Here is a 115,343-nt window from a genome sequence, read left to right as displayed (position 1 = left end):
TAAACGAAATGACAATCGCAACAAACATTAAAACCAACCAAAAAAACGTATATTTAATCCTGCTCACTCCCTCATCAAAACTCTCCCGCTTCCCTTTCTTCCCAGACAATTTCACTGTAGATATCTGCAAATGCCTTAATGGAGTTTCGCGCTTCCTCCAAATTATTGTCCACTCCACCTACTTCCAAAAGGATGGCCCTGTTGGAGAGATCTTGATTGTACAAGCCGTTCCCTGTTGACTTCCCTTTTGGAAAGACACCCCTGCTGAGCCCAGGATACTTTTCCTCTATCTCATTATGAATTCGTTCTGCAAACTCTAAATTTTGTTCATAGCCTTTATGCGCCGTTCCAACTACAAACATGAGTCTTGCATATTTCTTTCCTCCAATTTCCTCTGTTGTTTTATCTTTTCGAGCGGAGTCCCTGTGAATATCTATCAAATATTTTACATCATTATTAAAAACCATGGCTGCCTCAACCGTTTCTCTTGAATATTTATAAGATTGATTGGCATCCCATCCCCTTGCCTGTAAATCTTGAGGAACATTCCTTGTATCGTGATTTGCCTTTATCCCCTTATCACCCAACTCCTCTTTTAACATTTTCCCTACAGCTATTACGTTCACATCTGGATTGTTACTAGTTGCATCATTAGGGTTGTTGACATTTTTCAATAGTGGCAAATAAGATTCCCAACTATGAGATTGATAGATATGCACAATCGTCTCATCCATCGACTTTTCCGGTGCAGGTGCCTGCTCATTTTCTTTCTCATCCGCCAAAAGCATCTCCTCTGCAATTTCCCGTTCTTTCAGGAGTACTTCCATCGGCGCGACGGATTCAAACGGGATATCGGTATAGTCGGTTCCTTTTCCAGCTACATAGAACTGTGTGTCATAGGCATAGAATCCGGGAATCTCGTTTCCTAGAAAACTTCTGATATCATACGGCTTTAAATTGGTTGCCAGTTCAAACGTGAATTCCATGATTGGAAGATTAGGAACTTCGACATCCTTGCCGGTCATATAGTGGTTCTGACTTTGAATGATGGTCAAATACAACTCTGTTGACTGCACATTCCTTAGTATGTTCCCGATATACTCAGAGGAAAGTCTAGTGGATAGAACAGTTGTGATGGTGGAGATGACCACAAATAGAATAATCATGAAAAGGACAGTGTTATTAATGAATAGAAAAAATCCGGTCCGGTTGGTAGATTCTATCTTCCTCTCCTCCTTTCTATCTTATGAATATGCCATTTTAGTAGAAAGTAGAAGGTTCATATAAAAAAAGATGATTCTAATTTTAGAAACATCCTAGGCTATTGACAAACTATAAATTAGTTTGGTTATCTGTTGGAAGAGTTGATCTTCGTTGCAGTAGCTTCGCTTTCCGCGGGCGGTCCGGAAGCCTCCTCGGGCTACGCCCTGCGGGGTCTTCCCTGTCCCTTCCTCCCGCAGGAGTCTCCGCTCCTTCCACTGCGATCAACTAGAGATTTTTATCATTTTTGGACTTTGTCTACACACTGAGATGATTCTAATTTTAGAATCACCCCCCTTAGCTTATCCTCTGTTTTTACAACCATCACAGAAATTAGAAGAACTATTAAAATATTCTCTGCCACATGACACACACATAGAAGGACGAACGAACTTGCTGCCATAAATTTCGTGATGCTTTTTTAAAGATAGATTTAGAAAATAGAAGAATATTGCCACAAGTACCGTAAAACTGATGAAAAATATCCATATCATGATGATCTCAGCCCTTTTACCCCTTTTTCTATATTCTACCATATTAATTAATAGCATGAGTATTATTTAATTTTCTTTACATAGTTACTTTTCTAAGTTACGATATAAATCGTAATCATTACTATTTAAAATTAGAGGAGATTTTTATATGACAAAAAAGGTACCTGTCACTGTACTAAGCGGTTATTTAGGAGCTGGGAAAACGACACTATTAAATCATGTTTTACATAATAGAGATGGATTGAAAGTAGCGGTGATTGTCAATGACATGAGCGAAGTGAACATTGATGCTGGATTGGTGAGGCAGGGTGGAAGCCTTTCTCGAACAGATGAGAAACTTGTGGAAATGTCAAACGGTTGCATTTGCTGTACCCTTCGAGAAGATTTACTTGTAGAAGTGGAAAAACTGGCTACTTCCGGAGATATTGATTATATTCTCATTGAATCAACAGGAATAAGTGAGCCAGTACCTGTTGCCCAAACTTTTTCCTATATAGATGAAGAGCTAGGCATTGATTTAACCAAGTTTTGTAGACTTGATACAATGGTTACTGTAGTGGATGCTTATCGTTTCTGGCACGATTTTGAATCCGGAGACAGTCTTCTTGACAGAAAGGAAGCAATGAGTGAAGAAGATACACGAGAAATTGCTGATTTGTTGATCGACCAGATTGAATTTTGTGATGTCTTGATCTTAAACAAATGCGATCTTGTTTCAGAAGAAGAACTACTAAAGCTGGAAAAAGTTCTAAAAACACTTCAACCCGAGGCAACTATCATTAGAACGACCCATTCTAATGTCCACCCTGCTTCTATACTGAACACAGGTAAGTTTGATTTCGAAAAAGCAAGTGCATCTGCTGGCTGGTTGAAGGAGCTTCAAGTTGGTCACCAAAAACATACACCAGAAACAGAAGAGTATGGGATTACCTCTTTTGTTTATCAACGCAGGCTCCCCTTCCATTCCGAGCGATTCAGTGAATGGTATAGTGCCCTTCCTGAGGAGATCGTCCGAGCCAAAGGGATTGTCTGGTGCGCCACCCGGAACAATGTAGCGCTTCTTTTTTCCCAGGCAGGTCCATCTGTTCAACTACAACCTGTTTCTTATTGGGTAGCCTCTCTCCCTAAATTGGAACAAGAGGCAGTGATCAAGGAAAACCCGCGTTTGACACAGGAGTGGGACCCTGAATTTGGGGATAGGATGACAAAACTTGTGCTTATAGGAGTGGATATGGACCGAGGGGAACTGACAAGAGAGTTGGACAGCTGTTTATTGACACCTGAAGAATTCGATCAAGATTGGTCTGCTCTGCCGGACCCTTTCCCATGGACGTTAAATAAGCAAACAGGTTGACTTCTGAAAGCACCTCTACAGGTGCTTTTTCCATCTTTCTTCGGTACAATACAGTAATCACGTACTGGAGGGACCACCATGCTCTATTTAGCGGTATTCACCTTTCTCTTCTGGTTTGCTGTGTGGCTGGATGCCAGGCAAGGGATGACGAAAATAACAAAACTGGAAAATGTACAGGAAGAGGCTCGTTCAAATAATAACGGTCCCTTTCTTTCCATCATTGTTGCGGCCAAAGATGAGGAAAAACACATTAAAGCTAGCCTCTTATCACAATTTCAACAGACCTATTCCAATATAGAATGGATTGTGGTTAATGACCGCTCCAATGATCAGACAGGTGACATTCTCAACCATCTAGCTCATATGGAATCCAGAATGAAAGTGATTCATATAAAATACCTTAAAGAAGGATGGCTTGGGAAAAATCATGCTTTGTATGAAGGATTCCTTCAAAGCAAGGGAGAGTACATCCTTTTTACTGATGCCGACATCTTATTTCAAAAAGATACCATCTCAAAGGCGATGACATACTTTCAGCAAAAAGGTCTAGACCATTTGACACTCGCTCCTAACCTTAAAGGAAGCAGTTTCTGGACAAATGCTTTTATTTCATTCTTCCTTTTCGGTTTTGGCTTTTTTAAAAGACCTTGGAAAGCCAATGATCCAAGTAGTAAGTCCGCGATTGGAATTGGCGCCTTCAACCTTCTATCTAGAACTGCGTATGAGGGAATAGGGACTCATAAAAACATTAAAATGAGACCTGATGATGACTTGATGCTTGGCAGCATGATCAAACAGGCCGGGAAGAAGCAACACTTGGCACTTGCGCTGGATCATTTGCAGGTGGAATGGTATCCTGACTTACGTTCTGCACTTATAGGATTGGAAAAAAACACGTTTGCAGGGCTCTTTTATAGCTACTTCATGGTGTTGTTTGCCATTAGTGGTTTATTTCTATCACAACTCTTCCCATTTATTGGATTGTTTGCAACAACAGGGATCACCCAAGTAACCTTTGCTTTGAGTATCTTGATGTTATTCCTAGCCTACAATGAAACAGCAAACAAGATGGCGAAGGGTTCAAATATATATTTGACCGTTTTTCCTGTTACCGTATTACTTTTCATTTATAGCATTGCCCGAGCAACTATCCTTACCCTCTATAGAGGGGGCATTGTCTGGAGAGGGACCTTCTACTCCATTAAACAACTAAAAAAGTGACGGGAACCCCGTCACTTTAATAATGCCGTACAAGTAAGATCAACTTCAAAAGCGGATATACCACAATCGCCATGGACAACTGTACATATAAAACCATCTCCACAGAAATTCGCTCCATAATCAAAAGCAATACCGAACAAACCACACTTGTTGCCATGAGAATATAAGCAACATGTCCACTTTTTTGATTAATCTCAGCACGCTTCCTCTTAGTCGGACGATAATGGCGTCTCATTACAGCACGGATAATCTCGGATAACCCAAGCAGAATGAAGACAACCGGGATGTATTTCAGTTTCCCTGAATTATGTGCTTCCACTAGCAAAAATACACCAAACAGCATAATAAGTATCGGCAAGCCAAAGGCTATAATTGGTTGATCAAATAAAGAGTGCTCTTCTTTTTCCAAAACCGTCCCTCCCACCAAATACACTAGTATGTATAGTTCCGCAACTAAATTAGAAGCCTTATTCCTTGCCAGAACAAAAGAAGAATCGTTACATTATATGCAACGATTACTAGTAAAAATGATAGATTCTTTATTTTACTTCTATTTCTTTTAAAATTCGTGCTGGATTTCCTCCCACCACTACATTCGCGGGAACATCTTTCGTAACAACCGCACCAGATGCAACTACCACATTGTCACCAATTGTGACTCCTGGATTAATGACGGCGCTCCCTCCAATCCAGACGTTATGACCAATTTTTACCGGAATGCCGTATTCAGGGCCCTTGTTTCTTTCCACTGGATCAACTGGGTGGGTTGCCGTGTAGATATGTACACCCGGAGCAAGCATACAGTTATCACCAAACTCCACTTTGCACACATCAAGTATGCAACAATCGAAGTTGGCGAAGAAATTTTCTCCAACATGGATATTGTAACCATAGTCACAACGGAAATTCGGTTCGAGAAAGACGTTTTCCCCGGTTGAGCCAAAGAGCTCTTTCAACAGTTCTACCCTTCTATCCCCTTCCGTTTCCGTAGTTTCATTGATTAACCGGCTTAATCTTCTTGCATTTACTCTTTCTTCCATTAACTCCGGATCCCAAGGTTTGTACAATTCTCCAGCAAGCATTTTTTCTTTTTCTGTGGCCACTTACCTTCCTCCTTCTTACCCTTATATATCTTTCTTTCTCCATTATATAGGTCGTGTTAACACTTGAAAAACTTCTTGTAAAAAGTGATCATAATCAAATCCCAAGGCGATGTGGTGCTTACTCTCTTGATCCGAGTCCATATGACGAAAGTCAGCAAACGATTTGCCCCGTGTCTTCCCTTCTACAACGACATGTACTTTTTTAGCCAAGTACTGCATTCTTTTAGGATGTACAGCAGAATAGATTGTTAACAAATCATGAAAAGGGGCACCATCCATTCCTGGTACCAATTTCGTATAGGCATCCGCATAATACTTAATGATGGGAAGGTACATATCCTTAAATTTATTTTCCGTATAGTACTGAAGAGCTTTTGCATAGTCATTTGTAATGATTGCCTTCTGTGTAACATTTAGTGGAGTAAGGATAACTTTTTTGCCATGTGCTAACAGAAGGTTTGCGGAAGTGGGATCTCCATAGAAGTTCGCTTCCGCAACAGGGGTAACATTTCCGGGGACCATGAATGCACCACCCATGATATGCAGTTCTTTAACCAGACCCATTGCTTCCCTGTTTAATAGAAAACATGTAGCCAAGGTGGTCGACCTACCAAGGTCAGCAATGACTAGATCATCATTAGTTTCAATTAGGTCAAATACCTCCCCCAGATTTCGAATCCGGAATTGATAATCTCCCTTGGTGACTTTAATTGGACCAATTCCCCCATCTCCATGAATCTCGGGATAATAAGTGGCGAGCTCACCAGTAACCGGCATTTCCGCACCATTGAAAATAGGGATATCCATCCTGCCAGCTAAGTGTAAGATATGTGCTGCATTATGGGCAGCAGTAAACTTATCGACGTTCCCATAGCTGCAAACAAGTCCCAGCACATCTATTTCAGGATGTAAAAGAGCATAAATCAATGCCATTGCATCATCAATTCCTGGGTCACAAAATATTAGCAGCTTCATCATCATTCCTCCTAATAACCTATTAATGTAAATTATTAGGGTTAATGTAAAAATATGTGATTCTAAAGATGTATTTCTTTTCTCACTTTATTGATATGGGTAAGCTACATAAAATCGAAATAATAACGAATCACGTGAAAGAAAATTGGGGCAGAGTAAGCAAGGCTATCCACTCTCGTTAAATAGCTCTTTTTAAGTACCGATGCCTTTTCATCATCTCCTACTAGAAGATCGCGTTTCAAGACGGATACTGCAAGGCTTCCCCCAAAACAGGCAACACTGATAAGAAGACCTGATAATAATCCAAACAGCTCATTCAACGGAGTTAAATAAGGGTATAGATTATAGGAAACACCAGTTGTCACAAAGGTTGAAATCAGGAAACCCTCCCACGTGATATTCGGATTGGAAGACGGGATGACTTTACGTTTACCAATATAGAGTGAAACCAAATATTGAACGACATCATGCAATTGAGTAAGAACGACCAAGTACAGTACCAAATTTGCACCATACTCCGGTGTTGCTGTCTGATAGAATGCTAGATGACTAAGACCGAACACCATCAGCATCAATCCCCATTGCGTGGAGCTTACAGAGCGTAAGAATCCCACTGTTCCCTTGCCCAGAATTCTCGGCAGCGGAAGGAATAGAAAGACATAGACGGGTATGAAGACGATGAACATTCCATACCAGCCAATGTAAATCCAATAAAACTGGATAGGGATGGAAAGATACGCCCATAAAAATAATTGTCTATCGACCTTTCTGGTACGTAATATCGAAAAATACTCCTTTAAGGAAAAGAAACATAGAAACATAAGAGCAAACAATGATACGAGCGGATGGAATAATGTCGCAATGCTAAAGACAGCAAGCATCCCCCACCAAGTTTTCACCCGTACAGATAAATCGGAAAAATCCTTTGAAGTTGTATTTCTTTTTACTATGTAGAAAATGATACTGAAAACACTTAATCCTGATGCGATCACCAGCAAAGTAATGACTGCCTCTATCTCAAACATATTTATCCCCCTATCTACCTATTATTATGAAATTAATGGTTAATTTTGGTCAAGAGAAATTATATAATATATATGATAGTAGAAATTATTTTTAAGAAGGTGTTGTTACTAATGGAAGATACATATGTTTACATATTACTGACAGATACAGGCACCCTATTTACCAAATCAATCAAAAAATATACGAAAGCGCCCTATAATCATGTATCCCTTTCTTTTGACAGGGACCTAATCGAGCTATATAGCTTTGGAAGAAAAAGACCAAGTAACCCGTTAAACGGTGGGTTTGTCAGGGAAGATGTGGAGAACGGTACTTACAGGAAGTATCCCGGCACTACTTGTGTCCTTTATAAATTAAAAGTGACTCCTAGAGAGGTGGTGAAGATGAGAAGGATCATTGGCATTTTTCAGAAGAAGGAAAAGAAATGGTTTTATAATCTTCTTGGGGTAATAGGAGTTTCCATTAATGAACCTGTAGAAATTGATTCAAGTTATTTCTGTTCCCAGTTTGTATCAGATGTACTTCATCGATCAGGTATTAGGTTATGGGATAAACTTCCCTCCCTTGTCACACCTGATGATTTTAGACAAAGCGATCGACTGGATTGGATATATGAAGGGAAACTGTATGATTATGAACCTGTAAAGCTACGTATTACATAATAAAGGAGGAACCTAGTGGCTCCTCCCTCTCATTATTAATGGTACTTTTCGGGAAATCTTGTTACTTTTACGTAGCTATAAACCAGAAACGAGACTTTTTAATAGTTTCCTTGCTGCTCCATCTGCTCAAGATCTTCCATCGTAATTTCCTGTGCATTGTCGATGACATCTTGTGGCACTGTAATCTCTCCAACTTCATCGAAATTACTTAAGGTGGAGTCAACAGACTGGATGCTAGACACTTTTTCTCCTTCAATATCCATCTCCATATCCATATTTACCAATACTTTGGTTTGATAAAAGGTTTCTTTATCAACATGGACAATATAACTTAGTTGGTTGACCGTCATCATAGAAAGCATTTCTTCCATCATGCCTCCCATGTCGTCACCCATCATTCCACCAATCATACCCGCCATTTCATTGAATTGTTCACCAGAGCCTTCAAAGTTCAACACATAGTGCCCATCCTCTTCGGTCATCGTCATATCATCAGAATAGGCTTTCAGCATTTCCAGCTGTTCTGCTGGATTTGTTTGCATTTCAGACATCGCATTTAACTCTGCAGTAAATTCTTCTGGCATCTTAAACCATTGCCCTGCCATTGAATCATATACGAAGAATCCAGCTTCGGAAAAATACGATTCATTATCCATGCTCTCCATCATTCCATCCGCATCTTCTATAGAAGTAACTTGATACATTGCCATTGGATTCAATGACATATCAGTTGTTGTCGTGGTAACCATTTTGATTGTATCTTCTCCAGCCATGGAGATTTCTTGATCAGAGACCATTTCCATGGAATAGCTAGAAAGTTCAGCCATTGCTTCTGTCGATTTCTGTAGGACATCTTCTGCAGTCAATGTTTCCACTTCTTCAGTTTCTTCTGTCGCATCCACTTCCTCTACATCAGTGGTGGAATTGGTTGTTTGCTCATTAGTTGTTTCTTCCGCCTCCGCATTTCCTTCTACATTTCCATTGACCCCATTGGAGGTGTTCCCACAAGCTGTAAGTAACATTACAGCCAGAATCCCCACAAGCATCATTTTCAAAGACTTCACATAATCCTCTCCTGTTCATTGTTGTGTTTTATAGACTATTATCTTCTACCCATAATTAGGATAAAAATAACAGTATTAACAAAAAGTTCATAGACGTTCTAGTTGAATCTATTAAACTTTTTGATTGGCGACTATACTTACGGATCAGTTTGGTAGCAGGTTTCGAAAATTAGGATAAATAGTTAAATATACCTAATTTTTCTAAGATAATAGCTGTAAAAACTCTTTTTCCTTTAAAATCCTAATTTTGCTTTCCTTCTTCATCAGTTCCTTGGCCTTCCTTTCCTTGGAACTCAACCCGTCCGGACCCACAACAGACGGATCCTGCTTGCCCACTACAAGATAATCTGTTTTTCCGCTGACACCACTTTTGATGACAGCACCTTTATCAACCACCAATTGCATCGCTTCTGCCCTGTCTACAGTTGACAGCTCGCCTGTAAAAACCAGGTTTTTCTCAAAAAGCGGGTGATTTTCATCGAACTCTTTCGTGGAGGGTGTAATGTCACTCACCGACACCGTAGGGAAAGATTTACGTACATTCTTCCTTTTAATTCTTGTGTAAAAGGTAGTCTGAGGGTTCAAGTCTGCAAAACTATGAACAGGAATGGAGGAATATGTCTTGCAGTATGACTGAAGTGACTTCCGCTGCTTTATCTCCAAACATTTTAACACCATATCCGCACACGCTTTGGCATCTGATAACGCATTATGATGGTGATCTAATGTAACACCGAAATGCTCCACTCTTGCTTTAAGAGAGTTTCCAACCTTGAATCCGTTTAAACCGCGAGTACTTATCGGTATACTGCAAGCATAAAAGAACTCCGGTACCTCCAAGGAGTAGTGAAGCAAGCAGCTTTTCAGCACACTCATGTCAAAAAAGGCGTTATGCGCTACAATCAATGTATCCTTAGTAAAACATCCACGAATCTCCTCCCAGATTTCATCGAATGTCCTCTCCTCTTTTAAATCCTCTTCCGTCAATCCGTGTACCTGTGAAAAGGACTTCTCCACTTTAAGCTTTGGCGGTTTGATCAAAAAATACTTTTCCTTTACTTTTTGGTTACCATCGACAAAAACCATTCCCAACGAACAAGCGCTGCTCAAATCATTATTGGCTATCTCAAAATCCAGTGCAATAAAGTCCACTATCGTTTCCTCCTCATCCAATGAATACTATGAATCTATCATACAAAAAGACAGTACAAGGGTCTAACAAAAACTAACAATGCTATGTACTTATTTGCCGTTAGAAACTTATTTCAATTAGTGGTATTCCAACAAGCGCAAAAAAACCATCACCAAAGTGATGGTATCAGACTGTTGACAAACTATAAATTAGTTAGGTTATCTGTTGGAAGAGTTGATCTTCGTTGCAGGAGCTTCGCTTTCCGCGGGCGGTCCGGAAGCCTCCTCGGGCTACGCCCTGCGGGGTCTTCCAAGTCCCTTCCTCCCGCAGGAGTCTCCGCTCCTTCCACTTAGATCAACTAGATATTTTTATCATTTTTGGACTTGGTCTACACCCTGAAACCATCACCAAAGTGATGGTCATACACACATCAATATACTTTTCTATTTTGTTCATATACATTGATCTGTTCCATATACATTTCGGTCAGTCCGATATCGTCCAGACCTTTCAAGAGCATTTGCTTCCGATATTCGTCCGCTTCAAAATGGTACTTCCATTCATTTCCTAAACTAACCTCTTGGAGCTCAAGATCCACTTCCATCTTTATAGGTTCGTAAGAGGCCTTTTGAAAAAGTTCCTCCACCTCTTCTTCTTTTAACACAATCGGAAGAATCCCGTTCTTAAAACAGTTGTTATAAAAGATATCTGCAAAGGATGGTGCGATGACTACCTTGATTCCATAATCTTTTAGTGCCCAGGGTGCATGTTCCCTAGAAGAACCACAACCAAAATTCTTTCGTGCGAGAAGAATGGAGGCATCTTTGAATTTCGGGTCATTCATAACAAAGGAATCTTTCTTTTCTCCATTGGCATCAAAACGCCAATCATAAAAGAGGAATTGACCAAACCCAGTCCTTTCGATTCTCTTCAAAAATTGCTTTGGAATAATTTGATCCGTGTCGACGTTGGCCTTATCTAAAGGGATTACTTTTCCGATATGATGGATGAGTGCTTCCATTAGACAACCTCCTCCTTTTCATATCGCCATTCATTCACATTGACAAATCGGCCGCTGACTGCAGCTGCGGCGGCCATCGCAGGACTGACAAGATGTGTCCTGGCTCCTCTTCCTTGTCTGCCTTCAAAGTTCCGGTTGGAAGTGGAAGCACATCTTTTCCCAGATGGGACAACATCTGGGTTCATACTGAGACACATGCTGCAGCCGGCCTCTCTCCATTCAAATCCAGCCTCTAAAAATACTTCATGAAGGCCTTCTGCTTCCGCCTGTTTTTTCACTTGTTTCGAACCTGGCACGACAAGTGCGGTAACTTGCGGTGATACGGACCTTCCTTTTACTACTTCGGCTGCTTTACGTAAATCTTCAATACGTGAATTTGTACAGGATCCGATAAACACATAATCTATGACAATATCAGATATCTTCATACCAGGGGTAAGACCCATATATTCAATTGCTTGGGCGACAGATTTCCTTTCTCCTTCATTTTCAATGGTTGTAGGATCTGGCACCCTACCGCTGATACTTGTACCCATCGATGGATTTGTTCCCCACGTAACTTGTGGTTCAAGATTGGTAATGTCGAATTGGATTTCTTTATCATAAACCGCCCCTTCATCTGAACGAAGCGAGAACCAATCCACTTCCGCCTTGTCCCGTTCTTCTCCAGCAGGTGCATATTTTCTTCCTTTTAAATAGGAGAAAGTCGTTTCGTCCGGGGCAACAAGTCCTGCACGGGCACCAGCTTCAATGGCCATATTACAGATGGTCATGCGTTCCTCCATGGACATCTCTTCAATCACTTTACCGGTAAATTCAAGCACATATCCTGTACCGAAATCTGTTCCGTATTTTGCGATCACAGCCAAGATGAGATCTTTGGCAGAGACTCCAAGTGGCCTGAGGCCAGTAAAATCAACCTTTAATGTTTTAGGTTTTGATTGCCATAAACATTGTGTGGCAAGGACATGCTCCACTTCACTGGTTCCGATTCCAAATGCCAAAGCACCGAATGCTCCGTGTGTAGAGGTATGGCTGTCACCGCAAACGATGGTTTTGCCAGGTAAAGTCAAGCCCAGTTCAGGTCCAATGACATGGACAATTCCTTGTTCTGCGCTGTGAAGGTCTGCGAGTCTTATCCCAAACTCTTTGCAGTTTGCTTCCAGTGTGGTCATTTGTTTAGAGGCGATTTCGTCTGTAACATGGAACGGGTTGATGGTTGGGACATTATGGTCCATGGTTGCAAAGGTTAGGTCTGGTTGCCTTACTTTTCTTCCTGAAAGACGCAGTCCCTCGAATGCTTGAGGAGAGGTGACTTCGTGCACCAAGTGGAGGTCGATGTACAACAGACTTGGTTTATTCTCCTCTTTTACTACTGTATGACGATCCCAAATTTTCTCGAATAGTGTTCTTGGCTGCATGTCACTCACCTTCCGTAATTTTTAATTTTCCCACTGAACTCCGCTGTTGATTTCCACACTGGGCTTCGCTTTCCGCGGGGCGTGTGTTTGAGCCTCCTCACAACGCTTCAGGGGTCTCAAACTACCGCTATCTCCCGCCGGAGTCTTCGCCCATTGCTCCAATCTACAGCTAAGTTAAATAGTCATCAGTTTTTAATCGGCGCTTTTAGATAGCTCCTTATTGCTTCTCCCATTTGGGATGTTCCTAGGAGGCGTTCCCATTCAGATCCGATATCATGGGTGCGGTAGCCTTCTTCTAGTGCGAGGTCTACTGCTCGTTCCACAGAGGCCGCTTCTTCCTCTAATCCTAGGGAGTGTCTTAGAAGCATGGCGGCTGAAAGGATGGTAGCGAATGGATTGGCTACATTCTTGCCGGCAATATCAGGAGCAGAGCCGTGGATAGGTTCATAAAGGCCTGGACCGTCTACCCCAAGACTTGCGGAGGGCAACATGCCAAGGGAGCCGGTTAGCATGGAAGCTTCATCGCTTAAAATGTCGCCAAACATATTTTCTGTCACGATTACGTCAAATTGCCGAGGATTTCTTACTAATTGCATGGCTGCATTGTCCACAAGCATATGCTCTAGATGGATTTCAGGGAATTCCTTGGAGATTCGGTTGGCTACCTCTCTCCACAATCTACTGCTTTCTAGAACATTCGCTTTATCAACGGAAGTTAGTTTTTTCTTGCGGCCTTGTGCTACTTCAAATCCTTTACGAATAATGCGTTCCATCTCTTTCTCTGTATATAGTAGAGTGTCTATTACTTCCAAACCATCTTCTCCCTGTCTTCTTTCACGAGGTGAGCCAAAATAAATCCCACCAGTCAGTTCCCTGACTATTAAAACATCTGTATCTAAAACTACCTCTCTTTTCAAAGGGGAGGCGTGGATCAGGGATTCAAACAGGGAGACAGGGCGAAGATTGGCATAAAGCTTTAAAGCTTTACGGATTCCAAGTAATCCTGCTTCTGGCCTTCTTTCAGGTGATTCTTCATCCCATTTAGGTCCGCCTACCGCTCCTAAAAGAATCGCGTGACTTTTTTTGCACATATCCACTGTCTCTTGTGGAAGGGGAGTTCCTGTCTCATCGACAGCAACTCCCCCGATCTTACCGTAATTAAAAATGAATGTATGCTGAAAATTCTTGGCTACCTGCTCTAGTACAAGGATCGCTTCCCTTACCACTTCAGGACCGATTCCGTCACCAGGCAGGACGCTGATTGTAAATTGACTCATCCTACCTCCACCCCTTTTGCTGAGTATTTTGCAAATTTCTCTTTTATGGATAGGCGATTGACTGCATCCAGATAAGCTTTGGCTGATGCTTCCAATACATCATGTTCAATTCCTCTTCCGCTTGAAACATCTCCATCACAACTTATCTTCACATATACCTCAGCAAGCGCGTCACTTCCGTTAGTGGTGGATTGAATGCGATAGTCAAGTAGCAATATTTCTTTTTGCAGGATTCTGGAGATTGTATTGTAAACAGATTCCACGCTTCCTTTTCCTGTAGCAGATTCTTGGAGTACTTCCCCGTCTTCCGTTTTAATGGCAATGGTTGTCGTCGGAATTATATTGGAGCCATAAGAGATTTGTAGGGTTTCCATTCGATAATGAGGGAAAAGTCCCTTAACGGATGAGTCCATCATCAATGCAAAAATATCGTCCTCGGTTACTTCTTTCTTTTTCACCGTAAGATCCTTGAAAGCTTTAAACAGCTTTTTTCCTTCCTCTTCGTTTAAAAACAACCCAAGTTCCTCGCATCTCTGTTTGAAGGCATGACTGCCGGAATGCTTCCCAAGGACCATTTTATTCGAATGAAGCCCGACCATCTCCGGGTTGATTACTTCATAGGTACTCTTGTTTTTCAACACTCCATCCTGATGGATTCCTGATTCATGTGCAAAGGCGTTAGCCCCCACGACCGCTTTATTTTGTGGGACAATCATACCGGTCAATTTGCTGACAAGGTTGCTTGTTCGGACCGTTTGCTTAAGATCAATATTTGTTTCCACCTCGTACACGTCTTTTCTAATTTGCAGGGCTACAATGATTTCCTCAAGGGAAGCATTCCCAGCGCGTTCCCCGATTCCATTAATGGTACCTTCAATTTGATCGACTCCACTTTGGATGGCTGCGAGTGAATTAGAAACGGCCATCCCAAGGTCGTCGTGGCAATGGGCAGACAGTTTTACTTTCTGGATATTGGGAACATGTTCGCGAATATATGTGATTAATTGAGCATATTCAAGTGGCGTTGTGTATCCAACCGTATCTGGAAGATTGATGACATTTGCTCCAGCATCAATGACCTTTTCAATGATATGAGCCAAAAATGGCCATTCGCTTCTAGTTGCGTCTTCTGCCGACCATTGAACATGATCGAAATAACGCTTTGCATATTCGACTGCCTGAACGGCTGCCTCCACTACTTCTTTTGGTTTTTTCTTCAATTTGTATTCCATATGGATGGGGGAGGTTGCCAAGAAAACGTGTACGCCGTTCTTTTCGGCATCCTTCACCGCTTCATAGACAGCATCGATATCTGATTTCACAGATCGTGCAAGACCAACCACTCTTGACTTTTTGATGGTCCTCGCGATTTGCTGGACTGCTTGGAAGTCCCCGTAGGAGGAAGCAGGGAACCCTGCCTCCATGATATCGACTCCATATTTTTCTAATTGAATCGCTATTTCTAATTTTTCATGTGGATGAAGATTCACTCCGGCTGACTGTTCACCATCTCTTAATGTTGTGTCAAATATGTCAACCTTTCGCACTGCCAACGACTCCTTTCTTCTTCGATTGGATGAATGGCATTTTCGCGCGGAGCTCCCTTCCTACCACTTCGAGTGGGTGATGTTTTTCTTGTTCATTGATAGAGTGGAACATTGGGCGGTTTGCCTGATTTTCAAGCACCCATCCTTTAGCAAATTGTCCGGATTGGATTTCGGAAAGAATTTTTCTCATTTCATCTTTTGTTCCGTCATTCACTACTCGTGGACCTGCGGTAAAATCGCCCCATTGAGCTGTATCTGAGATAGAATAGCGCATTCCTTCTAATCCATTTTCATATAGAAGATCTACAATTAATTTTAGTTCGTGTAGACATTCAAAATAAGCAACTTCCGGTTGGTAGCCTGCTTCCACTAGCGTTTCAAATCCTGCTTTTACAAGGGCTGTTGTTCCACCGCAAAGTACTGCTTGTTCTCCGAATAGGTCTGTTTCTGTTTCTTCTTTAAAAGTAGTTTCCATCACGGCTGCTCTTCCGGCACCAACTGCTTTACTGTAGGCCAATGCCACCTCTTTTGCTTGCCCTGAAGCGTTTTGATGGACTGCAAAGAGTGCAGGAACGCCGCCGCCTTCTTCATATACACGTCTTACTAAATGGCCAGGTCCTTTTGGTGCGACCAAGAATACGTCCACATCTTTTGGAGGGACCACTTGATGGAAATGAACATTGAACCCATGGGCAAATGCCAATGCTTTTCCTTCTGTTAGATGTGGTTCGATTTCTTGTTTGTATACTTCCGGTTGCCTTTCGTCAGGCAGTAAGACCATTACAACATCTGCTTGGGCAACTGCTTCTCCTACGGAGTATACTTGGAATCCGTCTTCTTTTGCTTTTTCCCAGGAGCCGCCGGGTCGAACGCCTACTACTACTTCTACGCCACTGTCACGTAAGTTTTGTGCGTGGGCATGGCCTTGAGATCCGTAGCCTACTACTGCTACCTTTTTGCCATTTAGTGCTGCTTGGGAGATGTCGTCGTTATAATACATGTGTGCTGCCATTTGAAATTCCTCCTTGGAAAAGTTTAATAAGGTTTATATGAAGTCAGTTTGTTATCCCCGCTTACTCCTGTAGCTTTTCGTTCCAGATGTTCGCTTTCCGCGGGGCGGTGCTTGAGCCTCCTCACAACGCTTCAGGGGTCTCAACCTACCGCTATCTCCCGCCGGAGTCTCACATCTTGCACTACAAGCTACAGGTGTTTATCGAAGGTACTTAATCATTTTTAGTAAATAAAACTAAATATTCCGTTAATTTGTTAGAGCGATCTGCTCTGATATGTCGGTGATTTGGATAACGTCTATTTGTTTGTCTAGTTGGAGCTTTATTTTCTCCACTTCTTGCTCCTCGACCACGTTTACGACGATGGTCATGAGGGAAATTGAGGATTCGTTGACAGGTGCTACTGCCAGGCTTTCAATGTTTAATCCTTTCCGCAAGAAAAGATTGGTCAAACGGTTCAAAACACCTAGTTGATTGTTTACTAGTAGCGATAGTGTTCGCTTCATGGCTTCACACCTTCCATTTGTTGAATTCCTTTTCCGGGAGCAATCATCGGATAGACATTTTCCGTTGGAGTCACCCGGCAATCCAATAAATACGGCTCATCTGTTTCCAAAGCTTCATTAAATGCTGCACGGAATTCCTGTTCATTGTGCACCACTGCAGCCTTTATTCCAAACGCATCGGACAGCTTGATGTAATCCGGCTGGTTTGGTAGCAATGATTCGGAATACCTTTCCTTATAAAAGAGCTGTTGCCATTGTCGAACCATTCCCATAGATTGATTGTTTACGAGCACTACTTTTACAGGAAGTTCATACTCTTTTAGGACAGCCAGTTCCTGAAGGGTCATTTGGAATCCTGCATCCCCAAGGACAGCCACAACGGTGGACGGTCGTTCTGCCACCTGCGCCCCAATTGCTGCTGGCAATCCAAAGCCCATGGTTCCAAGGCCACCTGACGTGACCCAGCGATCTGGATTTTGGAATCCATGAAATTGTGCTGCCCACATTTGATGCTGTCCAACATCTGTTGTGACAATGGCTTCCCCCTTGGTTAGTTCATGAACAAGTTCTACTAGCTTTTGTGGCTTGAAAGTTTCTCCATCTTCTACATACCATAGTGGATAATCTTCTTTGGATTGCAGGAGTTCTTCGAGCCAGCTACTTGTATCCGCCGTTTCTGGTAACTCTTTTAATAGTAATTGAAGGGACTTTGCTGCATCCCCGATTACCGGATAATCTGTTGGGACATTTTTGCCGATTTCGGAAGGATCGATATCAAAATGAACCACCTTGGCAAATTTGGCAAATTCCTTCAGGTTCCCTGTAAGCCTGTCATCAAATCGTGCGCCTATATTGATGATCAGGTCTGCTTCATATAGGGCCATATTGGCTGTATACGTTCCATGCATGCCCGCCATTCCGAGAAAAAGAGGGTGGTCTGCCGGAAAGCTGCCAAGGCCAAGTAAAGTATTGGCTACTGGTATGGTGGTTTTGGCAACCAATTCTTTTAACTCATTTGTCGCTTTACTGTGGAGAACGCCTGCGCCAGCTAAAATGACGGGCTTTTTCGCTTTTTTCAAGGCTTGTGCTACTTGTTTCACAGCCAGCGGATCAGGATCAGTCTGTAACTTGTATCCAGGCAGGTGCACCTCTTTAGAATAGTCATAAATGCCTGATGTTGCGGTGATGTCTTTTGGTATGTCAATCAATACCGGTCCTGGTCTTCCTGTAGATGCAATATGGAACGCTTCTTTAAAAATTCTTGGGAGTTCCTTGACATCCTGTACCTGAAAATTATGTTTGGTGATCGGCATTGAAATTCCTAGAATTGGTGCCTCTTGAAAGGCATCTGATCCAAGTACCTGTGAATTGACTTGCCCTGTGATGACGACAAGCGGCAGGGAATCTATCATGGCATCTGCAAGTCCTGTAACGATATTGGTTGCACCTGGACCCGAAGTGGCAATAACCACTCCCGGTCTGCCGGTAACCCTTGCGTACCCTTCCGCTGCGTGAATGGCACCTTGCTCATGCCGTGTCAAAAGGTGAGGAATCCCACCATCATAAAGTGCGTCATAAATGTTTAGTACAGCCCCACCTGGATAGCCAAATATCACTTCCACTTTTTCTTCTTTTAGCGCCTCGACAATCATTCGTGAACCTGTCAGCAACTTTTGCGCGACCTTTGTTCCGCTCTCTTCCACTGTACTCATTCGTTCTCCACCTCCTTATTTTTAAAACTTACACTTTTAAGATTCCACCTGTATTCGCTGAAGTTACGAGTGCTGCATATCTTGCAAGGTAACCACTTTTCACTTTTGATTCTGGTGGGTTCCAGTTCTGCTTCCTTGCTTCAAGTTCTTCACTCTCTACTAATAAATGAATGGAGCGTTTCGCCAAATCAATTTGGATGATGTCTCCGTTTTCCACAAAGGCAATTGGTCCACCTTCTGCCGCTTCCGGAGAGATGTGTCCGATTGAGATGCCTCTTGATGCCCCAGAAAATCTTCCATCCGTGATGAGTGCCACTTTTGTGGATAATCCCCTTCCTGCAATAGAGGAAGTCGGTGCTAGCATCTCTGGCATTCCTGGGCCGCCTTTTGGCCCCTCGTACCTGATGACTACTACGTGCCCTTCACGGACTTGACCACTATTAATGCCTTCTTGTGCCTCATCTTGTGATTCGAAAATGATGGCTTCTCCTGTAAAAGTTTTAATAGATGGATCTACTGCTCCAACTTTAATGACCCCTCCGTTTGGTGCAATATTGCCAAACAGGATGCTTAGTCCACCTACTGGACTATAAGCATTATCTTTCCTTCGGATAACTTGATCGTTAACAATTTGCGCGTGGTCCACCACTTCCTTGATGGTTTGACCGGAAATGGTGATTCTATCTGGATGGATGGCACCTTCCATTTTGCATAATTCTTTGATGATGGCACTCACCCCACCTGCCTCATGGACATCTTCCATGGAGTAGTCTGATGCCGGACTTACTTTGCATAGATAAGGAATTCTTTCTGCAATTTTATTGATATCCTCTAACTTGTACTCAATTCCAGCTTCATGCGCAATGGCAAGTGTATGTAGGACGGTATTCGTCGATCCGCCCATTGCCATATCCAGTGCAAAAGCGTCGTCGATTGCTTCTTTAGTGATGATATCTCTTGGTCTAACATCTTCTTCGATTTGTCTCATGAGATGCTTTGCGGCATCTTTGATCAGTTGGTGGCGTTCATTGGAGGTTGCCACCATGGTACCGTTACCAGGGAGGGCCACTCCGAGCATTTCCATCAGGGTGTTCATGGAGTTTGCCGTGAACATCCCTGAACATGATCCACATGTCGGACACGCGCTTGATTCAATTTCCAACAGCTCTTCCCGGGACATCTTACCGGAAAGTACGCTGCCTACTCCTTCAAAAACAGATACTAAGGATAATGGTTTACCATCCTTCGTTCTTCCAGCCTCCATCGGCCCTCCTGATACAAAAACAGCAGGTACGTTGGTCCTTGCAGCGGCCATCAGCATACCAGGTGTGATCTTGTCACAGTTCGGGATGTAAAACACGCCGTCAAACCAATGGGCATTGATGACTGTTTCCGCCGAATCTGCGATAAGTTCCCTACTTGGTAGGGAGTAACGCATTCCGATATGCCCCATGGCAATTCCGTCATCCACTCCGATTGTGTTGAATTCGAAAGGTACTCCTCCCGCTTCCCTGATAGCTTCCTTTACTACTTCTGCGAATTTATTCAAATGCATATGCCCCGGGATAATATCCACATAAGAGTTACAGACACCGATGAACGGCTTATCCATATCCTCCGCCTTTACCCCTGCTGCATGCAACAAACTTCTATGTGGTGCTCTATCGATACCTCTCTTGATCGTATTACTTCTCATCGGTTGCTTCACTCCTTTTAAGGGGGTCAGACCCCTTTTAATGCTTTAACGTGTTGAGGGTCAGACCCCTTTTATCACTTTAATGATTCAACGCTTCACCTAACAACACTCCTCCGTTGATTTCCCAGCCTACTTGGGTTTCTTCTGGGTAGACTTTGTGGCCGTCTTCTACGACTAGTTGGCGGAAGCGGTTTAGGATTTTGTGGGTTTCTTTGCCTGGTTTTCCGTCTGCGATTTTTCTGCCGTCCAGGCTGATAACCGGGATAACTTCGGCTGCGGTTCCTGTTAAGAACACTTCATCTGCTACATATACATCGTGTCTTGTAAATGGTTCTTCTCGAACGTCATAGCCCATTTCATTAGCAAGATCGATGATGGCGTTTCGAGTGATGCCTTCCAGTGCTCCAACATAGCTTGGTGGCGTTAATAGTTTGTTGCCCTTCAGGATAAAGATGTTCTGTCCTGATCCCTCTGCGACATAACCCTCTGTGTTTAACGTAAGTGCCTCATTGGCACCAGCCATATTTGCTTCTGCTTTTACCATGATGTTGTTCAAATAGTTAAGTGATTTTACTTTCGGACTTAGGATATCTGGGCGGTTCCTGCGAGTAGGAACCGTCACCATCGTAATCCCTACGTCGTACAGTTCTTTTGGGAATAGTGCCAGTTGCTCAGCAATGACAATCAGGTTTGGAGTTTTACATTTTGTGGGATCTAAACCGAGATCGCCGATTCCCCTTGATAGGACCAGTCGAATATAGGCCGTATCATGCAATTTGTTCTTTCTGAGGGTCTCAACGATAATATCCTCTAGTTCAGACATCGTATAGGGGACGTCCAATAATACAGATCTTGCAGAATCATATAATCTTTCAAGATGTTCGCGAAGACGGAATACATTTCCGTTGTACATTCGGATTCCTTCAAAAACGCCATCGCCATATAGGAACCCATGATCATATACAGATACAACTGCCTTCTCTTTTTCTACTAGCTGCCCATTCATATAGATGTATCTACACATAACTAATCTCCTCTTTCTACTTTTTATTGTTTGAATATTCTGACATATAACAGTTTAAAAGTTGCCCCTTGGTCAGGTTGAATAAACGTCAAGCGTTTATCAGAACCTATCCGTAGAGGCTTTTTTCCTCGCGGTGTACACCATCTGTCAAGATCGTGCTGGTATCGCTCGGACCAGACATGATAGGAAAAATGGTTGATATAGAAAGGAGTATTTCTTTCTTGCACTACCACTTTACTTTCCTGAAATCACCGGAACCCTAGACACCCTTCTGATAAGAGAAATGTTATTTCATTTATCAATGTTTCTTTGAGTTGATGTTATTTTAATACCGTCTATACAGGCCGTCAACACCTAATTTCAGATAATTCTAATTTTACAGATAATATAAAAACGCTTTCATTTTTGTTGTGATAACAAAGAAAACGCTTACAAATGTTTGTTAAATTTTTTTACATACCCTTCTTTTTTTCTCTCAAAACATAAAAAAAGAACGAGTTACCCCGCTCTTTTCCCAGACAAACTATCATTATATCAATAAATTAAATAGCTGTTTATCTTTGTTAATTTCGATATAGGTGAAGCCTTTCTTCTCCATTCGTTCAATAATGGCAAAATAATCGTCAGGCTTTCGTAATTCGACTCCAACCAACACCGGCCCCTTGTCTCGGTTATTTTTCTTGGTGTACTCAAAACGTGTGATATCATCTGTTTCTCCCAGGACATCCTCCATAAATTCCCGCAATGCCCCTGCACGCTGAGGGAAGTTGACAATAAAATAGTGCTTAAGCCCTTCATAGATCAGGGACCGTTCTTTCATTTCCTGCATGCGGTCTAAATCATTGTTTCCACCACTTACAATACAGACTACCGTCTTTCCTCTAATCTCATCCCTGTAAAAATCAAGTGCTGCAATGGACAACGCTCCCGCCGGCTCGGCAATAATGGCGTTTTCGTTGTATAAATTAAGAATAGTGGTGCACACTTTTCCTTCTGGTACCAATACCACATCATTGACGAGGTCTTTTGTCATTTCAAACGGGAGTTGTCCCACCTGCTTGACAGCTGCTCCATCTACAAAGCTATCAATCTCATTTAATCGCACCACTCCATTTTGAGCCAATGATTGCTTCATACCTGGAGCCCCGAACGGTTCCACACCAATCAATTTTGTATGTGGACGCTTTTCTTTCAAATAGGATCCCACACCTGAGATCAGTCCGCCGCCGCCTATACTCATAAACACATGAGAACATTCTTCCTGCAATTGCTCAGAAATTTCCAAGCCAACAGTTGCCTGTCCGGTAATGGTTAATCGATCGTCAAAGGGGTGGATAAACTTCATCCCTTCCTTTTCGCAAACTTCCATTGCTTGCTGATAGGAATCATCATAAGTATCGCCTGTAAGGACGACTTCTGTAAACTTCCCACCAAAAAACTCTACTCGTGACACTTTTTGTCTTGGGGTAGTGGTTGGCATAAATATCTTCCCTTTAATGCCGAGCTTTTTGCACGCAAAGGCAACACCTTGTGCATGGTTGCCTGCACTGGCACACACCACACCTTTTGCACGCTGTTCCTCTGTTAAACTATGGACCGAATAGTATGCTCCTCTAATTTTAAAGGATCTTACCATCTGTTGATCTTCCCGTTTAAGGTATACTTTACAGTTATATCGTTCTGAGAGAATGGTATCCAACTGAAGCGGGGTTCTGACAACCACATCCTTCAGTACCTCATAGGCATGTTCCACTTCATCTGTTGTCACTCTTGTTTGTACCGCTTTTGCCATTCTTACCGCTCCTTTCCTTTTGTGAAAAATGAATATTGTGAATTATTGTACAACAAGTACTTTTAAAAAGTCACGATGAATTTTCCGAATAAACATTAAAAAAGCATTCGACAGCTTTAACTCGTTGTCGAATGCTCTGCTAAAATTTTATTGTATTTTTCTAGTCGCTCTGACTTTTTCATTCTCGGACAGGTATAACATAAGTGCCCGCCCTCTGTTTGATAAGCAAGACAACACGAAGGTTTTAAAGGCATTGGGTCATGTAAATCCCATGGATTCTCAATAAATATAAGTTTTTTTGCATAGGGATGTTTTTCGGTCAACACTCCCATGCAGGAAGAAGGAGTTGCTTCTTTAAACATTTCCACGTTTTTTTCGTATTGCCTGACATACCTATCTAAAAGGCCTGAATGCTTCATACGATCTGAGATCCAATATAGACTATGGGTCGCCTGGTACCACATATGTAAAAGGTTGTTGTTAGTTGACATAGCTTGCAACAGCATATATACGGGCTTCATTTTTACTTTATAAAAATCCTCCACCCACTCACTGCTTCCTTTTTCAACTAAGTCTTCCGATTGAATGATAAATGAGATCAGCATCGTCCCACGCTGATTTTTATATAATTGAAGTTTAATATTTCTAGCGTTGACCTTCCATCCATCAGATGATAAGAAATGCATCGATCCACATAAATATCCAAACCACCCCGCAAGATACATGACGGTCACGTCCTTGGTCGTTGCCTTAATTCCTGCACCATAAATGTTTAAAAGTTTTTGTAGAATTTCAGAGTCTCTCAACTCACATATCCGACATTCCCAGACAACATCCGCTTTCTCTTCATTCGACACGTAAAAGAAATTCTCCATCTGTTCCCATGTCCACCCTTGCTCTTGACGCTCCATCTTCTCCCTCCTTTTATATACGGAAATTTTCGTAAACTTTGTTACTTTTACAAATTATTAAGCCAACCATACTAGTGCTTTACACCGTGCTCTTTTCTAAATGACTAAATTTACTGCTTGCATTTCTAGAGTATGATGGCAGTAAAAAGTCCAACTGCCGACTTTTTACGAGTTAATAGCAACAATCTCTTAGAATAGAGCCTTATAAAAAGAAGGCTGACAACATATGTCAACCTTCCTTATTTCTATTACATTTCTTCCATATACTTTACGATATCTTCTAATAGTAGGTTTGCAGCTTTAATCCCACCAGAAAGATTCCAGATGATTTCATCTACTTTATATGCAGAATCCGTTTGAGCAACATTCAGCTTTTCATAAAGGGGATGTTGCATCCAAGCTTCTTGCATTTTGGTTCCGCCTTTTTCCTCATCGTAATCTGCATTGAAATAGAACATAACGTCCCCATCCATGCTGCTCATCTGTTCTTCTGTAATAACTTCCATGAAATTATCCTTATCTTGTGCTTCTGGACGTGCAAATCCTAAATCAGAAAGGATGGTTCCTGCAAATGTATCTTTTTGATAAATACGAACCGTTGTTGGCAAGAAGCGGACAACCGAAACTTCCATATCCAATTTATCGCTTAACTTCCCTTTTACTTCTTCCACATGCTTATCATAGTTTGCCATTGCTTCTTTGCCTTCTGTCTCTTTGTTCAACGCTTTTGCATAAAGTTCAAAGTTTTGCTTCCAGTCTCCTGCTAAATCTTCTGAGAATACAGTTGGTGCAATCGCTTCTAATTGTTCATAGATTTCTTCATGACGGATTTTATTTCCAATGATCAGGTCTGGTTGAAGACTTGCAATGGTTTCAAGGTTCGGTGCCGTTTCTTCGCCAAGCTCCGTTACCCCTTCCATTTCATCTTTAATATGAGCATACCACTCATTTCCTACACCGGGACTAGCAGCGCCCACTGGTGTTACCCCCAGTTCCAATACAGCTTCTGTTCCTTCATTAGTCAGTACCACGACTTTTTGAGGTGTGTTTTCAATGATTGTTTCCCCCATTGCATGTTGAACCGTGTATTCTGTCGACTCTTCTGTTTTTGCTGCTTCATCGTCTTTAGAACTGTTTTGACCCGTATTGCTCCCTGTATTGTTTGCTCCGCATCCAGCTATTAATAATGCCAATATACTGAAAGTAAGCAGTAATTGAATAAGCCTTTTATTCTTTCTCATTTCTATCTCCCTCTCTTTTGACTGTAGATCAGCCTATGTAATTGATAATGATTTTCATTATTATTATAGGGCTCATAGACTAGGAATACTATGCACTTTTTAAACATTTTGCATGGACTTTTTATCAAACTTTTCTTTTCCAAGCACCTTTCCGGACAAGGTTCCACTGGTTTGTTACAATATGCTTTATTAATAAATGAAAAAATGAAAGCTTGTATGAAAAGAGGGATTACAGTTGTTGAACAGTGGGTTAGTGCTTGAAGGCGGAGGTATGCGAGGGGTATATACTGCCGGAATGTTAGAATATTTTATGGAAAAGGACTTATACTTTCCATATGTGATTGGTGTTTCTGCCGGAGCATGCATGGCAGCTTCTTATTTATCCAGACAGCCAGGGAGAAACAAAAAGGTCAATATTGACTTTGTTGGAGACCCACGGTACCTTTCCTATCGGAACTTTTGGAAAAAACGGCAGATGTTTGACATGGACTTTTTGTTTGATGAAATTCCTAATAAACTTGTTCCTTATGACTATGAAACATTCTTGAAGAGAACCGAACAGTTTGTTGTGGTGACTACGGATTGTCTGACTGGCGAACCAATATACTATAATATGGACCAGCATGGAGAGGATATGCTTCAGCTTATTCGCGCATCAAGTTCCCTTCCCTTTGTCGCACCAAGTGTAGCATATCAGGACAAAGTACTCTTAGACGGGGGAATCATAGATCCCATCCCGCTAAAAAAGGCACAAAAAGATGGTTTTGAGAAAAATGTCGTCATTCTGACAAAGCCTGTTGGATATAAAAAGAAAGCAAGCCGATTTTCTTCACTTTTTAAATACAAGCAATATCCAATCATATCAGAGCGTCTACAGACACGTTACAAACTCTATAATGACACATTGGACTATGTTGAAATGGAGAGGGAAAAAGGTTCCACTTTTGTATTTCAGCCAAGCAAGCCGTTACCTGTTGGCAGAATGGAACGTAAGAAGGAACGTCTCCAATCCCTCTATGAACTAGGATATGAGGATGCGAAAGACAACTACAAGAAGCTCCAAGAATTTTTACAAAATTAAGATAGAAATTGGTGAGACAAATGGCATCACACGTTGCCGAATATAAAGAACTAGAACAACCCGTCATAGAAGAAAATAAAATCATCCTCATCTGGAGCGCCACCGTTTGGCTGGTTGTCATGAATACGACCATGTTCAATGTTGCCTTACCTAGTGTATTGCGCGAGCTGAGCCTATCCTCCTCCACCGCTTCCTGGATTGTATCTGGCTATTCCATTGTGTTTGCCATATCAACCTTGACCTATAGCAGGTTATCGGATTTTTTGCCCATTAGAAAGTTGTTAACCTTAGGGCTTGGCTTGTTGGCCATTTCCTCGATCATCGGGTTCCTTTCGCAGGATTTCATATGGCTATTGGCCGCAAGACTATTGCAAGCTGCAGGTGCCGGGGCTGTGCCGGGTTTGGCCATGGTGTTGGCGGGACGATATATCCCCATTTCTAGGAGGGGAAAAGCGATGGCCTTTATCTCTTCTGCCGCTTCCCTCGGATTTGGACTTGGCCCGGTAATTGGGGGACTCATCACCCAATACTTAGGTTGGCATTACCTTTTTGTAGTGACAGGATTCGTTTTACTGCTCCTTCCACTATTCCGAAAACTTTTACCAAATGAAAAAACACAGAAAGTGAAATTTGACTACCTAGGTGGTTTGTTAATTGGTCTTGGCGTGACAGGACTTTTACTTTTCCTATCAACTTTTTTGATCCCAATTTTAATCGTGAGTATTGCAGCCCTAATATGGCTTTGGCGACATATCCATAAAGTCTCCACGCCATTCATTCAACCTGCACTATTGAAAAACAAGCAGTTTGTGAAGTTGTTAGGAATCGGATTTGGAGCATTCGTCACCCACTTTTCCGCTTTATTTCTAATGCCGATTATGCTGGCGGTGATCTTTAACAAGGAACCAGCAACCATCGGATTGCTTATCTTCCCGGGAGCGATTCTTTCTGCCATTGCCGCTCAATTTATCGGCAGATTTATCGATCGCTTTGGCAATATGCCACTGATTTTGTTCGGTCAGCTATTTTTAATCATTTCTACCCTTTCATTTGGATTATTAGGTGATCTCTCCCCTTATGTCATTTTGGTTACCTATATGTTCATGAGTACAGGATTTTCAGCACTCACTTCCAGCATTTCCAATGAGATATCCAGGATTATGGATAAATCGGAGCTTGGAGCAGGAATGGGAATCGCCCAACTTGTCCAGTTTTTCGGCGGTGCCTTTGGAGTGGCTTTAACTGGGTTGTTGATAGTATGGCAAGGAAACATACCTGTTGATGAGATTTACCGCAATATCTTCTTGGGGGTCACAGGGCTATTGTTACTTACATCGATTGTGTTTTTACAATATAAAAAAAATAAAAAGTCCTGATGTAATAATTAGAGAACTATTAAACCAATTAGAATTAAGATACAATTTGCAATGGGGGGGTCAGATGAAAAAAACAGGATTAATTCAATATATTGTTGCCGTGATTTTGACCTTTAGTTTTATCGCAGGCTGTTCGAATTCAGCAACGGAATCACAAGAAAAAGCTAAAAACATAACTACCATCAACACTTTTTTGAAAAATGAATTTTCAGGACCTAGTGAAGAGCTGAAACAAGCACTTGCGCAAGACGATATTTACCCACCTGAATTACAAAACTATATAGAAGAAAATTATGAAATGCTAGTAGATGATATCGGAAGATTTATTAGTACAAATTCTATATTGGAATATTTAAGGATTGCATATGAAGCGGACTATCAGTTACTCCCCAAAGATATTTCGATACATAATATAAACGAAACTGAAATCGATGCCTACAATTTCGAGGTTGACGTGGAATACAATAAGGATGGACAAATAAATACAGCAACGGTCACTGGGGTCATCAACATCAATAAGGAGGGAAAAATTTCGTCCATTAGAAATAAGGATGATGATGGACTTTTAGTAAAATTAAGAGAGTAATAAAATATACCTAACCGACAGTCCCTATGTGACTGTCTTTTTTATTGCCTCCATTCCATTTTCTCAGTAAAATAAAGTATGTTAAGAAATAACTACCAAAAATGGAAGAAGGACTTGCATGCAAAAAACACCTTATTTAATTCACTTCAATGAAAAAGACCGCGAAGAAATCGGAAGCTATTATGATTTTGGTTACGTGGTAAGCAAACTGAAAAATGCTCTATATCACAAATATGGCACTGACTTTCATCTGTACGCGGATGATGAAACATCCAATGAGATTTGGGAAGTACTTGAAGAGGACTTAGAGATACATCCAGAAAAAGTGGAAGCTGTTACCCACGTATTTGATGGATTGGAAACAAGAACGATTTCCTCCAATCATAATCAAGATCAGCTAGAGTTTATCATCAAACCACGTCTTTCCAACACCCTATATTACTATAAAGAATATGAAGTAGCCGTTGTCCGATGCCCTATTTTTCAAACCCATACAGAGACCATCCATGATTTTATTTTGGCCAAAAATAATGATGGCCTCTTAACCTTTTTAAACTATGTAATTAAAAGAAAGCGGGACTACACGAAAAACTATGTCACCGTCTTTACCGATACGGAAAACGGTATTGAAAGTACGAAAGAGAAAATCACCACATTTGTTACTCGTGATGATGTTTTTTTGGAAGAATCTCTTAAAAAGGAAATCTATCGTTCTATCGACGAGTTCTTTACAGATAGCGGCTCCTTCTTTAAAACATATGACATTCCCTATAAGAGAGGGATCTTGCTTTACGGAAAGCCGGGTAATGGAAAAACTACATTGGTGAAGTCGATTGCCAACAGCATTACTGCTCCTGTTGCCTATTGGCAGATAACGGAGCACACTTCCAGTTACTCCGTCCATGAAGTGTTTTCTACTGTTAACAGAATGACACCGATGGCTTTGGTAATCGAGGATATTGATTCGATGCCGATTGAAGTCAGGTCCGTCTTTTTAAATACACTGGATGGTGCCACTTCCAAAGAAGGGATCTTCTTAATAGGAACTACCAACTATCCTGAAAAAATTGATCCCGCACTCATCAATCGCTCGGGACGTTTTGACAGAGCATACGAAATTAAACTTCCTACTCTGGAACTAAGAGTGGGTTATTTGAAAAAGAAGAAGATGCTCCAATTCATTTCGGAGGAAGAGATAAGAAAGATCAATCAGCTGACAGATGGGTTTTCTTATGCACAGCTAAATGAGCTGTACACTTCCGTCGCCTTGCAATGGCATTATGAAAAAGCTGTCGACGTGGAAAAGATTTGTGCAGATCTTCAAGCAGATAATAAAAAGAAGAAAAACTTCAAATGGGATACAGATGCGGAACAAGTAGGATTTATCAGATAAGAAACGCAAGAGACCTTTGCTGATTAGCAAAGGTCCCTTACTTTTAACTGGACTAGTCCCAGTAGTTGAATAAAAATTCCCCAAGTGTTTCTGGTTTCCAATGTTTGATACTATAAATTTCCCAGTCAGTTAATGAGCGATTTATTTGTTCTTTTTGAAAAGGCTTGTTAAGTTCCTCTACCCGGTAGACTTTATATGGGGGAGGAAAGTAGGATGCTAACTTATGATGATCAATGAATTTCTTTGGGTAGCTATCCACCTCATGGGTGAAAGCTATATGATAATCATTACATAGAATGAAAATGGGACCATCCTTTAATTCAAACTTCACTGCATGATAGCTGCACATACCAAGCTCTTTGTGAACATGGGGCTTCACATGCAAAACGCCTGCTAAATGTTTACATAAATGATGAAAAGAGACAAAATCAAACGTACTGTGCTCCTCTTCGGGGAAAACCGTTAATTCGCATCTCCCAATAACACCAAGCTTTCTTTCGACTTGAATTGTATGCTGGCTAACTTCTGGGCTAGCGAATAACTGACTGAAATCATTTGGAGAAAGCAGGCCAGGTCTCTCATAACCGTCCTGATCATACGCAAAGGTATGGCCCCAAACATTTTCTCCTTCCATTAACAAATAGGTGAAGTGAAGTATTTCATCATTTAACTTGATGGTGACTTGAACGTCATAACTATTAATAAAAGTACCATCCGTGCAGGGTACTTGGTGATTGTATGTTAGACTCGTGTTTATGATTTTCATTTTTGCATTCCTCTTTTTTTGATTTCTAACTATATATTAGATGTGGGAATACATTTATCCTGCTATATGAAAATAAAGCCACCGGTTCATCCCGGTGGCCCCAGACTGTTGACAAACCCTAATAACCTTTAGATTTGTATTTAACTGTTGATCTTCGTTCCAGGCGCTTCGCTTTCCTGCGGGGTCTTCCCTATCCCTTCCTCCCGAGGGAGTCTTCGCGTCTTCCACTACGATCAACCTGAAAACTGCTATATATTTTGCTTTGTCTACACACTGAAGCCACCGAATAATCCCGGTGGCTCATCAATCAATATCTTTCCCCTTTATCAAACTTCTCTTGCGCTTGAGCAGTTCGCTTCGCATAAGGCAGTGCTTCTAATCGTTCATATGGAATCTCTTCACCTGTATCCACACAAGTTCCGTATGTACCTTCTTCCATTCTGGCTAAAGCTTCATCAATCTCACCTAGCAATTTCTCATCAATTTGCTCAAAGGTTTGTTCCTGCTCTCTTTCCACTCTTTCGGCGTTCCCTTCTGCCAAATGATTGCCGATTCCAGAAGTGATTTCTCCTGTAGATTCGCGCAGGGACTCGTCCAATATACTGTTTTCCTGTTTTCTCTCTATGCTTTCTTTCATCTTTTCCAGTTTGACTAGAAGTAATTTCTGCTTTTCTTTAGTTAATGTCATATCTATCTACTCCCTTCATCTAGTGAAGGTATACCCTCAGTAGCCAGGAATAAAACAAACTGGTATTTCAAGATAAGATTTCTGTCAATGCTTCCTCTATCTTGGCGTACTTAAATTGATAGCCCTCTTGTTCCAATCTTTCTGGAATGACCCATCTGCTTTTCAGGATCAACTCTGTTTCCGTCCGAATGACGACAGCCCCGACCTCTAGCATCCATCTTGGTGAAGGCAACCCAATCTTTCTATTCATCTTCTCCCTCATCTCAGCCATGAATTGCTTGTTCGAGATAGGATTTGGAGCAGAGCAATTGAACACTCCCTTTAAGTCCTTTCTATCCCTAATGAAAAGTATGATCTTATAAACATCCTCGATATGTACCCAGCTGAACATTTGCGTTCCTGGCCCTTGGACTCCACCCAGGCCAAATCTAACAAGGTTTTTAAATGGTGTCATAACCCCACCATCTTTTCCTAGTACAATGGCAATTCGCAATGCAACCTGTCTTGTTTGGGATAAATTAAAATCAAAGAATGATTTTTCCCATGCTTTTGCCACCTCGACTGAAAAGCCCTCTCCTATTTCACCGTTTGTTTCCGTCATCGCCCTGTCTTCCGCATGTCGATAAATAGTTGCTGTACTGGAGTTGATCCATAACTCTGGAGGATTTTGAACACTTTCGATTGCTTTTCCAATGATTTTAGTCGTCTCCGTCCTCGAATCAAAAATCTCCTTTTTATTTGTCTCATTATAGCGGCAATCCACGGACTTTCCAGCCAGGTTTATGACCAATTCCGCATTCTCGACTGCATCTCTGATTCCTTTTGTATCTGTCCAAGATAGGTGTTTAGGTTGTCTTGAAATTATGATAACTTCATAATTCTGTTGGATAAATTGCTTTTCCAGGTATTTACCTATAAATCCGGTTCCTCCTGCGAGAACAACTTTTTTCTTCAATAGGGGTACCTCTCTTCTACGTTTTATTTACGGAATCTAATACCTCGACACGCCTCTCGATTAGGAAGTATCTACCATTTTATTTTAACATATTTATAGTGGGAAGTTATTGGATTGGTAGAAGAGGTGTATTTTTGCTTAGAGAAAATCTACTTATCTCTTTAATTTGGTTTTATAGTTCGTGGGGAGGGAAACGAAAAACTAGAAGGAAGGAGGTATCAAATGCTTTCAAGCATACTTATAGGGATGACCATTGTGTTTTTAGCGATGAATCTATTCTATTTTTTTACGAATAAAACATACAAAAAAAGCTATGTCCATATGGATCTTTTTCTAAAACTGTTCTTTGTAATGGTTGGCATCACCTTTGGATTCGCTGTTCTGTATTATCTGTTGTCCGGCAATGAAGTCATACTAAGGATTTCTGACAAGACCGGAGACCAGGCACCAGAGGATTTTCTAACCTTCCTTTATTTCAGCGGGGTTACGATGCTCTCCGTAGGATATGGCGATCTTATCCCCGTTGGGAGTGCGAGATTCTTTGCTCTAATTCAAGCAAGCTTGGGTCTATTGCTTCCCACTGCCTACTTTATGAAAGCTATGAATAGCTCATCTGAAGGGGAGTAAACAAATTTAAGGAGGAGAATACGAAATGAAAAAATCAGAGCAAAACAATAAAGATTTATCCAGGGAACAAAAAAACAAGAAGAACAAACCAGATCAGGATATCGACCCTCAAAGGGAGACACCTGATAAGAAAAAAAATAAAGAGAGCGAAAAAAATCCGGATGATTTCGAGTAGAGCACCTAAAAAAATGGAATATACTCATATTTAACTTGTGGATGACCGGTTTTCCTTTAGGGCTGACCCTCAGTCCCTTTTTTAACTCGGGAGGCTATGATTATGAATACCACACCATATATACTGTTGCTTTTAATCGGCTATATAATTTTCACCATTGATAAGAAAAAAGAGGATATTCCGGTTCCCCCGATTCTTGTGCTGATCGGTATTGGCTTGTTTTTTATCCCTTATTTCTCATCCATTGAAGTTACAAAAGATGTGATTTATCACCTCTTTTTACCGGGTCTATTGTTTGTTTCGGCCTATCGCTTTCCACCCGCGGCATTTAGAAGAAATGGTGGCATTATTGCTTTTTTGGCAACAGTAGGAATTCTTATAACGGTATTTGTTCTTGGTATGGTGATTTATGCCGTTAGTATCCCTATTGTATCGATATCTTTTGTGGGCTGCCTGTTGATTGCGGCCATACTGACTCCTACCGACCCTGTCTCCGTTACGTCCATTCTGGAGAAGGCGTCTGGAAAACGGATGATGGCGGAAGTGGTGGAAGGAGAGTCTTTCATAAATGATGGAACAAGCATTGTATTGTTCACCGTCATTTCGGGCATCTATCTGAAAGATGGAAAATCTCTAGGAGTCGGGACGTTTTTAGGGGAGTTCCTTTATGTTTCCCTTGGAGGGATATTCATTGGGTTAGCAATCGGTTGGCTGTTCAGTAAGGCGATATACATTACCCACCATAAAGAGTATCAGGTTACACTGAGTATCATCCTTGCCTATGGCGCATTCAATTTTGCTGAGCAATTCGGATTTTCCGGAGTGCTTGCTACTGTTTTTGCCGGAATCATGCTCTCATTCGAATTTGACCGTTCCATTAAGGATGACCACTTCCGAGAATCTCTTGACGGCTTTTGGGGGGTAGTGGAAATCTCCATTCTATCTCTACTATTCCTGTTTATTGGAATAGTGGCCGGTCAACACTTATCGTTTGACTACTGGGGGCTTGCCATACTGATTTTCCTGGCTTCGCTCATTGTAAGGCTGCTCATTGTAACAGGTTCAACCCAGCTCGTTCAGCCATGGAGAAAGAAGTTCGGCTTTAAAGAATCCATCCTTTTGAGCTGGTCCGGCCTGAGAGGGTCCATGTCCGTTTTCCTGATCTTGAGCCTTCAGGCAAAAGAGGCGGACAATACCGGCCTGATCATATCTTTATCGTTTGCCGCAGTGCTGATTTCTTTGGTTGTTCAAAGTATTGGCATTCATCCCTTATCAAAGAAATTGCTCAAATAAAACCAGAACGAGGAAGGTGTTGTTATCATGATGGAAATCGAGAGATATTTTCAATCCAATTATGAGGAATCACGAAAGGAATTTTTAGGCCACTTGGAAAAAATCAGGAACATATGGCCTGAAGCGAAGTTGACAAGTGAAAACGTAGGAAACGAAAAGGATAACGCGATTGATATGATTTATTCAGAACCCCTCTCCTCTAATGAACAAGTCCTTTTCTTCACCACAGGGGAACACGGTATCGAAGGCTATGCCGGGGCAGCCGTCACCCATCTTTTTGTGGATGAATACCTGAAACGAATAGACCCACAAACAACCGGCATCTGTCTGATACATGCCTTAAACCCTTGGGGAATGAGGAACTTCCGCAGGGTAACAGAAAATAATATTGACCTAAACCGAAATTATTTGTACAACCCTGATTCTGTGCCGAAGGATGTGAACAGAAACTTTGCCAAAGCAAAGGATCTTTTTCTACCGAGCGGAAAAGTCCAACATGTTAAGAAGGAAAAAACAGACCTGTACACCCAACTGACCAAAGCATCTTTTAAGGAGGGCTACAGTGGAATAAGTGAGGCAAAAGGCATGGGACAGTTCGAGTTTGAGAGAGGAGTGTATTTCGGAGGCAAGAGACCGGAAGAATCTGCCAAGTTCCTGAAGAGTGTGCAGAAAAGGCTACTTTCCACCTATTCACGTGTCATTCATATGGATTGGCACACTGCTCTAGGTCCATCAAATGAAATTACCATGGTGATGTCTGATACCGATTCACGCGATGAAGAGGAATTAAAATCATTGTACCCATTAAAAAACATTCAAAAGTTTTCACCGGAAAAAGTGAAGGGCGATTCCACCAACCACTTCCATAAAATAAAAAAAGAAGAGCATCCAGATACGTATCTCTTCTCGGCCCTTTTTGAATTCGGTACCTTTGGAGATGACAAGGAGGCCGAGTTGCGCGAATTCACCACGATCCTTCTCGAAAACCAGCTCTATTGGTATGGCGCAGAACGGGAAGAGGACAGACAGTGGGTGTTGGATGAATTCAAGAAGATGTTCTACCCGGAAGACAGGGAGTGGAGAGAATCCGTCTTGAAGGAAGCCCGTTTAGGATTTGAGGCAGTCTTGGGAAGAGAGGGAATAGTAAAGTAGTACAGGATGAAAACTGGCATTGACTTTTTAAGTTGATGTCAGTTTTGAAATTCTATGAGGAAAAAAGCCTTTCAAAAAATTGAAAGGCCTGTCTCCTTATAGGATCCCTTTACTCCACCGTACTTTTCATCTCTTTCTCCACGATATCCCTTAGCGCCCTCTTTAGGAACTTCCCTACTGATGTCTTCGGTATTTCTTCCATGAAGATAACTTCGTCCGGCAGCCACCATTTAGCGAACTGTGGGGAAATGAAATCGATGATCTCCTGTTTTTCTACTTTGCCGACAAAAGCATCTTTTAGCACGACGCAAGCGACAGGTCTTTCCTGCCACTCGTCATGGGGAATGGCTACGACGCTTGCTTCGAATACTGCCTCATGTGCCATGATCGCATTTTCCAGGTCGACAGAAGAAATCCATTCACCACCGCTTTTAATTAAGTCTTTTGTGCGGTCAACAATTTTTACAACTCCTTCTTGATCCACAGTGACTACATCACCTGTGTGAAGCCATCCATCTATAAAGGCATCTGCTGAACGCTCGTCCTTATAATACTCGTCCGCTATCCATGGGCCGCGGAGGCATAACTCTCCCATTTCTGTGCCGTTCCATTCCACTTCCCCTTCCGCACCGATAATTTTCATCTCAAGGCCAGGAACCAACAACCCTTGCATCGAACGGATATCCAGCATTTTCTCTTCGTCTAAATCTGTTTGATGACTTTTCAGCCTAGAAACGGTAGCAAGTGGCGTCGTTTCCGTCATGCCATATGCATGTAAGAAAGGTATGCCGTATTTTGTTTCAAAGGCCTTGATCATCCCTCGAGGTGCTGCAGATCCGCCACACAATATTGCCCGAAGGCTTGATGTGTCATAAGATCCTTTTTCCAACTCATTCAATAGACCAAGCCAGATCGTTGGAACACCGGCAGTTAATGTAATATTCTCGCTCTCTATTAATTCTGCTAAAAGTTGCGGAGTGAACTGTGGTCCAGGAAGCACTTGTGTGGTACCAAACCAAGTAGCGGCAAACGGCAATCCCCAAGCATTTGCATGGAACATCGGTACTACCGGCATGCAAGTATCATATTCTGACAGCCCTGCTGTATCTGCCAAACCGAGTGCATAGCTATGAAGAACCAAGGAACGGTGGGAGTAGACGACACCTTTCGGATTACCGGTTGTTGCGGAAGTATAACAAATTCCGGCCGCGTCGTTTTCATCGATATCTTTTACAAAGGAGAAGTTAGGGTCCCCTTCTTCTAATAAATCTTCATAAGAAAATACAGGATGTAAGGAAGTCGATGGGAGCTCTTCTTTATCTGTCATGATGATGAATGCCTTCACAGTTCCCAATTGATCCTTTACCCGCTCTACTAACGGCAGCAAGTCTTCATCTACAAAAAGCACCACATCTTCTGCATGGTTGACAATATAAGACACATGCTCTGGAGCCAGCCGGATATTTATCGTATGAAGCACTGCCCCCATTCCCGGAATCCCAAAATAGGTTTCTAAATGACGGTGATGATTCCATGCGAAAGTTCCAACTTTATCGCCTTTATGCACCCCTAGTTTTTCAAGGGCACTGGATAATCGGCGTGTCCTCTCGCCAATTTTCCGATAGGACAAACGCTGTACACCAGATAGAGTTCTTGAAACAATCTCTTTATTCGGGAAGAATCTTTCCGCTCTCTCCAACATGGAACTGACGGTCATTGGTACATTCATCATTTGACATTACCCCTCTCGATTAATGAATTTGACTTACATTATAGCTCTTCGAGCAATCTCCTTGTATGTTCTCCCACAGATGGTGCAGGCTTGAATTCGTTGGAACTTCCACTATGCATAGCAACCTTCACATTTCCTTTAACATCATGAAAAATACTAGCATTCTCTAGAAAATATGGATAACTTGAAAGTTCCCCTACTTCCAACACCGGTGTTAAGCAGCAATCAACCTTTTGGCTAAAAGTTGTCCACTCTTCAAAAGTTCGACCTGCAAACAACTTTTTCATATCGGTTGAAACAGGATTACTTTCTCTTCTAACGGAAAAATGGGCGCCAATCCATTCTTTCCGGTCCACCGCTTCACAGAAATTCTGCCAAAACTTATTTTCTAGTGCACCGAGCGCCATAAACCGCCCGTCCTTCGTTTCATAGATTCCATAGCTGATAAGTTCCCCATTCAGTAACTTGATGCCCTGCTGCTCCCCTGTTTCTTGATGAATCATGAGATGTGTTCCCATGAAGGAAGCGGCAACGTCCGTCAGACTGATAGAGTGATAGCCTCCAAGACCTGACCTCTCTTTTTTCCATAACAGTGCCAGCACCATTTCACAAGCAGCCATACTGCCGAAGTAGTCTGCTATAGTGAGGGAAGGTTGGATGGGGCGGCCGTATTTATCCTTTAACTGTGCCAGCAACCCGCTCAATGCCATATAATTGATGTCATGGCTTCCAAGCTTACTCCATCTACCATGGTTCCCATAGCCTGTAAGGGAACAATAGATGATGTCAGGCTTATGGAGTTTAACCGTTTCATAGTCAAGACCGAACCTAGCCATGACACCAGGTCGAAAGCTCTCCATAATAACATCGGAACCTTCAACCATACGCATGATTTTATCCCTGTCACCCTCGTTTTTCAAATCGACGGAAACACTCATCTTCCCATGATTATTAGCGAGATACACCACACCGGTTCCATCTCGCTTCACCCCTGTGTGGCGGGCGGGATCTCCTTTCACCGGTTCCACTTTGATGACCTCTGCTCCAAGATCCGCGAGACGTTGCGTGGCATATGGGCCAGGTAGATAGTTGGTGAAATCAAGTATTCTAATGCCTTCAAGCAATTTTTCAATCATCGGGATGGTGTTTCTCCTGTAACTAGTTCCTCCATCTGCTTCCTCAAAACAAACTTTTGTATTTTTCCGCTCGCATTTCGAGGCAGAGCATCTACAAACATATACTTTCGCGGGCGTTTATAGCGAGCAAGCTCAGAACTGTTTAAGCAGAAGGCATCCAGTTCCTCCTCTGTCAAACTATCATTCTTTTTCACCACAAACGCGGTTACCGTCTCTCCCCAGCGATCATCAGGGAGACCCACAATGGCTACATCCAACACAGCAGGGTGTTCATAAAGGACATCCTCGACTTCCCGTGGATAGATATTCTCCCCACCGCTAATGATCATGTCATCCACCCGGTCTTTTACATATAAAAAGCCTTCTTCATCCAGATAACCAATGTCCCCTGAATGGTACCAGCCTTTATACATGGCAGCCGCCGTCGCTTCCTCCCTGTTAAAATAAGCGCTCATGATACATGGGCCTTGTACGAGTATTTCTCCAGCTTCTCCTGCAGGCAACATATCTTCAGGATCACTTGGTCCATCTTCGTTCGGACGTACAATCCGTATTTCATGATTCAGGCAGGCCTGGCCGGCGGAACCAGCTTTCCTGAGCTGATCTCTTTCAGATAGGAAGGTGATTGCTGGCCCCATTTCGGTCATGCCGTAAGCCTGCACAAGAGAAATTCCCAACATGTCGTGACAAGCCCTGACAAGTGCAGGTGCCATTGGGGCAGCTCCGTATAAGCCTAGGTTCAGGCTACTCAAGTCATACTCATTGAAGTTTTCTTGTAGCAGCATATTCCACATAGTAGGGGCGGCAAAAAACTTTGTCACCTTCTCCTCTTGGATCAGCTGGAGCACCTTTTTGGGTTCAAATTGATGGAGGATGACATTTTTCCCACCAACATGGATTCTTGGGATGACAGCACAGTGCAGTTCCGCGCAATGGAACATAGGGGCTGTCACGAGTCCAATGTCCTCCGCTTCAAGCTTTGTTGCCGTAATAACGATTAAGCTTTGTTCAGCCATATCTCTATGTCGATGAACAACGCCTTTTGGTCTTCCAGTCGTTCCGCTTGTGTACATGATCGCATAAGTGTCATTTTCCAAGACATTGATGGATACTTCATCAGTGGAGGCAGATTTCAACCTTTCATGATAAGAGGAGGAGTAACTGGTTTCTTCCCCATCAATAATCCAGAACCCTGTTTCTTCAAAGCGCCCCGCAATGGAAGCGACAACAGGTTCCAACGCTTTTTCATACATCACGACTTTCGGTTTTGCGTCGTTTAATATGAACGCGACTTCTTCTGGCTGCAAGCGGAAATTGATTGGATTGAAGACTGCACCGATTTTTGCACAAGCAAGCATCGTTGTTGCCAGTTCCTCTGTATTAAAAAGTACCGTGGACACCCTGTCCCCTTTTTTCACGCCTTCTTCCATTAGAGCATTGGCTAACCGGTTCACTACCACATTCCATTCTTTGTAGGTATAACGTACATTTTTATTCACATCATAAAGTGCTTCTTTATCCGGAAACTTTTGTACTGTAAGATCAAAGATTTTCCCAATCGTTATCGACATCTTCATCCTCCTACTTTTTGTAAAGTATCAGTCAAGCCTTTCAATGATGGTTGCGTTTGCCATTCCATGCCCCTCGCACATTGTCTGCAGGCCGTACCTCCCACCAGTACGTTCGAGTTCATGCATCATACTGATCATAATCCTTGCACCACTAGCCCCTAGAGGATGGCCTAATGCAATTGCTCCCCCGTTCGGGTTGAGTTTTGCCGGGTCAGCACCTGTTTCCTTCAACCATGCCATCGGAACAGGAGCAAAGGCTTCATTGACTTCAAACACATCAATGTCATCAATGGACAGGCCTGATTTTTGCAGCACTTTTTCCGTTGCCGGAATCGGCCCTGTCAGCATCAAGGTTGGATCAGAACCGACCACTACTCTTGTATGAACTTTAAAACGCGGCTTTAATCCAAGTTCCATTGCCTTTTCCTTTGTCATCAACAGAAGCGCCGCAGCTCCGTCACTGATCTGGCTTGCGTTTCCTGCGTGGATCACACCACCTTCTTTGAACACGGTTTTTAATCCTCCAAGCGCCTCCACCGATGTTTCCTTGCGAGGCCCGGAATCCTCCTTCATCACAAAGGTCGAGCCATCCTCCAATGTCATCTCAATCGGCATAATTTCTTTTGCAAAATAACCCTCAGCTTGCGCGTTCAATGCTTTTTGGTGGCTTTCATAAGAAAAGGTATCTAACTCCTCGCGAGTGAATCCATACTTCTCGGCAATTCTTTCCGCGGAAAGCCCCTGATTGATGATTTCATATTTTTCCTGAAGCCTTTCACTGAATGGCACTTTTTGATAGTTGGATCCCATCGGCACTCGTGTCATATTCTCTACTCCACCGGCTATCACGACATCCATGTCCCCTGAAAGAATGGCCTGTGCCGCAAAGTGGACAGCCTGTTGACTGGACCCGCATTGACGGTCAAGCGTAATACCTGGCACTTCTATTGGAAATCCTGCAATCAAAGCGGCCACCCTTGCAATATCCCCAGCCTGTTCACCAGACTGTGTCACACACCCCAGAATCACGTCTTCCACAATTCCAGCATCAATTCCAGCACGATTTACAAGCTCTTTCAGTACTTCCCCCGCCAAATCATCTGGTCGGTAATCCTTCAGTAACCCTTTCCTTCTCCCTACTGGCGTTCGTACCCCTTCTACAATGACGACCTCTCTCATGATGAAAAATCTCCCTTCCTACAATCCCAAGTTTTTGGCAATAATCGTTTTCATAATGTCATTGGTTCCTGCATAAATACTGGCAACAGGAATGTCACGATATCTTCTTGCAATCTTGTATTCTTCCATATAACCGTACCCTCCATGAAGCTGCATGCACTGAGTCGCAATGTTCCTTGCAATCTCGGTGAGCTTCCATTTTGCCATCGACACCTTTGTCACCACATTTTCCCTGGCAATATGATCGGCGATGAGCTGGTCGAGGAAGGCTCTTCCCATTTCCACTTCTGTTGCCATTTCGGCTATTTTAAACTGAGTATTCTGAAATTGACTGATAGGTTTGCCGAATGCTTCCCTGCTTTTCACATAGTCAATCGTGGATTGCAGCATTTCTTCTGAGGCAATTTGTGCTCCAATGCCCACTAACAGCCTTTCTTGCTGCAATTTATCCATTAAGTATAAGAACCCGCGACCTTCCTCCCCAAGAAGGTTTTCCTTAGGAACCTTACAATCCTCAAAAAATAACTCGGCAGTATCTTGCGAGTGAAGCCCCACTTTGTCCAGTTTTCGTCCTCTGGAAAAGCCTTGGTGTCCTCGTTCAATAACAAGCAGACTGACCCCTCTATGTTGCGGTTGAATTTCTGAGTCCGTCTTCACTGCTACAATTACCAAATCTGCATGGATTCCATTCGTAATGAACGTTTTTGCTCCGTTTACGATATAATGGTCCCCTTCTAGTCTTGCCGTAGTTTTGATATTCGCAAGATCGGACCCAGTCCCAGGCTCTGTCATCGCAATAGCCGTAATTGTTCGACCAGCCACACAAGAAGGTAACCATCTCTGCTTCTGCTCCTCTGTCCCGAAACTCGTGATGTAAGGAACGACGATATCATTGTGAAGGGCAACACCAATCAGGCCTGTTCCAACACGTTCGAGTTCTTCGTTGATGACGACTGAATATCCCCAATCAGTTTCACTTCCCCCGTACTTTTCATCAATATCAGGACAAAGATAGCCCTGTTCCCCCATCTTCGTCCAAAACGAACGAGGAATAATGCGATCACTCTCCCACTCATCATAAAAAGGAACAGCTTCCCTTTCCAAAAACTTGCGCAAAGACTTTCTGAATTGTTGATGATCCTCTGTTAAGTATGGATGTTTTCTTGGTTCTTTTTTCGTTGAAAGCGATTTCAAATTACTCCACCCCCTATGCTTTTACTTGATTTAATTGCTGTCTTAGCTGGTATTTCAGTATTTTTCCTGATGCATTTCTCGGCAGCATTTCTTCCACAAAAATTCTCCGTGGAACTTTGTAGCCTGCGAGCTTCTGTCGGCAGAATTGTTTCAGTTCCTCTTCATTAATCACTTGATCCTTATGAGGAACGACAACTGCACATACCGCTTCCCCCCAGACCTCATCCGGTAGACCGATAATGGCTGCTTCAAGAACTTGAGGGTGTTCGTACAACACTTCCTCTACCTCAATGGAATAAACGTTTTCTCCTCCAGAGATGATCATGTCTTTTTTGCGGTCCACTAAAGTGATATTACCTTCTTCGTCAACGGTGGCTAAATCTCCTGTATATAACCATCCATCTTTTAACGTTGCTTTTGTTTCTTCCGGTTTTTTATAATATTCTTTCATGATGGATTCTCCTTTTAGGACAAATTCGCCCACTGCGCCAACTTCAGTATCATGGCCAATTTCATCAACCACTCTTGCTTCTGTCAAAAACGAAGGCTTTCCATTTTTGCCGAGGTGTTTTTTATGACCATTAGGGTCTAATAATATCCCGTTTGGTCCTGCCTCCGTTAAACCGCATAGATTAAAAAATTGGTCGTTTTTGAATAAGTTCATACTCTTTTTCACAAGTTCCGGTGCCATTGGGGCAGCTCCATACCCACAGCGCTTGATGGAAGAGAGATCATAACTGTCCGCATTCGGTACTTGTAAAAGAAAGTTGAACATGGCCGGCACTCCAAAGAAATGAGTAATCTTATGTTCCTGTATCGCTTGAAGTGTATGAACTGGATGAAAATCACGGTGAATGAAATGTGTCGCTCCAAGCACCGTACCCGATACAAGGAACAAGTTCAGTTGCGCAGAATGGAACAAAGGTGCGATATGTAGAAAGCGCTCTTGCTGATTGATTCCCATACTAATCATCATGGAAAGGCCGACATTAAAGATTCGCCTGTGGTCGAACAAAGCACCTTTAGGACGACCAGTTGTACCTGAGGTGTATAAAATCTCCAAATCGTCCGTTTCGAGGACTTCTACATTTGGTTCTTGTTCGTTAGAAGATAGCACTTCTATATATGACCTGTTTTCAGCTATAGATGGTGTTCCTACCACTATTACTTTTTCCACATTACTGCTTACCATCGCCTTTACAATAGTTTCTTCGAAATCTTCGTCACAGATAACTACTTTCGCTTCTGATTGCTTCAATATATATTGAATTTCCGAAGCGGTTAGACGGAAGTTCATCGGTACGATAACGGCGCCGATCTTTGCTCCTGCAAAATAGGAAAAAACAAAGGTATCTGAGTTTTTCATCATGAAAGCCACTTTGTCTCCTTTTGAGATACCTAGGTCTAATAAACCGTGTGCAAGTTTATTCACTTCCCTGTTGAACTGGTCGTAATTATACTGCCTCCCCTCACAATCAATAGCAAGCTTTTCCGGCACCTTCCTGGCATTTTGCGATAAATACATTCCCATGTTCATACACGTTCCTCCTTTTTAATTAATTCAACTAAACTTATGCAAGAACTGTGCCAAGGCGGAGTGTTAGCTTATATAGGGTTCCTTACTTACCCCTTTTGCTCTGATTTTATAAAAGCGTCCAATATCTGGACACTTCTATGTTTACGCTGTATATGATGGATGAGATTGTACAAACTACCTCTAAGTCGACCTAGAAGGTGATTAATGTGTTTGTACAACTTGTAATGTGGTCTTTTTTATTACTTCCATGGCTTTTACTGATTCCACTGGATAAATAAAAAAAGTTAAACGCTATTTTCCAGGTGGTTTAGTTGGTGCACTGGTGTTAACTTTTGTCTTTCAAATGGCTGAAAAATTCGATTGGTGGGAGATTAAACAGAATATAAATCTATTGGATAACATCACACCATTTGTCTATGGTGTCTTTTTGGTGGGTACTGTTATCATCCTTTACTTTACATATGAGCGGTTTATTGTCTTCTTTAAGACCAATCTCATTGCTGATACGTTCCTTTCCTTTGGATTAAGCAAGTGGTATGAATACCTTGGGATATATGAGCTTAAAAACATGAATGAATTTGGGGTACTTCTTCTAACAACCGTCATAGCACTGCTTATTTACCTATACCAAAAATGGCAGGATGGCGTAATGATTAAAAAAGAGTTTTCTTGAAAGAATTGTTGAGTGGTGTAGGGAGTGTTGGTGGCTGTTTAAGGGCTTTTGCACAAATGTCCGAAGATTTTTGATTGTTGACCGAAGTTCATCTAAAGTTGTCCGAAGTTTTCGGATAGTTGACCGAAGTTTTTTGAAAGTTGACCGAACCTTTACACGCATTCAGAAAAAGTTGACCGAACTACCAATGTAAGTTGTCCGAAACCCTTCATTCTTCCATCGTCTAATGTCCGAATAAAGAATAAAAGTGTCCGAACAAAAAAATTACAACAAAAATTGGGACATTTCTCTTTGAAACTACAGGTTTTTCCATCAGGTACCACAGAAGCCAAGTTAAATAAAAGTACGATAGAACTAGAAAGAGGATTTCCAAAGCAAAAAGGCGAATTCCTAAAAGATTCCGCCTTTTACACATTCACTTCTCATTCAATTCATATTTCCTCAATTTATCATAAAGGCTCGACCTGCTTATCCCAAGCATCTTCGCAGCCTTTGCTTTATTTCCTTTCGTTTTTGTCAATGCTGTTTCAATCGCATGCCGCTCCGCACTTTCGACCATGGACTCCTCTTGTGTGACCGCAGTTTCATCCACCAACACCTTGGTGCTTCCAATCATATAGTCAGGCAGATCCTCCACTTTGATTTTCCCGTGTTCTGCAAAGGTCATTGCCCGTTCCATCACATTTCTAAGTTCACGGACATTTCCCGGCCAATGATAAGTCATTAGTATTTGTATTGCCTGTGGTTCAAAGCCGGTAATGCTTGTACCTATCACTCGGTTAAGCTCACTCATTATTTTTTCGGAAAGGAGTTTTATGTCCTGCATCCTTTCCCGAAGAGGCGGAATAAATAAAGAGATGACATTCAATCTGTAGTAAAGGTCCTCACGGAACGTCCCCTCTTTCACCATTTCTTCCAAATTGCGATTGGTAGCGGCGATTATTCTAACATCCACATGGATTCTTCTTGTTCCACCCACGCGATAAAATTCTCTTTCTTGCAGTACCCTTAAAAGCTTCGCCTGAAGGTTCAAAGACATATCCCCTATTTCATCCAAAAATAGGGTCCCTCCATTCGCTAAGTCAAACTTTCCAATTTTCCCTCGTGACCTGGCTCCTGTAAAAGCACCATCCTCGTAACCGAAAAATTCCGATTCCAAAAGATCTTCCGGTATTGCCGCACAGTTCACTACGACAAATCTTCCATCTTTTCTAGCAGAACTGTTATGGGCGGCATGAGCGAATAGTTCCTTCCCAGTGCCACTTTCTCCCCTGATCAAAATGGTAGAACGACCTTTTGCAGCTTTGGCAGCACTCTTCTTTATTTTTTCCATAACGGAATTATCACTGATTATGTGGTCCCATGTAAACATGGCTTTTTCCGATTTTTTCAGTTCGGTATGGTAGAAGCTTGCTTTGTTTTCCGCCTTTTGAAGCCTTTTGAACAGTTCATTGACTTCATTTAGTTGCCGATACATAATCTTTACGATTGCGCCTACCATACGACCTTCTTGTAATACCGGAATGCGATGAATGATATATTTGATGCCATTGATTTCATGAAAATCACTAACTTCCGCCTCTTCGGATTCATATATCTTGGATATTTGAAAATGCGGAAAAACCTTATCCGTTTTTTTATGTAGAACATCCTGATACTCCATGTTGAATAACTCCAACAATGAGGGACTGACCATTTGGATCGTTTGTGTATCATCTGCCAATAATATCCCATCATAGGCATGGTCCATTGCTGTCTGCAGCGATTGCTTCAAATGTAATGTTCTGGTTACATTTAGGAGACCCATCACCATATCCGCTTTGGTAAATAGACCAAGAACTCTGTTTTCAGCATCCACCACGACACCCGTACCTACTGAACTATTACGGACAATTTCCTCCAAGTCTTTAAAGGACGTATTCTCCTGTAAAGAATAAACATCCTTTTTTACAAAATCCCTGATTGGAGTAGGAAGTGGCTTTTCCTGTTTAACCATTTGGAATAGTCTGCTTCTTGTAAAGACACCACTTAACTTCCCATAGTTATCTATTACAGGCAAAAGACTATACTTCTCTTCTTTCATAATATTTAATGCCTCTGCAAGAGTAGTTTCTTCTTTTATTCTATATGGAATTGGCGTTATCATCTCTTTTAATGAAATCACGGACTTTCCACCCTCTTGTCACAATATACCTCTATTGTATCTTATTGTTGTACTTTTTTGAATTTTTTATCTATTTTAAAATATTAAAACCCTATCTTACTAGAGAGGAGTTCAAAATGTTGACAAGCTATAAACTAGTTAGGTTATCTGTTGGAACATTTGATCTTCGTTTCAGGCGCTTCGCTTTCCTGCGGGCGGTCCGGAAGCCTCCTCGGGCTTACGCCCAGGCCCCTGAAGAAGTACATAATTCTGATATTCTGATTAACACCGCTGTTGCTTTCCGCAAACGCCTTCGCTTATCCAGAGGGCGACCTTGAGCCTCCTCGGGCTGCGCCCTGCGGGGTCTCAAGATTGTCGCTATCCCCCCGCAGGAGTCTTCGCCAATTGCTCCAATCAACAGCTAGAAATTTATACAAAAGATAAGTTATTGGTTTTTCAGTGGCCTCGGCTGCGCCCTGCAGGATCTTCCCTGTCCCTTCCTCCCGCGGGAGTTGCGCGCCTTCCACTACAATCAACTTGAAAACTGCTATGGATTTTGCTTTGTCTACATACTAAAACCCTCTCTGAGTTAGAGAGGGTTTATCGTCATTTTGTACCTTTTGCCATCCTAGGAAGTATCAAAACTAATAATAGAATGACTGCTATTGCCAGAAATCCATACAAAAGAATGATAATACTATTGGTTTTTGAAGGGCTTTCAGTAGCGACAACAGCTTGGTACCTGGAAGTATCCTGTTGTGTAAAAAGTTTCAGCTCCAGAGAGGTAACCTGAATAGTCGTAGATTTTTCCTCATCAGTAGTAAAAAGCGATCCGATAAAATCCTCTTCCGCTTTTTTCTCCCTCTGTTTGAAGGTCAACAATTTTTGCTCTTCAGGAACAGATTCCCTGTGCTCATTCAGATTATTTTCTCGCAGGAAATTTGTGTTCTCCCTAAAGTCCCTTTTCTGATAACTGTTTGGTGTAAGGGATTCAATATCTGATTCAGCATGCTTTACATTTACATTTAAAGTAAGCAAGGAACCAAAAATAGTTACCATCGCTAAAAGAAAAGCAATCCTACACTTCATAAGCTTCATCTTCATTCTTTTTCTCACGGTTACTCTTTATCAGTTTTACTAATTGAGGTATGACAAGAAGTAACAGAAGAAGGACAATCAATGTGATTACCGCTCCCATGAAAAGTGAGCTTGAACCATATTGAATGGACATGTATACCCGTGACATTGGATCTTCATAATTGATATTCGGTGCTGTTAATGAAAGGAAAGGGCTAATAAAGAAAATAACCAATCCAACACTTGCAATCCAGCCAACCAATTTGCCAATACTGAATCCAGTTAACACTATCGCTGATGCAACCGTAAGCAAAAGAATGGTAAAGATAGACCATTGAATGGCGCGATCCTCCGCTAAAGGATAAATGTTTAACCCATAAAGACTGATGATCAAACCAACTATGATATTCAATAGAATAAACATAGACCCTTGAACGAGCATAGGCGCATTATTGAAATAATGGCTGAAATATCCGATCAATAAACTGCTAATAAGGATAATTGCTAGAACCACGACAGGAGGAATTCTATTTTCCTCGGTGCCAGTTGCAGCATCTCCACTTATTTGCAATGGGTTGGAAAGGTGATCATAGACAGGGCCATTTTTCTGACCATCTACATAGGCATTTCCTAGTACATTAAAAATGTCATCTCTGTACATTCTCGTTGCATCTACATTCTCTGCCCACTTAGCATTCAATGTATCTGCATCGCTTTGAACACTTTCTACATTAGTCTGTAACTCTGTCGTATAAGATACAATGTTAGACTGGCTCTCTCCGACTGAGGATACCAAGTCATTTAGTGTTAATAATTCCTGACTGATGGTCTGCTGCCTGTTCACAACAGTATTCCCATCATTTCCTTCTGCAGGTGTAGGCTCGTTAGCTGCAAACAATCGCACCTGCTCCATGACAGAACTCGCACTTTCTTCTAGGGAAGAAATGTCATTCATGATAGAGGTTTGTTGGTCTTCAATGTTGGCACTGTACTCCTGCATGAAAGTTGTGAAATTGTCTTGGAGCGCCTGCATTTCATCCATCAAGGACGGAATAGCTGCGGATAATTCATCCCATTCTTCTTGTTCCGAATTAGATACCATCAGGATTTTCTCAATATCTTTGATTAGCAATTCCACATCCTCACTTACATCTCTGTTCAATGTCTGTTCAAATTGGACAAGTGAAGAATGATAGTTTAACAAGTCTTTCGTATTATTATTATTAATTGGCCTTTCAAAAACATCTTCTATTCTATCAAACCTAGAATTATCTAGCTTTTTAACTTGCTGCAGTATTTCTTGTTCCTTCTTTTCTATCTCATTGACGACTGTTTTCAGATTATTTGTTAAGGACTTTTTATCCCCTTCAAGATTCTCTATTGCTTCTTCAAGTTCGGAAATCTGATCAAGATAAAGGATAATTTCCTCTTCCAAGACTTGAATTTCTTCCTCCAACTGCTTAATTATTTTCATTAGAGGATTTTCTTCTTGGTCCAATTCCCTTAGACTCTCTTCAACCTTGGAAATCCTTTTAGATAAATCTCCTAAAGGATTTATAATATCTTTTAATTCTTCTGGAAGTGTATTAGATAAATCGGCTTTTAAACTTTCCATATCTGTAGCAATGCTATTAAGTTCTGCAATTTCTTGCTCCAAACTTCTCTTTTTAGGAGTTTCTTCGTCAGAGGTATTTCCTCTTGTTTTATTGACGGAAGAAGTGGAAGCAGGAGTAGGGTCTACTGGCTTGCCAGGTTCCTTTTCTCCTTCTTTTTCTAGTTCTCTCTTCAAATCATTTAAGCTCTCTTCCAATTTATTAAGTTGTGTGTTCTTTAGTAGAAGGGCAATCTCTTCCTGGTTTTCAAGGAACGTTTTCATTTCACTTGTCTGTCTACCGACTTCAGATTGTCTCAGGTCTGAAAGCTCACCAAGTGCTACATTATTCATTTGCATACTATTATTGATGGATTCCAGACCAGCATTTATCCCTCTGCCTTCCTGTGACAGATAATCCTGCACTTCAGCGTGGCGTGTCGGCTGAGCGGTTGCAAGTAGTTGAATGCTGCTGATGCTTTCATCCTGCAACTGTTGCAGCACTTCTTGTTGGTTATTCTGATATTCTTTGAATTCCTCTACAAACTGCACAAAGGAGGTAAGGTTCTGTTCAAATTGCTGGACATTATTTTCCCTACCTGGTGCCTCTTCACTGACAGTCGCCACTGTTGATTGAAGGTTTTCCAGCATAGAGCGTTGTCTTTCAATCTCATTTGCTAGGTTTAGGGAAGTAGGCTTATAGAATGCTAGCATCGCATTCTGAAAGTCTACTTCCTTCTGTAATATGGTATCGAAATGAGCTCGTACGTTTTCTAGGTCCTGGGAGACATATGTCCAGTATAGGGTGGATATTCTGCTATTTACCCTGCCGGTAGCTTTCTCTATTTCTCTTAACACTCTTTCCCGGTCGACTGCATTCAACTGGTCTTGAACGGTGTATTCAAAGTTCGCCTTAACCGGTTGCATGCTTTCATAGGTCATGATGTTGGTTGAAAAGTTGGAGGGAATATAAACGACTGCATCGTATCTGGAATCTTTTAATCCATTTATTGCTGCACTACGGCCAATGACTGTCCATTCATATCGTGAATTTTCATCAAAGATTGTAGATATTTCCTTACCAAACTCAAGGGCTTTGTCTTCCTTTTCCATCCCCGTGTCTTCATTTACCACAGCTATTACTCTAGAAGCGGTTCGTTCAACCTTCATTGGATTGTCTCCGACAGATCCAAAGAAAATAGCCGGTGTTACGAGGATAAGGAGAACAACCAACACCATTTTAATGATATAGGTGGTTTTTCCCGTCATGTATATACCTTCCTTTCAGTGGCACAAAGCGGAATCTGTATTTTCATTTCCTTGCCATTAATTACGTAATAACCATACCCAGGCTGAATTTCTTCTTCTTTGCGTTCATATGGCAATGTGAAAATGTTCTGTTCTGATTTTTTCATCAGGACCATCGCCTGACGGATCTGCTTCACTTCCATCGTTAATGTATCATAGCCTTTGGAAAGGTCATTATTGCTGCCTGCTACAACCAAATTGAAGCCTAAGTGGCTATAGTTTTTTATTAATCTTGCAAACCTATCTTGCAGCATTGGGTCTAAGGTTTGGACGAACCTTGCATAGCCGTCAACAACCAGGAATATTGGTGGATAATCCATGGAGGTGTCTCCGAATTGGACTTTCTCAAGATAGTCGGCTTCCCTCTCGAGCAACTTTTGCTCTACTTCTTGAACCCAGATTCCGATTTGATCCTTTGTCTCCAGATAGGATACTTTGTCTTGTTCATTATAATTGGAAAGGCTTCTATCAAAGGAATCAAATAATCCGATTGAGTCAACGCCTTGATCCAAGGTGGAATTCAGGATCACTTTTATCACATTTGTTTTTCCTTTTTGGGCCTGTCCCACAATCATGCAATGCTTATATTTATCGAAATTGATGAACACCGGCTGTACAAATTCTTCATCAAGTCCAATAGGTACAAGGCCGTTCCTCATCTTCCCTTTTGTATATGTAGCAAAATTAATGACATTGAGGTCAGATGGAAGCATAGGAACAGGCTGAGGCTCTTTGTACTCGCTATATTTCCCTTTTAGTGTCAGGACTTCATTTCGAATGGAATCCAGTATTTCAAAGTCATCTTTTCCGTCTCCAGGCAAGAAGACTTGAGAGAAAAAGGCCTCATCTTTTTTAATGATGGCACGTCCAGGGATAGGTTCTGGACTATAAGGTACTCTGCCAAGTATCGTGAAAGCTTCACTATTATCCATGAGGTAGTGAACAATCTTTGTTTTCAAGTTGTTCATCAGTGATTGCCTGATGGAGTTAACCCTTGTAGCCGTAAATATCATATATATTCCGAGGGACTGCCCATCTCTAACGAATTGATTAATCTGCATTTCCAAATCCTGCATTTCCTCTTTGATTAGATCGAAATTATCAATGGTCATGAATATTAACGGTAATTTTTCTTCACTCAAAGCATTATACATCTTAATCGAGCTAACTTCCCTTTGCTGGAATAAGCCCTTCCGGCGAGCCATTTCATCTTTGAGGATCCTCAAGAACTTTTCAATCTTGCGCTCCTCATCCATCAGAAAATAGTCGGCAGTATGTGGAAGCTGTCTAATCGGTAACAATGTTCCGTTCCCGAAATCGAAGATATAATAATGTACCTCTTCTGGTGTGTACTTTTCAGCAATACTTAGAAGCAGCATTAGGACAGTATGCGACTTTCCATAACCAGAAGATCCAAAGATTCCGATGTTGCCATCCTCAAGCATTTCATAGTTATAGACTGTTTGTGATTGCTTTTCCGGTTCATCCATGAGTGCAAGCGGTATGATATTGGTTTCTTCGGTACTATAGTGATTACGTGAAAGCCTTCCTTCTAGTGGCGGCAGCCAAGGGCTGTTGAGCTGCATGATCCCCATTTTCCCTTGCACAGAGGTAATCTCTTCCACAACGGCATCGATCTCTGTTTTGCCGCTTTTCTTCCTTCTTTTCGTTGTAGAAACATCTGACAACGGTACAAGCCCGAGGTCTGTTACAAATGCTACCTCATCTTCAGATTCTGAAGTGTCCTCCAAATACGGTGCACCGCTCCAGGCTGATTGGAATAGTTCGTACACTTCATTATTTCCTACTTGAAGATACCCTCTACCTGTTACGGTAATGGATGCGGCATCCCCATTTTTTAATATTTCTCGGCTATCGTCTGCATCCTGCACTTTCAAAGCCACTCTAAAACGGGCATTACTCCAAATCTGCTCATCTATTACGCCCCCAGGCTTCTGGGTTGCGAGGATGAGATGTACCCCCAAGCTTCTCCCGATACGCGCGGCACTTACCAGCTCCCTTATAAACTCAGGCTCTTCTGCCTTCAATTCCGCAAATTCATCGGAAATCAAGAACAGGTGAGGAAGTGGCTCTTCGGTCTTATTTTGTTTATAGAGATCGGTATACGCATTAATATGATTTACTTTATATTGGTCAAAGAGTCGCTGACGTCTTTTCAATTCACTTTTAATGGAAGCAAGCGCCCTTGCACTAAAGTTTTTACTTCCTTCAATATTGGTAATGACACCAAGCAAGTGTGGCATATTTTCAAACGGCTGGGCCATTCCCCCACCTTTGTAATCAATAAGTAAAAAGGCTACCTCATGCGGATGGTAGTGAATGGCAAGCGACAAGATATATGTCTGTAAGAATTCACTTTTTCCTGAACCCGTTGTTCCAGCTAACAGTCCATGCGGGCCATGAGCTTTTTCATGAAGATTCAACACTGATATGTCTTCCTTTCCTTTAAGCCCTATAGGTACCGCAAGGGATTTGGAAGACTCCCTTGAAAGCCAATTTTCCTTAATCGGCAGTTTTCCTACTTCCTTTACTTTCATCATCTCTAGAAACGAAACGCTATTTGGAATAGAATTGGTCATCCCCACCTGATGGTCAAGTGTGCGAAGCATCCTTGAAAAGTTCTGATTGCCCTCTATCTTGTGGGCATCCAAACGGAATGGGATGGAAACGGCTTTTTTTTCCTGGATTAGAATATCCCCTTCATGGGTATTGATATACCTCACAAGCGTTTCGATATTATCAGACAAGCTTTCCTTGGAATCTGCAGCAAAAATAACAGATATACCAAGGTCCTTATGATTCCCTTCTAAATATTCCAGAATGACATGATCAGCAATTAGTTGCTGTTCAGTAATGATAAAGACCACATGTGGAGAAAAAGCCACCTTTTCCTTATCTTCCATCAAATCTCTTTCCCTGAGCATTTCATAGATGGAGGAAAGCAACTGATCTCTTGTTTGTTCATTATAGATGAGTCCTTTGGCAAAGGATTGCGGAATTTGGAAGTGTGGAAGCCATTTCACCCATTCCCACTGATCATATTCTTTCTCATTGAAAATAAAGACAAATCGTAAGTCATGGTAGCTATGAAAAAAAGATAGTTGCCCAATAATCTGATGGATCTCATTTTTCATGACAGATTCTTTCCCAATCAATCCAATGGCTCCCTTGGATAAGTCAGCTACAACTGGAAGATTATCAATTTCCTTGTACACCTTTTCCATTAACTGGGATTGTTCCAATAAGTCATCAATTTCCCTATTGGCCATATCTCCTGAATTAATGCTGATTTCATAACTGGAAGGGACCTTTCCGCGACCTAACCTAAATTGAAGAAAATCATGACTTTCCATCGAGCGTTCCCATATACGGTCAGAAATCTGATGTGTTAAATATTTCATTCTTTCAAAGGATGGGAAATGGAAGGTTAACACATGTGTTTGTTTGTCTGCCAAATCTTGTAGCTCACGTCGTTTATTTTCAAGGTAGAGGCTGTATACCCTTCTGCGGCGTTCTTCACGTCTTTTACGATTTGCTTTTTCTTTAAAGAACTGAACAGTCGATGTAATTAACGTGGTCATGAACATAACCATCGAAATTATGATAAATATTCCCCTTGGTGCAACAAGTGCAACCACACCCATCACGATTAGCATAATAAGGGGAGGCATGATGATTAGCCACAGACCTTTGTTGTTGTCATCGGACTCCTGGGAAGGGAATTGCAAAGAAACTTTATCGTCAGGAAGGTCATAAACCATTCTTGGAGTTCTGCGATAACTTGGATACTTCTTTTTCATTTCCGATTGAGGGCTTTTCATTTCTGTTAAATCAGATGCATAGTCTTCCCGAGATTCAATCTCAATCATATCCTCATCAATAAAACGTATCTCGGAGTATGATAAAAGCAAAAGGTCTCCTTTTTCCAACTCGACCTTCCCTTCAAGTCGACGGCCATTCAAGAAACATGTGGAGCCTTGAGACTTTACAAACCACTTTCCTGAAAAATTCCTCGCTATTTGAAGGGATGCTTCATCCTTAATAGAAATGGATGCATCTTTTTTATCCCCTATATAATAGGTTTTGACGGAACCGACCCCCTCGGTCACTACCATCTTCAATGAGTCTCCCTTTACCATCCATTCAAAAGGCTTGGTAGTTGTGCCGTAACCTATTTGTCTATCATTTTGGTTAACAAAGAAACCGTCATCTTCCAGTTCCACAGAAATGGATTCTTCTGTAAAAGGAAAGGAAAGCACGGTAAGATGATCTTCCATCTCTTTCCCTATCGTAATGCGTTGATTTGATGTTACATTCAATTTTTGATAATTGTCTTTATAAAACAACCAAAACTTCTTCACAGGCTCACCTCATTTCAAACCCTCAATTTATTGCTCTACCTATTCTTCATCACTTACTTCTATTTGTTCCTCTTCTTCAAGCGCCTTTATCGCTTCTGCATATTCATCAATTTCATCTTGGATTTCTTTTAATTGATTCTGCTTTTCTTCTCCTGATAGATCTTGCTGTGCACGCACCTGTTCTTTATATTTCAACAAAGCATACAAAATGATTTCAGAATCCTCCAAAGATCTTGCAATATCCAAAGCTTGTTCTGCTTCCCCACGCCCAATATGTATCCAATAAAGATAATAGTTCCGGTCTGATTGAAGGGTGATCCTGTTTTGCAAGGTATCCTTTTGATCTTCGTTTAATGATTCGTTGATGATGTAAGAAGTAGCTAGTTTATACTGCACTACACGCGGCATATCTTTGGCATCATAAGCAGTTAACGTGGTAACAACCTGACTATATTCATTTTTAAGGAAGTGTTCTGAACTCTGAACATATGCAGCTTGTTTTGGCTGTGCAAATAAAAAGGAGTATACCACCAAAATTAGTGTCGGAATTAACAGTACCGATAAACCAATGGTAGCGTATCTTGTCATTTTCCATTTTCTTTTAGGAAGATGAACCACCTGTTTTTCTTTATCCTCTAACCTCTTTATCCCTTTACGGATAATGTCCAGTAAATCTTCTTCATTCTTTGCATTCATGATGGACTTCGCTATAGAGGATAGTTCCAATGTTTGAGAAAGTTTCAAATATTCTTTGAAGGTATATTTCCTGTCAATGGCAGTAGCGATAACAGCCTTTGTCTCCTGCCATAGTTTTTCATCATCTTTTTCATATGGCGGGAGGCTTTCCATTACACCATAGTGAAGAAAATAAGGAGTCAGGCTTTCATCCACTACCAAGTTCTCAGGACAAACAAGGAGATGAAGTCTAGAAAGGGAGTGATCTTTTACACTCTTTAATAATTGCGAGGCAAAAATCCATCTACTTTTTTCTTCTTTTCTTTTCAATTGTGCAAAAGATGCAAAAGCAGGGGAAATATGATAGATGATTGTTAGTTCATCTTCCGTCTCCTGAATTTTTTTCATAATAGTTGGATGAACATTTGGGAGCATACTTATTTCTTCTGCCTCTTCCAACTTAATTCGTTCTTTTTGGAAAACAAGCTTTACTGTTTCTCCTTCCTTTGAAAGCACCGCTTGTAATTCTTCTTCTAAATATGTTCGACTTTGATCAGACATGATTCATTGCTCCTTTATAGGATTTCCAAACGGTCCCCAGATGTAATTCCATGTTCCACCAGTTTGTCTGTTCCTGATAAAATCAACTGTTTATTTGTTACCCTGATCCAATGACCTTCCCTTGGGGGTATAGCGATAGAGGTAGCCTGCCACACAATATCCACCACTTTCTTCACCGTATGGTAATTGGATAACCGAAGATCAAAGGACTCTCCTCGATAATTCTTCAAATCAATCGTTATTTCTATGTACACCGTTTTTCACCTCATAAAAGAAGGAACGCATTCGTATCTTTAAGAATGGCGCTCCTTCTTTCTTTTTGCTAGCCTTAAGGAATCAATAATCTCAGTTAAAATTTACTGGTTATTTCTGAAAAATTAACCGCGAATTTGGCTTGCGATTTGAGTATCAGCATCTTCAAGAGCTCTAGCTGTGTTGCTAAGCTGAACAGAAATATCCTCAAGCAGTTGTTGCATTTGAATGATAGAAGGCTTTAAAGATTGGTACTGATCGCTGAATGCACGGCTGGATTCACCTTCCCAAACACTTTCAAGCTCACGGATCATGTTGTCCAAGCGGTTGATTTGATCCCCAACCTGGCTGCTTTCACTTCTGTAACGAGTGGACATTCCAACTAATTCTGCAGGGGTAACGCGAATAATTCCTGACATTCTACATCTCTCCATTTCTTTAATAAGTTACTTTTATTGTAAAAAATACACAACTAAGAGGTCAATTCTAAAGTAGGAAATCCAGGAAAATGAGTAATATATACCCACCATTACCCTTACTCCCAAAATATGAAACCTCAAAATATAGTATTTTTTTCACAGATTGATATTTTTCTAGGTATTTCGACCTTTTAACGAATAGTCTTGCTTAATTCTTCATAGAAAATTGTCAGTTCTTGCCTGTTCATCTCATTCACATGTTCGTGGTATTTATTAGAAAGGGTGGCCATCAGCCGTGATTGATCATTGGTGATAATGGTAAACAGGCGGTGATTCTTATTAAATTCCAATAAAGATTGCTCAATTACTTTTCCTTCACTTGCTTCGAGTTCTGCATTAATTATACTTGCCAACTCATCACTAATTGCTCGGACTTTTGCTAGCTCCGTATTAAACAGAAGGTGCTTAAATCGCAAATCTTCATATGGCGCAAATGCATACGAAGTTTTATACTGTCCTATTCCTACCACCCCCTTTACCGTAATTCGAACAACTTCGAAATGCTCTGGTCTTCATCAAATAATTCTTCAATTGACTTTCGCACCCTAGCAATCATAGCCTTAGACTTTTCTATTTCCTCCCTGAGATAATGATACATCCCCTCAAAAGAATCCTGAAACATCGGATCCAGCGGTCTAATAAACTCATGAACATTAATCTTGGTGACTTTCACATCACTTTTTGAAACGGGGAGAAGATACCTATAATTATTCGGATTTGCTTCCATCTGATTGATGGCATTCATAACCCGTTGTTTCCTGAATTCCAGATCATCAACGTACTCTGTATAATACAATCTTCTCCATAAAGTAAGTGCCTCTTCCTTTTCCATGCATTTATCGAGGCCTAGCTGATAAATCCTCACCGCAGAAGAAAGATTTACCTCAATGGTCCTTCCGTCCATGGCGTTTTTATACCGGATCAAATCAGTCCCTTCGTATCGGCGCCCTTCTACTTGATTCAAAGAGTTTACAACATGCTCCATCCCATGAGCATGGGCAGCATCCCCGAACTCGCCAACAAACCCTTTCGTATCTTCGATGATTGCTTGATAGCTGTTTTGAATAATTCTGCCCTCCTGCTCCATTGTTGCAGCCAGTTCGATTACTGTCAGGGTATTCTCATGTTGTGACAAGTTATTAGTAAAAGAGTCTTTCACAAGATTCTTTCCTATATCTAACGCAGCACTTCCGATAGCCTCTATCATTCTCTTCATGCTACCAAGCATTTCTTCCACATGAACTTGAATCAACTGCAACAGATCAGAGCTGATTTCCCCAACCAGGGCAAGTAGGGAAGGAAGAACTTCTGTCAATTCTTGCAATTTCGCGTTGATCTCTAGAGCCCTTGAGATAAATTGTTTTTGATTAGAAAAAAATTCACTTGGAAATTCTTTAACTGGATACGCAAACGGCATATCCACTGTAAAGCTTCCAAACCCAATGACGCCAAATGTCATCGGAATGGCCCCACGTTTCCACTTCGGCGGTTCGAATATTTTTTTCCAATCTTGTTTGATGTCGTCGATTAGAGTAAAAAGCTCCTGATCTATTCCAAACATGCTTCTGTTTAGACCGTCGATTCCTCCTTTTTCATAGGCTGGGGCGTGTTTGGCAACGAATTGTTGGATGTTGTAAAGGGTTTTGTCTGAGACTTTATTCATGTATCTTGCAATACCGTCTGTGTGTGGGTACGTTTCTAAAACTTGCCTTGAACCAATGTTTAAGAAACCACGAAAACCGATTACCGAGTATAAAAATTCTTCTCTTATCGTTAGGTGATGTATATTTTGGCCTTGGGACTGGTAATATTCTTCTGCAAAAGACTTGAGTTTTTCTGGATCTATCGTATAAAGTTCATTTACATCAAATGTAGTAATCTTAAATTCTTCGAATACTTCATCTCTGAAACCAATATCAAGAACTGCTAGTTGATAAACACTTGGTGGGGCATCATTTATAGTAAACACATTTTCAAAAGGTTGGTCCAACAGCTGCAGTGTTTGAATTAGATTACCACCTAAAGAGTGACCTATTCCATATTTATTTAAAGGCAATTCTGATATCTCATCGGTTGAATTTCCAGTTTGACGTATTAATTCTCTCTCTACATTTTGATTAATTTGTCGAGTTACCTCAAAATCAAATGCTTGAGTATCTTGATATTGATTTTTAACTTTTCCGCCAAAGATGCCAAATAAATTATAAAACCAATCACTGGGACTACCCTCTCCACCATCTTCACCAGGCTCACTTCCCCTAGTAATGGTATAGGATTGATTAATTCCTGTTTCAATATTTAAGAAGTGGATAACCGTACCATCAAACCCAGAATCCAATTCGGAATTCACTTGAGAAAAATCATCTGAATGATAAAGAGTTATTTCTCCTGGCGGCTCCATTCCAGTTTCTTCAATATATATTCTCCTTATGTTCTCAATAGTTATGTCTCCATACTCCAACTGCGCTATACGGGCCTTCAATACCTCAGACTCTAAAACCTCTTTTGCATCCATTTAATTCACCCTTGTACAAAATCGATAGATTTGATGACTTTCATCATCTTTTCTTCTAGCTCTGGGGAATCGAGATTACATTCCTTACTAGAATCCTTACAGGCAATCCGACCAATAAAACTTGTTCCTTTATCTTGACTATTAGAATGTATATATGCGTAATACCAATAGGTTTTTGTTCCATTACCTTCTGAAACTTTTTCTGCAAAGTAGTAAGTGTTTTCATTGTGTGTAAACTTCTCGAATCCGCCTTCATAATTTGCGTTATTTGAAAGAAGGTGCAAGTTCAATTCTATATCACTTGATCTGCTACTATTTTCATAAGTGAAGCTATAATACAATGAAGTGTTTGTTTCCTCGCTTTCCTCTAGGAATGCTACTGATTCAAAGCCATTACCATTCTTCTCATATGTTCCCTTTTCAACATAAGCATCTTTTGGAAATAATAATGTGAAGCCCTTGGTCATTGATTCAAAAAGATAGAAACCTTCTTCCACTTCTTCCGAGGATTTCAGAAAATCCTTAGTAAATTCATCATTATTTGCATCTTTTTCAAGAGTATTATTATCATCCGCACGCTGGTTCTCAGCTCTATCTAAACTCATTCCACATCCCCCTATCAAAAGTACCGAAAATATTAACCCTAGAAGCATCGATTTCTTCATAGCCCTTCCCCCTAGGCAACGCATATAACGTGGCATAATATGTATTTTCTAAAGACTTATTCCCTACAGGACATACAAATAATCCCTTTTTCTAAAAATTCATTAAAAAATATCCAACATTTTTATAGCTATATAATAATTACCACGGTATGCAAAAGTAGTCAATTTGACGGGAACGAATGTCGAATCGTGTCTGTTAGTTAGGTCCTATCCAGTATTTTTATTTGTGGGAAATTTGTAGTCCTATAGATGGTGGAATTCTTTTTTCTCGGGGATATTATTCTAATAATGAATCTAATTACTTCTGTAATATTTAAATTCAGGTCTTTTGTATCATTTTCACTTACTTTTATCACCTAAATGAAGATCTTTGTTTACCCGTTTTTGTTAAGATGAGGTCCCCATTACTCAAATGAAGACCGCTCTCTACCGGATTACGTCCTCGGAAGGTTCTCATCACACAAATGAAGACCTCCCTTCATCAATTTTTACGGATGGGAGGTCTTCATAATCGAATCAACAGTTTATCCTAAACTTCTTATATGCCCGTTCTATTATTTCGGCTGCATCCTGATCGCACCATCTAACCGTATGGTATCACCATTAAGCATAGGATTCTCTATTATACTCTGAACAAGTTGCGCATACTCTTCTGGATAACCAAGGCGAGATGGGAAAGGTACCATTTTCCCGAGTGAATCCCTGGCTTCAGCTGGTAATGAATCGAACATCGGGGTGTGAAAGAGCCCCGGGGCAATGGTCATGACCCGCACTCCAAATGATGCGAATTCCCTTGCTATCGGCAAGGTCATCCCTACAATTCCACCTTTGGAAGCAGAATAAGCAGCCTGACCGATCTGTCCATCAAAGGCTGCAACAGATGCCGTATTTACTATGACTCCGCGTTCCTCTTCTATGTTTGGTTCATTTTCCTTCATTCGCTCAGCAGCCAACCGGATCACATTGAAAGAACCTATCAGATTGATGGAGATGACTTTGGAAAAGTCATCTAGTGAGTGTGGCCCTTTCCGGTTCAATACCTTCTGCGCCACACCAATCCCTGCACAATTCACCACCGTATTTATATAACCGAAAGTTCGCACGCCCTCTTCCAACGCCTGACGAACATCCTCTTCTTTCGTGACATCCGTTTTTACAAATAAAACGGCATCTTGCAGTTCTTCCTTGAGAATTGCACCTTTTTCTTCAGACAAATCTGCTATGACCGCTTTTCCACCTTTAGCAACAATATACCTAACAGTTGCCTCTCCTAAACCTGATGCTCCACCTGTTACAAATGCTACAGAATGATGAATGTTCATTACTCCCTCTACCTCCAATATTATGTATTACCTTGAAGGGATGCAAAAAGTGTGCCATCGATGTAAGAGGTATAATACATGGAATGTGTACAGATTCTGGACACTTGTTTGAAATATGGAATAACAGTATAGGGACACATTCCCCTAAATGTGTCCCTTCCTAATCATTTTACATTCAATCTGACATGTTCTCTCATTCTTGAAGGATAATCCGCTATTTTTAAACGAATGGGACTAACCATTTTTTTAGTATCCATTACTAAACCTTGTTCATATAAGGCTAAGCCTGAGTCATCAGCCACTCCATATGACTGTGTATTGTATTCAAAAACGGTTCCTTCTGCATCGGTAATGCTTCCATTAAAAATAGAAAAGAAATAATCGTGGTCCTCCTCATCTATCTGGACTTGAACATAAAGGCCATTCATATCCCCCATGTCTTTTTCCACCCATACCTTCTTGAACCGCTTGTCTCCCGGCACCTTTAAAAACCGCTCGGAATCAAGATCGATCAAGACTTCCAATTCTTCTTTTGGAAGGGCGGTAAAGGAAGAAAACACTATGTCGAGTTTCTCTGGCTCAGAAAAGTAATTACTATGGAAATATAAAACCTTTTTGTTTTCTTCATTTATATGAGCTCCATCGTGTATCCACCTGTTTCCTTTTTCATCCTCTAAGGCAATATCATCAAAACGGAAAATTTCATGAGTGTTTGATTCTGGAAAATCCATGAACAGGGCGATTCTTGTTGGATGTATTTCTATTTTCTCAAAATAGATGAACTGACTGCCCACTTCAATAGTTTTTGCAATGTAAATATCTTTCTTGATCGCAGAAAACTTTTCTGAATCCACTTTTATCGGAAAAAGTAGGTCATCTACAATTAAAGCTTCGTTTACTTTCAATCCAGTTTTTAAGATGAAGTTTTCCGGTATGCTTTTTTCATCTGGACTGGTGAATTGAAGTTCTCCAGAAACCTTCTCTCCTTTTTTAATACCTTCATGACTTCCGAAGCCAACACCATACTGTTCAAGCCTTTCCCCTGATTCTGCGTTTAGCGATATGTTACCAAGACGTAAAGACGACCAATCCCGGTCAGCTTCTAATGTATAGAAAACTAACATCTGCATTTCATCCACGATGATTGCATCTATTGTCAATGATATTCCATTTTCTTCCCTAGTGATCCCCACTTCTTGAAGATAGTCATTCTCCACTGCTGACAGGATCCCTTTATTATTTCGAATCAGCTCTACTATCCGTTCCATCCCCGGTATGGTACTTACATAGTTTGCGAATACCGGTGATACTTTTATAGTCGTAAAGAAAATGACAAGAAGGATACTTGCCGCGACCATGCCGACTCTCCAAGATGGGAGACCGGTTCGTTTTTTCCCTTTCCTGATTCCACTCCTGATATAATCATCAATGTCTCGAGGGATTTCTACTTTCTCGTACTCCCTTCTCCCTTCTTCTAATTTTCTTTCCTCCTTTTCAAACATGGTCTTTACCTCCCTTCTCTTCCCAATACAGTCGGAGTTTCTTCAAACCTTTGGTCAGCCAGGTCTTCACGGTGTTTTCTGGAGAATCCATTACTGATGCTATGTCCTTTATTTTAAAGTCCTCCATGTACCTCAATTGAATGACTGTCTGATATGGATCCCCTAAAGACGAGATGGCCTCCTGCACTTCCATCTGGAGATCGTTATCGACTGTATACGCCTCTTCCATCTTCCATTGTATATTCGGCTCCCGCTTTCTCTTTATCCATTCATCCTTGCAGTAATTAATCATGATCTTCACCAGCCATGTGGAAAAATAGTCAGATTGCTTCACTTTCCTGATTCCTTTGAATGCCCTATATGTTACCTCTTGAATGGCCTCAAGCGAATCCGCCTCGTTTTTCATATAGGAAAACGCTATCCGGTATAGTTGTTCCTTATGTGTTGACATGAGAATGAAAAATGCCTCATCATCCCCCTTTTTCGCTTTCTCCACAAACAACTTCTTCTCCAACGACCCCACACTCCCGAAAGCACTTTTTGTTCTTTTTATATTCATTAGACCCACAGTTAAGGCAAAAAGTTTTACAACGCATAAAAAAATCACCTGGTTTTTGAGTAACAGGTGAGGGTCCATCTATTTAAAACCAAACCGTGCCATGCCTTTCCCTTGGTAATAAACTTGAATCTCTATAGTTAACCTTTTTTGATTGTACTCCACTAAATAAATGCCACCCTCTTTATCTATCACTCTATAGATATCTGAACCAAGATGATTTATTTCCATGATTTCAATGTTACTTTCAAAAAGGTTCTCTTGTGTTTCTGGATGACTCAACCATTGATCCAAATTATCCAAGTTCTTTTTTTCTTGATACATTTTATAAGAATATATGGAAAAAAGTAGCCCCAGTATCCCAAACACTATGATTATTTTTTTCATCATCTTCCCCCTCTCTTTTTGCATTAGACGTCAAGGGGCAAGAATGGCTTTCATTATTCAAGGTCCCCCTCCTGATAACTAGGCTTCCCCCTTTCCAGTAGTGATGGCAGACTCACTGATGATTAATGCAAGCTTCAGCCGCCCCACCCATTTTTCGCCTTCAGACACTTTTCTAGTCATGCTATTAGCCTCTTCCCAATATTCCAGCCCTTCCACTTCTAGGTAATGGATAGGTTGCTTCATTATTCTGTAGACAATCATTGGCCATTCCGCATCCGTCATATCACTTTTTGATTTGATTGCTATTCTTTTTGCACACTCTCTTGAAAAGGCACTGGAGCCGGCTGTAATATCTACTTCTTTCTTTAGCTCTAGGGAGCATATCTTGTTTGTGATTCTTTCTGTTTCTACCCAGTCTTCCGGATGCGTAAGGAAAGCTCTTTCCGTTCTGCCAAGTATGGTGTATGGGCGGCCAGGTATCTTACTTACGATTCCTCTTAATTCTTCTGGGTATCTCTCACACCAAGTTAATAGACGATCCAGATCAATATAGTGGAAATACTCACATTTTCCGGACAGGCCGAATGTAACAGCCTCCCTTCTTGCATGGGCAGCCCCCTGTTTAGGAATTGTTTTAAAGTTAATCTGGGGATCCACTTTCAAAGCCCTTTTCCACGCCTTGCTCGATTGATTGCTGATTGTTAGATATATTTCCCCGTATAGCTTTGTTATATATGTTAAATGCTTGATAAATAGATCGATATATCTTCCATTTGGGTCGTGAGTGATTGTTACAAGTCCTATGCTATTCATGATCACTCTCCATTTCTCGTCTTTGATACCAGCTTTTGAAATTCATTCTAGTTATCTAGTCTAGTATTCGACTTTTATCACTAAATTCCTTGAAACCACACTTTAAATTTCAAATAATTATCTAAAGTCTGTTAAAATAGATTCATGATAATAATAAGCTCTTTTCTCAAATATTGTTTGCTATAGTGTAGTAAATAGTCTGCACTTTTTATAGCATAGAAGCCCTATTATAGGCGTGTTTTTGCCAAGGAGAGAGCATGATGAAAAAGCAACAAAGTATCCAAAATAGCTTAATAATAAAAGGAGTTTTTACTAATGGCCGAAAGATTAATGCTTATCACTCAAAATATAGACGGCTCGTATCTCCAACAAATAAAAGAACTTGCACCTGACTTTAAAGTTATTGCAGGAAGAGATAAAGAGAAATGGGAGTCCTATGCGAAGGACGCAGAGGTGATTGTGGGATGGAAAAATGAGTTGGAGGATCTTTCTTTAAAAAGTGAATCTAAACTTCGATGGCTTCAATCATGGAGTGCAGGGGTCAACAATATGCCGCTTGACAAATTATCCCAACACGATATCATTTTAACGAGCGCTAATGGTGTTCACGCTTACCCTATATCGGAAACCATTTTCGCACTGATGCTTGGTTTGACAAGAAAAATTCATACATATGTAAAACAACAACAAAAAAAGCACTGGCATCACGCACATATGAATCTTGAATTACACGAAAAGACTATAGGTATTATTGGCGTGGGAGAGATTGGAAAAGAGACTGCAAGAATTGCGAAAGCTTTCCGTATGAACGTCATTGGTGTGCGGCACTCCGGTATACAGACTGAGAACGTCGATGAAATGTACACTCCGGATAAACTACATGACATTCTGCCAATGTGCGATTATGTGGTGATTACTCTTCCTCTGACAGAAGATACCCATGGAATGTTTGGAACAGAGGAATTCAGCCTAATGAAAAAATCCGCTTTTCTTATAAATATTGGCCGTGGAGAAGTGATAAAAGAAGAAGAGCTCATTATGGCACTTAACCAACAAGAAATTGCTGGTGCAGGACTTGATGTATTCATAAATGAGCCCTTAGATGCGGCTAATCCTCTATGGGAGATGGAAAATGTCATTGTAACCCCTCATACCTCCGGTTCAACAGAACACTATACAAAGCGTGTAATAGAGGATATTTTTATACCGAACCTGAAAGAATATAGGAAAGAAGAGTATTCATTAAAAAATTTAGTCGATTACAAAAAAGGTTATTAAAAATGGTTTAACTTGTTTTGCGTATGGGTATATAGGGATAGAATTGGGGGAATAAACATGCATCGAAATAATAAATTACATGCCTTTTTATTGGATAAAGCGAAAATTCTCACCGAAGAATGGTATGAATCTCTAGATAAGACTAATTCCAGAGGGGTTTATGCTTCTACAAACCCTGAAGTAATAAATACACTAAAAAAGCAAAACTACGACTTCCATCTTCAATTATGCAAATTATTTATTGAAGAGGAAGAAAAGTTCTTTACGGATTTTGAAGAATGGATCCTCTCCATTGCACAAGATGAACAACATTTAAACACACCTATTCATCATACGTTGCGCGAATTTTTTCGAGTTCGTGGACAATACCTCAACTTCATCTCAGAATTTGTAGAATTACATCAAGAAGAAAAAGAAAATGAGTTAAAATGGAACCACATGATTACATTAGCGTTTGATAAAGTTGTGCTCAAGTTTGTTGAGGAGAATCAAAGATATTCAGAACAGCGCTTACAAGCCCAGCAAGATATGATAAAAGAGCTAAGTTCACCTGTCATTGCACTTGATAATAATCGGGCACTTTTACCTTTAGTAGGTGACATTGATACAAGCAGAGCTAGATTCATTCTGGAAAATACATTACAACAGTGTGGAGAAAAAGGAATCAATCATTTATATATTGATTTGTCAGGAGTTGTCATCATAGATACCCTTGTTGCCGATCAGATCTTCAACCTGTTAAAAGCCTTGAACCTGATTGGTGTTAAAACGACCCTTTCCGGAATTAGACCTGAAATTGCCCAAACTACCGTTCAATTAGGTATTTCTTTTAATGATATTTCCATTAAACCTACACTTGCAGGAGCTCTCACTTTGCCACCTCCAAATTGACCCAGCCTTAGTAAGGCGGGTTTTTATTTTTTTCTAAGCTATCTTCATAAACTTTGTTATTATTTCGTATTTACACACCAATCATAAAATTCGATACTGTCGTGCCTTTTCCCTGTTTTACTTAAAAATCTACTTGGAACTTTAAAAGTATGTAACTAGTAAAAAGTTCAATTGCCGACTTTTAACTAATTAATAGTAACAATATTTGGAAAAAAGCCTTTTTCTGGCAATACAATCTTACTTAAGTTTGTAATATTGTGTTTAAAGTCTACTCAGAAAGAGAATTTATACAATATATATCTAGTATTCAACTTTTTCAGGATATATGTAAAAATAAGAGGAGTTTCCTTCTTATCAAAGGAGTGGAAAGCATGGAGAAGGTACTGAATGAAATACTTTTAGAGTTAAAAGAAATAAAAGAAGCCCAACTGGCATTTCACAAGCAGCAGGAAGTTTTGAAACATGATTGTGAACACCTTAAGAAGGATGTTACCTACTTAAAGGATGGACAACAGGAGAAAAACACATTAATTAAACATACGCTTACACTTCAAATTGAAAATATGTTAGAAATAAGAAACTCGTTAAGATCTTTGGAAAAAGGGCAGGATCATTCTGTGACTCCTAAATAAAGAACTTTTATTTAGTAGAAAACACTTCACCCTGTATTGGAGGAAGTGTTTTTCTAATACACTCTATGTGAAGAAAGACTATTTTTCAATGTATCTAATTCCCTGTAAATGCGGAGGATTTCTTCTTTTTTCATTCTGACCAGGCCGCTGGATGATGGAGCCACAAAATCGATAGTCCCTTCCACCATTGATTTCTCTTGTCTTCCCCATTCCAATTTCTTGAGCCCGCTATATTCCTGATACACCCCTTTCCCGACAAAACAGACGATTTTAGGCTGAAAGAAAAGGATTTTATCTTTCAACTCTACTCTTCCTTTCTGATATTCCTCTTTAGATAAATCCGCTGCCCCAACTGTCGGACGTGAAACGATATTAGTCAAACCATATTTCAGCTCTGGCAACTTAAAATCCTCTGTTGGAGCATATTTCCTAGGAGTTATTCCCGCTTCAAAAAGGATGCTCCAAAACCTGTTAGTTGGGTTTGCATAATGATGACCGGTTTTACCAGAACGGATACTCGGATTGTAGCCTACAAAAAGAATATCCATGTCATGTCCTATATGATCAGGTATGTTTTCCACTTTTGTTCACCTCACTTTTACTTTCTATCTACCATTTTATCAACATAGATGAAAAAGACCAAACGGTTATGTTCCGTCCAGCCTTTTCATTTCCTACTATATTAGACGGATAATTTTACATCTGCATGGAATTACACGACGATTTTAACCTTTTACGAGTGTTTGAATTTTTTTACTCTAGGTGAAAGATCCGATTTATCACTAGAAGTACGAACCCTTTTGCGGTATCAGGAAGGATATTGAGCGAAGTTGCAGGGGAATCGCTTAGAAAAGCGGAAGTGGCCTCAATAATACTTTAATGTTGGGTGGCATTTTCAAATCTTCTTGCGCTTGCTTTAAATAACGATACATTGCTTTACTGCCAACCGAGTTTGCGGAATGAATCGTTATTCTATCCGCATACAGCTCGTTCTCCACCATTTTATGAACGAGAAGCAGACCATTTCGATGTTTGTTCAACAGGTCGTGGTCCAAAGAGAGATGCTCAATTGCATGGCTCTCTAACAAGGTGAGGCATTGGTCTATGTCCTCTACGAGTATATAACCTTCCGGACATGTTCGACTATCATCAAGAAATACATTGATTTTCAAGATGACACCTCCAAATATTCGACTTAGCTACATTGTAACACATAACTGTTACTAATTTTTTCCTAGATGCTTTATATTTAATGACCAAACTCTTTCATGGCAGGCCATACAGTCGTAAATATAGGGATAATGTACCAATTTTCAAGGGGCCATATTATCAGATAGGGGAGTTTGTATGTAAGTAGAAGAGTTTCTCCTACTTATTATTCTTTAAGGTTTTTTGTATTCAGGAAAATCGAATACCCATTTCATCCAAAAAGACTGTAGTCTATTTTGAAGCTTGTCATATTCTTGGTATTCTTTATTATATTGTTGTCTGAATGAATAAGGCACTTCCCCTTGGGCCTCTTTTTTTAGGTATTCCTCTTCTAGAATCTCCAGCTTTTCAATTTTAATTTGAATACTGTTGTAGCTCAGAACCGAGAACATGCCATAGAACATCGCCAAAATAATTCCGTACATTAACAAAAATTTTTTGAAGCTTCCCAATTGACTCTCCCCTTCGCTTTTCTACATAGTATGACGAAAAGCGGGAATGTGAAAGGACTATTACAAAATATCCCTTCTGTTACAAAAAGGGTTTGCAACTTTATGAGGATGTCGATAGAATGATTGTAAATGAGTGTGTTGGAGGGTTATTGCCTAGATGGGAATTTTGATTGATATTTTAATTGTTGTTGTTTTTTCACTAATCTTTTTCGGGGTTTATAAATACGTGATGAAGACCATAAGAAAGTATTGAAAGAACCGCTCGGGGTTTAAATTCCGGGCGGTTTTTTGATTGAATTTTAATTTTCAGCTTTCCCCTTCTTTTTCGAATGTCTTTTCTCCCGAATGAAAAAAGGACTATACAATAGGAAAAAAATGAGCAGAACAACTAATTCAAGGGACAAGATATACCAAGGATATGGCCCTAAAAAGTCAATCAGGCTTGCATTGGTAGGCTTCCTAGCGAGGAACATGTAATTTCCCCCCGTGAACCTGTTCACAAAAAATACCATGAAAGCTAAGACATTCAAAGCAGCAAATGCTTTCCAAACGGACTTGAACTTAATTTGAAATTTTTCAACCCAAAGCATATAAAATACAGCCAGAATAATAGAAATGTGTGCAATGAAAAAGTGAAGGAAACGAAAATGTGGAAAGTCATAAAATAACTCCGGAGTTAGCAATGCCTGTAACGCACCGCCAACACCAAGAAAGTACACCACTTCAAACACCCATCTTTGCCTTGTTGCAAGCATCCACACACAAAGATATAAACTAATAGAACATAATTGAAACGGTAATGTGTAACGGATATCCCACATATTTGTGGAAAAGTACCAATAATTTAACCAAATCTCCGAGCCAGCCAGGCACAAGATGATGAAACACCTGCCGCCAATCCTCATCCATGCTTTATTCCTGAGTAGAAAGAGGATAAGAAGGAGTGCAAAAGTTATACATAAGCTAATTATATGGGAAGTTGAAAAAAGGAGTGATCCCTCCATGAATGCTTCTGGATCGGTATAAGGACTAAACATTTGCACAGGACCCTCCTTTATAATGAATCTACATACCCAGGATATGAATTTACTAATTCAAAGTAATCTTGACTCCCTCTTGCTTTACATGTAGTTTTACTTTTCCTCCTATCGGAAAGGTGAACATTGGACTTGTATGGCCGAAATCTGCATTTGCCACAATTGGGATATGGGAAAGCTCCCTCTTTGTTTGAATAATGGTTTGAATATCCTCATTAGAGACATTGGATACTTTCTCAAAACGGCCAATCACCATTCCTTTCACACCAGTGAAGCCTGGTTGGTGAATAAGTGATTGAAGGTCACGATCGAAAGTTTTCGGGCATGTCAATTTATCATCTTCTAAAAATAGAATGGAATCTTCCAAGCTAGGCATATATTCGGTTCCTTGCAGAAGGTTCAAAGTACAAAGATTCCCACCGATAGCTGTACCTTCACATAATCCTTCATTTATAACAAGGTAGCCCTCATTGGGATAAAACTTTCTATTTTCCTGATCCATGTACCAAGCATCATTGCTCCATTCATGGGATGGGTGAATGTCAATCGTGCTCCCTTCATCCATGAAAATCTTCTTGAAATAATCCAGCGAATAGTCAAACCCTTTTTTCATACCAAATGAGGAGAAATGGATACCTGAATAGGTGACTAGCCCGCTTTTGGCATAGATGGCATTACTCAAAGCGGTAATATCGGAATAACCACAGAAAATTTTTGGGTTGTTCCTAATAAGGTCATAGTCAATATAGGATAATAGCTGGTTTGCCTGGTATCCCCCGATCGAAGTCAGTATCGCCTTTACCTTTTTATCCTTGAATGCCTCATGCAAATCTTCAATACGGGATTCGATGGACGAGGTCAGTAAACTATTTGTTTCATTTATATGCTTTCCAAATGTTACGTTAAGACCCATTTGTTCTAATCTATGAGTGGAAAGATCTATATTTTCCTGGGAAAGGATAGAATGAGAAGTGGAGGGTGCAATCACCCTCACCTCATCCCCCTGCCTAAGCTTAACTGGTACTATCACTCACTTCACCCTCCTAAAAAACTATTATCTACCATTCTACCAAACAACCCCACAAAACTGCTATAACTTTCCAAAAACCAAACAAAAAATGAAGATGTTTTACTAGGATATGAATATTTATGCAGAAATTGAATAAAAGGGGTCAGACCCCTTTTTTCACTCTTCACAAAATAGTAAGAATTTGCAGGTTGAGAAACCTGGTATGGTTTGTGTATACTTGTTATTGCAAGTTTTTTTATTGTGTTATTCGGGTATTGATTGTTGATTTGAAATATGCAAGATAAGTGAGGACTATTATGTATTATAAAACGCTTACTCATTCTACATCGAAAGAGTGGATTGTGCTGTTTCATGGGTTTGGAGGAAACTCTTCCATTTTTTATAAACAGCTGAAAGCATTCCGCGCTGAATATAATATTCTATTATTAGATCTGCCTGGTCACGGAAAATCTCCTTACCCTAAAGGTGTTGATCTTTTTGAATATTCCTCTGATCAGACCATTGGTATTATGAACAAATTGAAAATTGAATCCGCTCACTTTGTTGGCATCTCACTTGGAACCATTATCATGCAGGAAATTGCGCTCCGTAAGCCTTCTGTTATTAAGTCCATGGTACTTGGCGGCGCAACTCCCAAGCTGAAAAAATGGGGTGAGTTTCTTTGCCGACTGTCCGTTTTCTATCCACTGAGAAAAATACTGCCACATATGGTACCATATCGCATCTTTGCACGCGTACTACTACCGAAGAAAAATCACTCAGATTCTAGAAAAGCTTTTATTAAAGAGGCTTATAAACTTTCCAAAGAAACCTATTTAGGTTGGGTGCTCTCTGGATTGAATGGTTATACCACTTACGATCGATTAAAATCTATAAAGAATAAAATTCCAAAGCTATACATTTCCGGTTCTGAAGATCATATGTTTCTTAGTAATACTCGCGAATATGTCAAACAGGAAGAGAATTCTACTTTAGAAGTAATTGAAAAGTGTGGGCATGTTTGCAACATTGAAGAAAGTGACATTTTCAATGATTTTGCAGTCTCATTCATGAAACGAGTGGATAAAATAAGAATAACCGCTTAAAAAGCTGGAGGGTAACTACCTTTCGGCTTTTTAAGTTATTCGTCGGTTACAATACTATAAAAAGGCCATTTATTGAATATAGAAATAGACACCTTAAAAAATAAGAAAAAACCACAAGGCATTCTCCCAAACCTTGTGGCTTCTCTTCCTTATTTCTTCTTCCCACCGCGTACTCCAGACGTGATTTTCTTCCATTTCTCTTTTTCTGCAAGTTGAGCACGTTTATCATTTTTTCTTTCCAAAAATGCAAGCTCCCGTTGCAACTTAACATAACTTTGGTATCTAGCAGCTTCCAGTGTACCTTCTTCGATCGCCCCTTGGACAGCACACTTAGGTTCATTGGCATGCTTACAATCCCTGAAATAACACTGCTCTGAAAGCTCTTCGATATCCTGAAAACTGTGACTGATCGCTCCATCCGCTTCCCATAATTGAAGCTCCCTCATACCAGGAGTATCCAGCACGAGACCACCAGTAGGCAACATATACAATTCTCTATATGTCGTTGTATGTTTTCCTTTGTCGTCATCACTACGAACTTCTTGAATAAGTTGCTTCTCTTCACCAAGAAGATAATTGGTCAACGTGGATTTACCCGCTCCTGATGAACCTAGTAATGCCACTGTTTTCCCTTCAGCAAAGTATGATGCCAGTTCCTCTAATCCCTTCTCTTCCTTTACACTGACCGCATGAATTGGAACACCAAAAGCAACTGCTTCCATCTCGGCAATTTTCCCGGGAACATCTTCACACAAATCCGATTTCGTCAGGACAACCACAGGATTCGAACCACTTTCCCATGCCATCACCAGATATCTCTCCAAACGTCTTGGATTAAAATCATAATTTAAGGATTGCACAAGAAAAACGGTATCCACATTTGCTGCCACAATCTGTTCCTCGGTTGTTAGACCAGCCGCTTTTCTTGAGAATTTACTAAATCTAGGTAACAAAGCATGGATGGTTGCTTTACCTTCCTCCTGACGTTCACTTAATACAACCCAATCACCAACAGCGGGGTAATCTTCACGAGATGTTGCTTCAAACCGGTATTTCCCCGATACTTCTGCAAGGCACTCACCTAGGTCCGTTTCTACTCTATACAACCTTTTATGCTCGAGCATCACCCTACCAACTGTATAGCCTTGCTCGTCATATTCAACAAAAGCATTATTTAAAAATTCATTCCAACCTAATTGATTTCTTTTCAATGTGTTTTCCTCCTAATGGAAAGTAGATTTTTTGGCAAAACAAAAAGACCGTTCGCACGGTCTTTTTCTTAAACATTTATAAACCATGAGACGTTACGTCACAGCCCCATGGAAATCTACAATCTCATCAGAAAAAAACAGATTTGTTTAACGATTTCTATGCAAGGGCTGTGCTTCATTATTTAATTGATTGGCATTCACGACAATTAACTTTTTCATAAAACATCCCTCGCTTCCATTCTTTTTTTATTACATAATTTATAATATGGTATTTTTATCTAAAAGTAAATAGGCTTTCTGAATTTTCTTAAAAGCTGTTTTCGTATCACGTAAACAATGTTGCTTTTAGGTATTTTTAACGCACTGGCCGACTTTTCCTGTGAAAAGTCCAAATGCCTACTAGTAAATAGCAACTCTTAAAAGAAATTAATTCGCTTCCACTTGAGCCAAACTTTTCTTTTGTTTCGATTGCCATGTAAAAGATACAAGGATCGTTATACTTAATACTATTAAACCGAGAACAAAAGGATAGATGATATTAACGTCATAAAGTATCCCTGCAAGTGTTGGCCCCAATACGTTACCAATACTCATATATGCATTGTTCATCCCCATTGCAAATCCTTGTTCATTGCCTGCTAATTTAGAGATAAGTGTATTGATGACAGGCCTTAAAATAGAGGTTGCCAAGAAGATGATTAAAGTGATTCCAAAGAATACACCATAGCTTGAAGCAAATAACGATACCAAAAACCCGATCGCAGCTACGCATAGGAAGATATTTAAAACATTCCCTTCCCCAATGGCGCGCACAATTCGATCTACAACAAAGAGCTGCACGATTACACTGATTATACCTGTAGCTGTAATCATTACGGCAATCTCTTGCGGGGTTGCGCCAAACTGATTATCAATGAATAATCCCAGGACAGACTCATAAGCCATCAATCCAAAACTCATCACAAGCGTGATGATAAGTGGTATAAAATAGGGTTTGTTCACCGATAATGCCAGTTTTTTGATCATTGGCTCCGGATTTTCTTCTTGTGCCAATACCGTCTCCTTCTCCCTGCTTTCTTTTAACACAAGGATGGAGAATACAGTCGCCACAAGCGAAATCAAAGCGGAAACCAATAATGGAGTTTTTAATCCGAAGTCAGCTAAAAAACCGCCGATTCCAGGCCCAATCACTATACCCAATGACATGGCAGCAGAAATGTAACTGTTTCCCTTAGCACGCTGCTCCATTGTGGTAATATCCGCTACATAAGCAAAAAGGGCAGGAATTAAGAGCGCTGCTCCTATCCCCCCTATAACCCGTGAAAAGTAAAGCATCCATACAGAATCAAATCCATAAAATACAAACATAGACAAGGTCAAACCGGCTAAGCCGAGGATGATCATGATACGTCGTCCATATTGATCGGCCCATTTTCCAGCCAATGGTGACATCACAAACTGCGCACCGGCAAATATGGCAATCATTAACCCAGCAGCCAACCCGCCTTCCCCGATTGAATCCAGGTATGCTGGGAGGATAGGTATGATTATGCCGAAACTTCCAACTGCAATAAACATATTTATCATTAGAATAATCATTTTCTTACGTTGTTCAGGTGCCATTATGTCACTTCTTCCTGTTATTTATTTCGTGCCTCTTACTAAATCAACTTTAGTATTTTATGACGTTTGGGGGCCGGTGTCAATGGAAGAAGCTTTATGAGGTGAAATTAGTAACTCTCCTGCCAATAGGGAAGGCCACTGAAAAAGTAATGAATGTTAATAATCTGGTTAACACCGCTGTTAATCTTCGCAAATGGCTTCGCTTTCCGCGGGGCGACCTTGAGCCTCCTCGAGCTGCGCCCTGCGGGGTCTCAAGATTGTCGCTATCCCCCCGCAGGAGTCTGCGCCTATTGCTCCAATTAACAGCTAGAAATCATTTGAACGATAAGTTATTGGGTTTTTCAATGGCCTCCCAATAGGGCTGACTCATTTCCATTACCTCACCTGTTCGTGGGTTCACCAAAAAGTAACGGTGCTCCTTCGTTTTAGTCACCCCTTTAAAATGATAGTCTCTATCGGTAATGAATATCCTGTGGTCTTCTGTATAAATAGGGACAGTATCTCTGAACTTTTCTTCCCCACTATCCATTATGGAGATTTCATCCCCATATTCATCAAGCACCAATCGCTCCGCCTGCATAAAAGTATAGGTTGGTTTACCAATTAAAAAAATAATGATGGGTACAGAAAAGAAAAAGAGCAGCCAAACTCTGGGATGTTTAGTCCTCAACCTCTCGCGTAGGAAATTGTAAGTCATAGCAACCTGTAAAAAAAATATAGGTATTACCATACTGAAATTAAATATTCCTTTATAAAAATGGGTGTTAATTACTATGAACAATATAAACTCAATAATAGTGAAAATAATGACCCCAACTATGATTGCTCGCTGATACTTCATTTGCAACTCCCCCGGATTGATAATTTCCAACCATTAATATGGAAAATTTTATCACAGGATCTCTTTAATGCCTATAGAAAGTACATTGGAAGAACTGGCATTTATCCTGGGGAACATCACAACTTATTCCTTGATGTAAAAAACAGAACCCGAGGACATCACTTGATGTTCTCGGGCTCTGAAAAACAACCCTTAATTTATTTCTTCATTATCACTACTATTATTTTCCTCATGTCCATCTTCATTTGTTCCGATAGGCTGTTCTGGCACCCTTGGCTCTCTCGGATTCCCAGTAGGCTTACCAGTAGGCTTACCAGTAACTATCACTTGAAGCGTGTCACTCCACTCAGACAATCCACCTTCATTTTCTGCTTGTGCGACCAGGAAGGTGCTACCATTTTTCAATGGTAACTCTGCACTGAATTTACCATCTGCTGTTGCATGTACAGAAATTAATTCTGTTTTCTCCCCATCTTTCTCTTGGAATAAATGGACTGTTGATAACGGTTCAGCAAATCCTTTGACCAATACAGGTTTATCACCGGTTTGTATTCTCTTTTCTTCCCACTCCGGCGCTCCCGGGGGGTCCACAGGCTCTTCTTGTCTTTCCGCTTCCATTGCAAAGCGCAGCGCCTGGACATAAACTTGCTTCCCTTCTTCAGTCCACCCTTTATCAGGTCCTATCATATTCGTTGCAGCGAAACTTGATAGCAATAGATGCATATGTTTTTCACCTTTGAATTCATAGGCAATGGCGGTACCCTTGTCTTCACCATTAACATAAATGTTACCAAGCATCTCACCAGGATATTCCTTAAACGTGGCATAAGGACTTTGTTCAACGTGTATGTCGATCAAGCCTTCCTCGTCCGCTTCAATACCATTATAAATTGGATGGCCTTCTTGAATTTTCAGACTTACAGGACTCTCCTTGTACCCCTGTTGATCTAGTACCGGATAACCGGAAATTTTTGAATATAGAGGTATGGATCCATCTCCCCAAGAGCCTGAAAACACGAGACTAACTTCATATTCTTCTGCTCTCTCTAGCAAAGCATTCATTTGGGCATCTGTACCTTTAGATGTGTTAACTACCACTAACTTGTAATGTTCTAAATCTTCCACTACAGTCCAATCTCTTGCTTCTGCATACAGGCCTTCTTCATTCAAGAAGTTGGTTAGCGATTCGTTCCAATCCCCTAACACTGCTACCTCGATAGGAGACACCACTAAAGTAATATCTTTATTTTCTCCTTCGAGAGGAACCTCTCCTGTTGAATTCATATAGCCGTCCAGAGTTACCGTAACTTTATAGTCTCCATCCAATAGATCAACAAAGACTGCCGTTCCCTCTTCATTCGTGATCAATTCGTCTTCTACACCTGAAAAATCCGAGGATGTTAACCTTACTTTCGCTCCTTCTACCGCCACTCCTTCCTGATTAGTCACTTTTATAGAAATAGAGGAACCTTCTATTTTTTCAAGGTCAAAGTCTGCTATTATTTCTTCGCCTAGCTCAGATATCTGGAACTCTTTTACCTGTTCCATATAGCCCCTTGCACTTGCCTTTATTTCATACGTACCAGTGCCAACTCCGAGTTTATATTGTCCGGATGTATTGGTTGTGGTCTCCATTTCCAAAGACTCAATGACGACTTTCGCATTAGGGATAGCTTCTCCATCAACGGAACGCACCGTTCCTGTCACTTCCCCAAGACTTGCCGAGATTGCCCAATCTACTGCATTGTAGTAAAGTTCTTTTGCTTCCTGTGTCCATTTTGAATCTGGATGACCATACGTTCCTGCATGTAGACCAGACAACAGGACATGTACAGAATTCGCTGTACGATATTCATAGCCGATACCGCTACCTAGCACCCCTCGTTCAGGGTGATGCAGGGTACCGATGGTCGTACCGCTGTATCCATCATATACCGCATATTGAACGCTGCTCGTTCCATTTTGTAGAAGGGTGATCATGTCAGAAGTAAAGCCATTAAATATCGGGTGACTATGATCTACTGCCACCTGAATTTCACTAGGCACATAGCCTTGGCTCACTGACTCCGGATTATTAAAGACAGACGAAAGTTCCCTGATGGTCCCATTGCTCATCTGTGAAGGGAAGATCATACTGACTTGGTTAGCATCTGCCAGTTCAATAAAGGACCGGAACTGTTCATTGCTCATACTCGAATGCCTGTCATTGAATATGATCAATGCGTAATCCCCAATATTATCGATCAGGGCGTTCATGGAAGAGTGCAAATGGAATTCCGTATCATAGCCTCTTTGTTCCAGTAGGCTCATGATTCTTCCACCATTCAGCGTCGTTCCAACCACTGCGATTTTTTCAGATCCATCTAATTGGAAGGTAAGCTCGTTAATCTCATCCTCTTCTACAACAACATTAGTCTTTAGAACAGGTGCAAAACCTGGAGCGGTCACCCTTACACTGTACGAGCCAACAGGTACAACAGCTTCAAATATACCCTCCTTATCTGTTGTTCCCATTACAGGTGTTTCATTTATTGTTACTGTCGCTCCTTCCACAACAGCTCCTGATTGTCCATCCTTCACGGTAGTTTTGATTACTCCGGATTGGTCCGTTACTATTTCAAAGGTTGCGTCCAACTTTTCACCATTTTTGATTACAATCGGAAACTCTTTTGCAAGGTGACCAAAAGCCTCCACATTTATTGTGTAAGATCCTGCAGGTAATCCAAGATAAACCTCACCCTGCTGATTGGTGGATATAGTCTTACCTGATTCCAAGACAGTTACAGTTGCTTGGACCTCCATGTCTTTTTCATTTACTACCTTGCCATTCAATTCACCTACCAATGATTCTTGATTATCCAAGATCCACGTTAAAGTGTTGTTGAAAATCCGTTCTCGATGCTCATCAAAATATTGCGGCAGACCTGGGTGATATGGGTGACCAAATGTGAAGTTGGCCAGTAGTACTTCCACTGAATGATTGGTTCTCCCTTTGTACCCAATCATTTCTCCTATTCTATCCCCTGACGCTGTGGTCAGTTCAGCGATGGTTTCTCCATCGTACTCATCAAAGGCGTAAAAATAGTTAGAGCCGTTGGATACAGGGAATGCTTCATTCACAGGTACCCCTTCCACTATTGGATGCTCCTCATAAACCAAGCCTTGAACCCCTACTTGACTTCCTCCAATTGCAACACCAGGATTATTATCATAGGTGTTCATGAATCGGATGCCACCTCTTCCGGCATGTTGACCCGTCCATATAATTGACGTTTCTGTGCTGTCCAAGACCTGCTGGAATGCTTTAAATTCAGCAGCTGTCGGAATTTTATTATTGTCATAGTCAGAGTTTGCTATGATCAGATCCACACCTTCTATCCTATCTAAATCTGTATAATCTATCTCCACAACGTTATATCCCTTTTCCTCCAGATACTGTTTCATCGTTATTGAACCTGAAGAAGTCGAGTCAACAATAATGCCAATTGTGGGAGAAGGTTTTAAGGAAATTTGTAAATCCACCTCACCGTTTTCCTCTACCATCACACTCACTTCTTTATTAACAAAGCCTTCTTTCGTCAAAAGAAGATGATAGGAGCCTGGCATTATCTTATTTATATGGAAGGAGCCTTGGGTGTTGGTTATTGCTTCTCGAGGAACATTGATGGCGTCCACTCGAACGCCTTCGAGCGCATTCCCATTCGCCTCATTTTCCACCACTCCGCTAATTGTCCCTACTCTATCATCCACTTGGAGGGAAAGTGCGAGTGGCTCAGAGCTTGAATCCACTCTTACTGATTTCCTTAAGGATTCATAACCGAATGCTTCTATTGTGATGTCATAATCTCCATCAACCATGGCAATACTGAATGCTCCAGTTTCTGAATCTGTCTCAGTAGAGAAAGCTTCACCTTCTACCGAAACTGTCCCTTTAATTGGTTCTCCATCTTCATTCATCAACGTTCCGGATATGGTTTGAAATTCTTCATAGGCTGCCCAACGTACGGCATTCACCAAGAAATCCTTTCCTTGTGGTGTATAGTGATCCTTATGTCTGAATGTACCAAATCCATGACCGCTTAACAGTAACTCCATATTTCCTGATGTCCTTGGCTTAAAGGCAACCGCAGGTCCGTGTACGGTATCATTTCCTTCGTGTTTTATGGAAGCAAGGGTGTAGCCGGAATACCCATCAAACGTGGCAATCCTTCCACCAGCGGGCACGGTCATTTCGAGAAAATCGCCATTCTCCGAGCCTTTGAATAGAGGGTGATTTTCCATGACCACATAGCCTGCCGACTTCGTTGTATCTGATATGGTGCTTCTAGAATCAGGATCCTCGCGCAAAGCTACGAGCCGTGCAATGGCAGCAGTACTACCGTTGTTGTCACCAAAAATAACACTTGTCCCTGCCTGGTCCGCTTGTTTCATTAAAGAGTTGAATAGTGATAACGGTAAGTCCGAATTAGATGCTTCATTAATAAATAAAACATCATAATTTTTGATTTCTTCCATTACATTCGTAAAAGTAAGTGGTGTGACAGGTATTCCGGCATCTCCCATTAATGATTGAAAATTACGTGAGCTAAAACTGTAATCTTTTAGAACCGCAACCCTAGGTGTCGCAAAAAGTTCCACATTTACGTCCCCTTGAACCCTGCCGACTTCCATTCTTTGAGTTGATTTTATAAAACCTTCCTTTTCAACCTGAAGGGTATATGTTCCATATTCCAATCCTGTAAATTCAAATCTTCCATTAGCGGAAGTCTCCCTTTCTACCACCACTTCGTTGTCTTTGACCATTTTCACAACCGCTTCGGCTATCGGTTGTTTGCTCATTCCGTCGGTTATGACACCCGACACCTTATCCCCATTAGAAGATGTGAGAACAACTTGGATATCAATGGGGTTTCCATGTTCAATGACGACTTGTTTTGTTTCGGTGGCAAACCCACTTGCCCTGACCTCAATCGTAAATTCCCCTTCATCATGGAACAATTCGAAACCTGCTTGTTCACCTTCCGTTTTTGTGGAGATATTGGTTTCCACAATTCCCACTTCTGCTTGTACAGGGTTTCCATCAAGGTTGACAACCGTGCCCATCACTTTGCCAAATTCCGCATCGTGAAGATAACGCAAACCATTGAAAAGCACAGCCTGCATATCTGGTAGCCAACCTTGCAGCGGAGAAATCCATGGAGAGGCCCCGTGATTAGCAAGTAACAGATGAGCGCTGTTTTCCGAAACAGCCTTATAAGATACCCCAGTTCCTTTCGTTCCTTGCGTAGTACTTCCGATACTTGCAAGATGACGCCCTGAATGCTGGTTATACCAGGCGAAATCCCCTGTTCTTGTAAACAATGTGATTCTTTCGCCTTTACTAAACCCATCCAGTATTGGGTGCTCTTCATCCACCTGTAACCGAACTTGCCCCATTCCGTTATAGTGGGCAATCTCTTTTGGATCCAGATTATACTCTGTAAGCTGACGTATCGATCCGTAACCTGAACCCCAAGAATCGGCAAACACCAGGTTCACTTCATGCTCTTCCGCTTTTTCCACCAATTCATTGAACAATACAGCATCCGGTCTCCATCCACCTGTACCATATGCCCCATTCAGATAGATGGTTTTATATCGGTTTATATCATCGACAATATCCCAGTCCCTTTCTTCCGCAAGAAATCCGTTTGAGTTTAATAGGGAAGTGACTTCCCCTTCCCAATCATTCAATACCGCTATATCAAATGGCTGCATATATATTTCTATCGAATGTACTGAGTCTGGCTCAATTGTTATTGTATCCGCCCATTCTTTAAAACCGTTCAACTTAAGTTCAACCTCATAACTGCCTTCATATATCTCATCAAATTGCAAATAACCGTTATCATCGGTAGTACTTGTTAAGGGGGTATCTTTCACTACCACTTCCACCCCACTGAGACTTTCACCTGTTCGTTCATTTTTAACGGATAGTTCCAATCCGCCTGGTTGAGCTTCAGATAGTGTAAAATTCTTAACCTGTTTGTAGCCTGAAACGAATGTAACTTTTTCTGTGATTTGTTTTTTTCCATAGGAACTTACCTTTAATGTGAATTCTCCAGGTTGGTGCTTAAAACTGTAACTGCCATCATGGAAAATATCTCCATCTTCCTCGGTTTCCAATACAGAGATTTTCGCTGAAATCCCTTCTCCGTTCTCATCCAAAATGGTCCCTTCTAATGTCCCTGGGGACTGAAAGCTAACAATCCCATTGCGGTGCGGTACCACAACATTTCCAGGAAGTATGAGGCTTCCGGATGTACTATAGTCAGGTAAGGAGAAGTCTTTCAGTACTGTACCTGAATACACATCAAGTGCCTGCAACATCCCACTTGTTCCAGAGAATAAAAGTACACCGTTTGCACTGACAGCTCCATTATGAAGCGCCGTTCCCACACTACGATTGCTCCATACTTCTTCGCCAGTGGTTTTATTAAATGCACGCAAGATCGGCATGGAGGACGACCCCACCATTACTAGATTTTCATAAATGATAGGAGAACCAGCCTGGGAATCCCCAACCCCTGCCACTTGCCACACTATTTCACCTGTTGTCCCATTTATCGCAAGGAGAGATCCTGCACCATTGCCAAAGTTGGAGGTTTGTACATAAACAGTCCCCTCATGATAGACGGGTCTTGACGCGAAGCCTTCCTGTGAGATCTGCTTACTCCAAATTTCTGCTCCATCTGTAATCTGCAACGCTCTTAATGTACGATTTTCATAAGAGCCTATATATACAAGCTGATCTCCTATCGCACCGCCAAAGAAAGAAGAACCTCCGAGCGATGAAGACCATAATTCTTTACCATCTCTTGCATCCAACGCATACACACTTGCATTATCTGTCAGCCCTGAACTGACAATAAGTGTCCCATCTTTATAGAGAGGAGATTCATAGATTGCCGGTTGACCAATGGATTTACTCCATTTAATATTTCCATTTAATAGATTCAAAGCATAAATTGTTCCATTCTGTCCTCCTGAAAGATAGACAGTGTCATCCACAATTGTTGGAGTTGATCGATTGCTGCTACCAAGCCTTATACTCCAGATCTCTTCTCCGCTTCTTGCATCCAATGCCGTCACCCATCCCCTGTCTGTGGTGAATACTACATATTTCTGCGAGGCGGATGGACTTGCAAAAAGAATCTGCCCTTTTGTACCATTCAAATATTCCCATTGTTGGCTCAATTCATTACTATCAATCGCATTAGCTGACACCGCATTTCTATCATGACGGCTGTTGGCAGTGGTCCATTCACGAGAGTGGGTCGACGTATATGATTCCACTTCGATCGTCAGTTCGTGATTGCCTGTAACTTCTATTTGGTTGCTAACTCCTTTAAAGCCTTCACCAGAGACAACAAGTTCATACTTTCCTTCTGGTATATTGCTAAGCTTGAAGTTCCCTGATGCATCCCCCCTGGCGTTGACGGGGGTTCCTTTTAGTGAGATATAGGCATGTGCTGCTTCGGCCTGTGTCTCTTTATCTACCACTTTACCTTTTAATTCATATCGCTCAGAGGGATCCAAGCTCCATGCAACGGAGGTCGATTCTCCTTTTTTTATGACGATCTCCACTTCAAACGGCTTATAACCAAATGCCTCAACAATGACATTATGTTTCCCTTCTCTTACAGATAATTCAAATGGTCCTCTCGCAACTTCCATACTGATTTCTTGCGCAGGAATCTCAATTTTGATTGGTACATCGCTTCCATCTGCTGTCTGGACAGTCCCTTTCAGCAGACCTGCATAAGCAGTTTCTGTAACAGCCTGGTAGATGTTAATGATACCTTCCCCATAAAGGTCATTAGGCAAGGTGCCCATATGCTGCTCTTGCCTTGCCGTATCAGCAAGCAGGTCTTTAATATCCTGAATGGTTAGATTTGGATTGGCTTGCAACAAAAGAGCTATCGCTCCGGCAACATGCGGTGTTGCCATGGAAGTTCCGCTTATCGTATTGTACTTCCCTTGGCCTCTTACCTTTGGCCACGCTGAATAAACTTGATGTCCGGGGGCCGTCACGTTTGGCTTTAAAAGCCGTTGTTGATTCCCGGCTTCATCTATCCAATATACTGGGCCCCGACTTGAGAATGATGCAACTTGATCGTTTCTATCTGTAGCTCCGATTGTAAAAGACTCTGGAAAACTTCCCGGTGAACCAACTGTTTGTGCCCCTGGCCCCTCATTTCCAGCAGCGAAAAGAGGGAAAATCCCCGCCGCCACCCACGCCTGAACATCTTCATAGAACTCCTTATTAAAAGTATTAGGATTCCCCCAGGAGTTGTTTACAATATGAGGGGCTTTGGAAGGATCCCCTCCTGGAGCCATAAACCATTCGAATGCACGATGTATACCAGAAATGGTAGCGGACCCACCATCAGTAAATATTTTTGCAGCGATCCATTCTGCCTCAGGTGCAACCCCGATAGGTTCACCATCGCCTCCACCAACTGCCGTACCAGCAACATGCGTACCATGTCCGTAACCATCTTGAGGTGTACTGTAATTCTGTCCGGAAACATCGATCCAAGAATATTGATGGTTTCCATCCCTCCCACGATAGTTATGAGAGAGGGCTTCGTGTGTACCATCCACACCTGAGTCCATGATACCGATGACTATTCCTTCCCCTTTTAGGCCATACTCCCCCCAAACATTTGTAGCTTTTATTTTTTCAAGTCCCCATTCAGGAAGTCTTGGCTTTGTGCCTTCTGTCATAATTTCTGGAGCTTCAATTACCCGGTCTAATGTAATCCTATCAACATCTTGTTGACTTTTTAGTTCTTCCAAGCCATCCTTGTCCACAGTCAAGGTTAGCCCGTTAATAATCCAAAGTGACTCTACATTTGATGCCATCCCCTTTTTTTCAAGGGCTGAAATGGCCGATGTAATCGCTTTTTGATTTTCACCTGCATGCTTTTGAAGATTATCTGTCACCAGTTTTACACGTTCTTCATGCGACATTTTACCTGTTGCATTCATCATCGCCTTTTCAGGTTCCGGCTTATCCTTCAAACGAACAATGACATCCACTGTTTTCTTTTCTTTCAATTCTTCCACGACTGCTGGTTCAACTTTTTCCTTAACTGTAATATCTCCTGCCTCATTTTCTTTTAGTAGACTTGGAGGGTCCCATTCAAGACCCGAAAGGACATCCAGAAGTTCCCCTCTTTCCAGTTCTAAGTCCTCCACTTTATTCGTTTGTTCCATGTATTCCATTTCCCTCTCTTTTTCCAGTTCAACATCTTGACTTTGACTATCCTTAGCCGTTTCATCATTTCCTGAAGCAACATATGGCAATACACTACCAGACAATAAAATTAAAATTAGCAGCATCGGAAAAAAGCGTGTCCAATCCCCTTTTTTTCCCCTTTTCATTCCCACACCCCCATCGTATGATTCGTTATACTAAATACACGAAAAATCGACGTATACCTGTTCATCATTTTACTTTTTTTACATTTTCGACTAATTTGATTAATTAGCCCCAAAGATGCTGTCGAATCAATCTATCAATCTACTCAAAGTAATTTGTCGAAATCCCCCCGCTAGGTAGTTAGTAGTTAATCAGAAATTTCCTACTCTTCTTCTTGAAATATGTTACAATTGCTTTATTCAAATAAAGGAGTCTTTAGATATGCGAAATATACCTATATTCGTATTAGTGGAAGCTTATGTTATCGGTGGTCTAGGTGGGTATGTATTTTACCTCGGAAACCTACCACTGCCATGGGTTCTTGGGGCCTTGACTTCCATCCTGCTGTATCAAGGTATTTTTAATCGTCAGGTTTATTGTCCAGACCCCTTGAAACAGAGTGGATTTTTAATACTCGGCTTATTTTTCGGGCTTTATTTTACGAAAGATACATTATTGACGGTAGCACCATACATACTTCCTTATTTGCTATCAACCATCGCATTGATTGCTATAAGCATCATAAATAGCGTGCTTGTTACAAAATGGATATCCGTTGATAGGATTACAAGTGTGTTCGGTTCCATACCAGGTGGTTTGTCGGAGATGGTGATTGCAAGTGAATCGTTAAACGCGAAGAGTTCCCTAGTGGTTATTTTCCAGACCGTTCGTTTATTGACCGTTCTTTTCATGGTTCCATTTGTTGTACTTCATATTTTTTCAGTGAGTGGATCAGTCCCTTCTACTTTCATCGGCAGTGCCTACGAATTTGGTGGCTGGCAGTATGTATGGTTCATTCCTGCAGCTATTGCAGGAGTCTTACTAAGAAATAAAATCCCGGCAGGCATTGTCATCGTCCCACTGGGGTTAACTGCATTTTTTAATGTTAGTATTGTAGAGATGGCGACTCTCCCTCCCTTACTATTGATAGCAGCACAAATAACTGTTGGCATAGGTATGGGAAAAGGCATTTCATTCGGGGATTTGAAGCTTGGAGGCAAATATTGCTTTGTTTATTTTGGCTTGACCGTCACGTTAATTCTGGTTTCCTTTGGACTTGGGACGATTTTGGCGGCTATGACCAGCCTAAATCTGCCGACTGCCATCTTGAGTGTTGCACCAGGGGGACTTATTGAAATGGTGCTTACAGCAACTTCGGTTGGAGGAGATCCAGCAGTTGTGAGCTCCCTGCAATTGGTGAGGCTTTTATTTATCATTATTGTTGTTCCACCAATGCTGAAATGGTATTTTGGGAGGAAAGTAGAAACAAGCAATGCTTGAGCCGAGTTCAAAATAAAGGATTATTGGTTGCGGAAATAGAATAACTATTAAATATAGTTCATTAAATCCTGGAGGCCTACATATGAAAATATTAGTGATTGGTGGAACACGGTTTTTAGGCAGGTTCATTGTAGAAGAAGCGTTAAAGCAAGGACATGAAGTGACCTTGTTCAATCGTGGCAATCATCCAGATTTGTTTCCGGAAGTTGAATGTATTGTTGGAGACCGGAACAAAGATCTTTCGCTCCTTGAAACCGGCAAATGGGATGTAGCCATTGACACATGCGGTTTTACCCCTAAAGCCTTGGCAGAATCCACAAGAGTTCTAGCGGATAAAGTGGACCATTATACCTTCATTTCGAGCATTTCGGTTTACAAAGATTGGATTCCGCATAACATTACAGAGGATTACCCAGTGCAGACACTGACTGAAAAAGAAATAGAAGAAGTCGGCTATGGTACACAAGAAGAGATCAATGCCCATTATGGTGCATTGAAGGCAGAGAGTGAACGTGCCGCAGAGGAAAACATGCCTGACAAGGTATTGCATGTCCGTTCTGGCCTTCTAGTTGGTCCATACGATTATTCAGATCGTTTTTCTTACTGGGTTAATCGTGTTGCTGATGGTGGTGAAATACTCGCACCCGGAAGGAACGAAAGAACGATACAATTTATAGATGCAAGAGACATGGCTCTTTGGATACTCAAAATGGCAGATGAAAAGGTGACCGGCACCTTTAATGTGACCGGACCAACCACACCGCTCACAATGGATGATTTTTTGACTACCTGCAAAAAGGTGACTGGTTCGGAAGTGGATTTTATATGGGCGGACGAAGGCTTTTTATTGGAACAACATGTCGCGCCTTGGACAGAGATGCCCCTATGGATTCCTGAAGAACATCCACTCGTGGAAGGCAATGAACCATGGCGGGGTGCAGGTTCCATAAGTATTGAAAAGACCGTGCAGCACCGCTTGGAAGTCCGTTCTCTAGAAGAGACGGTAAAAGATGTACTCCATTGGGAAACCTCAAGGAGCGATGAAGAACGGAAGGCAGGCATTCACCGAGAAAAAGAACAGCAGGTATTGGATGCTTGGAAAACGAGAAAATAGATCATTTGGTAAGAATCTGTGAAAAAAATCACAGATTCTTTTTTTTAGCTCTGTTAATGCATCTGTTTATTTTGCAGCAACCTAGCTGTTGAAAAGTTTGAATGAAATCAATTTCCTTTTACTTTATGAGATGAGTATTTTCAGAGTAAAAGGGTGACTCTAGCCGTAGCTTGGAACAAAAAACGTAGACCTCAGCGGGGGAGTAGCGGCAATCTTGAGACCCGCAAGCGTGAGGAGGTTAAAGAACGCGACGCGGAAAGCGAAACCATTTGTGGAAATCAACATGTGGTCTTACAGAGCCTTTCTAAAAAAATGGGCTTACCTATTTTTCTTGTACAAGCGACAAATTTCCTCTAACTACGTCAAAGTAAGTGTAATCAAAATTTTCTATATTGGAGTGTTCAACATGAAAAAACATCAAAGAGCTTTACTTGCATTGGCTATTACACTAGGACTTTCAGGTGCACTTGGATTCTCATCCTATGAACCTGCTTTTGCTGCAAGTACTAATAAGGTTATCACCATCAAGAAAGGGGATACGCTTTACAGTCTTTCAAAGAAATACAATGTCACTATCGATGAGCTCAAAAAGATGAATGATCTAACAAGTTCCAAGATTATTGCTGGAGAGAAACTCATTATAAAAGAAGCAACAGACATCGTTGTGAAAAAGGGTGATACCCTCTACTCCCTTGCAAAAACTCATGGAACTACCGTGAAAATGTTAAAAGAATGGAATCTGTTAGCCTATGATAATATCTATACCGGCCAAAAACTTTTAGTAAAAGCACCTGTCATTATGGAGGTAAAAAAAGGAGATACTCTATACTCTTTAGCTAAAAAAGCTAACACTTCCATCGAGCAATTGAAAGACTGGAACCACTTAACTTCTGACACCATAAAGGTCGGCCAAAAACTATACCTCTCCCCACCACCAGAGAGCTTCACTATCACAGTAAAAAAAGGGGACACCTTGTATTCGTTATCTAAAAAATACGGAACATCAGTTGCTGTCTTAAAAGAACTTAATGAACTCAGCTCCAATACCATCTATTCTGGACAAAAATTGAGACTAAACTAAATTAATTTTGAAACTATCTTCATTCATATTCGTAATAGTAGATATAGAATAAAGGAGGGACAGCAAATGAAAAAGACTGTCTATTTTTCAGATAACTTCTTCTCGTCTGGAGAAACGGATATATATAATGAGAATCAAAAGATTATTGGAAAGATAGATTTAAGGAGTGCTTTTTCTGCTGCTGTGGATATAAAAACTCCGGATGGAAAAATCATTTTAAGTGGAAGTTTCGGTTTTTTCTCAAACAAATGGTACGTAAAAGATCATGAGGAAAAAGAGATAGGAGAACTGCGCGGACGGTTCGCCTTCTTCAAATCCATCTATGAATACAAAGCACACGGTCGAGGAATCTATCGCTTGGAAAGCCCTGCCTTTTCAAGGGAATATACTCTATTTGATAAAAACGATGATTTGGCTGCAGAATTCAAAAGAACCGATAGCTTCTTTGAGGCAGCGGCCTTTGAATTATCTGATTACACACCCGATTTAGGGTCGGAAGAATTGGTAGCAGTTGTAATGGGCATGAATGCCATTCAGAAGAGAAGACGCTCACAAAACAGTTCTGGTTCTGCAGCTACATGATGAAAAATGAAAAGAGACTGACATTAGGAAATGTCAAACCTAATGTCAGTCTCTTTATTTATTCAGGCCAATTCTCTTTTTAATTGCATTAACTTGTGTAACTCATCATCCATGTCGAAATATTCTTGACTGTCTCTATTCACCATGCTGATTTTCCCCAATAGTTCGGTAATCTTCGCTTCCAAAACCGCAATCTTTTCCTTGGTTTCTTTTTCAGAAGGTGACACCTGCTTCTTTTTACTATCTTCGTACTCCAATAGACCTGTTTCCACTCGTTTGATTCTTTTATTTTCAATCACAAGCAACTTGTCGCAAAGTTTTTCAATGAAATACCGGTCATGGGAGATGACAATGAGCGTACCAGTGTACGTAGACAAGGTAGCCTCCATCTGTTCTCTGCTCGGTAGGTCCAGATGATTCGTCGGTTCGTCCAGTATTAATACATCATATTCCTGCATGATCATGTGTACCAATTTGACTCTGGTTTTTTCACCAAGGCTTAAGGTATTAAGTGGCTTTGTGAGCTTTTCCTCATGCATCCCCATATTCGCAAAAATCGTGCGGGCTTTGGAAACACGTTCCCATTCAATAAGATCTAAATATTCCATTGCATTTTTACCCAAGGGCATGTCACTGACTTCCTGGCTTAGATAGGCAATTTTCAGGGAAGAACTTTTCCATAGGGAGCCTTTTGTAGTAGATTCCTGTTCCATTAACATCTTTATAAAAGTGGTTTTCCCTGCTCCATTTTCACCAATTAACCCAATTCTCTCTCCATGCTTCACGTAAAAATGGCTTTTTTCAAATAGCAGACGTTCTCCATAGTGCTTGGTTAGCCCTTTCGCTTCCAGAATTCTTTTTCCTCTTTTACCGTCCGTTTCAAACTCAAATTTGACCTGGATTTCTTCCTTCGGCTTTTCAACTTTATGTTTGGACAGTTCAAGCTCCAGCCTTTTTGTCTTGGATTTGATTTGATTATCTTTTTTCTTCGCCTTTACCCGCTCGAACTCCTTTAAGCCCATCTGTTTTCGCTCACCAGGGTTATCTCTTTTCCCAGCCTCCCTATGCGCCTTTTCTGACCACTGCTTCAAGTTTGCAACTTGATCTTCAATCAATTTGATTTTGCGTTGTTGCTTTCCATAGTCACGCGCTTGCTGATCAAGACGACGCTGTTTCTCTTGGCGATAGGCTGTGTAATTACCTTCATACTCCATTAGCTTGCAATCCTCTATTTCGTAAATCTTAGAAACCGTCTTGTCTAAGAAGTATCTGTCATGAGAGATGATGATGGCTGAACCAGCAAATTTTTTCAGTTCTGAAACTAGCCAGTTAACACCCTTCATATCCATATGGTTTGTCGGCTCATCGAGACAAAGGAGCTGGGGTGATTGGGACCAAATTTTTGCCAATGCTAGTTTAAGTCTCTCTCCACCACTTAAGGTGCCGGACGAAGCACCATCTCTTGTAATGGATTTAACCAAACCCATTTCACTTGCAGCACGTAAAAGGTCTTTGGCATCCTCTCTCATTTCTTTCTCTGTATGAATGGTATAATCTGTGCTTTGCGGCAGATATCCGATTTTTAAAGAAACTGGAAATGTACTAATACTTCCTGAATCAGGTAGTATGGATCCCATCAACAACTTCATCAACGTCGTCTTCCCTGCTCCGTTCCATCCAACCAACCCGATTTTTTCACCATTTTTTATATCAAAGGATATATCCTTCAAAATATCCCGTTCTCCAAAACTTTTATTCACTTGTTTTACTTGTAGAATCATGGTCATACATATGCACCTCATTATTGTTTTTTTGTTTATAAATGGGCAGCCAACGTATCAATCATCACAAAAAACCTCCCCAGAATCCTGGAGAGGTTTCAAAGAAAAGTCGATTGCATATGCAAACAACGCCTATTCTACAAGTAAGTATCACAAAATAACACTAATCCATCATGGATAGCGGCACAACTATACATCGATACTTATGGCAGGTAAAAATGGGCAGACTAATCCAATTCTCCAGGGTTCTCATTTTATCAATCACATGAGTTCACTCCTAAAAAAATAGATTAATTCCACATCGCACCTTGTACCTTCCTTTTCTCGTATAGTCTTGCACTATTAGTATATTTTCCCTTTTAGATATTGTCAATCCTAATTTAAACAATGTTTTATGAAGTATTCCCTTGATTCCTCGTGGGCAAGCTTTTTAAGCACCTCTTCTTTTTTATAGAAACCTATCTCACTGATCTCGTCATCTAGTGGCAACCATTTCTTGTTTTCCCCTGTATATTTAACTAAAAACATAGTTGTCTCTTGGGAATGATACCCGATCTTTTCTGCGATACCTTGAGGAAAATCAAAGTTTATTTTTTCTTCAAATTCTTTTATAACAGAAAAGGTATCCTTTCCGGTTTCTTCCTCCAGTTCTCTTAGGATAGCCTCATAAAGAGAGGGATCCGTTTTCTCCACCCCACCCTTGATAAAGTCCCATTCACCCTGAACTTCTTTTTTTCCTTCTGTGGTATTTATTTTTGTTTTGAATATTAGTATGTATTCTTTGCCTATTGTTACAATTGCACCAACCGCTTGTCTAACCTTCATAAGCGACCCCCTGTTCTTTTTCTGAATCTTTTCTCCGTTTTATGATATACTATTCATAAAGAAACAGAAACCATCATAACGGAGGTTATGCAAGACATGGAATATCTTTTTCCAGTGATTGCGCTATTCTTGCTTGGCATGCTTGTTTTTTCAGGTGGCGGTTTGATGGCATACCTGAACAAAAAAATCCATTTTGTCAGTGTTATTCTCACAATGGTCAGTTTTGGAGTGTTATATAGTCTAATTGCAAACATCACCGACCTATTGCCAACCGTAATTACGATGTCCACCCTACTCTCCCTGTTAGGGATCTGGGTTGTGAACAACTATCGTACTGTCAAAATGGATCCAAAAAAACTTGATAAACAAACTCCATAATATATTATTTAACCATAGCACATGACCCCATCAGGTTATGTGTTTTTTTCCGTCTAAAGTTGTACGGGATACTCGCACTTATTTCGGAGGTCAGGTTTAAAGACTCCTAATATAATAAAAGTAGTTAAAGAACATTAGGAGGTAACATTCCATGAAAAACGCGGAATTATATGAAACGCATGTGAAAACGGTAAACTTGGAGTCGGCGGTAGCATTTTATAAAAGTCTGGGGTTGGAGCTTGCTTACCTTTTAGAGGAGCGGAGAGTGGCATTTTTCTATTTAGGTGATTCAGAAAAGAAACAACAGATGTTAGGAGTGTGGGAGGTCAAGGAACATGAGTTTGTCCCTTCACATTTTGCTTTTAAGGTGACGGTTGAACAATTACGAAGCGTGCCCCAGCTTTTAGAGGCAAAAGGCATTGCGCTTTCACCGAGCTTTGGATTGCACGCAAGTGAACCCGTTGTCCATGCATGGATGCCCGCTGCCTGCTATTATTTCTCAGATCCCGATGGAAATAGCTTGGAGTATCTCGCCCTACTCGACCAGGAACCCAAACCTGAATTAGGTGTTTTGCATTTAAGCGAATGGGAAAAGACTTTTCAGTAAGGGCAGCTCGTGATATTTGGCTTTCACCAGTTATTTTAGGAGCTGTCGAAGTAAATGTCCGAAGTTTTTACAGAATTGGCCGAAGTTTTTCGATAGTTGTCCGAACCAAAAATTGAAATGACCGAATCCTAGGTAAAAGTTGACCGAACACCACAGCGAATTGGCCGAACCTTCCAGTTTCTTAAGGTTTATTTGTCCAAATTAAGGTGATTTATGACCGAACCATTTTTTCCACATCTAAAAAGCGGCAGTATTCATAAAAAAACACACCATTTTTCACATACTTCCGTACCAAATGAGACCAACACTAAAAAGCCGCCCCGGCAACCATTAAGGTTATCGGAGCGGCTCTACTAATTATCTAATTATCCATTCTTCAACGATAAGCTTTCCTTTAAATACCCAAATGGGGTCTGGATAGCTTTTACCACATATTTATTACCTGTTATCACCGTCACAAGAATACTCAATAAAAGAAGCAACACGTATCCTGCAGTAGAGTTGACAGCTTGGCCAAAGCTTGTCTCAAAGAACCATTTGATAATAAATCCGTGTAAGATATACACATAAAACGATCTTCTTCCAATACCTGTGAAGATATACTTATCTTTAGGCACGAGTGCAAAAAATGCAATAGTCACAAGCATGCTACCAGCATAAATGCCAATACGGATCAACATATCCGTTACAGAAGAGAAGGTGTAAGTTCCATAAAGGATACTCGCTCCATCAATTCCGCCTAACCAAATGTAAATTCCAGCAAATAACACGACTAGGAATGTCGTAGCATACATACGATATGCACCATTTTTCAGCTTTTCAAACAAGTCTGTCCTAGTTAAATAGTATCCTATCAAAAAGAATGGAAAGAAATAAAACGTTCTATCCAAACTTAAAAATCTTTCGGGTATATCAACAAAACCAATTACGATACCCAGTAGAATTGCCAACGGTATACTATATCTCGCCTGCAACTTCCCAAACAGGGGCAGCATCAGCTTCCAGGCAATCATACTCAATAGGAACCACATCGCCCATCTTGGGGTGAAGTATTCCAATGTCATAGATGGATCTGCATAAAGCTGACTGTAATACAGCGTATAAATCGTCTGTAAGATGAGATACGGCACTAACAATCTCGTTATGATTTTTACATAATAGCCTTTTTTATGAAAGTTGGTACTGAAATGCCCTGCCAATAGAATGAAGGCTGGCATATGAAAAATAAAGATAAAATGATAGATGGACACAAGCCACTCATCATTTGCACGATATGGGGAAATGATGTGCCCGAATACAACTAGAAAAATTAAGATAAACTTCGCATTATCAAAGAAGGAATCGCGAGTTTTCATGGTGTTCTCCTCCATTTCTACTTATACGAAGGTATTTACCCAAGTTTATTAACTTCATAAACATGGGACATATATTCATTCGATGAGTATAACATGAACCTGTCCGTTGGAGGAATGTAAAAATTACCTTACGAATAAAAGTATACGAAAACATCCAATAAAAAACAGATGGACTCCCACATCCACCTGCTATCCTTAGTACATTTCTTCCCCTTTTAGAAAACGGGTGAGTCCTTCCACGGCTTCTTTTTCATCCGACCCTTCCGCTTTTACTGTCACAACGTTTCCTTTACCAATCCCAAGCGACAGGAGTCCCAGAATGCTTTTTGCATCAATGATCCTGTTATGCCGGACCACTTGAATATCCGCTGTATAGCTATTTGCTTTACCAACAAAATATTGGGCGGCTTTGGAGTGGAGCCCATATTTGAGTGCAACCGTTATTTGTTTGGATACCATAAAAAATCCCCCCACATTACCACAAATTTATATATGGTATGTGAGGGAATTATGGTTCATGAATAATTTTCTTAAAATAGTACTTTTGCCTACCTTATTTGATCATCATTTCTACACCTGGTCCGAACGGAATTCCTGCTAACGCGAAAATTACCAAGAGAACGATCCATACCCCAAGGAAGAGGAGGCTATAAGGTAGCATTAACGCTATCAGTGTCCCAAGCCCCGCTTTTTTATCATAGTCTTTCATAAAAGCCAGCACGACTATAATATAAGGGTTCAATGGTGTAATGATATTGGTGGATGAATCTGCAATACGGAATGCCGCTTGAATGAAAGCAGGATGGTAATCAAGCATCCAGAACATCGGGATGAAAATCGGAGCCATCAATGCCCATTGTGCAGATCCACTGAAGATAATCAAATTCAACACGGCTGCAAGCAGGACAAACCCGATGATTCCCGGAATACCTGTCAAGTTCATGCTTTCCAATAACCCTGCGCCATTCACGGCTATCCATATGCCAAGGTTGGACCAGTTAAAGTATGCGATAAATTGGGCAGCTGCAAAGATCAGAACAATGTAGCCAGACATATCCTTCATCGATTCTGCCATATACTTCGGTACATCTGCAGTGTTCTTGATCTTACCGACTGTTACCCCATATGCTACTCCAACAACAATGAAAAAGAAAAGTGTTATCGGTACAATGGCTGTCAGGAATAACGATGGGACGAGTCCACCATCTTCATTTCTAAGGATGGATTCAGGCCAAAATACAGCGATAGCCAGTAATACCAGATACACAAGTCCTGCAATAACCGCATTCCTCAATCCCTTACTTTCTAAAGGATCAGGCTCTTCCAATTCCTTATCCACCTTACCTTTATAAGTACCAAGCCTAGGCTCGATAATCTTATCTGTAATCAATGCGCCAACAACCGAAAGAATAAATACGGAAACGACCATGAAATAGTAATTATCAACCGGTGTTACAATAAGCGTTTCATCAAAAGGTTTAATTGCCTCTGTTGCGATACCCGATAAAAGCGCGTCTGTTCCAGCCACAATGACATTTGCCGTAAATCCCGCGCCAACTCCTGCAAATCCTGCTGCAAGTCCGGCAAGCGGATGTCTACCGATGGTGTAGAAAATCATGGCAGCAAGGGGAGGCACAATAACAAATGCCGCATCAGAAGCCAAGTTACCTAGAATACCTGTTACTACTACCGCATAAGTGATCAATGCTTTGGGGGCATTCAAGATTGTCTTTTTGATTCCTGCTTCAATCAGCCCCACCTTATCTGCCAGACCGATCCCAAGCATCATTGCAAGTACAAGACCCAAAGGAGCAAAACCTGTAAAATTAGTTAGCATGGAGGTCAGGATAAATTCTATTCCTTCACCGGACAGTAAACTTTTAATCGCCAGCTCTTCTCCTGTACCCGGATGCTCTACTGTCACGCCAAATTGTTGGACTGCCCATGAAACTGCAATAATAAAGAGAGATAAATAGACAAATAGCATAAATGGGTCGGGCAGTTTATTACCTATTCTTTCTACGCCTCCGAGGAATCTATCAAGCATGGAGGTTGATCTTTGTTGTTGTGTTTGTAGTTGGCTCAATTTCACTCACTCCTTTTAGGTATAGGTCTTTTCCATTCGAAATATTCAGTCATTTAAACCGTCTTGTGAACTGGGAAATCTCAATAGGATTTCCTTCAAATTCACAAAAATGATAGCGTATAAATCTTTCTCGGCCTTCCGCGGTGCCCAGACTGTTCTTCTCCGGAAACCTTAACAAGTCCAGAGCGTTCAAGCTCAGTGAGGATGCGGCGCGCATTCCTTTCTGTACTTTTTAACCAGCCTGCCAAGTCCTGTGAGGTGATCACCTCTTTTTGATAGTATTGCGCAAGGGATTTTATCTTAGAAACGATAGTAGGACTTATATTGACATCTTTCAATTTCTCTTCCCACTCCTGACCCAAGGACCGCGATTGAAAGGATAGTTTATCTGTTGCATTATAGAACTCTGTTACATCCCTATCCTCGTTCACACAAACGAGCGTGGAAGACTTTTGCTCCCTTGCATGATGAAAGGCCTGTCTCACATTTTCTTCTGCTGCAAGTACGGTTTCCCCAAAGCCAAGCCCAAGCCTAATCTTTAGATCACTTTGCATCTTGATATCTTCCATCAACTGTAATAGTGAATCTCCTTCAATATGCCATTCCAGCTCCCCCCTTGTTGTAAAAAGAAGGAAAAGTCCATCCCCAAATTGTACAAAAGAACCATTTACCACTTCTGCAAATCGAAGCATCAACCGCTTCAATTCTAGCTCTTTGATTTTCATTTTATGGGAATAATGCATCTCCTCCAAGGATGCTTGAGTATGGATGACTTCCACCCCCAGAATGGCAATTTGTGATTTTCTGTAACGCAGGGAGTGCGCCCGTTCTATAAGTACTTCCAATGTCGATAGTATGGCAAGATCGGAAGGAATGACCCGGTAACAAGGTATACCCATCTCCTTCAATTTGACAGCTACCGATTGAATACAAGTAAAAGCTATCTCTATTTTTCCTTCTTCATACAAGTCTTGGTGAAACTTAACCAGGTCCCCTGGTGGTACAAACCCCTCATAAGCATAGGAATGGAAGTTAATGGATTGAAGGGAGAAAAATTCCCTGTTCATTTCGATTCTGCTTTGTTTGATGGTATCAAGGCTAATGGTTCCAAATATCTTCTTTTCTTTTATTTGCGCTTCAAGGAGAGTGCCGAGAAAACTGGAGCCGTAAAGCTCGGCATAACCTCCTTCATTTTTCTCGATAAGCGCTTTGGACATTGCATAGGAAAATGGCACTTGTCCAGAGAACATCCATTGATCCACTGCCCCTTTGTTCGAGAGGATGAACTGATCGATCTCTTCCAAAACAGTATAGGAAAAGGATAGCATGTCCACACCCTCAAACTCTTTCCCTACCTGCATAATTCGCTCTATCGAATCCGTCGGTCCGACAATTCCTATTTTAACTTTCACTTCTTCACCTCATAATAATATATTGGATTCCTCTTCCTCTAAGAGTAAAGATAGAATAGAGGATACATACACTTCTACCGCAACTTCCAATACTTTTTCCTCATAATCAAATAATGGATGGTGATGTCCGGCTGCAAGAGGTGTTCCAAATATAAAGTAGGTCGCTTTTTCTCCGCGTTCCCTTACATGGTTCAGCATATAAGTAACATCCTCTGATGCTTTCAGAGGGAGGGTTTCCATCACATTCGTTACTCTGTCACTGTGAGTGATTGCTGCTTCGAGGAACTCTTTCCAACCAGTATCATTAGCTGCTTCCACACCTTTGCCCACTACTTGAATATCTGCTTCAATACCATGAAGATATGCTGCATGCTGAATGATACGAGATGCTTCATCTTCCATGTACTGATTTAGTTCGGATGTCTCTCCTCGCGTTTCAAGCGATATTGTTGCATGATCGGGTATCACATTTCTCCCACTACCAGCATGAAGGGTACCTACATTTATTCTTGTTTCTCCTCCAGAATGTCTAGGTATTGCATGGAGGTGCAAGGAAGCTGTAGCCGCAGCAAGCAAGGCATTCCTTCCTTCTTGCGGTTCGACCCCAGCATGTGCCGATTTACCGGTAAACACCACATCAACCTTTGATGTGGCAAGAAAACCACCAGCTGATGCCACTACCTCTCCCACTTCCATCGGTGATATTCCGATGTGGCCGCTCAAGAAAACATCAGTGTCATCTAGCCACCCTTTTTCCACCATTGATTTTGCTCCCCTGCTTCCTTCCTCTGCAGGTTGGAAAAGCAGAGTAAACGAACCTGTAAGTTTTTCCTGATGTGCAGATAGGAAGGTTGCCACTCCCAGACCTATCGCTGCATGTCCATCATGACCACATGCATGCATTATATGTGGATAACGGGATTGAAATCCATGGAGCCCTGGCAAATGATCAGCAAGCCCCTCTTTATTTTCTGCTATAGGAAGGGCGTCAATATCAAACCTTAATGTAATGTGCTTTCCGGGTCTTCCCGTATCAAGTTTTGCCACAAGACCTGTATGTCCATCTTTCATTTTGGAAAGCCACGCTTCTGGGACCCCCTGATTTCTTGCTCTCTCTTCTGCTGCAAGTAGGGTTTCATGCGTCGGGACACCCATCCGTTCCTCCGTCACCAGCGCCTCCTTACCAACGAATATCTCATATCCCAGCTGCACCAACTCAGAACCAATCAGATAAGTTGTTTGGTATTCGGTCCATCCTAGCTCAGGGTATTGATGAAGCTTCCTTCGCCAAGAAACAAGTGAGTCGGCAAGATTGTTCACAAATTCAGAAACATCCATAAAGGCAACCCCCCCACTTCATTTTTCATTCTGGAGTTTTTCCAAAGCTTTTTCTGTGACGTCCACAAGCATTTTCACTCCTATAGGCAGAGCCTTTTCATTGAATTCAAAGTTCGGATCATGAAGCGGCTTTTGAATGTCCCTTCCTTCAATTGCTGAACCAAGCCAGAAGAACGCACCAGGATATTTATGGAGGAACCTAGAAAAATCTTCTCCACCTAAAGAAGGATCGACGTTTGGTGTCGCGGTGTTAGAATCTAGTGCCTGTTGAGCACAACCTCTTACAACCTCCGCCCATTCTGGTGTATTGATGGTTGCTTCATATCCATCTATATAGTCTATCTGAGCTGTTGCTCCCATTGCTTTTGACGCATTTTCGACCACTTCATAAAACCTTTTTTTGACCACTTCTTTTACTTGTTTTTTGTAGGTTCTGATTGAACCTTCCAGTGACACACTGTCAGCGATGACATTATAGCGGTATCCTCCCTCGATTCTTCCGATAGTTACTACTGCCGCATCAATGGGATTGATATTTCTGCTTACAATCGTCTGCAACATGGTGACCACGTGGTTAGCTGCAATGATGGCATCATTCGTTTGATGCGGCATGCTGGCATGTCCCCCGGCTCCCTTGATAACCACTTTGAAACGGTCGGTTGCTCCCATCATTTCCTTGTCCCGGATTCCGATCTGGCCTACGGGAAGGTCTGGCCATACATGTTGGCCAAAAATTACATCCGGTTCAAATTCAGCGAAAACCCCTTCGTCCATCATCGGTTGTGCTCCACCCTTTGGTGAAGCTTCTTCAGCAGGCTGGAATATCAAAAGCACCGTTCCAGAAAGCTCATCTTTTCTTTCGTTTAATAAGATCCCTGCTCCAAGTAGCATCGTTGTATGTGCATCATGCCCACATGCATGCATTTTCCCTTCCTTTTTAGATGAGAACGTCAGATTTGTTTTTTCCGTTATAGGAAGGGCATCAATATCGGCTCTGAGGGCTACGGTCGGACCTGGTTTACCACCTTTGATAATTCCAAGCACCCCCGTTTTGGCATACCCAGCCCGGAATGGAATTCCGTATTGCGTTAATTGATCCTGGATTTTTTGGGAGGTATCATATTCCTCTCCGCTTACTTCCGGAAATTCATGTAAGTTCCGTCTAAAATTAATAAGTTGCTCAAGTAATCTTTCATCTATGACTGGTAATGATGAGGTCATTAGTATGTAGCACTCCCTTTCATATTGAAGATAAGACCTTTCTTTATCTAATTACCCATTAAAGGAAACATTCCTTTTTAATACCGTAATTACATGTTAACATACTGAAGTTGTATTTCAATGAACTTTTTTTATTTTCTGTTTATTACACTTCTCTCTCACGTTCTCCATATTTTTTGAATAGGCTACATGACAATGTTATCAGCGAGTATTATTTTTTTATCTTTTATTTAGTCATACTTTTAGAAAGTACAAGGGCCCGGAGGTGATGAAATGGAGAGTTATGTTTCTCAAAGTATAATCGCCCTTGGTGCAGGACTACTTGTTTTAGGTGCAATTTTGGTTTTTATTGGAGAGTACTTAAAGTTAACGGAAATAAAATCATAAATGAAAGTGTTTAGTAAAAGACGACCTTGAGCCTCTTCACAATCCTTCAGGAGCCTCAAGAATGTCCCTGCTCTCCCGCAAGAGTCTTCGCCATGCTCCAATCAACAGCTGGAAGCCTGCTCATATCAACAGGCACCTTTAAATGAGCAAAAAAAAAAGAAACGGGCTTTCCCGTTTCTTTCAGTGTGTAGACAAAGCAAAAATTCATAGCAGTTTTCAAGTTGATCGTAGTGGAAGGCGCGAAGACTCCCGCGGGAGGAAGGGACAGGGAAGACCCCGCAGGGCGTTAGCCCGAGGAGGCTTCCGGACCGCCCGCAGGAAAGCGAAGCGCCTGAAACGAAGATCAACTCTTCCAACAGATAAGCTAGCTAGTTTATAGTTTGTCAACAATCTGAAAGAAACGGGCTTTCCCGTTTCTTTTTAATATATCTTTATTATTTTTCTTCCACACCTAACACCCGATTGATCCGCTTTTTCAACATCTTCATGCCGCTGCCACCTGCTTGGAAGTGACGAAGATTACCTTCTTCATCAAATACATAGTATGCAGGTACGTATTTGTTTTCAAATGCTTCCGTCAATTTATGGTCACTGTCCACAAATATTGGCTGGGTAATATCATGACCCATTGCCATGGACCGGATAACTCCAATGTCTAAGTCATCCTCAGATCGTGGCATGTGTACAGCAATAACATTTAACTCATCATCATACTCATCACGTAATTCATTAATTTCCGGCATTGCTTCTTTACATAAGTGACAACTTACTGACCAGAAATGGATAAGCGTTGCTTTACCCACTAGCTCACCCTTTGTTACTTCCTCATTAATCCATTCCGTCGCACCAGTCAGTTCAGGCATTTGCTCTCTTAACTTCATTTAATCCCTCTCCCTATTAATCAAATTATACTAATTATCTTTTTATAATAATTATCATATAATACGTTTTTTATTATATAAATAACACTTTTGAATGTCAATATAGATTATACTAATTATAAATAAATAATTAAAATAAAATGCTCCTTTAGGGGTCTGACCCCTTTTCGTTCGTCATTTTCCGACAAACAAAATAGAAGCTGCCTTTGGCAGCTTCTTGATTTCACCTTGTTTGGTGGATGTTTTTGTTTATGCTTCTTTTTTGTATGGGACTCTTAGGGTGACAAGCAGTCCTATGAAGGCAAGGATAATCAAAGAACCCAGGGCGGTTCTGCTTGCTAGGTTTCCATACCCCGCCAACACTAATGTGATTGTACCGTATAATAATGGACCGACGATCGAGGACACTTTTCCAGAAAAGGCAAAAAGGCCGAAGAATTGTCCCCTTTTTCCTTCTGGTGTCAATTCGACGATGAATGTACGGGAGGTTACCCATGTAGCACCGAGCGCCACACCGAATAAACTACCTGCGACCCAGAGCATCCAAGGAGCAATCGCAAATACCGCAAAGCATAACGCAACAATCAAAAGTCCGGCTACGGATGCGACCGCATGCTTAGAACCGATACTTCGTGCAATGTATCCATAAATAAAGGATCCGATGATGCTTGAGACGGTTGAAACTAGATAAAGCAGGATAAATTCCGAAGCACTGAATCCTCCTATGGCCCTAGCATAGATTGCCATCATGGCAATGGCTGTCGCAATCGCGTCGTTGATGAAAAAATAGGCAATCATGAAAAGAAAGACCGGTCGATACAAACGCATTTCTTTAAATGTCTGATAGATCTCTTTATAGCCACTGAAGAAGGATTTTTTCTCCTTGACTTCTTTTGGTTTCTCCTTGAAAAAGAAGAATAACGGCAGGGAGAAGAGTAAGAACAATATACCACTCGGAATGAATGCTTTATGGAAACCGCTGTCCCCTACATATAGGTAGACAGTTAATCCAAGTAATGTTCCCATATATCCCACTGCAATACCGAACCCGGAAATCAAAGGTAACTCTTTTTTGGTACCAAGGTCTGGAAGCATTGTGTCATAGAAAATCAAGGAAGAATGGAAAAAGAACTTTGCTACCACAAACAGCACCAAGACAAGGACGAAACTAACGGGCAAGCCAAACAGCATTTGCGAGGTCTGAAAAGAAGCAAATACCCCCATGAAGATAGTCGACATGACCGCAATCAATGTAAATGGGATAATAAACCCTTTCCTTTTTCCCGTCCTGTCAATGAGGACGCCGAACAAGGGGGAAAACAAAACGAGAAAGAAACTGGCAGTGGCATTCGCATAGGAGAGGAACGTACTCGCGATTTGATCCATTCTTTCGTTCGTTCCAATAACTTCCTGCAAGTAAAACGGGAAAAATATTGTAATGATGTTGGATGAAAAAATAGTATTGGCAAAATCATAAAGGGCCCAAGATAAGATCGGCAACGAAAAATAGAGTGCCAGCGGAGATCTTGGTTTTTCACCCCCTGTATCATGAACGACTTTGTTTTCCAAATTAGCCATGGGTACTTCCTCCAATTATTTATGTTGTAAGGAAACTATTCTCTAACAACCTCCCCACTCCCTGCTTTTTCCTGGCACAATTTACTCAAACTTTACACTTTACCACCCCTCTAACAATTATATGAGCGATTTGGTTAGGAAAAGTCCACTGTTGCATGAAATCATCACAGCTATTTCATACTAACTATAAATACTTCAAGATAGGAGGTGTACTTGCGTGTCAAAAAAAATTTTGGTAGCTCTTTTATTGGTGGTCATCATAGGAGGTTGCAATAACCAAGAAAATGTCGAGAACACAAAAGGTCCGACCATCATGGAAGCAAGAAAAGAACCCGGTAGATTATCTAATGACGAATGGATAAGGGATGCTCGTAACGAAGCAATGATACAAGTGGAAAATCCTCAAGCGGATAGAGTTTCTTCAAAAGAAGAAGCAAAAGCAAAAGTGATGGATCATTTGAAACTTACAGACCATGATAGTACTTCTGTATCCTTTGAAGGAATGCAAGGTGATTACTACGTGTTTCACGCATCCGACTTAGTTCATTTCAATAATCACCCCGAAAGGTTATCTCGAGGATGGTATAAAGTGAACCGTAGTACAGGGGAAGTTTCTACGTGGAAAAAATAACAAAATGGACTGGCTTTGACAACCTGTCAGAACCAGTCCATTTTTATATTCCCACTATATAATTTCCATAAGATTTCTTTTATCACAAAAGGATCAGCTTTTGTTCCTTACTGTTGGCAATGTGACCGTTACTTTTGTTCCCGTATGGACCCTACTCTCATATTGTATCTTCCCTTTCATTTCATGGATAAGACGATTGGTGATCATGCTTCCCAATCCGGTACCTTTAGTCTTTGTTGTATAGTAAGGCAGACCGATCTTTTCCAGCTGTTCCTCCGTCATCCCAATACCATTATCAACAATGGTAATCACAATGGTTCCTTTTTCTTCACCGGATTGTTTATGGATTTTTATATATCCCCCTTGGTCTTCTTCTACAGCCTCAATCCCATTTTTAATAATGTTCATCAATGCTTGCTTCAGATGGTGTTCATCACTATAAATGAAGTGGTCTCCTTCCAGCTCAAGTTCAATGGATACGTTCCTGTAGGAACCGAAGGGCCTGATCAGTTCCACCGAGTCTTGCAAGACCTTATTTACGTCAATGTAATTCAAGGAAAAGTCGGTAGGCCTTGCAACCGTCAAATAATTGGTGATGATTTTGTTGGTTCGGTCCAATTCGTCCAAAATCAGAGGCGCGAATTGCTTTAGGTTTTCATCTTTCGTATCGTTATTGATGTACTGTATGAAGCCGCGGACGGTTGTAATAGGATTTCTAATTTCATGTGCAAAGGCTGCAGCCATTTGTCCAACTGTGGAAAGCTTGTCCATATATAGCGTTTCGTCAAACTGCTGGTTGGCGATAATCAACCTCTCGACTGTGTAAATCAACGCGATAAAAGTGATGCCGAATGCAAGGAAATAAACGATATAGAAATTGATCCCTAAGAATGATACTGTACTGAACAAGATGAAAATGTACCCAAGATAATAAATGGAAATAACCACTAATCCATACAGCATCTTTTTGGTGCTTTTCAAGAAGACGGTTCGGAATAGAAGTCCTATTCCTAGGGCAAGGATCGAAACGGCTATCCCCACATACACATATTCCCCACCGATGGTATAACGGATAATCACTACAATCACCGTACAGATCAGTCCAGGATACCAGCCTCCATACAATGTGACCACAAGAATCGGAATCATCCTAAAGTCAAAATTAGTGTCTTCCAACGTCTCGATGGGATATAGCATGCATAACTTTGCAGAAAAAGCACTGAACAGACCAAAAATGGTCTGTTGCTTGAAGTTTAAGGGTTTTCTTTTACTGAAAGGGAAAAATAAATTTGCATTGAACATCAAAGAAAATATGATGGTTATATTAACGATTAACGGTTTTATTAGGTAAATCATCCACAACTGATCCTCCAATTTATATCAACCTTACATATAGTATCCAAGTTATACAATATGATGGTTCATCTAGAAATAAATACAAAAATTACACTCTACTTATTATAGGCGTCTTGAGTACCTTCGTCTAGGGAATATGGCAATGGGATATAGAAAAAGCTGACCAGAATAGTCAGCTTTTTATCCACTAGCTCCTCCATAGGTGTAGAAGTTCGTGGTTCTCTCCTCTTGCAAAGACATCTATCCGGTTGTTCCCCCATGAAACAGCCGATGGCTCTGAAGTCAATTGGCCATCGATCTCAGCCCACTCACTCCATCTTTCACCATCCCAGTATTTATGGATCAGCTCGAAGTTTTCCCCACGCGCAAAAACATCCAATCGATTCTCTCCCCAAGAGCAAACGGCAGGGCTTGAACTTATACGCCCTCCCAAACTCTCCCATTCACTCCAATCTCGCCCATCCCAATATTTATGGATGAGTTGCTGTTGTTCCCCTCTTGAAAAAATGTCTATACGATTCGGTCCCCAAGATACAGCTCCTGGTGCGGAAGTCAAATTCCCCCCAAGTCTGATCCAGTCGCTCCACCTACGGCCATCCCAGTATTTTTGATACAAGGCACGATCTGTTCCCCGTACAAATACATCCAGCCTATTTGCCCCCCATGAGCTGACTGCAGGCGAAGAACTCAATACTCCTCCAAGGTTTTCCCATTCATTCCACCTGGTTCCGTCCCACCACTTATGGAGTAGTTCCTGATTTTCTCCCCTTGCAAATACGTCAATTCGATTGTCTCCCCATGAAACAGCTGCAGGGGAAGAAGCAATCACACCACCAAGGTTTTCCCATTGACTCCATCTGGTTCCATCCCACCACTTATGAATCAAATTGCGATTTTCTCCTCTGGAGAAGATATCGAGACGGTTGGCTGCCCATGAAGAAGATCCAGGGCCTGATGTCAGTCGTCCTCCGAGACTTTCCCATCCATTCCAATCTTTACCGGGAGAAAAATGGATATTTTCCAACGTAAGAATGAACACCCTTTTGACAATCCGTTCCACCTCTTGGCGTGGAATCCTGTATGGTGTAAGTAAACTCATCAACCACACATTATTCTGTAGGAATATATTCCAAAGCTGATTTACCTTCTGTGAGTTGGAACCGGTTACTTTACCTTCATTTTGGATGGCAAAAATAACAAACTGCTGCACAAAGAATCTTGCTGTAGCCCTGTTCATATTGAATTCCATCAGTCTCTCATAAACAGGTTCTAATTCCTTCTGCATGACTCCCCAAACCTTCTGGAACTCAGGAGCTAATTGCCTTCTCGCTTGTTGTTTGGAAGGATAAAACCGTAATTGCCGAGATTGCTGTTGGTAAGGAAATGTTCGATAAAAGTGGTTTTGGTAATATGGATAATAACCATAATAATGAGGATACGTGTAATAACCCATCACATTAACCTCCCTTCGAAAAAAATGATGCATATCGTCCATGATTCACTGTATATGAAGCCGGGATAAAATCCCCCCATAATACCCTATGTCATACCCATTAAGAATCATGACACTATTTTTCAACCTATCATAAATGTCCGGAATCCTTTCTTTCCTATATAATAAGAAGCAAACCACTCTTTTTAGAAAAAGGTGTGAACGAAAATGGCAATGAAACTTGTAATACTGGGACTCCTTATGGAGGGGGACAAGCACCCTTATGAAATTCAACAGGTGATGCATGAAAGGAATATGGAACAATATATAAAAATGGCAAAGGGTTCTTTATATTATGCAGTGGAGCAGCTCCTTAACAAGGACCTTATCGAGGTTAAGAAAGTGGTCACTGATCAAACCAGGCCTGATAAGACGATATATAGCATTACTACTAAAGGTAAAGAGGCCTTTCAACAATTACTAAAAAAACAGATTCAAACGGAAAGCACTCACTTTCACCCGATGTATACCGCGCTGGCCTTTATTCATCATGGAGAAGAAGATGTAATACGGGAGGCACTAACCGAGCGAATTGCACACACAAAAATGCAACTTGAGATGCTTGAGAGGGTGTACCGCCTTTACGGGGTACATGCCCCAAAAGGTTCTCAAGCTATCATGGAAAATGCACATGAGCTGTGTAAGGTAGAATTGAAGTGGCTGACAAAACTGCAAGAAGAAGCAGTAAAAGGCATATTTTACGAAGAAAAAGTCTCGACAGAAAAAACGCGTCCCAAAGAATGAACCGTACATTTTCGATAAACGCATTTACCTATTGCACGTAGCTCAAACATTAAAACCAAAAAAGCGCGTCCCATAGACAGATCGGGGCGCGCTTTTCTTATATTCTGATAAGGTTTAGTGGGCTGGGAAGAATACCATTTGGATCAAGAAGATCACCGCAAACAAATAAATCAACGGATGAACTTCCCTTCCTTTCCCGGTTACAGCCTTCATCACCGGATACGTTATGAATCCTACCGCAATCCCCGTTGCAATGCTTGAAGTCAAAGGCATCGTTAAAATGATGGCAAACGCCGGGAAAGCCTCATCGAAGTTTTTCCATTCAATCTTCGCCAGACCTTCCATCATGAAAGAACCGACAATGATCAAGATCGGCGCCGTGATGGCAGGCAATCCGGAAATGACAGAGATGACAGGTGAGAAAAACATCGAAAGTAAAAATAATCCTGCTACTACCACAGAGGTCAATCCGGTTCTTCCACCTGCTGCAACTCCTGCAGATGATTCGATATAGGCACAAGATGGACTTGTCCCAAGGGCAGCACCAGCTGACGTTGCAAATGCATCGGAAAGTGTAGCAGGCTTCGTTCTTGCAAGTTTCCCATTTTTCATGAATCCGCCCTGTTCCGATACTCCTACTAATGTTCCGGTAGAATCAAAAATAGTAACCAGGATAAATGCAAATACAACCGTATATAAACCGTTAGCTACCACACCGCTTAGCGCTTCGCCAATATGGATGAACTGAGGTGCTGGAGGCATGTCCACAATTCCATTGAAATTTAGCATACCTAGAAAGTAACCAAGAACGGCGGTAATTAGCATTCCATAAAACAATGCACCGGATACACGTCTTGCCATAAGAATTAGTGTTATGAACAGTCCTCCAAGAGCAAGTGCAGTAACAGGGCTTGTGAGATCTCCTAAAGTAATCATGGTCTCTTCGCTCGGGACAACAATGCCTGCCATTTTCAATCCAATGAAAGCGATGAACAGACCGATACCAGCTGTGATCCCATACTTTAACGGTGCAGGTATGGCCTCAATCAATGCTTTTCTCAAACTAGTTAAACTTAGTATGATGATGATCAGACCAGCCAGGAAAACCGTTCCCAATACTGCCTGATAGGTTAAACCCTGAGTGGCTACCACACTAGTGAAATACGCATTGAGCCCCATTCCAGGAGCGACAGCAATCGGGTATTTTGCGAATATCCCCATTGTCAATGTACCAATGACAGCAGCAATGATGGTTGCCATAAACACCTGCTCAAATGGAATACCGGCAGCAGAAAGAATGGCGGGGTTAACAAATATAATATAGACCATTGTCAGGAACGTTGTGGTTCCTGCTAAAATTTCTTGTTTGACACTTGTACCATATTTCTTTAATTCAAAATAGTTTTCAAACACTAAAAATCCCCCAAAAACGAATGTATTATTGAAACCTTTCTAATAATATTCGTTTTTGCAGGATAATTCAAGGGCAATAAGAAAAAAAGTATTCTTCAAACAAATATTTCCCGAATAGGATTTACTTTTAAAAAAATAAGAACCGCCAAGTTTTATTGTCTTTGTTTTCAGCAGTCACATTTTGGGTATATTCATAAATAAGTAACCTATACAACTAAATCCATTGTCACTCTTTTACAGAATTGGCACTATTTTTTCTGATATATCTAAATTTTCTAAAAACAACACTTCACAAACAGGACAAAATATCAGATAATAGGAAAAAGGATGAACAGCTTCTTTTATTTATCCTTTTCATGATTCACCCAATTCACACGCAATCCAAAATTTCGCACAGGGGGTAGAAATTATGAATAAGCATTTTTCTTTTCAACCAGAACAATCTGTTTCCACTTTCAAAAGTTTTGAAATGACAAAAGAGGAGAAAGTCGCTCAAATCATTGTCGACTCTTCTGTCTTCCAATTTCACAAAAATAGGCTAATGAACGAAATAGATCGAGCTTTAGCTGCTGGCAACCGTAAAAAATTCCAAACTCTTTCCAGTGAATATAATGACTTATTGACACAATTTTCTCATCTACAGTAAAGAAGAAGCGGAAAATCATTCCGCTTCTTCTTTCGTGTCGGGTAACTTTCTCTCTTCTGTATGTTGATTTGTTTGACAGCAGGTACATTTTCTATTTATCTCTTTTTCCTGCTTGTAAAGATAAGCGAGCACCCCAACAATCAAAAATGAAAAGACCCCTGATGATGAATCCTGGAAAAATAACTCCTCCGCATACCTTTCCAACAGCCTTAACCAGATTTGTAACACAATATCCATTACACAATCCCCTTTCAGGCGGAATCCAACAGACACCAAATCCGTAATCCTAAGGTGAAAGGAGTGCAATCAAACAGGCAATGGAACCAGAGTAAAAAATTATGTGAATATTCTGTGTTTATAATTATTATAAATGTTATGTAAGTTTTTTCCTATCCTACTAGCTTCTCATTTTTATAGGACTTCCCTAGTACACTCAAAGGCAAACAAACGTTTCCCTCCCCGCTTTAGGTATCTTGAAACCCCTCTTCATACCTATATTCAGGGATTGCAGGATGAATATCGCGCATGTATGAAATTGCTCTATTTTACCGCTACCGTCCCTCGATAAATAAAAAATAATGCCACGAGCATCAGGGCAACGCCAATGACCCTTTGGTAATTGACCACTATCTTCGTTGTGCCAAACAATCCAAAGTGATCGATCACTAAACTGATTATCATTTGACCAACAATAACTGAGATTATCGTCAAGGCAACCCCCACTTTTGGAACCGCTATAATGACAAATGTTACAAAACATGCCCCAAGGAACCCACCTACAAGCTGCCATTTAGGCACATGGGTAACTTGCAACAGATTTCCCCTACCGAAAAACGTAGAAAGTAATAATAAAAACACCGTCCCAATAAAGAAAGAAACAAAAGACGCCTCCAAGCTTCCTATCTTCCGCCCCAATTGACTATTGATTGGAGCCTGGATCCCACCAAGTATCCCACCAAACAATGCCAGAAGTACAAACCAGATTTTCAACATACTATTTCACCCTCCCGCTTCATTCTCCTGTACATACATATACTACACCTGAACCGATAATCCTTTGGACAAGGATAAAAAAGTCGGGTACACTAACTTAAAAGTATGTACATAAATAGAGACCATTGAAAAAGAACATGAAGCTGATGTTTTGTTTAATGCGGCTGTTGATTTCCGCAAATGGCTACGCTTATCCCGAGAGCGACCTGAAGCCATCTAGTGCTGAGCGCTGCGGTGTCACCCCATTGTCGCTATCCCTCCCGCTGGAGTCTTCTTCTATTGCTACAGTCAACAGCTTAGTTTTTGTTTTTCAGTGGTCTTCAATAAAGGAGCAATTCATATGGAGCATCTTATCAATTCGAATGTACGAGATATTGAAATTTCTGGTATCCGTAGATTTTTTAACCTTGTGGCAACGTACGAGGATGTCCTATCACTGACAATAGGGCAACCAGATTTTCCGACACCAACCCAAGTAAAGGAAGCAGGAATAGCTGCAATAGAGAAGAATAAAACGGTTTACACTCCCAATGCCGGAATTCCAGAACTTAGAAAAGCTGCTGCGGATTTTGTTAGCAAAAAATATAGCCTGACCTATGATCCAGGATCAGAAGTAATAGTATCCATTGGAGCAAGCCAAGGAATTGATATTGCCTTTCGAACGATTTTGGAACCCGGCACGGAAGTGATACTCCCTGGACCTGTCTATCCTGGGTACGAGCCGATCATCAGGCTTTGTGGCGCTACCCCAGTACATATTGATACTAGGTGTTCAGATTTTCAATTGACTGCAGAGCTGATAGAAAAACACTTAACAGATAAAACTCGTTGCATTATTCTTCCCTACCCTTCCAACCCTACTGGAGCCGCATTACCGGAAGACGAGCTAAAGAAAATTGCTGCTTTGTTACAGGACAAAGATATATTCATCTTATCGGATGAGATATATAGCGAACTCGTTTTTGAAGGAGAACACCGCTCCATTGCGTCTATGCCTGGCATGCGGGAGAAAACCATTGTCATCAACGGGGTATCAAAATCCCATTCCATGACAGGGTGGCGGATCGGTCTTGTTTTCGGCCCTGAATATGTGATGAAGCAGATGTTGAAGGTACATCAATACAATGTATCTTGTGCGAGTTCTGTCTCACAATATGCCGCACTAGAAGCATTGACCACCGGGATAGATGATGCAGATGAAATGAAGGTCGAATATAAAGCAAGAATGGAATATGTGTATGGGAGACTATTGGAAATGGGGCTGGATGTCGTGAAGCCTGACGGGGCGTTCTACCTGTTCCCTTCCATTCAAAAATACAATATGAAATCTTTTGATTTCGCGATGAAGCTTGTGGAAGAAGCTGGCGTAGCCGTAGTTCCCGGAAGTGCTTTTTCAGAACTAGGAGAAGGTTATGTAAGACTTTCTTACGCATACGATAGGGCAACCCTTGAAAAGGCAATGGACCGACTGGAAGAATTCTTGCGAAAACGTTAAAGATAAAAGAAAGAAGGAACGCTCATTTTTAGTTGGCGCTCCTCCTTTCTTCTTATTATTTTCTCATTTCGTCTACAAATCTCTTTAACTCCACCTTTTCCGTAGATGTCCTCCAAGCTTCTAATTCAGTGGTTTCCCCCTTGACAGCCCATCCCATTACAACCTTCAGTTCCTCCTCATAACCATCGTATTGTTCGTTTTCACGTTGGAGGTTTTTCACTAAGCTTTCCCAATCAATCCTAACTTCATAGATTCCCTGTTCAGGGTATTGTCGGGCCAACTCTCCCACCATTTCCAGCGGTGTCCCCATATTCAATTCGAGAGCGATCCATTCACCAATGAATTCGTGTCGATGCCCATATTCCATTACTTCTTGTAACTTGGCTCTTGCCTCTTCAACCTTCCCTCGTTTCATCAGGGCCAAGGCGTGTTTTCCTTCTATATGTTCGTTTAGGATAGATCCCTTTATTTCTTCGAACCTAGCATACCACTTATCGTATGATTGCCAATCCCCTTTTTCATCATAGTATTGGAGAATATCAACCAATACAAACTCACTTGGAGATTTGCTTGCTAATTCTTCTAGATAAGGGATTGCAAGTTCTTGGGACGACGTATTAAGCACCTCTGCCTCGACACCGATTATTTTGCAAATCATTAGCAGACTGTGCAGGTCATCTGGATTATTCGCAAAACTCTCCTTATACATTTCCAGCGCTTTCTTTGGCTTGTTTTTTAGCAACATATTATCTGCTTCAGTCAGCTCTCTATTTTTCAGGTAAAACATAGGTAGATTCCCAAAAGTTTCTTCTCCTAATCTATACCCCTGACTTTGAGTTATCAAGTCACCATTCCCATTATACGCCTGGACATTCCAAAAGAAACGTCCTCTTGGATCTGCAAAACCTAGGACGGAAGTGTAATTTAAGTCCTCCCAGTCACTTTCCTCTGTAAATAAAATGACACCTTGAGAATAATGGAGTTCTTCTTTAGTGATACTGATTTCGGTGCTTCTTATTCCGCTTTTCAGATGATGGGAAACGGACCCACCACCTTCCAATTCCCTACCGACACTGATGCTGTAGTAGGCCGCTCCATCCACAGGATCCCATGAAAACAAAATGTCATCTTCTGTAATCTCTTCTGAATTCACCGGGGTATAGATCTCCATTAACGGTTGAATCACAGAATCGTGTGCTACGACATCACTCCCCTTTACTTCAACCCAAGGATTTGCGGGCATGGAAAGGGTGTACCCGTCAATCTGATCATAAGTAAAACCATAAAAAAGCTGATAGCTGCCAGAGGGCACATTCTCAAAAACGTATTCTCCACTCTCATCTGTCACAGTCTGGATTTGCTCTTCTGAACCTATGCTGTAATAAAGATTATTTTTTTCACGTAGGAAGACACCCACGCCTTCCATTGGCACGTTTTCTTTGTCCTGTTTATAGATTTTCCCGGTTACGTTCCCAAAAGAACCTTCTCCATTTTTCAACCTATTCAAAAGAGATTGAAACTGTTTTTCTGCAAGGGGAAGGTCGGCGTATTCATCTTTTCCTTCCATAACCCTGCTATTTGAATCGAAGATTGTTTTTTCTGCCAAGGCCAGAGCATCCTCTTTCTTGCCAAGATGTAACAGGACCTCTACTTGTGACTTGGCGACCTTCGTTATCATTTGATAATCTTCTTTGTTCACTTTCTCATAAAAGGCATCAATATATGCTTGTGCTGCTTCAAACTGTTTGTTTTGTACGGCTAAATCAATCTGCTCGGTAGCTAATTGAGACCTGAAATAGCTGTCTGCTCTATCCAAAGCCGTTTGGAGCACCTTATCTCCTGTTTCCCATTCCCCTATCTGATGGTAATAAAGGGCCAACTCTTTAGCAGCCTCCTCCATGTAACCATCTGTGGGACCATGTTCTACATATTCCAGAAGATATGGCATACGCTCCTGTTTAGTAAATTTGACCTTGGATTGATTCGCGTCAGACCAGTATGTGGAAGTGGTACCCACATACACATCGTAATCAAGGGAATACACACCTTCTATCATATAATCTCTAATGAGCGCAAACCTCTGCTCCGAAAAGATGTGTCCACTTTCTATAAGTTCCACGACCTTTTCTTTACCTGCCACTTCCCCTTTTGCCATCTGCCGCTCCGCCATGAAAATGGAGTATTGCGGTTGTATCAAATAGAAGAATGGGAGGAATAAAACAACGGCCACCCCACTTAGAACAAGATGTTTAATTTTCACCCTTATTTTCATGGAGTTCCACCGCCTTCTCATAATCATCTTTCCAATACATAGATCCCGCTATTTGAATCATTTCATTATCTTTTCTAGCAGCGATATCTTGTTTAAATAAATCATCCTTTATAATTGAAGCCGTAAAGAATATACCTGCCGCAAACACTACGGGCAACACAGGTATTTCCAACTCTTTATTCCAGAAGGACGAAAGCTTTTCTGAGAGACTTCGAGCTTGCGTTTTCTGCAACACATTATCGTAGCCGGTAAAATGCAACTCCCTCAACTCACAGTCTAGCTTTGCTTTAACCGCTTGTTTTTCTTTCAACTTCACCTGCCTCCTCTCCTTTCTCGATGATCTCCCTTAAATGCGAACGTCCGCGTTTCAACCTTGTTTTCACCGTGCTTTCCGCTATATGTAAAAGCACTGCGATTTCACTTATTTTCATTTCATTAAAGTAATAAAGAGTAAGCACTTCCCTGTATTTATAATCAAGATCTTGAATGGATTCACTAAGTGATTTATTGTCAAAATCCACTAACAGTTGTGCTTCCGGACTTTCCACACGCTCATCTCCCCTAATCCGTTCTGCAAAATCAAAGTTTAGGAGGATATTTTTCCAGCTCCATTTACGCATCAGCATTTTGCAACGATTGACGGTAATGGAGGTGAGCCAGCTTTTCAGTTTTTCAGGTTCATCCAATTGATGGATTTTTTCGAATGCAGTAATGAAGGTATCCTGCACGATTTCTTCACAGGTGTATCTATCTTTTAATAATAAGAAAGCTGTTCGTAATAGATAGTCTCCATAAAGGGACATCAGTTCCTGTAAGGCGGATTCCTCTTTGTTTTTCAGCCGGTCGAC

The 115,343-nt window shown here is 41.1% G+C and carries 97 protein-coding genes (2 of these 97 only partly in view); 26 read left to right on the top strand and 71 right to left on the bottom strand.

The genetic code is table 11. The features are described 5' to 3' along the window. A protein-coding gene (locus EKQ44_RS01915) for a hypothetical protein (RefSeq protein ID WP_237661830.1) crosses the window boundary here: on the bottom strand, positions 1-67 show its start. Its footprint begins 95 nt before the window's first position; 67 of the gene's 162 nt are visible here — the first part of the coding sequence; the start codon lies at positions 65-67; its stop codon lies off the left edge, out of view. Between the two features lie 7 nt (positions 68-74). After that, the gene (gene spoIIP, locus EKQ44_RS01910) at positions 75-1,166 is read right to left on the bottom strand and encodes a stage II sporulation protein P (RefSeq protein WP_237661829.1); all 1,092 of its coding nucleotides are present in this window, start codon (positions 1,164-1,166) and stop codon (positions 75-77) included. A 736-nt stretch (positions 1,167-1,902) separates the two neighbouring features. Between spoIIP and EKQ44_RS01905 the strand changes: the two genes are divergently transcribed. Then, on the top strand, positions 1,903-3,108 hold the full coding sequence (locus tag EKQ44_RS01905) for a GTP-binding protein (protein ID WP_237661828.1): 1,206 nt from the start codon (positions 1,903-1,905) through the stop codon (positions 3,106-3,108). 78 nt (positions 3,109-3,186) lie between these two features. Then, positions 3,187-4,329 carry a glycosyltransferase family 2 protein gene (locus tag EKQ44_RS01900; RefSeq protein WP_237661827.1) on the top strand — a complete coding sequence of 381 codons (1,143 nt, stop codon included), beginning with the start codon at positions 3,187-3,189 and terminating at the stop codon, positions 4,327-4,329. A 16-nt stretch (positions 4,330-4,345) separates the two neighbouring features. Here the strand turns inward: EKQ44_RS01900 and EKQ44_RS01895 are convergent, their stop codons facing one another. From EKQ44_RS01895 to EKQ44_RS01880, 4 genes are all read right to left on the bottom strand, one after another. Next, a complete protein-coding gene (locus EKQ44_RS01895; RefSeq protein ID WP_148986730.1) occupies positions 4,346-4,738 on the bottom strand; it encodes a hypothetical protein in 393 nt (130 codons plus the stop codon). Positions 4,739-4,868: 130 nt separating this feature from the next. Next, entirely contained in the window at positions 4,869-5,432 is a 564-nt protein-coding gene (locus tag EKQ44_RS01890) for a sugar O-acetyltransferase (protein WP_237661826.1), read from the bottom strand. 42 nt (positions 5,433-5,474) lie between these two features. Further along, entirely contained in the window at positions 5,475-6,413 is a 939-nt protein-coding gene (locus EKQ44_RS01885; RefSeq protein WP_237661825.1) for a nucleoside hydrolase, read from the bottom strand. Positions 6,414-6,511: 98 nt separating this feature from the next. After that, entirely contained in the window at positions 6,512-7,432 is a 921-nt protein-coding gene (locus tag EKQ44_RS01880) for a phosphatidate cytidylyltransferase (RefSeq protein WP_237661824.1), read from the bottom strand. A 111-nt stretch (positions 7,433-7,543) separates the two neighbouring features. Here EKQ44_RS01880 and EKQ44_RS01875 point away from each other — a divergent pair, with 111 nt between their 5' ends. Continuing rightward, positions 7,544-8,095 carry a C40 family peptidase gene (locus EKQ44_RS01875; RefSeq protein WP_237661823.1) on the top strand — a complete coding sequence of 184 codons (552 nt, stop codon included), beginning with the start codon at positions 7,544-7,546 and terminating at the stop codon, positions 8,093-8,095. 98 nt (positions 8,096-8,193) lie between these two features. On the opposite strand, the gene EKQ44_RS01870 is transcribed toward EKQ44_RS01875, so the two are convergent. The 14 genes from EKQ44_RS01870 to EKQ44_RS01805 all read right to left on the bottom strand — a co-directional run bounded on the left by EKQ44_RS01870 (position 8,194) and on the right by EKQ44_RS01805 (position 25,449). Next, the gene (locus tag EKQ44_RS01870; protein WP_237661822.1) at positions 8,194-9,159 is read right to left on the bottom strand and encodes a DUF6612 family protein; all 966 of its coding nucleotides are present in this window, start codon (positions 9,157-9,159) and stop codon (positions 8,194-8,196) included. Positions 9,160-9,360: 201 nt separating this feature from the next. Beyond that, positions 9,361-10,311, bottom strand: a complete 951-nt coding sequence (locus tag EKQ44_RS01865; RefSeq protein WP_237661821.1) for an exonuclease domain-containing protein — start codon at positions 10,309-10,311, stop codon at positions 9,361-9,363. Between the two features lie 410 nt (positions 10,312-10,721). Beyond that, positions 10,722-11,312 (bottom strand): 3-isopropylmalate dehydratase small subunit, encoded by a 591-nt coding sequence (leuD, locus tag EKQ44_RS01860; RefSeq protein ID WP_237661820.1) that lies wholly within the window; start codon positions 11,310-11,312, stop codon positions 10,722-10,724. Beyond that, positions 11,312-12,733: a 3-isopropylmalate dehydratase large subunit gene (gene leuC / locus EKQ44_RS01855; RefSeq protein WP_237661819.1), complete on the bottom strand. Its 1,422-nt coding sequence runs from the start codon at positions 12,731-12,733 to the stop codon at positions 11,312-11,314. Before leuC ends, leuD begins: the two co-directional genes overlap by 1 nt. A gap of 185 nt (positions 12,734-12,918) precedes the next feature. Continuing rightward, on the bottom strand, positions 12,919-14,010 hold the full coding sequence (gene leuB / locus EKQ44_RS01850) for a 3-isopropylmalate dehydrogenase (protein ID WP_237661818.1): 1,092 nt from the start codon (positions 14,008-14,010) through the stop codon (positions 12,919-12,921). Continuing rightward, positions 14,007-15,557 carry a 2-isopropylmalate synthase gene (locus EKQ44_RS01845; protein WP_237661817.1) on the bottom strand — a complete coding sequence of 517 codons (1,551 nt, stop codon included), beginning with the start codon at positions 15,555-15,557 and terminating at the stop codon, positions 14,007-14,009. Before EKQ44_RS01845 ends, leuB begins: the two co-directional genes overlap by 4 nt. Beyond that, on the bottom strand, positions 15,544-16,569 hold the full coding sequence (gene ilvC, locus EKQ44_RS01840) for a ketol-acid reductoisomerase (RefSeq protein WP_237661816.1): 1,026 nt from the start codon (positions 16,567-16,569) through the stop codon (positions 15,544-15,546). The genes EKQ44_RS01845 and ilvC overlap by 14 nt, the downstream gene beginning before the upstream one ends. Positions 16,570-16,815: 246 nt before the next feature. After that, entirely contained in the window at positions 16,816-17,073 is a 258-nt protein-coding gene (gene ilvN / locus EKQ44_RS01835; RefSeq protein ID WP_010192589.1) for an acetolactate synthase small subunit, read from the bottom strand. Next, positions 17,070-18,785: a biosynthetic-type acetolactate synthase large subunit gene (gene ilvB, locus EKQ44_RS01830; RefSeq protein ID WP_237661815.1), complete on the bottom strand. Its 1,716-nt coding sequence runs from the start codon at positions 18,783-18,785 to the stop codon at positions 17,070-17,072. The genes ilvN and ilvB overlap by 4 nt, the downstream gene beginning before the upstream one ends. 28 nt (positions 18,786-18,813) lie before the next feature. Continuing rightward, positions 18,814-20,481 carry a dihydroxy-acid dehydratase gene (gene ilvD / locus EKQ44_RS01825; RefSeq protein WP_237661814.1) on the bottom strand — a complete coding sequence of 556 codons (1,668 nt, stop codon included), beginning with the start codon at positions 20,479-20,481 and terminating at the stop codon, positions 18,814-18,816. Positions 20,482-20,560: 79 nt separating this feature from the next. Next, complete coding sequence (ilvE, locus tag EKQ44_RS01820) at positions 20,561-21,505, bottom strand: branched-chain-amino-acid transaminase (RefSeq protein ID WP_237661813.1); 945 nt, start codon at positions 21,503-21,505, stop codon at positions 20,561-20,563. Positions 21,506-22,034: 529 nt separating this feature from the next. Beyond that, a complete protein-coding gene (ilvA, locus tag EKQ44_RS01815; RefSeq protein ID WP_237661812.1) occupies positions 22,035-23,297 on the bottom strand; it encodes a threonine ammonia-lyase IlvA in 1,263 nt (420 codons plus the stop codon). A 116-nt stretch (positions 23,298-23,413) separates the two neighbouring features. Then, positions 23,414-24,208, bottom strand: coding sequence for a (2Fe-2S)-binding protein (locus EKQ44_RS01810; RefSeq protein ID WP_237661811.1), 795 nt, complete (start codon positions 24,206-24,208; stop codon positions 23,414-23,416). A gap of 248 nt (positions 24,209-24,456) precedes the next feature. After that, positions 24,457-25,449 (bottom strand): ABC transporter substrate-binding protein, encoded by a 993-nt coding sequence (locus EKQ44_RS01805; protein WP_237661810.1) that lies wholly within the window; start codon positions 25,447-25,449, stop codon positions 24,457-24,459. A 235-nt stretch (positions 25,450-25,684) separates the two neighbouring features. On the opposite strand from EKQ44_RS01805, the gene EKQ44_RS01800 reads away from it, so the two are divergent. The 4 genes from EKQ44_RS01800 to EKQ44_RS01785 all read left to right on the top strand — a co-directional run bounded on the left by EKQ44_RS01800 (position 25,685) and on the right by EKQ44_RS01785 (position 29,885). Continuing rightward, positions 25,685-26,530: a patatin-like phospholipase family protein gene (locus EKQ44_RS01800; RefSeq protein ID WP_237661809.1), complete on the top strand. Its 846-nt coding sequence runs from the start codon at positions 25,685-25,687 to the stop codon at positions 26,528-26,530. 20 nt (positions 26,531-26,550) lie between these two features. Further along, complete coding sequence (locus EKQ44_RS01795) at positions 26,551-27,906, top strand: MFS transporter (protein WP_237661808.1); 1,356 nt, start codon at positions 26,551-26,553, stop codon at positions 27,904-27,906. 64 nt (positions 27,907-27,970) lie between these two features. Further along, on the top strand, positions 27,971-28,492 hold the full coding sequence (locus EKQ44_RS01790; protein ID WP_237661807.1) for a hypothetical protein: 522 nt from the start codon (positions 27,971-27,973) through the stop codon (positions 28,490-28,492). Positions 28,493-28,610: 118 nt separating this feature from the next. Further along, a complete protein-coding gene (locus EKQ44_RS01785; RefSeq protein ID WP_237661806.1) occupies positions 28,611-29,885 on the top strand; it encodes an AAA family ATPase in 1,275 nt (424 codons plus the stop codon). 52 nt (positions 29,886-29,937) lie between these two features. Here the strand turns inward: EKQ44_RS01785 and EKQ44_RS01780 are convergent, their stop codons facing one another. From EKQ44_RS01780 to EKQ44_RS01770, 3 genes are all read right to left on the bottom strand, one after another. Then, positions 29,938-30,651, bottom strand: coding sequence for a hypothetical protein (locus tag EKQ44_RS01780; protein WP_237661805.1), 714 nt, complete (start codon positions 30,649-30,651; stop codon positions 29,938-29,940). Between the two features lie 307 nt (positions 30,652-30,958). Continuing rightward, entirely contained in the window at positions 30,959-31,339 is a 381-nt protein-coding gene (locus EKQ44_RS01775; protein WP_237661804.1) for a TraR/DksA family transcriptional regulator, read from the bottom strand. A gap of 67 nt (positions 31,340-31,406) precedes the next feature. Then, positions 31,407-32,294 carry a TIGR01777 family oxidoreductase gene (locus EKQ44_RS01770; protein WP_237661803.1) on the bottom strand — a complete coding sequence of 296 codons (888 nt, stop codon included), beginning with the start codon at positions 32,292-32,294 and terminating at the stop codon, positions 31,407-31,409. A gap of 222 nt (positions 32,295-32,516) precedes the next feature. Between EKQ44_RS01770 and EKQ44_RS01765 the strand changes: the two genes are divergently transcribed. From EKQ44_RS01765 to EKQ44_RS01750, 4 genes are all read left to right on the top strand, one after another. Beyond that, the gene (locus EKQ44_RS01765; RefSeq protein ID WP_237661802.1) at positions 32,517-32,921 is read left to right on the top strand and encodes an ion channel; all 405 of its coding nucleotides are present in this window, start codon (positions 32,517-32,519) and stop codon (positions 32,919-32,921) included. 25 nt (positions 32,922-32,946) lie between these two features. Beyond that, positions 32,947-33,096, top strand: coding sequence for a hypothetical protein (locus EKQ44_RS01760; protein ID WP_237661801.1), 150 nt, complete (start codon positions 32,947-32,949; stop codon positions 33,094-33,096). A gap of 102 nt (positions 33,097-33,198) precedes the next feature. Beyond that, on the top strand, positions 33,199-34,389 hold the full coding sequence (locus EKQ44_RS01755) for a cation:proton antiporter (RefSeq protein WP_237661800.1): 1,191 nt from the start codon (positions 33,199-33,201) through the stop codon (positions 34,387-34,389). 27 nt (positions 34,390-34,416) lie between these two features. Beyond that, complete coding sequence (locus EKQ44_RS01750; RefSeq protein WP_237661799.1) at positions 34,417-35,541, top strand: M14 family metallopeptidase; 1,125 nt, start codon at positions 34,417-34,419, stop codon at positions 35,539-35,541. A 109-nt stretch (positions 35,542-35,650) separates the two neighbouring features. Here the strand turns inward: EKQ44_RS01750 and EKQ44_RS01745 are convergent, their stop codons facing one another. From EKQ44_RS01745 to EKQ44_RS01720, 6 genes are read right to left on the bottom strand one after another with little or no spacing between them, the layout of a single operon-like run. Then, positions 35,651-37,273: a long-chain fatty acid--CoA ligase gene (locus EKQ44_RS01745; RefSeq protein ID WP_237661798.1), complete on the bottom strand. Its 1,623-nt coding sequence runs from the start codon at positions 37,271-37,273 to the stop codon at positions 35,651-35,653. A 38-nt stretch (positions 37,274-37,311) separates the two neighbouring features. Beyond that, positions 37,312-38,409: a CaiB/BaiF CoA transferase family protein gene (locus tag EKQ44_RS01740; RefSeq protein WP_237661797.1), complete on the bottom strand. Its 1,098-nt coding sequence runs from the start codon at positions 38,407-38,409 to the stop codon at positions 37,312-37,314. Beyond that, positions 38,406-39,980, bottom strand: coding sequence for a fatty acid--CoA ligase (locus EKQ44_RS01735; protein ID WP_237661796.1), 1,575 nt, complete (start codon positions 39,978-39,980; stop codon positions 38,406-38,408). The genes EKQ44_RS01740 and EKQ44_RS01735 overlap by 4 nt, the downstream gene beginning before the upstream one ends. A 27-nt stretch (positions 39,981-40,007) precedes the next feature. Beyond that, a complete protein-coding gene (locus tag EKQ44_RS01730) occupies positions 40,008-41,159 on the bottom strand; it encodes a thiolase family protein (RefSeq protein WP_237661795.1) in 1,152 nt (383 codons plus the stop codon). Between the two features lie 18 nt (positions 41,160-41,177). Next, positions 41,178-42,353 (bottom strand): acyl-CoA dehydrogenase family protein, encoded by a 1,176-nt coding sequence (locus EKQ44_RS01725; protein WP_237661794.1) that lies wholly within the window; start codon positions 42,351-42,353, stop codon positions 41,178-41,180. 13 nt (positions 42,354-42,366) lie between these two features. Further along, positions 42,367-43,890, bottom strand: a complete 1,524-nt coding sequence (locus EKQ44_RS01720) for a class I adenylate-forming enzyme family protein (RefSeq protein WP_237661793.1) — start codon at positions 43,888-43,890, stop codon at positions 42,367-42,369. Between the two features lie 322 nt (positions 43,891-44,212). On the opposite strand from EKQ44_RS01720, the gene EKQ44_RS01715 reads away from it, so the two are divergent. Further along, positions 44,213-44,563: a hypothetical protein gene (locus EKQ44_RS01715; RefSeq protein ID WP_237661792.1), complete on the top strand. Its 351-nt coding sequence runs from the start codon at positions 44,213-44,215 to the stop codon at positions 44,561-44,563. 415 nt (positions 44,564-44,978) lie between these two features. Here the strand turns inward: EKQ44_RS01715 and EKQ44_RS01710 are convergent, their stop codons facing one another. The 15 genes from EKQ44_RS01710 to EKQ44_RS01640 form a co-directional block, all read right to left on the bottom strand. Continuing rightward, positions 44,979-46,727, bottom strand: a complete 1,749-nt coding sequence (locus EKQ44_RS01710) for a sigma-54-dependent Fis family transcriptional regulator (protein ID WP_237661791.1) — start codon at positions 46,725-46,727, stop codon at positions 44,979-44,981. 585 nt (positions 46,728-47,312) lie between these two features. Then, entirely contained in the window at positions 47,313-47,795 is a 483-nt protein-coding gene (gene essA / locus EKQ44_RS01705) for a type VII secretion protein EssA (protein ID WP_237661790.1), read from the bottom strand. Beyond that, the gene (gene esaA / locus EKQ44_RS01700) at positions 47,785-50,643 is read right to left on the bottom strand and encodes a type VII secretion protein EsaA (protein WP_237661789.1); all 2,859 of its coding nucleotides are present in this window, start codon (positions 50,641-50,643) and stop codon (positions 47,785-47,787) included. The genes essA and esaA overlap by 11 nt, the downstream gene beginning before the upstream one ends. After that, positions 50,640-55,064 carry a type VII secretion protein EssC gene (gene essC / locus EKQ44_RS01695; RefSeq protein ID WP_237661788.1) on the bottom strand — a complete coding sequence of 1,475 codons (4,425 nt, stop codon included), beginning with the start codon at positions 55,062-55,064 and terminating at the stop codon, positions 50,640-50,642. The genes esaA and essC overlap by 4 nt, the downstream gene beginning before the upstream one ends. A 39-nt stretch (positions 55,065-55,103) precedes the next feature. Continuing rightward, positions 55,104-56,300 carry a type VII secretion protein EssB gene (essB, locus tag EKQ44_RS01690; RefSeq protein ID WP_237661787.1) on the bottom strand — a complete coding sequence of 399 codons (1,197 nt, stop codon included), beginning with the start codon at positions 56,298-56,300 and terminating at the stop codon, positions 55,104-55,106. 14 nt (positions 56,301-56,314) lie between these two features. Next, on the bottom strand, positions 56,315-56,554 hold the full coding sequence (gene yukD / locus EKQ44_RS01685; protein ID WP_237661786.1) for an ESX secretion system protein YukD: 240 nt from the start codon (positions 56,552-56,554) through the stop codon (positions 56,315-56,317). A gap of 123 nt (positions 56,555-56,677) precedes the next feature. Then, entirely contained in the window at positions 56,678-56,971 is a 294-nt protein-coding gene (locus tag EKQ44_RS01680) for a WXG100 family type VII secretion target (RefSeq protein ID WP_010192515.1), read from the bottom strand. A 191-nt stretch (positions 56,972-57,162) separates the two neighbouring features. Continuing rightward, complete coding sequence (locus tag EKQ44_RS01675) at positions 57,163-57,501, bottom strand: hypothetical protein (RefSeq protein ID WP_237661785.1); 339 nt, start codon at positions 57,499-57,501, stop codon at positions 57,163-57,165. A gap of 5 nt (positions 57,502-57,506) precedes the next feature. Further along, the gene (locus tag EKQ44_RS01670; protein WP_237661784.1) at positions 57,507-59,546 is read right to left on the bottom strand and encodes a DUF6792 domain-containing protein; all 2,040 of its coding nucleotides are present in this window, start codon (positions 59,544-59,546) and stop codon (positions 57,507-57,509) included. Positions 59,547-59,551: 5 nt separating this feature from the next. Then, complete coding sequence (locus EKQ44_RS01665; RefSeq protein WP_237661783.1) at positions 59,552-60,211, bottom strand: hypothetical protein; 660 nt, start codon at positions 60,209-60,211, stop codon at positions 59,552-59,554. 554 nt (positions 60,212-60,765) lie between these two features. After that, the gene (locus EKQ44_RS01660; protein WP_237661782.1) at positions 60,766-61,533 is read right to left on the bottom strand and encodes a 3-hydroxyacyl-CoA dehydrogenase; all 768 of its coding nucleotides are present in this window, start codon (positions 61,531-61,533) and stop codon (positions 60,766-60,768) included. 164 nt (positions 61,534-61,697) lie between these two features. Beyond that, positions 61,698-63,035, bottom strand: coding sequence for a DUF4179 domain-containing protein (locus EKQ44_RS01655; protein WP_237661781.1), 1,338 nt, complete (start codon positions 63,033-63,035; stop codon positions 61,698-61,700). Then, complete coding sequence (locus tag EKQ44_RS01650; protein WP_414491246.1) at positions 63,028-63,558, bottom strand: sigma-70 family RNA polymerase sigma factor; 531 nt, start codon at positions 63,556-63,558, stop codon at positions 63,028-63,030. The genes EKQ44_RS01655 and EKQ44_RS01650 overlap by 8 nt, the downstream gene beginning before the upstream one ends. A gap of 114 nt (positions 63,559-63,672) precedes the next feature. After that, on the bottom strand, positions 63,673-63,981 hold the full coding sequence (locus EKQ44_RS01645; RefSeq protein WP_237661779.1) for a hypothetical protein: 309 nt from the start codon (positions 63,979-63,981) through the stop codon (positions 63,673-63,675). Between the two features lie 75 nt (positions 63,982-64,056). Further along, the gene (locus tag EKQ44_RS01640; protein WP_237661778.1) at positions 64,057-64,791 is read right to left on the bottom strand and encodes a hypothetical protein; all 735 of its coding nucleotides are present in this window, start codon (positions 64,789-64,791) and stop codon (positions 64,057-64,059) included. A gap of 315 nt (positions 64,792-65,106) precedes the next feature. Here EKQ44_RS01640 and EKQ44_RS01635 point away from each other — a divergent pair, with 315 nt between their 5' ends. From EKQ44_RS01635 to EKQ44_RS01625, 3 genes are all read left to right on the top strand, one after another. After that, complete coding sequence (locus tag EKQ44_RS01635; RefSeq protein WP_237661777.1) at positions 65,107-66,069, top strand: D-2-hydroxyacid dehydrogenase; 963 nt, start codon at positions 65,107-65,109, stop codon at positions 66,067-66,069. Between the two features lie 57 nt (positions 66,070-66,126). After that, positions 66,127-66,960 carry an STAS domain-containing protein gene (locus EKQ44_RS01630; protein WP_237661776.1) on the top strand — a complete coding sequence of 278 codons (834 nt, stop codon included), beginning with the start codon at positions 66,127-66,129 and terminating at the stop codon, positions 66,958-66,960. Between the two features lie 371 nt (positions 66,961-67,331). After that, positions 67,332-67,592, top strand: a complete 261-nt coding sequence (locus EKQ44_RS01625; RefSeq protein ID WP_237661775.1) for a hypothetical protein — start codon at positions 67,332-67,334, stop codon at positions 67,590-67,592. A 53-nt stretch (positions 67,593-67,645) separates the two neighbouring features. Here EKQ44_RS01625 and EKQ44_RS01620 read toward each other — a convergent pair whose 3' ends face one another. The 5 genes from EKQ44_RS01620 to EKQ44_RS01600 all read right to left on the bottom strand — a co-directional run bounded on the left by EKQ44_RS01620 (position 67,646) and on the right by EKQ44_RS01600 (position 71,317). Continuing rightward, complete coding sequence (locus EKQ44_RS01620; protein ID WP_237661774.1) at positions 67,646-68,173, bottom strand: mismatch-specific DNA-glycosylase; 528 nt, start codon at positions 68,171-68,173, stop codon at positions 67,646-67,648. Between the two features lie 264 nt (positions 68,174-68,437). After that, positions 68,438-68,764 (bottom strand): cyclic-phosphate processing receiver domain-containing protein, encoded by a 327-nt coding sequence (locus EKQ44_RS01615; protein ID WP_237661773.1) that lies wholly within the window; start codon positions 68,762-68,764, stop codon positions 68,438-68,440. Positions 68,765-68,974: 210 nt separating this feature from the next. After that, a complete protein-coding gene (locus EKQ44_RS01610; protein WP_237661772.1) occupies positions 68,975-69,253 on the bottom strand; it encodes a hypothetical protein in 279 nt (92 codons plus the stop codon). Between the two features lie 299 nt (positions 69,254-69,552). Then, positions 69,553-70,257: a YwaF family protein gene (locus tag EKQ44_RS01605; RefSeq protein ID WP_331254646.1), complete on the bottom strand. Its 705-nt coding sequence runs from the start codon at positions 70,255-70,257 to the stop codon at positions 69,553-69,555. A gap of 85 nt (positions 70,258-70,342) precedes the next feature. Beyond that, the gene (locus tag EKQ44_RS01600) at positions 70,343-71,317 is read right to left on the bottom strand and encodes a S66 family peptidase (RefSeq protein WP_237662537.1); all 975 of its coding nucleotides are present in this window, start codon (positions 71,315-71,317) and stop codon (positions 70,343-70,345) included. Between the two features lie 299 nt (positions 71,318-71,616). Between EKQ44_RS01600 and EKQ44_RS01595 the strand changes: the two genes are divergently transcribed. Beyond that, a complete protein-coding gene (locus tag EKQ44_RS01595; protein WP_237661770.1) occupies positions 71,617-72,405 on the top strand; it encodes an alpha/beta fold hydrolase in 789 nt (262 codons plus the stop codon). A gap of 149 nt (positions 72,406-72,554) precedes the next feature. Here EKQ44_RS01595 and rsgA read toward each other — a convergent pair whose 3' ends face one another. The 4 genes from rsgA to EKQ44_RS01575 all read right to left on the bottom strand — a co-directional run bounded on the left by rsgA (position 72,555) and on the right by EKQ44_RS01575 (position 85,509). Then, the gene (rsgA, locus tag EKQ44_RS01590; protein ID WP_237661769.1) at positions 72,555-73,616 is read right to left on the bottom strand and encodes a ribosome small subunit-dependent GTPase A; all 1,062 of its coding nucleotides are present in this window, start codon (positions 73,614-73,616) and stop codon (positions 72,555-72,557) included. A gap of 426 nt (positions 73,617-74,042) precedes the next feature. Then, positions 74,043-75,239 (bottom strand): MFS transporter, encoded by a 1,197-nt coding sequence (locus tag EKQ44_RS01585; protein ID WP_237661768.1) that lies wholly within the window; start codon positions 75,237-75,239, stop codon positions 74,043-74,045. Between the two features lie 313 nt (positions 75,240-75,552). Further along, positions 75,553-76,080: a hypothetical protein gene (locus EKQ44_RS01580; RefSeq protein WP_237661767.1), complete on the bottom strand. Its 528-nt coding sequence runs from the start codon at positions 76,078-76,080 to the stop codon at positions 75,553-75,555. Between the two features lie 192 nt (positions 76,081-76,272). After that, complete coding sequence (locus EKQ44_RS01575; protein WP_237661766.1) at positions 76,273-85,509, bottom strand: carboxypeptidase regulatory-like domain-containing protein; 9,237 nt, start codon at positions 85,507-85,509, stop codon at positions 76,273-76,275. A gap of 259 nt (positions 85,510-85,768) precedes the next feature. Here EKQ44_RS01575 and EKQ44_RS01570 point away from each other — a divergent pair, with 259 nt between their 5' ends. The 4 genes from EKQ44_RS01570 to EKQ44_RS01555 all read left to right on the top strand — a co-directional run bounded on the left by EKQ44_RS01570 (position 85,769) and on the right by EKQ44_RS01555 (position 89,604). Beyond that, complete coding sequence (locus EKQ44_RS01570) at positions 85,769-86,827, top strand: AbrB family transcriptional regulator (RefSeq protein ID WP_237661765.1); 1,059 nt, start codon at positions 85,769-85,771, stop codon at positions 86,825-86,827. A gap of 82 nt (positions 86,828-86,909) precedes the next feature. Then, positions 86,910-87,941 carry an SDR family oxidoreductase gene (locus EKQ44_RS01565; RefSeq protein ID WP_237661764.1) on the top strand — a complete coding sequence of 344 codons (1,032 nt, stop codon included), beginning with the start codon at positions 86,910-86,912 and terminating at the stop codon, positions 87,939-87,941. Between the two features lie 406 nt (positions 87,942-88,347). Further along, positions 88,348-89,022: a LysM peptidoglycan-binding domain-containing protein gene (locus EKQ44_RS01560; protein ID WP_237661763.1), complete on the top strand. Its 675-nt coding sequence runs from the start codon at positions 88,348-88,350 to the stop codon at positions 89,020-89,022. 66 nt (positions 89,023-89,088) lie between these two features. Continuing rightward, positions 89,089-89,604 carry a hypothetical protein gene (locus tag EKQ44_RS01555; RefSeq protein WP_237661762.1) on the top strand — a complete coding sequence of 172 codons (516 nt, stop codon included), beginning with the start codon at positions 89,089-89,091 and terminating at the stop codon, positions 89,602-89,604. Between the two features lie 62 nt (positions 89,605-89,666). Here the strand turns inward: EKQ44_RS01555 and abc-f are convergent, their stop codons facing one another. Both abc-f and EKQ44_RS01545 read right to left on the bottom strand, forming a co-directional pair. Beyond that, positions 89,667-91,391 (bottom strand): ribosomal protection-like ABC-F family protein, encoded by a 1,725-nt coding sequence (abc-f, locus tag EKQ44_RS01550; protein ID WP_237661761.1) that lies wholly within the window; start codon positions 91,389-91,391, stop codon positions 89,667-89,669. Between the two features lie 369 nt (positions 91,392-91,760). Then, a complete protein-coding gene (locus EKQ44_RS01545; protein WP_237661760.1) occupies positions 91,761-92,210 on the bottom strand; it encodes an NUDIX domain-containing protein in 450 nt (149 codons plus the stop codon). A gap of 96 nt (positions 92,211-92,306) precedes the next feature. Between EKQ44_RS01545 and EKQ44_RS01540 the strand changes: the two genes are divergently transcribed. Beyond that, on the top strand, positions 92,307-92,588 hold the full coding sequence (locus EKQ44_RS01540) for a hypothetical protein (RefSeq protein WP_237661759.1): 282 nt from the start codon (positions 92,307-92,309) through the stop codon (positions 92,586-92,588). Positions 92,589-92,739: 151 nt separating this feature from the next. Continuing rightward, positions 92,740-93,195: a VOC family protein gene (locus tag EKQ44_RS01535; RefSeq protein WP_237661758.1), complete on the top strand. Its 456-nt coding sequence runs from the start codon at positions 92,740-92,742 to the stop codon at positions 93,193-93,195. Between the two features lie 365 nt (positions 93,196-93,560). Here EKQ44_RS01535 and EKQ44_RS01530 read toward each other — a convergent pair whose 3' ends face one another. From EKQ44_RS01530 to EKQ44_RS01495, 8 genes are all read right to left on the bottom strand, one after another. Further along, positions 93,561-94,550: an acyltransferase family protein gene (locus EKQ44_RS01530; RefSeq protein WP_237661757.1), complete on the bottom strand. Its 990-nt coding sequence runs from the start codon at positions 94,548-94,550 to the stop codon at positions 93,561-93,563. 195 nt (positions 94,551-94,745) lie between these two features. Further along, a complete protein-coding gene (locus EKQ44_RS01525; protein ID WP_237661756.1) occupies positions 94,746-95,009 on the bottom strand; it encodes an HPr family phosphocarrier protein in 264 nt (87 codons plus the stop codon). A gap of 94 nt (positions 95,010-95,103) precedes the next feature. Next, the gene (locus tag EKQ44_RS01520; RefSeq protein ID WP_237662536.1) at positions 95,104-96,597 is read right to left on the bottom strand and encodes an AbgT family transporter; all 1,494 of its coding nucleotides are present in this window, start codon (positions 96,595-96,597) and stop codon (positions 95,104-95,106) included. Between the two features lie 140 nt (positions 96,598-96,737). After that, positions 96,738-98,048 carry a helix-turn-helix domain-containing protein gene (locus EKQ44_RS01515; protein WP_237661755.1) on the bottom strand — a complete coding sequence of 437 codons (1,311 nt, stop codon included), beginning with the start codon at positions 98,046-98,048 and terminating at the stop codon, positions 96,738-96,740. A 9-nt stretch (positions 98,049-98,057) separates the two neighbouring features. Next, positions 98,058-99,386, bottom strand: a complete 1,329-nt coding sequence (locus tag EKQ44_RS01510) for an amidohydrolase (protein ID WP_237661754.1) — start codon at positions 99,384-99,386, stop codon at positions 98,058-98,060. 18 nt (positions 99,387-99,404) lie between these two features. Continuing rightward, positions 99,405-100,607, bottom strand: a complete 1,203-nt coding sequence (locus EKQ44_RS01505; RefSeq protein ID WP_237661753.1) for a M20 metallopeptidase family protein — start codon at positions 100,605-100,607, stop codon at positions 99,405-99,407. 821 nt (positions 100,608-101,428) lie between these two features. Then, positions 101,429-101,875, bottom strand: a complete 447-nt coding sequence (locus tag EKQ44_RS01500) for a redoxin domain-containing protein (protein WP_237661752.1) — start codon at positions 101,873-101,875, stop codon at positions 101,429-101,431. Positions 101,876-102,124: 249 nt separating this feature from the next. Next, positions 102,125-103,453 carry an MFS transporter gene (locus tag EKQ44_RS01495; RefSeq protein ID WP_237661751.1) on the bottom strand — a complete coding sequence of 443 codons (1,329 nt, stop codon included), beginning with the start codon at positions 103,451-103,453 and terminating at the stop codon, positions 102,125-102,127. A gap of 217 nt (positions 103,454-103,670) precedes the next feature. Here EKQ44_RS01495 and EKQ44_RS01490 point away from each other — a divergent pair, with 217 nt between their 5' ends. Beyond that, the gene (locus EKQ44_RS01490; protein ID WP_237661750.1) at positions 103,671-104,084 is read left to right on the top strand and encodes a hypothetical protein; all 414 of its coding nucleotides are present in this window, start codon (positions 103,671-103,673) and stop codon (positions 104,082-104,084) included. 93 nt (positions 104,085-104,177) lie between these two features. Here EKQ44_RS01490 and EKQ44_RS01485 read toward each other — a convergent pair whose 3' ends face one another. Together EKQ44_RS01485 and EKQ44_RS01480 are read right to left on the bottom strand one after the other, a co-directional pair. Beyond that, positions 104,178-105,440, bottom strand: coding sequence for an ATP-binding protein (locus EKQ44_RS01485; protein ID WP_237661749.1), 1,263 nt, complete (start codon positions 105,438-105,440; stop codon positions 104,178-104,180). A 187-nt stretch (positions 105,441-105,627) separates the two neighbouring features. After that, positions 105,628-106,893, bottom strand: a complete 1,266-nt coding sequence (locus tag EKQ44_RS01480) for a PLL family lectin (protein ID WP_237661748.1) — start codon at positions 106,891-106,893, stop codon at positions 105,628-105,630. A gap of 207 nt (positions 106,894-107,100) precedes the next feature. Here EKQ44_RS01480 and EKQ44_RS01475 point away from each other — a divergent pair, with 207 nt between their 5' ends. After that, positions 107,101-107,676, top strand: a complete 576-nt coding sequence (locus EKQ44_RS01475) for a PadR family transcriptional regulator (protein ID WP_237661747.1) — start codon at positions 107,101-107,103, stop codon at positions 107,674-107,676. 114 nt (positions 107,677-107,790) lie between these two features. On the opposite strand, the gene EKQ44_RS01470 is transcribed toward EKQ44_RS01475, so the two are convergent. Further along, entirely contained in the window at positions 107,791-109,089 is a 1,299-nt protein-coding gene (locus EKQ44_RS01470) for an NCS2 family permease (protein ID WP_237661746.1), read from the bottom strand. Positions 109,090-109,498: 409 nt separating this feature from the next. Here EKQ44_RS01470 and EKQ44_RS01465 point away from each other — a divergent pair, with 409 nt between their 5' ends. After that, positions 109,499-109,735: an IDEAL domain-containing protein gene (locus EKQ44_RS01465; RefSeq protein WP_237661745.1), complete on the top strand. Its 237-nt coding sequence runs from the start codon at positions 109,499-109,501 to the stop codon at positions 109,733-109,735. A 15-nt stretch (positions 109,736-109,750) separates the two neighbouring features. Here EKQ44_RS01465 and EKQ44_RS01460 read toward each other — a convergent pair whose 3' ends face one another. Further along, complete coding sequence (locus EKQ44_RS01460; RefSeq protein WP_237661744.1) at positions 109,751-109,972, bottom strand: hypothetical protein; 222 nt, start codon at positions 109,970-109,972, stop codon at positions 109,751-109,753. Positions 109,973-110,275: 303 nt separating this feature from the next. Next, on the bottom strand, positions 110,276-110,728 hold the full coding sequence (locus EKQ44_RS01455; RefSeq protein ID WP_237661743.1) for a DMT family transporter: 453 nt from the start codon (positions 110,726-110,728) through the stop codon (positions 110,276-110,278). 340 nt (positions 110,729-111,068) lie between these two features. Between EKQ44_RS01455 and EKQ44_RS01450 the strand changes: the two genes are divergently transcribed. Further along, positions 111,069-112,223, top strand: coding sequence for an aminotransferase A (locus EKQ44_RS01450; protein ID WP_237661742.1), 1,155 nt, complete (start codon positions 111,069-111,071; stop codon positions 112,221-112,223). 55 nt (positions 112,224-112,278) lie between these two features. Here the strand turns inward: EKQ44_RS01450 and EKQ44_RS01445 are convergent, their stop codons facing one another. The 3 genes in view from EKQ44_RS01445 to EKQ44_RS01435 are tightly spaced (each overlapping or abutting the next) and all read right to left on the bottom strand, a layout consistent with a single transcriptional unit that may run on beyond the window. Next, positions 112,279-114,495 carry a hypothetical protein gene (locus tag EKQ44_RS01445; protein ID WP_237661741.1) on the bottom strand — a complete coding sequence of 739 codons (2,217 nt, stop codon included), beginning with the start codon at positions 114,493-114,495 and terminating at the stop codon, positions 112,279-112,281. Next, positions 114,473-114,805 carry a hypothetical protein gene (locus EKQ44_RS01440; protein WP_237661740.1) on the bottom strand — a complete coding sequence of 111 codons (333 nt, stop codon included), beginning with the start codon at positions 114,803-114,805 and terminating at the stop codon, positions 114,473-114,475. The genes EKQ44_RS01445 and EKQ44_RS01440 overlap by 23 nt, the downstream gene beginning before the upstream one ends. Next, on the bottom strand, positions 114,783-115,343 hold the 3' portion of the coding sequence (locus EKQ44_RS01435; RefSeq protein WP_237661739.1) for an RNA polymerase sigma factor. The gene runs 9 nt beyond the window's last position; only the last 561 of its 570 coding nucleotides appear in the window; its start codon lies beyond the right edge, outside the window; it ends in the stop codon at positions 114,783-114,785. Before EKQ44_RS01435 ends, EKQ44_RS01440 begins: the two co-directional genes overlap by 23 nt.

Origin of the sequence: Sutcliffiella horikoshii, assembly GCF_021991925.1 — a bacterium.
GTDB classification, from domain to species: Bacteria; Bacillota; Bacilli; order Bacillales; family Bacillaceae_I; genus Sutcliffiella_A; species Sutcliffiella_A horikoshii_F.
The sequence above is the reverse complement of the archived record's forward strand: the minus strand, read 5'-3'. Positions and strand labels throughout refer to the sequence as shown.

Excerpts from the sequence above, each read along its gene's own strand:
- spoIIP (WP_237661829.1), bottom strand. The coding sequence starts at position 1,166 with ATGATTATTCTATTTGTGGTCATCTCCACCATCACAACTGTTCTATCC.
- EKQ44_RS01905 (WP_237661828.1), top strand. The coding sequence starts at position 1,903 with ATGACAAAAAAGGTACCTGTCACTGTACTAAGCGGTTATTTAGGAGCT.
- EKQ44_RS01900 (WP_237661827.1), top strand. The coding sequence starts at position 3,187 with ATGCTCTATTTAGCGGTATTCACCTTTCTCTTCTGGTTTGCTGTGTGG.
- EKQ44_RS01885 (WP_237661825.1), bottom strand. The coding sequence starts at position 6,413 with ATGATGATGAAGCTGCTAATATTTTGTGACCCAGGAATTGATGATGCA.
- EKQ44_RS01880 (WP_237661824.1), bottom strand. The coding sequence starts at position 7,432 with ATGTTTGAGATAGAGGCAGTCATTACTTTGCTGGTGATCGCATCAGGA.
- EKQ44_RS01875 (WP_237661823.1), top strand. The coding sequence starts at position 7,544 with ATGGAAGATACATATGTTTACATATTACTGACAGATACAGGCACCCTA.
- leuD (WP_237661820.1), bottom strand. The coding sequence starts at position 11,312 with ATGGAAGCACTCATCCATCATATCGGAAAAGTAATCCCTTTAGATAAG.
- leuC (WP_237661819.1), bottom strand. The coding sequence starts at position 12,733 with ATGCAGCCAAGAACACTATTCGAGAAAATTTGGGATCGTCATACAGTA.
- leuB (WP_237661818.1), bottom strand. The coding sequence starts at position 14,010 with ATGAGTCAATTTACAATCAGCGTCCTGCCTGGTGACGGAATCGGTCCT.
- ilvC (WP_237661816.1), bottom strand. The coding sequence starts at position 16,569 with ATGGCAGCACACATGTATTATAACGACGACATCTCCCAAGCAGCACTA.
- ilvN (WP_010192589.1), bottom strand. The coding sequence starts at position 17,073 with ATGAAGCGAACACTATCGCTACTAGTAAACAATCAACTAGGTGTTTTG.
- ilvB (WP_237661815.1), bottom strand. The coding sequence starts at position 18,785 with ATGAGTACAGTGGAAGAGAGCGGAACAAAGGTCGCGCAAAAGTTGCTG.
- ilvD (WP_237661814.1), bottom strand. The coding sequence starts at position 20,481 with ATGAGAAGTAATACGATCAAGAGAGGTATCGATAGAGCACCACATAGA.
- ilvE (WP_237661813.1), bottom strand. The coding sequence starts at position 21,505 with ATGTGTAGATACATCTATATGAATGGGCAGCTAGTAGAAAAAGAGAAG.
- ilvA (WP_237661812.1), bottom strand. The coding sequence starts at position 23,297 with ATGGCAAAAGCGGTACAAACAAGAGTGACAACAGATGAAGTGGAACAT.
- EKQ44_RS01810 (WP_237661811.1), bottom strand. The coding sequence starts at position 24,208 with ATGGAGCGTCAAGAGCAAGGGTGGACATGGGAACAGATGGAGAATTTC.
- EKQ44_RS01805 (WP_237661810.1), bottom strand. The coding sequence starts at position 25,449 with ATGAGAAAGAATAAAAGGCTTATTCAATTACTGCTTACTTTCAGTATA.
- EKQ44_RS01795 (WP_237661808.1), top strand. The coding sequence starts at position 26,551 with ATGGCATCACACGTTGCCGAATATAAAGAACTAGAACAACCCGTCATA.
- EKQ44_RS01790 (WP_237661807.1), top strand. The coding sequence starts at position 27,971 with ATGAAAAAAACAGGATTAATTCAATATATTGTTGCCGTGATTTTGACC.
- EKQ44_RS01785 (WP_237661806.1), top strand. The coding sequence starts at position 28,611 with ATGCAAAAAACACCTTATTTAATTCACTTCAATGAAAAAGACCGCGAA.
- EKQ44_RS01780 (WP_237661805.1), bottom strand. The coding sequence starts at position 30,651 with ATGAAAATCATAAACACGAGTCTAACATACAATCACCAAGTACCCTGC.
- EKQ44_RS01775 (WP_237661804.1), bottom strand. The coding sequence starts at position 31,339 with ATGACATTAACTAAAGAAAAGCAGAAATTACTTCTAGTCAAACTGGAA.
- EKQ44_RS01765 (WP_237661802.1), top strand. The coding sequence starts at position 32,517 with ATGCTTTCAAGCATACTTATAGGGATGACCATTGTGTTTTTAGCGATG.
- EKQ44_RS01760 (WP_237661801.1), top strand. The coding sequence starts at position 32,947 with ATGAAAAAATCAGAGCAAAACAATAAAGATTTATCCAGGGAACAAAAA.
- EKQ44_RS01755 (WP_237661800.1), top strand. The coding sequence starts at position 33,199 with ATGAATACCACACCATATATACTGTTGCTTTTAATCGGCTATATAATT.
- EKQ44_RS01750 (WP_237661799.1), top strand. The coding sequence starts at position 34,417 with ATGATGGAAATCGAGAGATATTTTCAATCCAATTATGAGGAATCACGA.
- EKQ44_RS01745 (WP_237661798.1), bottom strand. The coding sequence starts at position 37,273 with ATGATGAATGTACCAATGACCGTCAGTTCCATGTTGGAGAGAGCGGAA.
- EKQ44_RS01740 (WP_237661797.1), bottom strand. The coding sequence starts at position 38,409 with ATGATTGAAAAATTGCTTGAAGGCATTAGAATACTTGATTTCACCAAC.
- EKQ44_RS01735 (WP_237661796.1), bottom strand. The coding sequence starts at position 39,980 with ATGTCGATAACGATTGGGAAAATCTTTGATCTTACAGTACAAAAGTTT.
- EKQ44_RS01730 (WP_237661795.1), bottom strand. The coding sequence starts at position 41,159 with ATGAGAGAGGTCGTCATTGTAGAAGGGGTACGAACGCCAGTAGGGAGA.
- EKQ44_RS01720 (WP_237661793.1), bottom strand. The coding sequence starts at position 43,890 with ATGAACATGGGAATGTATTTATCGCAAAATGCCAGGAAGGTGCCGGAA.
- essA (WP_237661790.1), bottom strand. The coding sequence starts at position 47,795 with ATGAAGTGTAGGATTGCTTTTCTTTTAGCGATGGTAACTATTTTTGGT.
- esaA (WP_237661789.1), bottom strand. The coding sequence starts at position 50,643 with ATGACGGGAAAAACCACCTATATCATTAAAATGGTGTTGGTTGTTCTC.
- essB (WP_237661787.1), bottom strand. The coding sequence starts at position 56,300 with ATGTCTGATCAAAGTCGAACATATTTAGAAGAAGAATTACAAGCGGTG.
- EKQ44_RS01680 (WP_010192515.1), bottom strand. The coding sequence starts at position 56,971 with ATGTCAGGAATTATTCGCGTTACCCCTGCAGAATTAGTTGGAATGTCC.
- EKQ44_RS01670 (WP_237661784.1), bottom strand. The coding sequence starts at position 59,546 with ATGGATGCAAAAGAGGTTTTAGAGTCTGAGGTATTGAAGGCCCGTATA.
- EKQ44_RS01665 (WP_237661783.1), bottom strand. The coding sequence starts at position 60,211 with ATGAAGAAATCGATGCTTCTAGGGTTAATATTTTCGGTACTTTTGATA.
- EKQ44_RS01660 (WP_237661782.1), bottom strand. The coding sequence starts at position 61,533 with ATGAACATTCATCATTCTGTAGCATTTGTAACAGGTGGAGCATCAGGT.
- EKQ44_RS01655 (WP_237661781.1), bottom strand. The coding sequence starts at position 63,035 with ATGTTTGAAAAGGAGGAAAGAAAATTAGAAGAAGGGAGAAGGGAGTAC.
- EKQ44_RS01645 (WP_237661779.1), bottom strand. The coding sequence starts at position 63,981 with ATGATGAAAAAAATAATCATAGTGTTTGGGATACTGGGGCTACTTTTT.
- EKQ44_RS01640 (WP_237661778.1), bottom strand. The coding sequence starts at position 64,791 with ATGAATAGCATAGGACTTGTAACAATCACTCACGACCCAAATGGAAGA.
- EKQ44_RS01635 (WP_237661777.1), top strand. The coding sequence starts at position 65,107 with ATGGCCGAAAGATTAATGCTTATCACTCAAAATATAGACGGCTCGTAT.
- EKQ44_RS01630 (WP_237661776.1), top strand. The coding sequence starts at position 66,127 with ATGCATCGAAATAATAAATTACATGCCTTTTTATTGGATAAAGCGAAA.
- EKQ44_RS01625 (WP_237661775.1), top strand. The coding sequence starts at position 67,332 with ATGGAGAAGGTACTGAATGAAATACTTTTAGAGTTAAAAGAAATAAAA.
- EKQ44_RS01605 (WP_331254646.1), bottom strand. The coding sequence starts at position 70,257 with ATGGAGGGATCACTCCTTTTTTCAACTTCCCATATAATTAGCTTATGT.
- EKQ44_RS01595 (WP_237661770.1), top strand. The coding sequence starts at position 71,617 with ATGTATTATAAAACGCTTACTCATTCTACATCGAAAGAGTGGATTGTG.
- EKQ44_RS01585 (WP_237661768.1), bottom strand. The coding sequence starts at position 75,239 with ATGGCACCTGAACAACGTAAGAAAATGATTATTCTAATGATAAATATG.
- EKQ44_RS01580 (WP_237661767.1), bottom strand. The coding sequence starts at position 76,080 with ATGAAGTATCAGCGAGCAATCATAGTTGGGGTCATTATTTTCACTATT.
- EKQ44_RS01575 (WP_237661766.1), bottom strand. The coding sequence starts at position 85,509 with ATGAAAAGGGGAAAAAAAGGGGATTGGACACGCTTTTTTCCGATGCTG.
- EKQ44_RS01570 (WP_237661765.1), top strand. The coding sequence starts at position 85,769 with ATGCGAAATATACCTATATTCGTATTAGTGGAAGCTTATGTTATCGGT.
- EKQ44_RS01565 (WP_237661764.1), top strand. The coding sequence starts at position 86,910 with ATGAAAATATTAGTGATTGGTGGAACACGGTTTTTAGGCAGGTTCATT.
- EKQ44_RS01560 (WP_237661763.1), top strand. The coding sequence starts at position 88,348 with ATGAAAAAACATCAAAGAGCTTTACTTGCATTGGCTATTACACTAGGA.
- EKQ44_RS01555 (WP_237661762.1), top strand. The coding sequence starts at position 89,089 with ATGAAAAAGACTGTCTATTTTTCAGATAACTTCTTCTCGTCTGGAGAA.
- abc-f (WP_237661761.1), bottom strand. The coding sequence starts at position 91,391 with ATGACCATGATTCTACAAGTAAAACAAGTGAATAAAAGTTTTGGAGAA.
- EKQ44_RS01545 (WP_237661760.1), bottom strand. The coding sequence starts at position 92,210 with ATGAAGGTTAGACAAGCGGTTGGTGCAATTGTAACAATAGGCAAAGAA.
- EKQ44_RS01540 (WP_237661759.1), top strand. The coding sequence starts at position 92,307 with ATGGAATATCTTTTTCCAGTGATTGCGCTATTCTTGCTTGGCATGCTT.
- EKQ44_RS01535 (WP_237661758.1), top strand. The coding sequence starts at position 92,740 with ATGAAAAACGCGGAATTATATGAAACGCATGTGAAAACGGTAAACTTG.
- EKQ44_RS01530 (WP_237661757.1), bottom strand. The coding sequence starts at position 94,550 with ATGAAAACTCGCGATTCCTTCTTTGATAATGCGAAGTTTATCTTAATT.
- EKQ44_RS01525 (WP_237661756.1), bottom strand. The coding sequence starts at position 95,009 with ATGGTATCCAAACAAATAACGGTTGCACTCAAATATGGGCTCCACTCC.
- EKQ44_RS01520 (WP_237662536.1), bottom strand. The coding sequence starts at position 96,597 with ATGCTTGATAGATTCCTCGGAGGCGTAGAAAGAATAGGTAATAAACTG.
- EKQ44_RS01510 (WP_237661754.1), bottom strand. The coding sequence starts at position 99,386 with ATGGATGTTTCTGAATTTGTGAACAATCTTGCCGACTCACTTGTTTCT.
- EKQ44_RS01505 (WP_237661753.1), bottom strand. The coding sequence starts at position 100,607 with ATGACCTCATCATTACCAGTCATAGATGAAAGATTACTTGAGCAACTT.
- EKQ44_RS01500 (WP_237661752.1), bottom strand. The coding sequence starts at position 101,875 with ATGAAGTTAAGAGAGCAAATGCCTGAACTGACTGGTGCGACGGAATGG.
- EKQ44_RS01495 (WP_237661751.1), bottom strand. The coding sequence starts at position 103,453 with ATGGCTAATTTGGAAAACAAAGTCGTTCATGATACAGGGGGTGAAAAA.
- EKQ44_RS01485 (WP_237661749.1), bottom strand. The coding sequence starts at position 105,440 with ATGATTTACCTAATAAAACCGTTAATCGTTAATATAACCATCATATTT.
- EKQ44_RS01480 (WP_237661748.1), bottom strand. The coding sequence starts at position 106,893 with ATGGGTTATTACACGTATCCTCATTATTATGGTTATTATCCATATTAC.
- EKQ44_RS01475 (WP_237661747.1), top strand. The coding sequence starts at position 107,101 with ATGGCAATGAAACTTGTAATACTGGGACTCCTTATGGAGGGGGACAAG.
- EKQ44_RS01465 (WP_237661745.1), top strand. The coding sequence starts at position 109,499 with ATGAATAAGCATTTTTCTTTTCAACCAGAACAATCTGTTTCCACTTTC.
- EKQ44_RS01460 (WP_237661744.1), bottom strand. The coding sequence starts at position 109,972 with ATGGATATTGTGTTACAAATCTGGTTAAGGCTGTTGGAAAGGTATGCG.
- EKQ44_RS01455 (WP_237661743.1), bottom strand. The coding sequence starts at position 110,728 with ATGTTGAAAATCTGGTTTGTACTTCTGGCATTGTTTGGTGGGATACTT.
- EKQ44_RS01450 (WP_237661742.1), top strand. The coding sequence starts at position 111,069 with ATGGAGCATCTTATCAATTCGAATGTACGAGATATTGAAATTTCTGGT.
- EKQ44_RS01445 (WP_237661741.1), bottom strand. The coding sequence starts at position 114,495 with ATGAAAATAAGGGTGAAAATTAAACATCTTGTTCTAAGTGGGGTGGCC.